The sequence below is a fragment of the Chryseolinea sp. T2 genome (assembly GCF_037203685.1).
Taxonomy (GTDB): Bacteria; Bacteroidota; Bacteroidia; order Cytophagales; family Cyclobacteriaceae; genus Chryseolinea.
Window position 1 is genome coordinate 980,418 of sequence record NZ_JBBCAU010000003.1, and the last position, 115,343, is coordinate 1,095,760.

Below are 115,343 nucleotides of genomic sequence, written 5' to 3' on the forward strand. Positions count from 1 at the left end.
ACGATAAAAAGCTTTATGTCGCCGATATCTCCGACGTTGCCGTTATCGGCACTGAAACAGGAAAGATTGAATCAAGAATTTCAGTAGAAGGCGCAACCGGATTAAACGACATCACCATCGACAAGAAGGGCACTATCTACGTTTCTGATTCCAAACTTGGAAACGTACACAAGATTACTAAGGGAAAGGCTGAACTCTATCTGAGTGGACTCAAAGGTGTAAACGGACTTAAAGCCGTAGACAATGATTTGTATATACTTACTGCTAATGACGTATTAAAGGCTGATGCCAGTAAGAAGCTGACAACAATTGCCACAACAGAAATGGGAGGCGATGGTATTGAGCCCGTTGGTAAGGGAGACTATGTTATCTCATGCTGGCCTGGCTTGATCTATTATATGGACAAGGACGGAAAGCTGGAAGTAATGCTGGACACGCGCGAGCAAAAAAGAAACACCGCCGACATTGGATACGATCCGTCATCGAAGACAGTTTATGTGCCAACTTTCTTTAAGAAGTCCGTTGTCGCTTACAAGCTGAAGTAGCTGATAAAAAAATAATAGTACGGGCTGCGCATGTCACCACCAGGTATCATGCGCAGCTTTTGCTTTTTGGAAAAAATATCGCAGTTCAAATACCACGCTCCCGGTCCGATCTGGAGCGATCTGCGTTCGCATGCCAGCCATCGCATAACATATTGTCACTGCACATTTCGAACAAAATTTTCGTCCCCCCGTTAGAGCAGTTACTCTCTCGAATTTTTCAAAAACCCAAAAAGACTTCCATATGACGATTACCGCACCAGCGCCCGTACAATTATCTCCATCGAAAATTATGGAGACCGGAACCGCTTTCCTGGCTTCAAAGACGCTGCTCTCCGCAGTTAAGCTAGGATTATTCACCACGCTCGCAGGAAACAAATCTCTCTCCGCAAAAGAGATTCAAAAACAGTTGTCGCTACACGACCGGGGGTATACGATTTCCTCGATGGCCTCGTAGCCATTGGATTTCTGAACAGGGAAGGACTACTTGAAACAGCTAAATATTCAAATACTCCGGAAACTGAATTATTTCTAGACAAAAATAAGCCGCAATACATTGGCGGAATGCTGGAGATGGCGAACGACAGGCTCTATCGCTTCTGGGCAGATCTTGATGAAGCGTTGATTACAGGCAAACCGCAAAATGAAATCAAGCACTCCGGCAAGCCAATATTTGAAGAACTGTATGCTGATCCTAATAAATTAAAACAGTTCATCAATGCCATGTCGGGCATTTCTACTGGCAACTTTATAGCACTTGCTCAAAAGTTCGATTTCTCCCGCTATAAAACACTATGTGACATTGGTGGCGCAGCTGGCGTACTTTCGGTACAGGTGGCACGCCATCATGAAAATATCAAATGCACGTCGCTGGATCTTCCACCCGTTGCGCCTGTTGCCAATGAATACATTGCAAAGCATGGCTTGTCAAATCGGGTAAAGACAGGCAACGTCGACTTCTTTAAAGATGAGTTTCCAAAAGCTGATGTAATCACTATGGGCATGATTCTTCATGACTGGGACCTTCCTAACAAGATGATGCTGATTCAAAAAGCTTACAACGCCCTGCCTGAGGGTGGAGCGTTCATTGTAATCGAGAGCCTCATAGATGACGACCGAAGAAAGAATGCATTTGGATTGATGATGTCACTCAACATGCTAATCGAGTTCGGCGTTGCATTCGACTATACCGGAGCAGACTTTGCAAAGTGGACGAAGGAGGTAGGCTTCTCAAGAGTTGAAGTTATCGCATTGGCAGGCGCGTCCAGTGCTGCCGTTGCGTACAAGTGACGGAAGCAGTTCTTATAAACTAAAGTGTATCCTCGTGAAGGCGAGCCTGTCTCACTTCACGAGGACAACTACCTCTTTGCAACGTTGATTTCCGCGGCCTTCCTGTCAAGTCCGATCTGAACCGGATATCCTCGTTGCGCCCACACCAGTACGCCCTCATCGAGGATTGCGAGATTCTTATATCCAAATCGCCTCAGCGTATTGACCACCCGTTGTGATGCCGCATGCGGACATGCACAATAGGCAATGACCCAGGTGCTATCGTTCGGAATGTACTTAATAAAGTTATCAGGCTCATCATAGTAAGGAACTGAAACAGCACCAGGAATATGACTTTGATGCCACGCCGCCTTCGACCGGGCATCCAGGATCACCATGCGGGAGCTGTCCTTTAAAGCCTTAAGGAGTTGGTTGGCCGACACATATAGATCGGCACGAAGCGAAAACTCAGGTCCGGTCTTCTGTTTGTTTAAGATGTAATCTTCCGGGAGGGGCTCTGTCACGGCCACAGCTTCCGGAGCATTCCAACCCGATGCTCTGCTTCTCAGGTAAGCTGTGAGTGCATCCATTTGAGCATTACTAAAATCCTTGCTGAAAGATCGCATGGCAGTGCTATCCCTGCCCTCCGAAATAGCGTAGCGTAAAAACGCATCACTTGCCGTAGCGAGTAACATTGGATTTCCCAATGCCGGTGCCGTTTTTCCTTCTCCTTTCACGCCATGACATGAAGCACAGTTCTTTTCATAAAGTGTCTTACCAAGTACTACATCACCTGAAATTGTTTCTACAGGCAACTCAACCGGCTTTTCAACACCACTCAGTTGATATAACCAACGCAGCAGTAGTTCGATGTCAGCCTCATCCAAAGGTCCGCCCTGAGTCTTCGCATAGGCGGCCATAGCGGTGCCCTGACGCCCGTAAGCCACAGCATGTTTCAGATAGTTAGATGACTGCGTTGTAGCCATCAGAGAATGGGACCGCAATGAGGGAGCAAAGTCAGCGGCATTGCCTTCACGATCATTGCCATGACACAGCGCACAGTATTTCGTATACATCTGTGAAGCATGCTTGAGAGAAACGCTATCAAGCTTTACATCCTTGTTAAGGTTATAGATGTGTGCCAGTGCTGCCTGTTGCTTAGACTCCTGTACAAACTCCAGCTGAACGCCGTGAGCATATTGCTGAATTACGGTGATATGCTGCTGAGTTGTGTCCATGATCATAGCTTGCTGAGGCAATTTCTTGCTGATAAACTCGCGCGTCTCAGGTATACTTTTTACTTCAAATAATAAAGCAAATACTCCGGCACCGCGGCTCTTCAGTATGCCTGAAAGTTCGTCGTCGGAGGATTTAGGAGCCACCAGATGCAACTCCTGATTGCGTTTAATCCCGAAGCGAGTTTCATTCTCAGAGTTGTCAGAAGGATATTCCTTTAATCCCATCTTGATGAATTCCTCACGCGCTGCGTCGAGATCATCAACGACTACCCGTATCGTTGTAAGTCCCACCACTCCGTTTGCATGAATATAACTTGAACGAAACCAGGCGGCCTGGGCCGACTCCCACTGCGACTCTATTTCGCGATATGGAAACTGAACTACTTCGACAAAGCTTGGCAGATGAACAGGAGGATTCTTGCTGTCGAATTCTGCCACCCACCATTCCGGACCACCATCGTCCCAGCTCCAACCCTTTTCCGGGCTCGCCGAAGACCGTCCCGATCGTAGTGAATCCATACTGAAACCACGTGAACTAAGCCATTGTCGTGTGGTATCCGCCGACGAAGTCGAAAACGAATACAGCCTCAACCCTTCATGTAGCTTTAAATACGTTGCAATAAAAGCATACTCATTTGATACCAGCGATGTATCCTTTATACCGAGAAGTTCAAAGCTTGATCCATCAGCGAATTCAGCGGCAGCGGAACGTGTGCCGGCATAGTATCCATCCTTGAATTTATCTGAAGCAGGCATTCCAAAGCCGAGCACATCTGCATAGTACTTTCGTGCGCTATCAAGGTTCTGCACAATCAATGTCGCCTTTCCAATGCCGAATCCGGATCCAAGCAATGCCCTGTTGTCAACATTTTCCTCCTTGGTACACGATGTAATTAGAATCGCGAGAACAATTCCCGTGATGCTCGAACTGAATGTTCTGGTCATAAGTAAACAGTTGTTACTCACATCATCCTCTTTTTAAGATAATGTTACATTGTGAAGTTAAGATGGTTGCGCATCGCGGACCACTAAAGGCTAACAACTCTTACCGTCCTATTCCGGGGTGCTATTTTAAAACTAACGAATTTGCCGGCCAACCTGTACCTATTAGTGTGAAATACCTGTATGTATTTGTGAATGACGTAAGGAGGCTTTAAAATTTATCCCGTCTCTGCTGAAGGACCGGGTTCATTGAATGTTTACACTTTCAAATATGATATACTATTTCATACCTATCGCCTTCATAAATGACTCGCGATAGTTGGCACCGATGGGAATTTCAAAAGACTCAATAAATATCCGGTTACCCTCGATGATCCTGATTTTCGACTTGTTGATAATAAACGACCGATGCACGCGAACAAACTCAACCTTCGGAAGTTGCTCTTCAAATGCGGAAAATGTGATCGTGGTCGGGAAGGTGCCACGGCCGGTAACAATCTTTACATTATTGCCCTGGGCTTCGGCATACAGGATTTCACCGCCAGAGAACTTCAATATCTTTCCGTCTGACTTAATGTATAAGTCAGTCGCGAGTGGCGCGCCTCCGGTCGACACGCCCGACGCTGCCGCCACCAGTTGAACCTTGGCCTTGTCGACCGCCTGAATAAAACGCTCCAGCGAAAACGGCTTCAGCAAATAATCGCATGCATTGATATCAAATGCCTCGTGTGCGTATTCCTTATACGCAGTCGTAAAAATGATCTGCAGTGGCTTCCGTAATGTCTTAACTAATGCGAGACCATCTAGCACCGGCATATTAATGTCGAGGAATAGAATATCGACTTCTTCACGTGAAAGGACCTGCTTCGCCTGTAGCGCATCACCACACGATGCTACCACAGCGATGTCCTCAAAATACGAACAATACTTCTCAACAATTTGCCGTGCGATCGGTTCGTCATCGACAATCAGACATCTCAGTTTTATTGACATTCCAGCTCTAAATATACAGTATGACTAGATTCTTTTCGTTCGATCGTGAGCCTATGCTTTTCGGGATACAGTAAGTTGAGTCGCTTACGTACACTGTCGAGACCAAAGCCTGAACTTCTCTCAGTCCGCAGCTCATTGCCTCCTGCAGCGACAGAATTCTGTACGGAAAATACAAGTTGATTCCCGCTTCTGTTAAGGTTGATATCTATGACGATCATGTTCTCACCAGCGGTGCGCGAATGTTTGAAAGCATTTTCTACAAACACAATGAGCATCAGAGGCGGAATCTGACAGCCGCCAGATACGACGCCGTCATCACGGAACGATAGCTGCAGGCGCTCGCCCAGCCTTAGTCTCTCGAAATCGACATAGTTCCGGATATAGTCCATTTCATGCTGTAATGGTACAAACAGCTCCTTCACTTCATATACAGAGTATCGCAGTAGGTCCGACAACTTTAGCAGCAAAGGTGGAAGGCGTGACGGTTCCGTCATCGACAAACCATAAAGATTGTTCAACGTGTTGAATAGAAAATGAGGACTCAGCTGCGATTGCAGCAGCTGAAGTTCACTTTTGCTTTGCGCTACGGCGGCACGCGCGGATGAAATCTTTTCTCTGTATTGACTACGAATTATTGTGACAATGCAGGCGACAGCTGCGTTCACCAGGAAAACAAACATCACCGTGATCGCAAATGGAAAAAGCGTTGTGTGCTGAATCATGCCGTTCAGTAGGAACGCGATAACCACAATACCAAAGAAAATAAAAGCAGCACAGTAGAAAATGATGCGTACCACGCTACGGACGGCATTTAACCGGATAGCAAGGTTCGTTAGTATATATCCAACTCCAAGACCCGCGAGAATCACCGCTGTAGTTCCTGCTGCAAAGGCGTTGGCAATCTCCGGCATGGCAATGCCCGATAACCAACGAAAGAACCCGAACACTAAAAGACCGAGTGTGGTCCAGAACATTACTTTGTACTTAAACATCATGGCCGTAAAATTTCTTAAATGTGCCAGTTCCTGAAGGCGCCTGCTAAGATTCAGGTCAGAAGCGTGCAATATGCTGATGAATTATCAGCCGGCAATGACAAACGCGTTTGTCAGTCAAATGGCTTGATTCGACGCACAACAACGGGCATCTGTCCGGAGAATTTCCTGCCCGATCGGGCATTCCCAACATTTCGAAAAAAAACATTATGAAAGCACAATCTTTTATCACCACCATCTTCACACGTGACCATATCAATTACGATGGAGTCAGGCCGATCCAGATCTATTTGCTTCGTACGGTGTTCACCCTGACACTTGTATTCATTGGTATGTTCTCCTGGAGCACGATCATCAACTTCGAAGGAACGTGGAAGCCGGTGAATGCTGTCGCGTTCTGTATGTGGGCGGCTTACTCGACGATGTCTGTTTTGGGAATTATCAAGCCATTGAAAATGCTGCCGATCATTGCCCTACAGATCTTCTATAAACTGATTTGGCTGTCAATTGTAGCCTATCCGTTGTGGATACGGGACGAACTTGCCGGATCAGACGCCGAGCAAATGACGAAAGACTTTCTTTGGGTCATTCTTCCGATAGTGGCAATGCCCTGGGGATATTTCTTCAGAAGTTTTTTTAGCAGAAGTGCGCCTGCCGGACGTCAAACTGCGCACGCATACAGAAGTTAAAGCATTGATTTGGTCAACGGGGCACTATCCAACCGTTGCAGGCGATTTGTAAATGATCAAAACATGTCAGAGCACATCGCCTGTAATCACTTTTATTCCAATGCTCATCGCATCAAACTATTGTTTTACCTTTGCAGGAGTAACAAAACAGCAATTGTTTATTCTGCAATCATGTCAAAAGGTCTGCCATCACCCGAATGTGTGCTCTATGTATGTTGCGGCAGCAAATGCAGGAAACGCGGTGGAAAAGAGCTTTACAAGTCCCTGAAATCAGAAGTAAAATCGCGTAAGCTGAGGCGTAGCGTTCAGGTGATCAAAACAGGTTGTACGGACCGTTGTAAGCACGGACCCATTATGGCGGTTATGCCACAGAATGAATGGCATCTCAATGTAGATGAACACCACGGGAAACGCATTCTTCACCAGCTACTTGAAAACCGGTAACTCAGCACTCAGTCGTCCTGAACGCGCTATTTTAACTGCGTTCTCCCAGTAAATAGCAGGCCTTGTCGATGAATACTTTCATCATCTCCTGATCGACTTCTCCGTCGTTGTTCTTCGGAAGGTTGCTTTCAATCTGAATACTTAGGAATGCTGCGAACTCGTCCGAGTCTATATATATGGATGCGGCATCCTGCAGCATCGCGACAAGCACAGGGTCTGACTCACTATCTTGAGTCACTAGCAACTTTGCAAAGCCAATCATCCAGCCCTTTTTTAGTCCTATCTGAAAGGAGTCTTCCTCCAATTGCTTCAACTTTTCGTCTGTCATAATTTCCAATCATCGTCGACTGACCTTAATACTACGCCGCCGCAAATTGTAATCCAACTTATGTACGCCCAAACGTCTCTAAATTGGTCACGTCCGAAAATTCCCTAACTTCGTTAGATGCGGGTAAACGCGCATCATCCCACAGTTATATGCGATCCGTTGCTGATGACGACTTCCTCGAAAAGCTCAAAAGGGAGATTAACGACAACCTGACCAATGAGCAGTTCAGCGTAGAGGCGCTTGCTAAGAATATTGGCATGAGTCGCTCGCAGCTTCATCGCCGCCTGAATTCAGTGACAGGCAAATCAGTGAGTCAATTCGTACGCGAGCATCGTCTAAGCCTTGGCATGGCAATGCTGAGGGACGGCGACCTGACAGCTGCCGAAGTATCGGATCGAATTGGCTTTGGAAGTCCTACCTATTTCAGCAAGTGTTTCAATGAGTTTTACGGATTCCCGCCGGGAGAAGTAAAGTACAAAACATCTTCACACCATCCGGAAACAACCACGCTCACTGCAGTTGCACCAGAGGCAGATTCCCCCGAAGCGCTTCATTCACTTGCCGAAAACGCTCATACCGATTTTCCGAAACCAACTGTGGCAGCACAACCGTTGTATCGAAGGACATGGGTGATGATGTTTGTATCGACGTTAGTGGTTGCCATTTGTACGGTGATCGTATATCGCTACTTCATTGATGATGATCAGTCAGCAAACTCAGCGACAATTGCTGTCAACCCAAGATCTATCGCCATCCTGCCATTTAAAAATTTGAGTGAAGACGAACGCAACGAATACTTTGGAGAAGGAGTTGTCGAAGCCATACGCACAAGCCTTTCATCAGTAAGTGCCTTACGGGTGATCTCCCGGACTTCGGTTGAACAATATCGCAAAACGGACAAGTCGGCAAAGGATATCGCCGGTGAATTGAGCGTCGGGGCGTTGCTGGAGGGTAGCGTGCAACGCAGCGAAAGTGCTGTGCGCATAGAAGTACGGTTAGTCGATGGCCTGACCGAAGCACAGATCTGGGCGAAGACCTACGATCGTGAACTGAAAGATCTATTTGCCATTCAGACAGAGATCGCCCAGCAGGTCGCCGAAGAACTTCACGCCAAGCTGACTATTGAGGAACGAAACAGACTGTCAGCCACGGATACAAGGGATCCGCGAGCGTATGACCTCTATCTCAAGGGCACGTATGAATTGAGAATGTACACGAACCGCGGTACTCACAAAGCCATCGAGCTTTTGGAACAAGCCATCGAGCTCGATCCAAACTACGCCAGAGCTTATGCCTACCTCGCCTTCAGCCACATCTGTTTGGCAGCCATTTTCGGTGTGGAACGAAGCGCCTTGGAGGGCCTTCGAGACGGTAAGCCTTTTATTGACAAGGCGCTTGCAATAGATCCCAAACTGGACATCGCCCATATGTGTATGGGGTTCTATTATCTCTATCACGACTGGGACATCAAACGAGTTGAAGCTGAATACAAGCAGGCGGTTGTTTATGGAAATCCTGACGCCCTCGCGATGTATTGCGATTTTCTAAACTTCGTCCGGCGTCACGACGAAGCGCTAGTATTTGCCGAAAAACTCAACGAAACGGATCCTTATTATCCGAACACCCGGATGGTACTTTCCTATTATTACACCCACCGTTACGAGGATGCCCAGCGCTTTTCAGAGCAACGCCTTCAGCTTTTCAACAACTACTATACGTTTGATTCGCATGGCTTCCTCATGCTTCAGCTTGGTCACTATGATGACGCCATTAAGTCGTTCAACAAGGCGATTGCGATAGAGGGAATTCGTTATCCCCGAATGCTGGGATGGATGGCGGCCGCTTATGCAAAGGCGGGTAAGCCAGAGGCAGCCCACGAAATTATCAAAGAATTGAAGGCACGGCTTAAGAAAGGAGACGACGGTGCTATCGCGTTCTTTATCGCCGTTGCCTATTCAGCACTTGACGACAAAAAGGCCGCATTGGAATGGCTGAATACTGCCTTCGTTTCGCATGATATGGAGATGCCCTGGATCATGACTGAACCACAGTTCAACGTGCTCCACAACGAACCTGAGTTCAAACGCATTGCAGCGGCTGTTGGCTTCTAAACTACAGCAAACCAACGCGCAAAAGCCACTTTTTACCTTTAAATGCAACGCATCTACCATCGATGCGACATAATTTTAAGCTTATAAAAAAAGCTTCAATTCTTTGGAACGTCCTTTCTAACCGACCACCCGTAAGAGCCTTCATCTTTGGTTACATGACGCGCCCAGCTCCCGGCCACGAATATTCAGGGCAGCGTTTCGGTACCCACGACAAACACCTTAAAATAACTCTTATGAAAAAAGCACTGTTCCTTCTCTATGGCGTCGTTGCCTACATCATTTTCCTCGTGACGTTCCTGTATGCAATAGGATTCGTTTCCAGCCTGCTGGTACCAAAACACATCGACAGCATCCCGGACATTCCCTTGGGTAATGCGTTGCTGATTAACGCTGGATTGCTCACGCTGTTCGCGCTGCAGCACAGTATCATGGCCCGGCCCGCGTTCAAAAAATGGTGGACGATGTTCGTGCCCGAACCTATTGAGCGTTCTACTTATGTTCTGTTTGCCAGCGTTTGTCTGATCGTACTCTTCTACTATTGGCAACCTTTGGGTGGGGTGGTTTGGGGTGTCGAATCGCCCGCCCTGAGGCTTGCGCTCCAGACCTTGTCTATGTTCGGATTTAGTATTGTGCTCGTTAGTACGTTCCTGATCAATCACTTTGATCTCTTCGGACTTCGTCAGGTGTGGTTCTATGCAACCGGTCGAACCTACGAACCGCTGCCATTCCGCACGCCATTATTCTACAAGTACGTTCGCCACCCGTTGTACTTCGGATTTCTTATTGCCTTTTGGGCTACGCCTACCATGACCGTTGCGCACTTGTTCTTTGCAATCATGACGACAGGTTACATACTGACGGCAATACAGCTCGAAGAGAACGATCTGGTAAAGATCTTCGGAAAGCGTTATCGTGAATACAAGCAATCTGCCCCGATGATCATTCCATTCCTTCGTTCAAAACAAAAGCGTGCGGATTTGGACTACGAAGGCGAGACCACAACACGCAAGGTTAATTCATAACCTGGTCGTTAGCTAACAGCTGGATTTGGAGCCAGCCACGTTCTGGAGTGGAATTCGTTTGACATCGAGAATTGCGTTGATCAACATGAATCCCTCCAAACGTGGAATTGGAAGCGTGTATCTATCAATCAATTCAATTACCGTATGAGATCTATTGTGTTGACAGCAGCATTAACTTGCTGCACCTGGATAGCCTTTGCTCAATTTTCACTTAAGGGACAGGTGAGCAACGGAATTGAATACCTGCCAGGCGTGAACGTAATGCTTTACGGGGATTCAACGTTAATATTTGCTACCACCACAGATAGTATCGGTCGTTACATCCTTAAGGTAGTTAATACCGGGAGTTATCGTATGGCCTGCTCGCTTATTGGATACAATTCATTTGCCTCGTTAATAGCAATAGATGGTTCCCACCACCAGCTTGATGTCGCGGAAATAGTGATGAGTGAAAGCGCAGTTGAACTTGGCGAGATTGAAATAACTGCAAACAGGAGCGCTATTGACCAACAGCTGAATCGACTCGTCATAAGGCCACAGGATGCAATAACTCAATCCGGAAACTCCGTTTTGGAAGTACTACAAAAATCGCCAGGTGTGTTAATCAACAAACAAACCGGGTTGATCTCCGTAAACGGCAGATCAGGTGCACGAATACTCATCAACGATAAGGCGGTTCAGGTATCTCCTGAAGTCGCCCTTCAGATGCTTGATGGAATGAACTCCGCGCAAATTGAAAGCATTGAACTGATCGCTGTCCCATCCGCAGCCCACGATGCAGAAGGCGCCGCTGGAGTCATCAACATTACGACGAAGAAAGAAAGTGAGCTGGGTACAAACGGTTCTATGACAGCAACGGCTGGTGCTCATTGGGCAGAAACGCTTGGATTCTCCGGCAACATAAATCGCCGTACGCGCAACATCGCTTACTTCCTCGATTATTCCATTTTGAGGGATCACAATCAACACATGTTGCGCATGTATCGAGAAACACATGCAGGTGACTTGCTCATGACAAGCAGTGACGACAGCCCCCGCGAGAACATCACTACTCAACAAAACTTGCGGGGCGGCATTGAGTGGCACGCGGGCAAACGCTGGACATTCAATGCTCAGGCAACTGGATACCTCAGAGACTGGGCCCTCGAGGCCGCCAGCCACAACGTTACGACGTTCAACATTGATTCAATTAATCAAACAACACTAAACATCACCGAATCGAATGTCTGGAAAAGTGCAACGGGATCGATAGGTGTGCAATATCAATTGAATGCCACACGACATATCAACGTCTCATTAGACTACCTGTACTACCAAAACAATAATCCCTCGAACTACACTGCTGACAAAGCAGATGCTGAAGAAATCGAACTTTCAAAAAGGACACCCATCAAGTTTGTAGTTGGAACAGCTCAATATGTGTCGTCATTAAAGGATAATCCGTTCAGCTGGGACGCCGGCGTAAAGGCCGTACTTTCATCCTTCGAAAATCGCGTCGACGTTCAACGCCTGACTCATGGCGAATGGAACGACGACAAGCAATTCTCTTCTCATTCAACGGTGAAAGAGTACATACTTGCAGCCTATGTCTCCACCGTTCTGAAAGCCGGAAATCAGTGGGAAGTCAACACTGGCCTTCGTTACGAATACACGCATACAGACATTGCCATCGGAAGTGATCAGCAAATGTTCCGAAGGTATGGAAACCTGTTCCCGCAATTGTCTGTCAGAAAACATCTGCCTGAGCACGGCGAGCTCTATTTTTCTTATAGCAGGAGAATTAGTCGTCCAACATACAACGACATGGCGCCGTACGTTTTCTTTTGGAGCGCCACCTCATTCTCATCGGGTAACACGTTTCTGATGCCTGCATTATCTGATAACATTTCAGCCGGACTTCAACTGGGATCGTGGAATTGGTTGGGATTGTACAGTCACACCGACAATGCCATCGCACAGATGCAACCCCAGATTATTGATAAAACAACGTCACTGGTTTTACGGGCCCAGAATCTTGATGCCTTGAACACGTTTTCCCTTTCAACGTCATGCAACCACTCATTGTTTACTTGGTGGGATGTTCGCGGAGAGTTCATTGCGCAATATCAGCGGGCCTCGACTTCCAACCAGCCGGTGCCGGTCGATCGATCACAGTGGGGACTGAACCTGAACGTCCGCAGTAGTGTCAAACTTCCACACGAAATTATCTTTGAAGTTTCCCTGATGTATCAGTCGCGTTCCCTTTCAGGCATCTCCGACTTCTTACCTTACGGTTCGCTGGATGCCGCGATTGCCAAACGCATAGGCCGAAGCAGCTCCTTGAAGTTTGCCATCGATGATATCCTAAACACCAACAACTGGTACATCAGAACGTCATCTGCCGAAAATAATCTGAACGTAAGTATGGACTACTTGTGGAACAATCGTTTCGTCCGGCTCTCCTACACCTGGAACTTTGGGAACAGGAAAATAGCTTCGATAAAATCAATGCAGGCGTCGGATGAAGAACGGAAGCGAGTGAATTAAAGAACAAGTTGCCACAACGAGTCTCTGCGAGATTGTTGATTGTAATGTGTATATTCGATGCAGGCACAAGGCAGATAGCGGTAACGAAAATCATTGTGGAGTGTTGAAGCCTGTTTGTGAATATAGGACTTACCAGAAACACAATGACACGAGTTTTTGTCTCCACCTTACTTCATTTCATTCTGCTGCTTTCTTCAGATTTCGTCGTAGCTCAGGAACCAGTCTCACCGAAGGGCAAATTTGCCAACATCAACGGGGCAAAGATCTACTATGAAGAGCACGGACAGGGAGAGCCATTGATTTTACTTCATGGCTTTGGCAGAACAGCTTCTGACTGGCAGGCATTCATTCCCGAATTCTCAAAGCACTACCGTGTTATCGTATGGGATATGCGCGGCCATGGACGGTCAACCAATCCCGATACAAGCGTTGTCTTCCGTCATGCTGTTGCCGCGAAAGACCTGCTCGGCCTTATCGACAACCTGAAACTTGGAAAGGTAAAGGCAATCGGCCACAGCAGCGGAGGAATTCTTTTGCTGTACGCGGCCTCTATGCAACCCGAACGCTTTGAAGCAATTGTGCCAATGAGTGCCCAGACGTACTTCAGTGCCGAGGCGCGCGAATTCATCGAGAAGAATGCAAAACCCGAAGCTTACTTTCAATTCAACGATGGCGAAAAACTTCACGGTAAAGTTAAAGGCATGTTCATTGCCCGCCAATTCTATTATTTTCATCAGCTCCAGGGAGATCCTGCGATTACACCCGATCAACTCGGCCTCATCAAAGCGCGCACCCTGGTAATCCACGGCGACAATGATTTCATCCCGGTCTCACAGGCATGGGAAATATTTCAGAATGTCCCGAAGGCCAATCTATACATCGTGCCCAACGGATGGCATATGCCACACCTGGGACCATTGAATGGCGCAGATTTTACGAGAAGAAGCCTTGAATTCTTTAAAGGCGAATGGAATAATGGCTTCACGCCCAAGTGAATCATGAAAGCATCTGAGGATCCAGCTCAACATTTGTACCACTTATCGGCGCTCGCCATCCTCCACAAAACACTTTGTTTATTTTGATCTTTATTTCATCTTACTAAAGAACAAACTATCAGCAATGAAAAAATCCATCACTCTATTAGCCGCATGGTGCCTGATATTATTCAACGTTGCTGCGCAATCCAGCAAGATTCAGGATAACCTTTCAATGACGAGTAAGATCCTGAAAGGTGAACGCAAATACGCAATCTACCTTCCACCCGGATATGATAATTCATCCAGAAGTTATCCTGTGCTTTATCTTTTGCACGGCGGCGGTGATGACCAGACTGGATGGGTACAGTTCGGCGAAGTTCAACATATCACCGACAAGGCAATCGCTGATGGCAACGCGACACCAATGATCATTGTGATGCCCGATGCTAACACCGGTACCCGCGGCTATTCGAACACACCAAACGGAGAGTGGAAGTACGAAGACTTCTTCTTCCAGGAGTTCATGCCATTCATTGAAAAGACTTACAAGATTAAGGCAGATAAGAGATATCGCGCGGTTGCTGGACTTTCCATGGGTGGTGGTGGAAGTTTTTACTATGCATTACATCATCCCGAATTATTCTCGACTGCATGTCCATTGAGTGCAAGCGCGGGGCCTTTAAATCTTGACGATGCGAAAAAGTGGATGGAGCGCTTCAATCAAAAAGCTACGGATGCTCAACTTGAAGCCTGGTACAAACAATACAGTGCGCTTGAACTGATTAATGCGATGCCTGATGATCAGAAGAAAGCAGTTAGATGGTACATTGATTGCGGCGACGATGATTTTCTGTTTGAAGGGAACTCGCTTATTCATATTGCCATGCGCAAGAAAGAAATTCCCCATGAATTCCGCACTCGTGATGGCGGACATACGTGGACTTACTGGAGAAGTGCGTTGCCGACCGTGTTGGAATTTATCTCGGCTGGATTTCATCAATTCTGAGGTACCTCAGCCGTCGAATCAGTTTCACGCAAAGGCCACAAAGACTATACACGCAAAGCCGGCATTGGAATTGTAGGCTGGTAACTCTCATAGCCTGTACATCGGCATATTGTTTTTTCAACAAAATCGAAAACATTATGAGTAGACTATTTTCCTACGGACTTTGGTTTGACCATCAGGCGGAAGAAGCAGCTAACTTCTATACATCAGTCTTTCCAAATTCAAAAGTCGACGACATCCTCTACTACGGAAAAGAGGGATTTGAAATACACGGTGGCAAAGAGGGAACTGTGATGCTGAGCGAGTTCACACTTTGCGGCGAAAAGTTTGTCGCCATCAACGGAGGTCCGCTATTTAAGTTCAATCCGAGCTTGTCGTTCTTCGTCGTATTCGAGACCATTCAGGAAACGGATAATGTATGGAGCACTTTGCTGGATGGAGGAAATGTATTGATGCCATACCAGAAATACGACTTCAGTGAGAAATACGGCTGGCTTGTCGACAAATTTGGATTGTCGTGGCAAATATCCTTTGGGAAAATATCCGATGTAGGGCAACAACTGACTCCGTCGCTTCTGTTCGTGGGCAAACAAGCTGGACGAGCCGAAGACGCTATCGCACTATATACCTCCATATTCAGGAACTCGAAAGTTGATGGCATCATGAAGCACCCTTCCGGCGGCAGTGAACCGGAGGGTAATGTAGCGCACGCTCAATTTGGACTGTCCGGACAAAAGTTCATGATCATGGAGAGTACAAATGCCGGTCATAAGTTCGAGTTTAATGAAGCAGTCTCAATAATCATCAATTGCGACACACAGGAGGAGATCGATTATTACTGGAATAAGTTCACGGCCGAAGGACAGGAAAGCAACTGCGGCTGGCTGAAAGACAAGTTTGGAGTCTCCTGGCAGGTTGACTCAACGGAGCTCACGAGAATGCTCAAGGACAAAGATGAAAAGAAGGTTCAGCGGGTTACGAAGGCGTTTCTGCAGATGAAGAAATATGATGTCGAAAAGCTCAAAGCCGCTTTTGAGGGAAGGTGATTTGAAGAACAGCATCCAGGCCGAAGATCTCAATTTATCTTAAGTTATGGTAATAGAGAGTCGTGGATTTGAGCTTGACCAGTTCTACTTCCCCCCATTTGACTTGAAAGAAGGCGAATTGCTGAATCTCTACGTCCACAGCGGGGGTCATTTCTTTGACCTGGAAAGTAAGCTGGTTGACATATTCTCAGGAAAAGAGAAGGTGCCTCAAGTTACCATCTACCAACCAATGCATTTCGTAGAAAACTTTTATGAATTCAGATACAGAAGGTTTCTGTTGCCCGTAACGGTTTCCGGTTTTCTTAAAAAAGCTGCTAATCCAGAACAAATTAGTCGTATCACTTCCGCAGGGGGATTTGATATTAAGCCCAATACACCATTGATAGCCCTTTCCAACTACGAACGCAGACTAATTGCACTGTTAGCAGCGTCGTCCAGATCCGAGAACCTGATATTTGACCTTGTAGGTATTGACCCTGTGAACGCGATTTCATTCCTGGAAAGAATGAAAAAAATGACAGCAGAGGGGGCGAGTGCAATCCTTATTAACAATTTTGGTGATGACAACGAGAAGTCATACTGCGATAAAAACGTTGAGATTGAGATAAAAGAGGTAACTTCTTCCTGATACCTCGAAGTCATTGCAGACTTCGCTATGCCCGCATCACAACATGAATGAACTCATTGGCGAAAAAGTGGCCTAAACATCAGGAGATTTTTTCAAGACAGGAGCTAGCATTTCGATTCCCGGACCAGTCATCAATGATTAATCCGGGAATCAAAATCTTCACATCCCTATGACTTAATGAACGCAAGCAGATCTTCATTGATCTTCGCCGCGTGGGTAGTTGGCATGCCATGAGGGAAGCCGGGGTAGGTAATCAGCTTACCATTTTTCAAAAGCTTAACAGCCTTCAAGGCGGTTAGCTGATAAGGAACTATCTGATCGTCCTCACCGTGCATGACAAGCACAGGAACATCCGCCTGCTTCAGATCTTCAGTGAAGTCAGTTTCCGAAAAGACCTTGATACAATCATAATGAGCCTTAATGGCACCCGTCATTCCCTGACGCCACCAATTGTTGCGTATACCCTGTGATGCAGTTGCTCCGTCGCGATTATAGCCGAAGAACGGAATAGTAAATTCCATGAAATAATCTGCGCGGCGTGTTGCTGTGTTCAGACGGATCTCGTCAAACACCGACAACGGAATACCATCGGGGTTCTTATCAGACTTGATCATGATTGGCGTAACCGCACTTACCAGAACCGCCTTGGCAACACGGCCCTTACCGTGCTTAGCAACGTAGCGAATCACCTCTCCGCCACCTGTTGAGTGTCCCACATGGATCGCGTCTTTAAGATCGAGGGCTTTGGTCAGTGCCGCTACATCAGCAGCATACGTGTCCATATCGTGCCCTACATCAGTGGCCGTGGACCTTCCATGGCCTCTCCTGTCGTGAGCGATCACCCGGAATCCCTTGCTCAGGAAGAACATCATCTGATTGTCCCAATCGTCGCCCGAAAGCGGCCATCCGTGATGGAATACGATGGGTTGTCCTGTGCCCCAATCCTTATAAAAGATCTCGACACCATCCGTAGTTTTAATTGTCTTCATAGTTAATTGTGGCTATTAGAATTACAAGTATTAAAAAAGGCGTTGACTAAATGATTACACTTATCGGCGCGACAATATAGCAACGACAATGATGAATCGACGAGCAATTGACTTTTTCATTTTGTTATCGATTGGCCCTGTTTTTCACAAACGTGTGCATCATCAATGTAACTTTTTCACATAGCATTTTTCAACTTGACCAAACCAGCAACTTAAGGTAAATTAGATGTACACAGAACATCATTGCGATGTTGTACCAAAGCTTCCCTCCCAGCCCCCGACTTCAGGACTTCGTCCGGAACTATACTCTTATTCAATTTCAATTCGAAACCAACAGGCCAATACCTCCAAAGCAACGATCTCCTAAACCGGAAGAAAAGATTGTCTTCTACATCAAAGGAAGCCTCACGCTTATAGATCCGAAGACTCAATGTAAAGAGCAGCCACCAGCCACTGCCATCTATGGTCACCAGCGGGAAGTAAAGATCCTCAAGGTAAGTCCCGCGTTTGATACGCTGGTCGTGTACCTGCGTCCCGGCGTGTTGCATAAACTCATGCAACAATCCGCACTGGTGATTTCCGGAAACTTCTGTGATGCTGAATTGTTCTTCGGTGCAGAAGTAAGAAGTATCAACGATCAGCTGATGGAAACTCCTGCTCCATCAGCAAGAATATACATCATCGAGCAATTCCTGTATGCAAAATGTATGAAGCTCAAAGCGAAGAACTCAATAGATCTTGCCGCCGAATACCTACTTGCAGATCCTGCTTCATTTTCACTTGAAGCGTTGTCGAACCAGGCGTGCTTAAGCAGCAAGCAATTCTTCCGTCGGTTCAACGAACAGATAGGCATGAATCCAAAGCTCTTCAGCCGACTCTCACGCTTCAATCACGCCTATCGTTTCAAACTTGCCAATCCTCAGGAGTCGTGGTCTTCAATAGCTCAGGAATTAAGATACACCGATTATCATCACCTGGAGAAAGAATTCAAGGAACTCGCTGGACAAACACCCGCCGAATGGGTAAATACTCACATGGCATCTCCGGAACGGATGCTGAAGCTACGTTAGCTGATAGGATGTCCTTTTTATACCCAATGCCCTATTCCATTTTATAGACTTTTGTTTGCCGGTGGAAGAGCTGCTTCAGGCACTCCCGAATACCCTTCCATTCATCACGACCAATTCGTCACATGAAACAAAAGAAATATGAAACTAACATCTACTATCCTGTTGATGCTTGCAGTAGTTGCAAACGAAGCGTTATCGCAGGATACCCGGGAAGCAGAAATAAGACGCCTCGACAATCTTGAAAGAGAGTCAGTGCTCAGGAGTGACTCGGTCGCACTATTTGACAAATTGTGGTCTTCTACTATGATTACTAACACTCCAGCCAACGTCGTTGGAACTGTGGAAGGAACAAAGGCACATCTCCGATCCGGAGGGCTTGCGTACAAGTCATTCGAACGAACCATTGAGATGATCAGGATGCACGATCAGATCGCAATCGTCATGGGAGGAGAAGTGATCATGCCTCAGGGCAAACAACCAAACGCAGGCAAGACAGTTACGCGCCGGTTCACGCACGTGTGGATGTTTAATAATGGCAACTGGAGTATTATTGCAAGGCAAGCCACGATAATAAAAGTGGAGTGATCTGTGCCAGGCACTCCACTTCATTGTCTTGTTCCGAACTGTACAATTTCAACTTTTGGCGTCCTCCTACCTTTGGGACACCAACTTTTAAATCGTACAACTATGAAATACCTCGGCACTTCCATCGCATTAATCCTTGCTGCATTTGCCATATCGGGTAATACCCAATCAGATTCCATCAATTCATTGGAAGAAGCAAAGAAGGCCATTGCAAAAAGTAACGAGATCTATTTTCAGGCCTTCGTGAAGAATGACTCTAGTATATTCATCAACCGATATGCAAAGGATGCCTGCATCATGGCACCCAATTCGCCGGCACTTTGTGGAGCTGATGCGCCGCTGCATTTCTTTAAGCTGGCGTACAATAGCTTTGGATTACGCAATGGAAAGTTCATCACGACCCAGGTATATGGCGTTGGTGAAAATTATGTTGTCGAAGAAGGTTTATGGCAGTCGTTCGATGCAAGAAATAGTTTATTTGATGACGGAAAGTTTCTTGTTCTATGGAAGAAGACCCAGGAAGGTTGGAAAATGTTCAGAGATTCGTTCAGCAGTAACAGGGGAAATTGACCAATTCTGTCGCTTTTAGGGCCTACGTGGAAACGAGCCAAAAACGTCATTTTTCTGCCACTTTTGAGCATCTCCGGAGGACCTATTGAAATATTTCAATAAATCTTTCACCATTCAGGAACGATTATTCCACAATATCCATTTATAATTCCGGAACGGTTATTCCAATTAAACCCCGGACCGAGAAATCAAAATGAAAAAGCTTAGCAACAAAGTCGCCGTCGTTACAGGCGCATCAAAAGGTATAGGTGCCGAAATCGCCAAAAGCCTTGCCGCAGAAGGAGCTGCGGTTATCGTCAACTATGCATCAGCCAAGGAAGGTGCCGACAAAGTGGTTCAGGAAATTGTCAACAACGGCGGTCGCGCATTGGCCGTGAAAGGCAACGTTTCACTTCAGAAAGATGTAGACTTCATCTTCGATCAGGCAACCAAAGAGTACGGTGGCGTGGATGTTCTCGTGAATAATGCCGGTGTCTATCAGTTTGGTGCAATAGAAGATGTAACTGTTGAAGAATTCAATCGCCAGTTTAATACAAATGTCTTGGGACTTCTGCTCGTAACAAAAGGCGCTGTTAAAAGCTTTGGAGAAAAAGGCGGAAGCATTATTAATATCAGTTCGACCGTTACACGCATCACACCTCCTGGCAGCTCAATATATACAGCAACCAAAGGAGCGGTCGACTCTATTACACAGGTTTTGTCAAAGGAACTGGGGGCAAGAAAAATCCGCGTCAACGCAATTAATCCAGGAATTGTAGAAACAGAAGGCACACATACGGCCGGCTTCATTGGAAGCGATTTCCACACCAACGCCGTAAAAGGAACGCCGCTTGGTCGCACAGGTCAGCCGGAAGATATCGCTCCCGTTGCCGTATTCCTCGCTTCGGATGATTCACGCTGGCTTACAGGAGAAACGATCCTCGCCAGTGGTGGCGTAAGATAAGTTTATCCAACACCCATTTAGTTGTAACCGGTTGTCTGCCGGTCTAAGTGGCCGAACAATACCTTTGTTCAGGAGTACGGCACGTAGTTATATCGGTACAAAAAGGATAGCTTTGCCTTCTAACCCAGGGTAAAGCTTTCTTTGTTATGGCACGGAGTAAAGACTTTGATGAAAATGAAGTTCTGGCCAGGGCAGTAAAATTGTTCTGGCTCAAAGGCTATAACGGTACGTCTATGCAGGACCTGGTAGATACGCTCGGAATCAGCCGCTCCAGCTTGTACGACACCTATGTCGACAAACACACCTTGTACCTCAAGGCACTTGAGTTCTATAAGTCCGCCTCCCAAAAGGAGATATGCGATATTGCTGCCAAAACCGCGTCTGCCAAAGATGCCATGAAGAGATTGTTGGAGTTTGTTACCAATGGGCTGCTGTCCGACAAAGAACACAAAGGCTGTTTCATGCTCAACGCTGAAGTTGAGGTTGCCGCTCAGGATTCAGAGGTAATGCAAATTGTGTGCGAAAATGATCGTCAGATCGAAGAAGCATTCCTTCAAGTGATCCGTAGGGGTCAGAAGAGTGGCGACATCACGAGTAAGAAAGATGCAAAAGTCCTCACCCGATTTTTCGTGAATACGATCAAAGGCATACGGGTGTCTGTAAAATCAACGAACGACCGGGCCTTTTTCAGGGACATCATTCAAACGAGTTTGTCTGTACTTGAACAGTAGCCCGCGCAGAAGGGCAATTGAGCACCATCACCAAACCTGCGGTATAGCAGGGTGACGTTTGACGTCCATCATCTTCATTGCCGCAATGCACCATATTCACTAGAAAGTGAACAATAATTTCCGGATAGCTTCTACTCACCTCCATCCACGTTATCCTTCACCTTCAAACGGAAGATAACCTACAATCTTTGAAACATAGCAGGAAGTATCGTAGGCAGTTACATTACTAATATTGCTCACCCCAGTACAATTGCTCTCCCGTTTCATTGCTACATTATGAAAACGACCTGTCTTTGGATGGCGCTTACCCTGGCGATCAACACTTCATTCGGAGAGATCAGGAACGGCTATGCGAGTGGCATATTCGCCGCCCGCGAATCCATGAAAAGCCTGCAGATACAACTGCGGCAGCAAATCAATAACACCCAGCGAAGAAAGATAGAATCCAATCTCAGACAGGTCACAACGTACATTATATATTATGAGTTGACAGAAAGTCTGCTCAATCAGTTCAGACTAATCGCCCCGGAAATATATGTTGAACTCGATAGCATTAAAGATCGGCAGGGAAGAGAAACTGACATATATGTTAAGTTCATTCCTGAACAACAGGCGCGAATCCTGGCTTGGGGAGTTACAAATGTTGCCCAGGACAATGAAGACAAGGATGCTTATACTTCTGCCTATGGTGATCATTCCGTTTCCATAAAAATATGGACAGTTAACAACGCATTGGAGGTGCTTGCACATGAACTTGGCCATGTGAAACATCAGGTGCCGCATCTTTCGGACTATCTGGAATACTACAACTTGCAGTATAAAACCGGAGCTGCAGACCCGAACTATATCGGTCACGACGCTAATGATATCAGTGGTCGCACCGCAGTAGAATTTGCAAAGCGATACCGCGAGATGTTTTTTAGTTATTGGAAAGGCGGTCACAGCCAACTACCCTCGCCACCCTACCTGGCGGAGACAATTAAACGCTCAGTTAATCAACAAAACATGGGTCCTTCTCGTAATACAATATTATAGAGTGATAACATCGTTTCATTAGTGAATACCGTAAAACAAGTTCGCAGGTTCTCTGACTAAAGCACAACCAACATGTACAATCAAACCGAACGAATCTTAACCTGGCAACCCAGGGGACGAAAGGGTGCCTACATTTCCGCAAAGAACTATCAGTTATTGCGCGACTTCATACTCCAGGTCCTCAAAACCCGGGAAATCACTTTAAAGGAATTGATTGATATAGCAGAAGTGCGGCTTGCACTCGAGATTGAGAAAGATATCTCCTGGCATATATTGATGGTGAAATTAGACCTCGAGGCAAGGGGATTGATAGGAACTGTCGTCAAGTGGGCACCGTACAAGGAACAGCTGTTGAAGTTAAATGCGCGTAAATTAAAAAAGTTCAACGCCCTTCCGCGCACCAGTATGATCTTTTAATTATATCGATTACGTTAAGAACGCAATCTTTAGCGTCCATCTCTTGTATTCGATCACGTATCTGGAGTAAAACCGCCGATACTCTATCAATATGAAAGATCAGTTATATGTTATGAATAATAAGTGAAAGCTTATCAACAACTGGTAGTGTAAAATTGCAACGCTTCGAACACCCAGTCTATTCAAAGCAACATTCACACAAACCAATGTTTTACCACTTAATCGTTTCACTATGAAACACCCTTTCTACTAATCGAATCCTCATAGTTTAGTTTAAGTGCTTTAATTGCCGGAATTTTGTAAATTAATTACGGCCATCTCAGGGGACCTGGTTCCCAGACCAGGTCCTCCAGGGAATTTCCATTATCGTATTTGAGAATAGCAATTGCAATGTTGCCATAACAACACATGCGCACATTCTCCGACAGGAGTCATTGGATGATTGTAGCCTTGTATCTCCTGGCTATAACGGCGTGCTTCGCACAAACCGACTACTACTTTAAACATTTTGGAAGTAATGACGGCCTACCTGGCAACGACGCGTACTCTCTGGCCTGTGATAGCCTCGGATTTATCTGGGTTCAGTACGACGGAGAGTTGCGCAGATTTGACGGCTACAACTCTAAAGTCTTTAAGTATGATCCCGATGACTCATCCCGATCAGCATTGAAGTTTGTGATGGGCCTGGCCCAAACAGATCATTCAGGAAACTTATGGATTTTTGATAAGCGAGGAGATCAGCGACTCAATGGCCCTTACCGCCTGGCACGATACGAACGCTACCTCGACGCATTTATGCAGCATGAGATCAACCTGCCTGGTGCTAAATATGTAGCATCAAAAATATTCGACAAGAATGATTCTGCCCTTTGGGTGGGCACTGATTACGGTTTGTTTTGCTACAACCTATTCAATCGGCAGGTTGATCACTACCTCAACGTTTCATCCAAAAGTCAACCACATCTGCAAGATACAATATTTGATATCAGAGACCGGGGCTCCTGTCTTCTTCTTGCCACTCCTTCAGGACTCTGGGACTTTAATAAATCATCAAAAATGTTCAGCCGCCCCAGGTGTGAGCCAAAAGATGAAGATCTGTTTTTTAACAGCAGGATCGCCGGCTTTCTTCAATGTCCGCATGATAAAGATCCTCATAACTGGATCAGTATTGGCAACAGTCTGATTCAGATTACAGACGATCTTACCATCATTCAAAAATGTTATACTCCTCATAATCTCGGACTGTGGAGTCTTATCAGTGTCTGGAGATGTGACACCGGAGGAATGTTGTGGTTCGCGAACTGGGGTGATGGTTTGATTCGATACAATCCAAAGGATTGCAGCCTTATGAAGTTCAGGCATTACGCGACTGATCCGCAGTCGTTGGTAACGAACGACCCCACCGACATAATTATTGACGCCAATCAAAATGTCTGGACACTAAGCAACCGCGGACTTAGTGTCCTGAAAAGACAGGACCTGCATTTCCAAAACATAAGACTAAAACGGGGAACTGTGTGGGGAAACGCTGTCTTCACAACCAATCGTGGCGACCATCTAATGATGAGCACTCATTCCGGTACGCTGCCTGATTCATTATGGATAAGCAATATTTCTAATAGTGAACTGGGAGGCCTTCAGTATGTCCAGCAGATCCACGGCATTGTAAACAATGTTTCCAAAGGCAGGCGCCACTTCTGGTTAAACTACAGATGGGAGCAAAAGCTGGTGGGATATCCTATCGATCCCGTTACAGGACTCATCGGACGCGGGCCAGTCATAGTGCTGAAGCACGATCCACAGAATATTAACACGATACACGATGGTCCGATCATAGATATGTGGGAAGACACAAATGATAATCTTTGGGTGTCTGGCATACCCGGTTCAGTGCTATCGCGTGTTGCGCTTCAAATTCCATATGGTAGCAAAGGCTCAGTTCAGCGGTTTGACAAGGGAAATGGAAATGTATTCTTTCCCGAAGATGAAAACTCGATATGGGGTGCAGATGAAAACGGAGTCAGCCGCTATCGAAGATTAACGGACAGACCAGGCGGTTATGAAATGGAACAGATCATCAGCACCGACGAGAAGGGCCCCGTTTCATTCTTTAAAACGTCTGATGGAATGCTACTGCTCGGCACTGTACGCGGCCTGCACGCTATAACTGCATCCGGATCCGGATTCCAAATCTCAAAAACACCCATCCTCAAAGGTATCGCTATAAAAAAGATTCAGGAAGATCAATCGGGAAGACTATGGCTGTACGACGGAAGCAAATTAATGTGTTTCGACAGGACCGACAGCACGATATCAACATTCGACGAAAGTGAAGGCCTCGAGAATGCTCACATCATAGATGCGGAGCAGACCTCAAAAAAAGCATTCATTGCCATTAGCGCTGATGGGATCTCACTATTCGATCCAAATGCATTCGCTAAGTCACGCGAAAAGGTAACACCGGTACTGACCAGCCTGCAGGTGAACAATATCACCGTGAAGGGCCGCACCATTCCTGGTGATTCCAGATTCACCATCGAGTCAGACGTAAGCGTATTAAAGGATCTTGTATTGGACTATAAACACAACAAGTTTTCAATAGAGTTTTCTGCAATGAAACTCACGATGCCTGACAAGATTCGATACCGTTACAAGCTTGAAGGATACGATAAGGTGTGGATCGAAGGCACCTCTTCTAGCAGAACTGCAACGTACACAAGTTTGCCCGACGGCGAATACCTTTTTCGGGTCCAAGCCACAAACCATCACGGTGTCTGGAGCGACGCAGAAAGAGTCCTTCATGTCACAATGCTTCCTCCTCCCTGGCGCACGTGGTGGGCCTTCAGTCTTTATGCGCTGGCTACCATTGCAACCGTAGCGCTATGGCGCAACTACGACTTGAACAGAGTGCGGCTCCAACATAGAAATGAGCACCTGGCTGAATTGGATCAGCTGAGATCAAACTTCATTGCCAATATATCGCATGAATTTCGTACACCATTAACGCTCATTCTTGGTCCGCTGTCGGATTTACAAAACCAAATCAAGGACACGTCACACAAAGCAATGCTTGCATCAGTAATCCGAAACGCGAGGAGTTTGCTTCGGCTTATTAATCAATTGCTGGATGTGAGCAAAATAGATGCGGGCAACCTGGCACTTCATGCTACAGATGTGGAGTTGGTTCAGCTACTTCGTGAGATAACGTCCTCTTACGAATCCCTGGCCAAAGGAAAAAATATCCGTTACTTCTTCCATTCAGACATCAGGGAACTAGAGATGTTTTCCGATCCGGCCAACATCGAAAAAATCATTCACAACCTTTTGTCAAATGCATTCAAGTTCACCTCTTCCGGTGGCGAAATAGTATTAAGCTTGCGGGTCGTAGGAAAATATGCCGAGGTCGTCGTTTCCGATACTGGCATTGGAATAGCTAAGGATGACCTAACCAAAGTCTTTGATCGATTTTATCAGGTAGACAATTCACAAACGCGCGGCTATGAAGGCAGCGGTCTTGGACTCACTCTGACAAAAGAACTCGTGGACCTTCACCGTGGCAAGATCTCCGTTACCAGTCAGAAAGGTCTTGGCACCACGTTCACAGTTACACTTCCACTACTGAAACATCGGCTTCACAGAAACAACTCGGTCGCACCGAAAATTCTTGATCAATCCGCTACTAACAATCAGGAAGTCGACCGTCATGTCAACAACCACGAAGTGGATTCAAGTCTGCATCAACACAGGGTACTGATAGTCGAGGACAATCCCGACATGGCACATTATATTCGAAGCATCCTGTCTGACAATTATCAGGTCACAGAGGCTAGAAATGGAAAAGAAGGAATGATGAAGGCCGAAGAAGGGGTGCCTGATCTTGTTGTGAGCGACATCATGATGCCCGAGATGGATGGCTACAAACTATGCCAGGCTTTAAAAATGAAAGAGCTCACCTGTCATATCCCGGTTGTGTTGCTAACGGCGCGCGCTGATCGCGAAAGCAAACTGTGGGGATTGGAAATCGGCGCGGACGACTACCTGTCGAAACCATTCGATGCCGAGGAGCTGAAGCTGATCATCAGAAACAGGATCGAAGCGAAACAGAAAATGCACGAGCATTTTATTCACGAGACCAGACTTTGGCCAACCCGGATCACACTTCCTTCGCTGGACGAAAAGTTCCTGAAGAAGTTATCTACTATCGTTGAAGAACATATCGAGGATGAAAATTTTACGATAGAGGACTTCAGCAGTGAAGTGGGTTACAGCCATACACAGTTATACAGAAAGATTAAGGCATTGACTGGACAGACACCGAGTGTATTCTTAAGAACGATGCGCTTGCATCGCGCTGCGGACATGCTAATACAAAAGAGTGACAATGTAACCCAGATCGCTTACGCTGTGGGATTTAGTAATGTATCCTATTTCAATAAGTGTTTCAGAGAACAATTTGGAAAGACGCCAGGACAATTTGCCGCTGATTCGTCACGCAGGTAGTTCCAGTAGGATTTATTAATCTGCACAATGGAGTAGAATTACGCAAAGCGTGCAGTTGATCATTCCTTTATAAAATGCCCACATCACTAAAACGCAACGCTAAGCAACGAATTCGACCGTGTGCTGAACCGATGTCCGTTGTGTTTCATAAAAATGCGATCATTCAACCGTCGGTCGTCAACCACTGGTGTATTCTCTGTTGCTCCCACCACTTTCTTCTCTAAATTTATCTATCCCTAGCGATTACCATGACCCTTTCAGAAACTGGAATACCCCTCACCTTTACCAACCAGATTGCCGTCGTTACCGGCGCGGCTTCCGGATTGGGCCTCGCGATATCAAAAAAACTGGCTTCTTTGGGAGCAAAGCTCGTCCTCCTCGATAAAGAGATCGACAGCCTAACAACGCAGCCCGCTCTTGCAGAGATGACCCGCTACGCCGTCGACATCACCAACGAAGAAAAGGTGAGTCAAACCATTCAAAAGATCGGCGATCAATTCGGACAGATAGACATCCTGATTAACAGCGCCGGCATCACGGGCATAACCAACATCAAGAGTCACGAGACCGACGCATCGAACGTACGTCAAGTATTCGATGTGAACTTCATGGGAAGTTATTTCACATCAAAACATGTGCTGCCGTGGATGTTGAAAAAACGTTACGGCCGAATTCTCCATATTGCCTCGATTGCCGGCAAGGAAGGTAATGCAGGCATGCTTGCCTATTCCTCGTCAAAAGCTGCCGTTATTGGAATGACGAAGGTGCAGGGAAAGGAATACGCCGAAAGTGGCATTACCGTGAATGCGCTGGCCCCGGCCGTTGTTCAGACCGCCCTCGTCGATGCCATGCCTCCCGAGCAGGTCCGTTATATGACCGACAAAATCCCCATGAAACGATGCGGCACGTTGGATGAAGTCGCCAACCTTTCCATATACATTGTTTCGCCGATGAACAGTTTCACGACCGGGTTTACGTTCGACCTCACGGGAGGTCGTGCCACTTATTGATCACAACCAAGCTATTTCAGCCTGCATGGAAAAGAAAATAACAGTCGGCGTCGTGGGACTAGGCCTCATGGGCTGCAGTATCACGACTTGCCTTATCATGGCCGATCATCCGGTAATCGCAGTCGCTCCAATTCCGGTAGATATGATTACGGCACTCGAAAGAGTTACCACTCACCTGGTTCGATCACGTGAAGAAGGATTGATCGATAAAGATCCTGATTTCTATCTGCGCAACCTGACGATTACGGAAGACTATAAAAAACTTGCGCCATGTGGTTTAGTCATCGAGTGCACACTGGAGAATCTTGAAATCAAAAAAAATGTATTCGACAAGATTGAGTCTGCAATTTCGAACGACGCATTGTTAACCAGCAACACATCAGCAATACCCATTAGTATCCTACAAAAGCAGACCAAGCATCCTCAACGATTCTTCGGATTGCACTGGGCCGAGCCGTCTCACACTACACGATTCCTTGAAGTGATCTGTGGAGATGAAAGTGACGCCTCCGGGGGAGAACTTCTCTATTCGATTTCGCAAGGATGGGGAAAGGAGCCGACGTTGGTTCGCAAAGACATACGTGGTTTCATTACGAATCGGCTTATGTACGCGATGTATCGCGAAGCATTCTACCTCGTTGAAAATGGATACGCCACCGTTGAAGACGTAGACCGCGCATGCCGTAATAATCCGGGCTATTGGATGACGTTGTGCGGCGTATTCAGATGGATGGACCTCACCGGCGTGCAGGCGTATCATGCGGTAATGAAAGATCTGTTCCCAACCCTGTGCAACGACACAAAGGTCCCAAAGCTCATCGACGATATCGTTAAAGACGGCGCTAAAGGTGTTGCCAACGCGCATGGATTTCATCAGTACACGCCTGAGGAAGCAAAGCTCTGGGAGGAAACCTTCAAAGACTTTAGCTATAAGATCAGGGACCTCGCGCTGCAGTATCCGGCAGATGTCGTAAAGCGTAAACTGGAAGACAAATAATAAGTTATCAAGTCAATCCCCAGGCCTCAAATCTATATTAAACGCCTTCGCCATCACCACCTGATTAAAATACTCCGTGTACTCAATAACCTTCCCGTTCGACAATCTAAAGGTTCCCAAGTAGTCATTCTCGTACTTTCCACCAGCCTTGATCTCAATCTCACCTTTGAATGTAACGAAGAAGAAGTTCGGGTCTTCAGTAGCAAAGATCCGTCTGGGAAACTTCATCTGGCCGAAGTTGGCTGTCAAACCGCTATACTGTTTGTAGATTCCTTCTGCTCCATCAAAACTTTTAGGAAAGCCACCCGGCGAATAGGGATTGAGTTGTTTTCCATTTTCGTCAAATACTTCTTTCAGCAGTTCGAAGCGTTGCGTTTCAAGGGCAACAAAGAAATTATTGACAACCTCCCTGTTCTTTTGAACGACCATCCTGATTGCCATATTAGCCTGCGCGAGACCAGGTAGCGTCGTATCGCCGCTCTGCCTGTGGAAATGGAACGTATGAGATGTTATCAACCAGATGCCATTGATAAGCTTTACCTCTGTTGTGTAGGTCCCTTCAACCGTCCATACGCTTTCATTGAGATAGTGGTCGGCCTTCCCGCCATACGTTACAACGGCCTCACGATCCTTCCTGTCAACCTTAAAGTCGAACAAATGGTGATTCGTCCTGTTGAATCCGGGCAGAAACGAAGACCAGGACGCCACAATTTGTTCGGGAGAAACGGAAGTCGCGGGAGCACCCGTCATGGAGGAGTAGTCCAGCACTACCTGCTGACTAAGTACCGATTTCACTTTCGTCCAGTTCCGCTCATCGGCGCCAGAGAAAAGAGCGATGATATGCTCAATTATTGAGTGTTCCATTATCTGATATGCATGAGAGTACAACACGCACTCAAAACAAATTTAACGGGTGGTTGGGAAAATTAGTTTCTAATGTAGTTTGATATTCAAAAGGAGACCAGGTCGCTAATGCAGAGTGAACAGGGTGGGTCCAAATGCTCAGAATTGAAAACCGCAAAACACAAAACTCTGAATGTAAAATGTAAAAGGATTTCTTACTTCGACTTCGAGTTGGGATCCCACTTAAACCCATACATCCGGGTGAAGTCACTCATCGGGCCGAGTCCAACAGCTTCGCGGCGTTTATCCACATCCTCCGGGTCCTTTAACGCCATTACATAGTATTGCTTAGTCTCTTCATTGTACCCGATCTGACTCCCATACAATTGCTCCCGCCCCTCACCTACAGCAATGCGGTCCTCCATAAGCGCGAGATACACGGGTGGTAAGGTTTTGCGATCAACTGCTTCCTTCAATAACGGCAGATACTTCAGTGCTGTCTTTAAGTCCGCGTGATGCATGACCATGGAAATGGCATCCATCGCCCGATCTCCGACAAGTTCATTTCCCACCCATCCGTGCTTATCCAGGATTCCAGTCACTTTGATAACGTTGAGGCTATCCGTGCGGCGAATGATCCTGTACATCGAATCAGCTTTGGCCGTTTGTTCTGGTATCAGCCGCTTGTAATACGAGTATTGACGCCTCGGACTTTGATCGGTATCGTATATCGCCAGCAATTCCTGCTGCAGTGCCCTGTCATATTTGCTTTCGATTTCCTCGCGCTTGTTCCTGAGATCGTTGGTAACCTGGGCCCATTCCGGCAATCCGTGAAGCGATCTCAAGTCGGCATCGCTTTCCAGGTGACTTATGTTAGTCCAGCCGTTGTCCACAGCAAGCTTCACCCATGCCATGGCAAAGTGACTCTGGCCACCCAGCGCCGCCGAACACGCTGCGTTGTACAGGTCACGGGGCACTGTCGATTTGATCGCAAACGCCTGCGAGTAGAACTTCATGGAATTGTCATACTCACCAATCTTAAAGCAGGAGTCAGCCTGATGAACAAGCTCGCCATAGGATTGGGCAATGGCGTGGGTCAACGCGCATGACAAAGCTATATAAACGAGTATCGTCCTGGGATATGGATTATTACCACTTCTCATTGATGTGCTCTGTTGCCGAATGCGCACTGACGGAAGCTTCTTACCTGTAAATAGTGACGGCTAACCTCGACTGCTGTTTCAGCTAACCCACTAAGATAATAATAAAACGCCGCACTTTGCAGGAGCGAAACCGGCCTCAACTGATAATTAACAAATTACCCAAACAAGAACTCCACATCATCCCGCGACAGCGTCTTCACAAAGTTCGAGTCTTCCTGTATCAAATCATCAGCAAGGTTCTTCTTCCGCTCCTGCAACTGCAGTATCCTTTCCTCCACGCTGTCCTTACAGATCATCTTATAAGCAAACACCTTGTTCTGCTGACCGATGCGATGCGCCCTGTCAATTGCCTGTGCCTCAGCCGCCGGATTCCACCAGGGATCCACAATGTAAACGTAATCAGCCTTCGTGAGGTTGAGGCCCACACCACCTGCCTTGAGCGAGATAAGGAATGCTTTAATCGATTCGTGGTTCTGAAACTTATCTACTTCCTCCTGGCGCTTGTTTAATGATGTGCTCCCATCGAGATAGCAATGCTCAATGCCAGCCTTCTCGAACTCATCCCTTATCAAATGTAGCATCTGCGTAAACTGCGAAAAGATCAGCAGTTTGTGATGTCCCGCATTCTCTGTTACCTCGCGAATGAGCTCATTGATCTTCACAGAACTATCACGCAATTCGTCATTATCATTTACCAGCACCGGGTGATCGCAGATCTGCCTGAGGCGTAGCAATCCCTCCAATACTTCCAGTCCCGACTTGGAGATCCCTTCCTCATCAATCTTTTTCAACAGCTTCGACCTGTATCCATCGCGATATTCATTGTAGAGCTTGCGTTGTGAGGCTTCCATTGTACACCACAACACCGTGATGGTCTTGTCGGGTAAATCTGTCGCAACCTGTTCCTTGGTACGTCTCAGCGTAAATGGATGAATAAGCTTTCTGAGATACTGCGCCTTCTCCTTGCTTCCCAGCTTGTCGATAGGTACGGCAAACTCGCGATTGAAAAACTCGCGACTACCGAGCTGTCCCGGATTCAGGAAGTTAAACTGCGAGAACAAGTCAAATGTATTATTTTGTACAGGTGTACCACTGAGAATGATCCTGTTCACTGATCTAAGCTGCTGTATCGCCCTCGTTGTGCGCGCATCGGGATTCTTGATAAACTGACTCTCATCGAGGATGATATATTGCCAAAGCACGCCCGACAATTCCTCAATATCGTTACGAACTGTTCCATAGGATGTGAGCACTACGTCGACATCCTCAATATGCTCATCCTTCAACTCACGCTGCGTTCCATAGTGACGACGAAACTTCAACGTCGGAGCGAACTTCTGCAATTCACCTTCCCAGTTAAATATCAAACTCGTCGGACAAATCACCAGCTGCGTGCTGCCTGGATACTTCTCCTTAACAAACTGCAGGAACGATATCGTCTGCAATGTCTTTCCAAGACCCATGTCGTCGGCAAGGCATCCTCCCCAGCCAAGCTCATCCAACGCCTGCATGAAGTGAAATCCCGACATCTGATACGGTCTCAATGACGCCTTGATCGCCTTCGACAATGGTGCCTTTTCAATCGAGTCATATCCCAGCAACTTACGCTTGCGATCTTCCATCTCGCTACGGCTACCCGCATCCATGTTTTCAAGAAGATCCTCCAGCAGCGCGAAGTGCATCTTGCTCACCTTCAGTACACCGTTCTGTTCCTTACCAGTACGCAGCAGCAGACTGTATTGCTTAACCCATTCCTCGGGAATATGTCCGAGCGTACCATCACTGAGCATGATCGTATCCTGCCAATTCATGATCGCCATTCGGATCTCCTTCAATGGCACTTCCTGATCACCCCAGTGAACATGAATGTTCAGGTCAAAGCTTTCACCGTTTGAAGTCACGGCAACAGAGAACTTCGGGATATGGGTGGTATAACGAAACTTTTGCAACGACGACAAGCCATGAATCGGATAGCCCTGCTCCTGCACCTTGCGCATCATATCGATAAACCATCCCTTGCGCATCACCTCATCAAAAGGCAGATGGTAATATGAATTGTTGCGCTGATTCGAAAACGTGGAATGAAGCGTACGCAAATATTCATGCAGACGCTTCTCTCCCTCTTTATCACGATGCACAATCCTGATCTTGTCGACTTTCCTCTTAATGTCCTTCGTCTCTTCCTCAATAACCAGGTTCTCTTCAGCACCATGTTCTACCACCGTCGCCTCGTAGATGAATTCCCCACGAATCATCAGGCTTGATTCATTCAACTCACTCAGAGCAACACGCGTCTGCATTGTAGACGTTGATAACGTGATGTCGAGCTTATCACTGATGTCAACGGGATACTTTGCAAGCCAGGGAAGAATGTATTTCTTCACCACCTCCATCTTCATTGAAAGAGGAAAAGAAAGATCCCCTGGCGCGAACAACTCGAACAGTTGAAGCGCTTCTGTGTCTGGCGGAAGGTAGAGCACGCCGTGCTTCTCCAGCAAAAGGTTGCGATAGAGCACAAGTTTTGAAAGCTGACCATCCAGGAATAAATTCAACTTCAACACAATAGTATCCTTCTTTAATTCGGCCGATAACCGAATCTCCGGAACTGCGCTGCTGATGCGAATAGTCTCGGGAGAATAATTATTGAAGCGTCCAGTCTTCAGGATGAATAACTTCGGCCACGCGGTGAGTCGCGGCCAGAGCTTTTGCAATAGATTGCGATAATGTTTTCGCAGGTTCTTGAGTTCGCGACCTGAGCTGTGCCTCCAGGATCCTGTCGTGGTGTTCTGAACGAATTGATTGCCCGTTGCAGTCATCCATTTCAGGATCTTATTATCAGAGAACTCCATGAATTCATTGTAGAATGATTCATCAAGACCTTGCAAAAACCCAAGTGCTATTTGTGAATTAAGTGAAATACGTTTGTACTCCGTGATGTTTCCGCGATTGTAGATGAGAACCGCCTCGAGATCGAAGTTTGACGATCGCGACGTGGCAAAATTGAACAGAAATCCCACTTCAAAATCAGTGGGAGTGCCTGCTGGCAATTTAGGACGAGGAGATTCTTTCGGTGCTGAGCTTGGCTGATCGAATAATGACATTGTCCGTATTAATTCGGGCGCGCAAGATAGTAAAATACGCCCCGAGAACCCGGTCAAGAAACGGACGCAAAAGCTAAACTGTTGAACATCAGCGGATGTCCATTTATAGGCCGTGCTGACAGGCGCGCGATCAGACGTCGCAACATCACCCTCTTAGGAGATTTTTAAACTCTTACACCATAACAAGCTCAAAAGCAAGCATCAGTTCTTTCTTGACGCAGTATCCTTTTGCTGCTCCATGATCGTAGAGTCCGAAACTGCCCTTGAGCTATCCGGCGCGACACCAACACCCGGCACGGCGGCAGAGTCTTCCGATGTTGAGCTCGTCTCACTGCTCTTCCTCGATGTGCACGATGTGAAAGCACCAATGAAAAAAATCACCGCTAGTATTCTGAGAGGATTCATAGCTGTTACAATTTTGATGATCTATGATGAGCTCAACAACAAAATCGTACCAGTATAGACGTAATCAATTTCATGCAAACAATATTAGATGGCCCGGCCGCAGCCAAGTATGCTAGTTTTCGATGTGGCTAATCATCCACAACATCTGCATCAATATCCCTGCTGACATTATTTAAGGGAACGTTTAGATCGGCTAGAACGCGATCATGAGAAACCTTACTCTGACCTCAATATCCTCGCAGGATTGATATGCGCACCTCTGAGAATCTGAATGCTTACGGTACACAACGCCAGCAGGGCAAGGATCACGACTGGAACGACAAACAAATCCCAGGTCATGCCTATGCGGTTGGCAAAATTCCCCAGCCATGAATTGATGCCATAGTACGTTAACGGCAGGGCTATGATACCAGAGATCAAAACAAGCTTCAGAAATTGCCACGACAGCAGTGTGGTGATGCTTTGCGCCGATGCACCAAGGACTTTGCGTATTCCGATTTCCCGAAGTTTCTGACTTGTTGTAAACGATGCCAGTCCCCACAGGCCCATGCAGGCAATAAATATCGCGAGAATGGCAAACGCACCAAAGATCTTTGCAAACTGCTGATCGGCCTGATATTGGTTGTTAAAGTAGTCTTCAAGGAAATAATAATCGAAAGGATTACCAGGGAAGACCTCCTTGTATAGCGTTTCGATTTGTGATATCATCTCGCTAATGTTACCGCCCTTCAACAAGATTGAATAGTTGCGCGCGGAAATTGTATCAGCCTTGAAAAGCATAGGCGTATGCCCCTGTTTAAGCGAACTCCAGTTGTAATTCTTCAACACCCCCACTATCGCCACGGTATCTCCTCCTCCCAGGATGAGCCGTTCATTAAGTGCTGTTTCGGTATTGCCAAGTCCGAAGGTTTCAATTGCTGACTCATTAACGATAACGGACTCCATATCCGACTTTATCTCCGGATTGAACACGCGCCCCGAGATCATCTCCATGTCGTACGTCTTGATAAAATCAGGATCAACCCAAACGATGCTGCCGCTCTTGTTTGCCTCCGCCGCGGTTCCATCTTTGCGTATGCCGGTGCCCCAGTTGTATCCGCCCCCGGGAATCGCAGCCGACGTAGCCACGGCCAACACTCCTGGAATCTTCTTCAGTTCATTCTTCATACTGATGAGGCGGTCCCTGGAATTCTGTCTTTCAATTACGCGTGGGCCATTGATCACAAGCATTCTTTCCATCGAGAAACCTTTATCCTGATTGCGCATAAAGATCATCTGACGATAAATGGCAAACGTTCCGGCAATCAATATCAGCGAAGCAGCAAATTGAAAAACGACCAATGCCTTACGCATTGAAAATCCCTTCACTACCTTTTCTCCTTTGCCCTTCAATATCTCTGTGGTCTTGAACGACGACAACAGAAACGCTGGATATGCACCTGATATCAGCGACCCGATCAAGAAGAGTCCCATCAGAATGGTCCAGAATCGCACATCAGCGAAATTAAACACCAGAGTCTTCCCGACGATCTGCCCCAGCACAGGCAACAACCCTATGGCTATAAGAACTGCGACGACAACACCTATAAGATTTACCAGCACCGACTCGAACACGAACTGCGAAATGAGCTGACTCTTCATCGCACCAACTGCCTTCTTGATACCTACCTCTCGTGCGCGTTCCATGGCGCGCGCCGTCGAAAGATTGATATAATTGATCCATGCAATCGCCAGAATGAAGACGGCAATCAATACAAAGAAATAAATCGTGTACGGGCTTATCGTCGGAGTTGATTCATGTTCCAATCCGGTAGTAAGATGAATATCAAGGACCGGCTGAAGCGTAATGACAACACCACTGTTTGATTTCGCCAGATGCTCGCCTCGATATTTGTCGACCAATGCAGGCAACTTGCCTTCGGCCGATATGCGCGACGCATTAGGATGTAATTCAACGTAGGTAACGAAGTTGTTCCATCCCCATCCGTCATCCTGTTTATATTGTTCACTCGTCAGGAGGTTGTGAATCGGCAGAATGAAATCAAAAACAAAATGAGAGTTTTCAGGCGCATTTTCGATAACTGCGGTTACTTCGTATGGTCCATCGTGCCAGCCACCGGAGATCTGAATGAGTTTACCAAGTGGATCATCCCCCTTTTGAAAGTACCGTTCAGCTGCCTTCTTAGTTAAAACAATTGAATTAGGTTTCTGAAGTGCATTCTTGAGGTTACCCTCGATGGGCTTATAAGTGAATACGTCAAAAAAGGTAGAATCTACCCACTGGATTTTATCTTCACTGAAAGCGACAGGCTCTCCGTTGGGACGCTGATACGTGAGCACAGCACCGCCATACATCGGATGGGTACGAATATAGCTCTTGATTTCCGGCACCTCCTGAAGCATCGCCGGCCCCTGCGCATAGCCCGAGAGAATACTCTTATTGCGTAACTCACCGCTGCGGTAGTTGGCAGTATTTGTACGGAAGATCTGGTTAGCCTTTTCATTATGTGTGTCGTAGCTTAGTTCAAAGTCAACGTATCTCAGGATCACCAGGCATATGGCAACGCCCAGCGCCAGTCCGAAGATGTTGATAAAGGAATAGAGCTTCTTCTTAAGAAGACTACGGACAGCGATCGTGAGATAGTTCGACAGCATAGGGAAATGCGGTTTATTGTTTATAGACAACCGAAAAATACCAACGCACAAGCAGTCCAATCCGGCACCAGGAATGAAGTGCTGGAAATCTGAACTGAACCGGCATTATTTGACAGTACATTGAAACGTGCGCACGGATAACAGTAGCCATGGCGCCCGGTTACGGTATTGAGAGTACCGGAGATTTTCGGAATGGTTACTGACAAAGTAACAATATTATTACCGCATCATGCTTTGACGCATCGCCTACTTCTTAGCAAGTGCTGCCACGATCGGTGCCCTGTCCATGTAAAGAACTGTGAGATCTATCTTATCCGATCCGTCGAAATGAAAATCAGTATGTACGGCGTAATTAAGCTTCGCTCCATTCTTATACGTGACGTTCACCCGATACCAGCACAACAACCACACGCCAGGCAGATCAGAACGACTTTGAGAAACATTCACTTTAAGTGGAGTCCAGATATCATCGTAGAACTGCGCCGATTCAACGAGCGATGAAAACCGATCCTTCCAAAAGGCTGAGATGGCGGCCTTGCCTATTAGACTGTCGCCGGCAGAGAAATAGTACCTTGAGTTTTCTGAAAAGTTGGTCATAAAACCATCTAGATTATTGGCGTTCAGATCCGCCAAAGCCTTCTTTCCGATGTCGACAAACTTAGGATCGGCGAACTCAGTCGGCTGTGGTTTGGTTTCGGCCACAGGAGCGGGAGCACTTTCTTCACGCTTTGCACATGCCGTCATCACGACAAGACAAACAATGACTACAACATATTTCATATCAAGTGGAGTTAGAGGTATTCGCGGTGATTATTGAATGTACGAAAAAAAGCGAATGAATTTTACTGCAGATCGGCTCGTTAATGTTTTGTGACAGAATTCCTCGTAATTATCTTTTCTCAAAACGACCAACGTTACTGCAACATCGCCTTTCGTCCGGCGTTCAATTGTCAAATCTTTCCCCCAAGATGGGCAACGCTCCACAATGTTACTGCACACCTTTCTCTCTTGATTGAGGGCACTTGTCCTGATGCACAATAGATTTCCCAACCCCAGATACCAAAACAAATACTTATGAATAACAAACCATCCAATGCATTCATCGGCGCATCATGGGTTGCCCTTGGCACCGGCATGATCGGTTATCTGATCGGCCTCTGGCGATCCGACATGCAACTCAATGAAAAGGGGTACTACTTCACGATCCTGATGTATGGACTATTCTCCGTCATCTCGTTGCAAAAGGCCGTACGCGATCGACTCGAAAACATCCGCGTTACCGACATCTATTACGGACTCAGTTGGTTCTCGACAATCCTCGCGATCGTACTGCTCACAATTGGATTATGGAATGCTGAACTGTTGCCAAGTGAGAAAGGATTCTATGCATTTTCATTTTTGCTGTCCCTGTTCGCTGCCGTAGCGGTGCAAAAGAATGTGAGGGACGCGCAGGCTTCAGCACATGATAGTGGTGGACACTGATAGAAGAAGGAATCAGTGGCTGCGAATTACGAAATTACAAAGGCCACCTTCGGGTGGTCTTTGTTCTCTGCGTCTTAGCCTATAGTGTTTCGTATTTCCAGCATCGAAATCATCTTCCATATCTCCTCTTCAATGCCTCAAGCTCCGGATGGTTTTCAATCCCCTTCAACTGAGCGTAACCTCGAAGCCTCTCAACTGGGTAGCCTATACTCAAAGCCGTTTTCAACGACTGTAAACAAGCCACTGTGTCCTGAGACTCAAGTGCAAGTACGGCCCAGAACACATGGGCGTCGGCATAACCATTGTCGACTGCGATTGCCCGGGAGGCATACATCTTTGCTGAATCACGATTGCCGGTACTATACATCACATTACTCATGTTAAAATAGGACAGCACTTTCCTGTTTAATGGAGTCTCAGGCTTCAATAAAGAAATGATTTTCAAATGTTGTCGCTTCGCTTCGTCCCACCTTTTCTGAGCAAGAAGGCAAGTTCCCAATGCAGCATGAAGGTTTAAATCATGTGGATATAGAATCAACGCCTCTTTCGCTACAGACTCCATCACTGTGTACCGGCCATCGGTCAGATATGCTCCGGCAAGAGCATAGTAGCCAAGAGGCTCAAGCTTTGGATGCCCCTGGTATCGCGAAAGCAAGTATGTAGCAAGATCATGCAGAGCCGGTGCATCTACCAAAAGATAATGACGTGCAAGTGTATAAGGGTCCGCATACTTAAGAACGATTGTCGCCGCCTCTAGTGCCAGGTCGTTAACAAGTTTCTCCATACCAGCTGTCTTCTCAACCTTACGCCTCTCGACTCGCCCGTCGATCATCAGATTAAGAATTGCCGTATCTCCATCCAATGTAATATCTGCCGTGATTTGCCTCCCCCCTCCAACATTGAAGAAATGAGATAACACCGACGTCACACTTCGGACCGGCACTCCAATGCCAACAACTTCCACATTGAGATCAAGAGTTCTGTTCGTCTCCTCATACTCAGCAGCAATGTCTTCTACGCGCTCCTGGTCTACAATGCGCTTTAGCTGATAGTAAATCCTATCCGCCAAAACTGTACCTGAGTAACCGGCATTCTCAAACTGCTGAGGTGGGCTTACGCTTTGAATGGAGAAATCTTTGTTGGTGAGCTCTCTGACTATCATGGCAATCACCATCAAAGCGAGCACCAAAATGGCAAGGCGTATTACAGCTAGCGACGCGTCCTTGAGCACGCTGTTGAATCGTCGAAACCCTTTACGCCAGTCTTCTGATTTGGTTTTGCTCTTTGATGATTGGGCAGAACTAGGTCGGGAACGAAGGTTAAACTCTTCAACCATGGCAGCAAACGGTTTGGGTCTTATAAGATAGGTAAAATGACCATAGCTCTGCAAGTTACCGCGCCTGAAAGGCCTTGATAAATTGCGATCAGAAATGACCCGGCCCCACCACCGTAAGCCTGCTTGTGCGGATTACCTGATGAAATTCAGTTCACGCGCCTTATTCACCAGCTCAACACAATTCTTAGCCTCGAGCTTTCTCATCAAGTTGGCGCGGTGCGTTTCAACGGTTCTTATACTGATAAACAAATCATCCGCGATGCGACTATTTGTATGCCCCTGCGCGAGATGTTCCATCACTTGCTTTTCGCGGTTCGTGATCTCTACAACCACTTGCTTCCTATTCAACACCTCCGCGCGCTGTTGCCTGTATTTGCCCATGATTGCCTGGGCTACTGCATCGCTATAATACTTTCTGCCCGCCACGACGGCCTCTAATGCTTTGATCACTTCCTTGCCGCCATCGTTCTTCACTACGTAACCCATCACGTCATGTTCAAGGCACTGCACAATATATTCCAGCTCATTGTGCATAGACAGTATCACCACCTTAACGTTGCCGAACTCCTCACGAAGACGACGGGCAGTATCCATGCCATTCATTCCTGGCATGGAAAGGTCCAGGAAGATCACATCAGGCGTTGTAGTGGCAACTCTTTCAAGTGCTTCGCTTCCATTGGAAGCTTCTCCTACAATTGCGTACGAACCGTTTCGCTCAAGCAGTGCCCGAAGTCCGTCACGAATAACCATGTGATCGTCGGCCAAAAATATCCTGATGGGGTTCATACTTCTTTACAATTAGGAATTGAAATACTTAACAATGTTCCATATTCGGCACTCGATTCAATCTCAAATTTTCCATTTAGACTTTCTGTGCGATAGCGAATGTTTCGGAGTCCATAACTATTGTGGAGAGCCATGTCTTTGTTGAACCCGCTTCCATCATCCTCGATGCTGATGCGTAAAGCATGTTCATCGCAATACATCTGAACGAAAACGCGACTACAGTCACTGTGCTTAACAGCATTTTGTATGCCCTCTTGAATAATACGATAAAGTGTCAAACGCTGCTGCCCGTTGAAATCGTCGTGAAATGGCTGGGTTTGAAAGATTACTCTAATCCGATCAGAACTTGCCTGTTCACACAGTGAGCTTATGCAAGTACTCAGATCGAAGTCCATCAATTTCAAAGGAAGCAGGTTGGAGGAGATTCGTTTACTCTCAGTGAGCGTGTCGTTGATCAGACCCACCACCTTGGCCTTTACTTTCGGCAGGTTTGCTTCTGTTAAGCATTCAAGGTTAAACTGAATACCATTCAACAATTGACCCAATCCATCATGCATCTCCCTGCTCAATCGGGCGCGTTCGAGTTCCTGTCCTTCGATTAAATCAGAAACTCTTTTTCGCTCGTCTTCTTTTTCTTTCAACTTAAGCGCAAGCGAATCAAGTTCAAGTTTTCGGAGCGACGTAATATCATGGATTACAGCAAACGCCTGGTTACCCGATGCCAGCGCCTTAAGCCGCAAAACCTTGTTCTGCTTTTTTACTGTATGTACGTGAAACTCCACTTCAAATTCATGGGAATACTTGTTCAGTTGCTGACGTGACTTGAGCTCATTTCTAATAGCAGCGTGATCCTCTTCACGAACAAATTGCTTTAGGAAAGACTCCACTGATATTTTTGTAAACGCCATCGGATTCACATCAAGGAGATTGAGAAGTTCCGGATTTAAGGTCAGCTCCATGCGTTTAAGATCAAACATTCCACTGGTCAGACCACCAAAGTCAAGCGTCCACTTGAGCTTATGGTTTGCTGCTGACAACCTTTGTATCATCGCCGAAGAATAATACCCAACACTTCCAACAATTAACAGGGTGAAAAGAATATCACCATAAAGCAACCATCGCTCAATACGGCGGGCACCTATTCCCATTACAGCACTAAATTCCTTCTCCTTTTTATGAAGTTCTACATTGAGCTTTTCGATCCGCGTTCTTAGAACAGGAATTTCACTGGCAGGAAAGTCATTGACGCCGATGCGTCTGTGGACATCAATTCCGAGTTGATGCATTTCACCAACCTGCACATCGGCTTCCTTCCATAGTTGAATGGCTTCCTCCATAAACGATACCGTCCTGAAATTTCGGAATAGCCAGACCATGTTTTCAACATCATCCGGATGATTCCCGCCCTGAAGAAATCCTTCAAGAATCTCGTGGTCGGGCTTGTTTTCTGTGATTGCCTTACGCGCTAAGCTGTCGCCGATAGGCACTTGCAACGAAGAAGCAAACTGCAACCAGTAATGTTCATTGTGAGTGTCCGCATACATGAGCAGGTAGTGCATGCCATCCTTCTGGCCTTTGGCATAAAGTGATTCACCATTTACATAGGAACGCACGGCTGATGTAATCCGCAGCGAAAAGGCGTGCAGCAGGATAAGCAATGTCGAGGCAATGACAACGAAAGAAACTACGACGCTTCTTTCCTTAAGGCCCCTGGAAAGCTTTGCAATTGAATAACGGGTATTCACGTTTAAATGGGTTAACGTAACGGCAAACTCTTCTCCTGGATTGCAAAAATCGTGGCAAACCTTCCTTGAGATTCTACATAGCCGGCTGATGGACTACTGACGTAAGATTTCCACTAATAACAGTCGTAAGGCAGATAAGTGTAAAAACTGGCTGCATCCCACGCTGCTTGTTGAGTCATTTGCGAAAAGCACCCTGATAGTCGGGCTCTATGGATAGATAAAAAAGTGCCCCTTGCCACCCTCTTCCAACGATGTCGATAGGATAGCTTACGCCGGGAACAAGCTGCAACTGTCGGGCGTTAACGGCAAACCGCACCCCGGGGTTTACAAGGTGATGCCACGAATGATCGACAAGTCCGTCGCCTTGAATAAGGCTACTTCTGCTTGAGACGCTTTCCAGAAGAAAGTTAAACTTCTGCCAGGCATTCCAAACAATTCCTACCCCGGCATTCGGGTCCGCAGTGGTTCTCTCATAGACTAACGTTTTGTCGCCATTGACCATCGCATAGCTGTCGTACCCAAAGAATGTCGTACAACCTAAGTTATAGTGTGTGATGAGCTGATGCGAAAATCGCTTCGTAACAGCAAGGCCAAGTTGAAGCCCAAAGGCACCGCTTCCTAAACCATCTGACGCCTTGCCTGTTGGAATAATAACTGTGAGTCGTGGAATAATCATTGCCCAACGAGTTTCATCAGTGATCAGCGGACGATAGCTTACAAATATATCACTAAAACCAGTCACAGTTTTATGTACGGAACTATCAATAACATTGTGTGATTGATAGCTCAGCGAATAACTCAATTGATGTCCCTTGTCAGTTAGCGGAATCTCCTGCGTGAATGAGTAACTCACGTCGCGAGACTGGAACGCGTTGACGTTCACATTAAAGATGTGCTGAATAACACCCATCGGCTGATTAAAAGCCTCTTCTATCAAAAACGAATTGTCTTCTATATCAGGCTGCCGGAAAGCATTGTAAGCACCCCTTGCAATCCGCTTTTTATCCTGTGCATGGCCTGCAGTCTGCAAGATTACGATCGCTATCCAAACCTGGAGAGCGATAAACGTTGATCGTCTAGTTAAACCGATAATCATATACAGTTTGCCAGAATGTACGCACCAATTTTGTTTAGCGGCAACACTTTGTCGGCAGCATTCAATCGTATGGCTTCTTTGGGCATCCCAAATACGACCGATGTGCTTTCATCCTGTGCGATGGTCTTCGCACCGGTATTTTTCATTTCGAGCATACCTCGTGCACCGTCAGCCCCCATTCCGGTAAGCAGTACACCAATGGCATTTCTTCCAACATCGCGTGCAACGGAATCAAACAACACATCCACTGAGGGGCGATGACGGTTAACTGGGTCGCCCTCTCGGATGCTCACGTAATAACGGGCACCGCTCCGCCGGACTTCCATGTGTTTATTGCCTGGCGCGATTAACGCATGTCCACGAAGAATACTATCACCATGACGCGCTTCTTTAACCGTGACCTTGCACACAGTGTTAAGGCGTTCGGCGAACGAGCGCGTAAACATCTCAGGCATATGCTGTACCACAACTATACCGGGACAATCAATTGGCATTGATTGAAGTAAATTCAATACGGCCTCTGTCGCTCCCGTTGAGGCCCCGACAGCAATAACCTGCTCAGTGGTCTTAAGCATGCTTCTCGTGGTGGGAGTCATTGATTCTACCTTATTGCTCGAGATTGACTTCCTTCGGACAATCGCCTGCGCAGCTCCCTTAACCACCTGAATGATGTTACGTTCTGTCTCCTGAAGACTGTCAGCGTTAAGAGAACTTTTCTCAATTACATCAACAGCACCGATCTCCAGCGCCTGAACAGCAGTTTCAGTACCCTTTGCCGTGAGGCTGGAAATAATAACCACGGGTATCGGATGCTGCGACATGATCTTTCGCAAAAATGTTAAACCATCCATCCGTGGCATCTCCACGTCTAGCGTAATAACATCAGGCACTTCCTTACTGAGCTTCTGAGCAGCAACAAACGGATCAGACGCAGTTGACATCACTTCGATATCTGAATCTGCCTGGAGTATTGACGATAACGTCTGTCTCACAACAGCAGAGTCATCGACGATAAGTACTTTAATCTTTGCCATATCAAAAGGGTTTAGTGGAATAAGAACCGCTGGCCCGTTTTAATTTTCATTCTGTGCCACTCATCTTATGCTGGCACCCTTCGGCTATCTGCGTTGAAAAATGGTTGGTTGGATTTGCCGCAAGGGAAGTTGCATGTCATGCACTGATTCCGAGTGCCCAATAAACAGGTACCCGCCGGATCTAAGCTTTTGACACAATTTGTTAAGTACCTGCATCTGAGTATGGCGATCGAAGTAGATCAGCACATTGCGACAAAAGATCGCATCGAAATCCGATTCCACATCCAGCAGCTTGTCCATAAGGTTGAGGCGCTTGAACAAAACCCTCGACCTGAGTGAAGGTACCAACCTCACCGTAGGATTATCCTTGTCCTTACTTCGTAGCAAATATTTTCTTCTCAATGGCATCGGCACGTCTGCGATACTTCTTTCAGGATATATTCCAAGCACAGCCTTTTCAAGCACTCTCGTTGAAATGTCTGTTGCTGTTATTCTAAACTGAAACGGATAATCCTGTTCCCAATCAGATAGCAGCATTGCAAGCGTGTAGGGTTCCTCCCCGCTCGAACATGCCGCACTCCATACTCTAAAAGGTCTTGAAGTGCTACTGTGCTGCCAGGCTGGTAAAACCTCCTCCTGCAGGAACCGGAAGTGTACCGGTTCCCTGAAGAAGTCAGTCTTATTCGTGGTCAAAGCATCAATCATGTGAACCAGCTCCTCTCTCATACCGGTGGGCGTCATGACATAGTCACAATAGCCGGTGAATGATGAAATTTGAAGCTGAGCAAGTCTTCGCTGCAGACGGCTTTCAACGAGCACCCGCTTCGGCGGGCTGAGATTTATTCCGCAGGCTTCCAAGATGAAATCGCGAATGCGTTGAAACTCCGCTGAATTAAGTCGCACAGTCGATGGAGTACCAATCGTACCACCAATCATAAATTAATATTTCTCAAATCCGTTGTCCAGCGCGTCATGGTTACCATTTGAAGACATAGCCATGTCAAGGTTGACGCCGCCTTTCAGCTGCGCGCCTTTAAAATGTTTGGCGGTTTGTTGAACAGGTTTTGCCAATTGAGCTGCTCTTGTTTTTTGCGCCGACACGCGTTGCGCAGATTGACCTTTGTCGATGCGGAAGAAAACAATAGTCTCCCGAAGATGATCCGCCTGACTGGCAAGTTCTTCCGACCCCGTCGCCATCTCTTCCGAAGCTGCAGCGTTCTGCTGGATAATCTGATTGAACTGTTGAATGGCATTGTTCACTTGCTCTGCACCGGTGTTTTGTTCACGGCTCGCCGCAGAGATTTCCTGTACCAGTCTGGCCGTACTCTGTATGTTTGGCACAATCTGTTCGAGTAATTTCCCAGACTTGTCTGCCACGGCAACACTTGACGAGGAAAGTTCATTGATCTCACCTGCTGCGATCTGACTACGTTCAGCAAGCTTACGCACCTCTGCCGCTACAACGGCAAATCCCTTTCCGTGATCACCTGCCCGTGCCGCTTCAACGGCCGCGTTAAGCGCAAGCAGATTCGTTTGCCTTGCAATCTCTCCAATGATTGAAATCTTCTCAGCAATCTTCTTCATCGACTCAACCGTGAGATTCACGAATTTGCTTCCCTCCTGAATGTCCTCAGCCGCCTTAAGCGCAATCTTCTCGGTTTGCTGTGCGTTGTCAGTGTTTTGCTGAATGTTCGCAACCATTTCTTCCATCGATGATGATATCTCTTCAGCAGATGTGGCTTGCTCCTGAGAACCCTGCGACATTGATTGGGACGTACCGCTCATCTGTGTGCTGGCCGAAGCGATGTGGTCCGAAGCAGTAGATACGAACGTAAGCACGTCCTTCAACTTGTCAACCATTGCGCGCATGTATTCAAGCAAGTCCCCAATCTCGTCCTTCGAGTTATTTTCAATTGAAATGGTAAGATCTCCTTCGGCAACACTTTTAATTGCCAATTTAGCCGTGTTGATCGACTTGCTGATGGAACTAATTATCCAAAACGAAATCAGCACTGACACAACCACTGCGACAATTAACAAAATGATCATATTGGTCTTCGCATTGTCGTAGAGCGTGTCTGCCTCAACTTTGGCGGTCGCCAGCGCACCTTCGTTCTTTTTAAGAATCTGTGCGAGCGAACTGATGGCTCCAAGAGCCGCTTCGCGCCCGTCGGTAGACGAAAGTTTGTACGCAACCGCAAATGTTGAATCGTTGTTCTTCAGGCTAAGCGCCTTGATTTTATTGTACACCTTTGTGTAGTTGTTCCAGTTCGATGTGAACCCTTCCAGGATCTCAATACCCTTCTCATCCGACATTCCCTTCAACTGCTCGATCCTCGCCAGCATTTCACTGCTTCTCTCCTCAATTACTTCAATGTATTCATCCACCTCGTTTTGATTGGACGTCATTATCAGCTCCTTTTCACGCTTCGTGATAAACTGAATATCCTCAGCAGCTTTCGACGCAAGTAAAATGCGCTTCACATTCACATCAACGATAATGTTGATGCGATCATTTAATATCCCAGTGTTCGTAGATCCGAGGTAGTATATGGTTCCCGAAAGAACTATCAACACCACAAACGCCGTGATCAACCGGGCTTTAATAGTTAGTTTCATTGTAGTTAATTTGAAATAGTTATTGATTTATGCTTGTATTCTCTCCCATATCGTAACCCTCTTTGAGGATTGACACTTCCTCGCTGCTGAACACTTTGCTTACGTTAAGCAGCATGATGAATTTGTCATTTCCTTTTACCATGCCATCGATGAACTCACTCTTATATCTTGATCCGATTGACGGAGCTGGTTGGATAGTGCTGATATCTATGTCCAAGACTTCCTGAACTGCATCCACCAGCGCACCCACAGTTAGTTTTTCATTATCAATCTGAATATTCAGGACGAGGATACAGGTGTTCACTGTGTCCGGCGTTTTGTCAAGACCAAATTTCTGCCGCGCATCGATAACCGGGAGTACCGTGCCCCTGAGATTGATAACACCCCTCATGAAACTAGGAGACCGTGGCACTTTAGTGATCCGGGTGAGCTCTAGTATTTCGATCACATTGATTACACTTGTAGCAAAAAGCTCGTCATCCAACCGAAAGGTCAGGTAGGACTGGGTTACGGCAGAAGCCAATTCCATATCTTAATTTTTGTTTAGATTTTCAATGTTTGACTTTGATAGTAGTTGGCGGATGAACCTTGATGGATCCACAACGAGTGCCACTGACCCATCGCCAAGAATCGTAGCTCCACTGAATTCATCCTGCGATTGATACATGTCGCCAAGAGGCTTCATCACGGCCTGATACTCGCCCACGATGGCATCGACCGTGATGCCAACTGGAAACGCTTCACAGTTTAGCTTCACCACCTGAGTAATAGGCAAGCCAGAACGTTCTTCATCAAATACATTTCGGAGATTAAATACAGGAACCAGATTGCCATCCAAAACCAGACGCTGCGAACAGTCCCCGTTTAATGATCGTGTTTCGACCTCAAAACACTTATCAACTGCAGCGAGCGGAATGATGTAGTCAGACGATGCAATTTTTACCAACATTCCATCCATAATGGACAACGTCAACGGCAGCCGGATCGTAAACTGCGTACCTTCATTCAATTTGCTTTCCACGAACACTTCACCATGCACAGCCTCGATGTTACGCCTTACCACATCCATTCCAACGCCACGGCCCGACACATCGGTTATGATGTCTGCTGTTGAAAATCCAGGACTAAAAATCAACTCTATGATGTCTGCATCACTAAGAACAGCATCCTCGCGGATCAGGCCTTTATTGATCGCCTTAGATCGAACCCTAGCAGGATCAATGCCTTTGCCATCATCGGAAATCTCAATGTGTACGTACGTACCTGAATGATATGCTTTGAGGTGGATGGTCCCCTCTTTCTTCTTTCCGCGCGCTCTCCTTGCCTCTGGCGTCTCAATGCCATGATCCATGCAGTTCCTCAGCAGGTGAAGAATAGGGTCGGTGATCTTCTCAATGAGCGACTTGTCAAGTTCGGTCTCCGTTCCTGAAGTTGTGAAAACAACTTCCTTACTCAATTCTTTTGAAAGGTCCCGGATCAGCCTCTGGTATCGCGTTACGACGGCTTCAATGGGAACAAGGCAAATGCTGAATGCGTTGTCCCGTAGCCGTCGGGTAATTTTCTCAATGTTCTCCGAAACAGCATTAAGGTCTGGCATGCCCTTCTGCTCTGCGATAAGCATCAGGCGTGCCTGTGAAGTAACCAGTTCGCTGACCAGGTTCATGAGCTCATCCAGTTTTGTTGAAGAAACGCGAATGCTGGTTGATTGACCCAAGCGATCCACGTCGGCCGCCACCACACTACTCATAGTTGACTTTGCTTGAACTGCGCCCACCATGGATGCGACAATGCCGTATCCGAATGCAGTACGGGGTATTTGCTCCCTGTTACCAAAGGCACTGGAAAATGAAAGATCATTTAAAAGATCACCCTCCGCTATATGCCTTATCTGAATGTCAGCAGTATCCGACACAAAGAGAAACACATCCCTGATATCATCTTCGGTCATTCCTCCAGCCAGCACGACTTCAAATTCCGTATAACACAAATCGGCTTGAGCATTGTCACTGAACAAAGCATCCCGAAAAATGGGAACAACAATCGCTTTGCCCAGCGTGGCGAGATCATCGATCAGAAAAAGCGGGTTATTCCCACTCCTGAAAATTCCTTCCGCCGGTCGGAAAAAAATATAATACGTGTTTATAACAGCAGTGCTATCTGCAAATACTGGCCCTGAAGTTCTTACATCTTTCTGCTGCACCATCAGGTGGATATTTGCCAGCAACTGCTCTTGCCTTATCTTGTTCTCCGATTGACTGAGATCAGGATCTCTCAACACCGACTTGATGTGATCGACCGTCCGGAACGTAATCTCGAGAATCTGCAAATCGGCTTGCCTTTTATACGCGCGAATATCATCGAATATGGTTTCGAGATGATGCGTGATGTTGCTCAGATTCTCGTATCCGAACATACTGGCCGAGCCTTTGATGGTATGCATTACCCTGAAAATATTTTCCACTGTCCTCAGGTTTGAAAGGTCTCTTTCAAACTCAAGTAGCGCGCTTTCAAGAGTCGATATCAGCTCCTCGGTTTCAGCGAGGAAAACAGCTTGCAGATTACTCATTGAGATATTCTCTAGCGGATAACCTTATGAACAACTGACAGCAATTTTTCCGGAACGAATGGTTTAACTATCCATCCCGTTGCACCAGCTGCCTTAGCCTCCTCCTTTTTTGCCGCTTGGGATTCAGTGGTCAATAACAAGACCGGTACTGTTGCGTAATCTGCCCTGCTTCTGATCTCCCTAAGAAGCTCTATGCCACACACTTTTGGCATGTTGAGATCGGTGATTACAAGATCTATCGGTGTTCCGTCAAGATGCTGGATTGCATGTTCTCCATCAGAGCTTTTTAGTACGTCGTACCCCGCAGACCGCAGTGTCATCTCCACCAGTTCACGAATACTTGCCGAGTCATCGGCTATTAGAATCGTTTTCATTTCGATTTGTTTTAAGCGTTGTTTGCAGCAAGCTGCAAGAGTTGTGTGAAGCCAGTGTTCTTCAAAAGGTTTATGTCAGCATCCTTTACAGATACTTTTATCGAAGCCCTGACGCCCTGTTGTGACAAAGTGTAGATAGTGTGTACCAGCAACTGGATAAAGCTCAGGTCAAGATCTGTTGGGTTTTGTACCTCAATGGCGACGTTCAATCCGGCAACCTTCCTGAAGTCTTCCGCTATTGAAGATGCATTTCTTATGGTGAGGTCACCCGTAAGAAGGGCAAGCACATAACCATCGCTTTGCGAAATATCGAATGTGTATTTCATGTTAAAATAAGTCAATCACTGATGCTGTTGTATCGGGCCGGATGCTGGCGTTGAGTTCATCGAACGTAACGTCCGGGTTAAGCGCAAACATTGCCATCAATGACCGCTCCTTTTCTGTCGAGTACGCCAATTCAACCGATGCCCTGTAACGCTCCAGTTCGACACAACCTTTCCCTTGAGTGAGTTGAACCAGCTTTGCAAACTTGGCCGACACCAGCGGCATTGCTGCCCGCACAAGTTTGCCATTCGATGCAACATTAAGTCTGGGGTAAGCCGTTGAGCCCGTCATCGCAGCGATCGACTGCAACTCTGAAATTGCGCTGAGATAGTCCCGCCATGCTGATTCATACTGCAATTGATTGAGCGCAAAAATATTACTGCCGCGCAAGGGAGGCACGTCCGGCACATCAATTGCCTCCGGACAAACCGCGTGATTAATCTCCACAACATGCCTTAGACGCTGCTCGAAAATGTCGAAATGCTGAAGTCCATGCACAATCGCCCTGACCAGTTCATCATTTACATTTCCTCCATTCAAGGACTTCAGTTCAAACACAGCCCTTTCAATATCCCTGCGATCCAATAAAAGTGTAGTGTCGATCATGACATTGATTTCGTCAATAATCGAACGCAGCACATAGATCTCTGAAAGATTCATCATATCATTTAAAAAAGGTCAACTGATATCTTTTGCATGAACAAGGTGAATACTATTCCCGCGTGCAATCTGCTCTGTGTACAAGTGATCAATACATCGATGACTTCGCCATTGCCCGAAGTGAACGTGGCTTCAGTTCGGACTTCGATTTCCTTCTCACACTCTGAACTTCTCAGAAAGGTCTTCCACTGCCCATTACTTTCACGAACTACGATCGGAAGAATGGCAGTGACCGATTGCCTCAAGACGTCTCCATTGGGAATGCCAAGCATATCGGTCGCTGCACGATTGCAGAAGTTTATCTCCCCCGTACTGGAGAACACGAGCACACCATCGACGCATCCCTCCAAGACACTTTCATTTTTTTGCCTTTCCTCTTCAACTTCTCTGAGCTTGATCTCCAGTTCATGAAGTGTTTGCTCCTGCAGCCTGCGGATTTCTACAAGCTCAGCAGCTTGCTTACTAGCCAGTTCGCCCAATCGCGCCCTTGAATCACTGTTTGTTTTGTGATTGAAAAAATGAGCTGCCATGCTTTCACAAGAACGCTCGATCCATCCAATCTCAAGCGCTTCCGGTCTTCTGAAAAATCCGAACTCCACTGCTCCGTACACATCACCCTTAAACAACAACGGTGACAACACAACATGGGTAGCACTTGCAGATCCAAGACCCGAGTTGATTACCAGGTATTGCGCAGGAAGATTTTCCATTACAATCGTCCGTCGCTCCGTTAAAAGTTCACCAAGCTGCCCGGCGTTTGATTGCTTTTCATTGGCCCACCTATTCTGGAAACTTCCATAAGATGCAAGCAATTGAAAGCCGTCGTGAGAAGAAGTCTCATCCCTCACGTAAAGCTGACCGACACCCGCCTCCAGGCTCTTCGAGAGAAACGAAATGACTTTTGAAGAAAGTGCATTCCAATCTGACTCCTCTTTAAGTATTCTTTCCAGCTGCTGCGAATTTGAATGGATGATAGATGCCTGCCTGTCCTTTTCTGTGACGCTTTGAAGTCGCGTATGCAGACTTTTGAGCGACTCATACAACTTATCGCGGGCATCACCAGCAATCTCCATGGTATAATTACCCTTCCCTATTTGGTCGATTAATCCGATTGCCACATTTCGACTTTTGATCAGTTCATTGAGTTTGTCCTTTAACTCGTGCAGGTCGCGATCCATAAATCGATCATCATCACCCGGCTTTTCGGAAATCAAGGCTTCACTCAGTACTCCTATTGGCCGATGAATAGCCAGTACGTTGTAAATGGGCCACCCCATGTAGATCAATAGAAACGATATTGAACAGACAGCAGCAAACCAGGAAAAGTATTCAGCGAAGGTGCCTTCTGAAAAATTTAATGAGCTCGCCTTAAAGTATGAACTTCCCGTAGATGGCTCATTAACATTATCCTCAGAATATGACACCAAACGCAAACCGTTGCTTGCGTCAGATTGGGCCGAGCTTTGAAGTGAAGAAAAGAACGCTCCCCTCACTTTATAATGTTGTTGCCATTGAATCATACTATAGATGCCCAGAAAGAATACGACCAAAACCAGCAAATAGGCAACGCGAAAGATTAATGTAAAAAATAGTTTGCGACGTTTCATGGGTAGCGGCAGCACGTGTCACAAACCTAGACCTTTAAATAGGAGCGCAAATCAGCAGTCTGCTGTATTCATACTCAGTACTTTGTTTGATTTTGTTTGCGTACCAGTACGTAGGGGCAATCACTGATCTTGCTGAGGGGGGCGACCGAAAACTGTTATCGTCGTTTAACGGTCAATCGCAAGTTGCGGGTGGAATGATTGCTTATGTTCTATACGACCCATGTCGCACAACTAAGTGAAGTTTGCATTGCACCAAGGAGCAGTATAATTGCCAACGATCTTTACCAATTCACGATGACTCAAGCAGACACTAACAGCTTGTTTGATTCTTTGAAGATCATCATCGTAGTTTGCCCACTCATCATCATGTCTTTGAATGATTGTCAAGATTCATTTCTTAATCTCCGCCAACTCCATTGACGGTTCCTGAGCTGTCGACAATGTCGACAAACTTAGGATCGGCGAACTCAGTCGCCTGTGGTTTGGTTTCAATCACTGGTGCGGGCACACTTTCTTCACGCTTTGCACATGCCATCATTACGAAGGCAAACAATTACTATAACATGTTTCAAATTGAATTTGAGTTTGAGGTATTCGAGGTGACTCGCCCATCAAGCACTGAGCCGTCGCCGCCTATCCTAACCAACGGAAAAGACTCTATTTTACAAAAAGCTCAATGGGAGCATGCGGGCCGCGTTCGGAATGACTATCCAAGGTAAGCACGTAACTTCTGCCTCATCGCAGAACGGTTAAGCCTCCACGTTGCCCTTTCCTTAAGTTGCCGAATGCGCTCCTTTGTAAGACTGAATCGTGTCGCGATTTCATCAAGTGTCATCGCCGGACAACCATTCAAACCATAGTAGAGGACTAATACTTCAGACTCACGTGCTGTTAGCACGGCAAATGCATCCGCCAGATCACTTTTCAACGATTCTTCCATCAGTTGATCGTCCGGCTGTCCGGCATTCGCATCATGCAGAATATCCAGAAGAGTACCTTCCTCACCTGACTGAAATGGTGAATCAACAGACAATTGCCGGCCTGTCAGCAACTGATCATTCTTTAAATGTTCCACTGAAACATCCAGCGCATTTGCCAGTTCCTCCTCGGATGGTTCACGTTCAAATCTTTGCTCCAGCTCTGACGACATCTTTGACATCTTGATAAGAGAGCCAACACGATTAAGCGGAAGCCTGACAATCCTGGGTTGCTCAGCCAATGCCTGCATGATCGACTGACGTATCCACCACACTGCGTAGGAGATGAACTTAAAGCCTCGCTTTTCATCAAAACGACGGGCAGCTTTGATCAGTCCGATATTACCCTCGCTAATCATGTCGTTAAGAGAAAGCCCGTGATTTTGGTATTGCTTCGCAACGGAAACAACAAATCGCAGATTTGCCTTAGTGAGTTTCTCAAGCGCGAGCACGTCACCTTCCTGGATTCTTTGAGCAAGTTGCACTTCCATTTCAGCAGAGATCAAGTCCATCTTCCCTATCTCAGTGAGATACTTATCCAAAGAGTCAGCTTCCCGGTTGGTGATTTGTTTGCTTATCCTGAGCTGCTTCATGAATTTTCCCCAATAGTTATCTGTTCATCATTGACGATATTATCAACGATGCATCCTGTAAAACCAACTTGTTCTTCACACTGAAATGCAATAACCCAATAGACGCTAGGATTGTCTACAAAAATCACTGCCTGGTAAACTGGGGAGATCTTAAAGGACCACGTCCCGATAGCAGATCAGGACAAGAGCAGTGAATTAATTTTTCCGCAATTGATAGTTCGAAACTAGCTTATTATAGTGACTATTCCTATCTGAATACCAATCTGCCACAATACGAGACGCATTTAGGGTTTTTACAGGATTCAATAACACAAATAGAGTACTTTGATCAACTTTACCATCCTATTTGCCATAGGGTTGTCCTACGGTTATTACTAACGCATCTTTGCGAGTAGAAGCGTGAAGCACACTTAATGACGAGAACAATTGTATTTGCTCTTTGAATTATACGGAGGTCAAAAGAAAGTATCTCAACCAAGCTTATTTGTCATTGACAGAAATAACGCTTGTGCCGAATAAGCCTGACTTTGGACTAAAAAGCAGCACTGGTGAGTCAATGTCTGAAAAGTGCATGTAAGAAAACGAACGTAGTGCTTGTGCTATACTTGTCCACGTTCGGTCTAAACTTCCAGTCGTAAGAATACCAGATCAAAACTTCACAACTCTTCTCACAAAACTCTGACTGCCGGAATTGATCTTAATCAGATATACTCCCACTGGCGCACCGCATAAATCTAGCGTGCCATCGCCATTAAGCTTCGCAGGTATCGACTTTCCATCGGTACTGTATACATGGACATCGACAGCTGTTGTGCCCTCGCTAAAATGCACGCGATAGACACCGGCGGATGGATTGGGATAGATCGAAAAGACAGCCTCTAAATCCTCAACGGCAGTCACAGGCCCGCTCGTCTCGGGTGAATAGCCCCATAGTTGTACGCCCTTCGACTGTGTGTCCGCAAAAAATACGAGCTTATCATTCACCTTAACAAAACCAAACGGATTGGAATGCTCTGCGCCGGGAATTACGTCGACCAGTAGCTTCGTATTGTTGGCCGTTCCGTCTGTACTCCAGACTTCAACTCCATTTTCCGGCGTGTAGGCCTGAAAGTACAATAGATCATCCAGCGCCTTAAGTTTGCCCGGAACAGAACTCTCCGTCCCCGGAACAATGTCTTTTACCAATGTCGTCGTCTCTGGAGTACCTGAGGAGGACCACAACTCCGGGCCATGTGTGCCATCATCAGCAATGAAGTAAACACGATTCTGATAAACGACGAATTCATTTCTAACGATGCTACTCTCTGCGCCCGGCAAAACATCCTTCACTAAAGCAGTGCCTGCTTCCGTTCCATCGGTGATCCACAACTCGCGACCGGTAGCTTCATCGTTGGCTGAGAACACAACTTTACCATTGAACGCTGTAAGCCCGGTTGCCTCCGACGACTTGCTCCCGTTAAGATCCTTGATCAATTTAGTTCCTGCTTCGGTCCCATCGCTGACATAGACTTCAACATCCGAGAGACTTGCACTCGACTGAACGGTGAAATATGCTTTATCCCCCGAAACAACTAATTCGCTTATAGCAGTCAGGTCTGCGACCTTTACCGTTCCATCTGCTGTTCCATCACTCTTCCACAAGTCTTCTCCAAAGCCGGCAACTGCGAAATAAAGACGGTTTGATCCTGCCGACATCTCCGTGATATAGTAGGCGCCACCAACCCCGTTGGTCCCTAAATTCTCAATCTCTTTGGTTCCCGCTACCGTTCCATCGCTGACGTATAGCGAAGTTGTATTGTCGCGATTCAACACATCAAAGTAACAAAGTTTGCCGTCACCCTGAACAACAATGTTATGAACACTCTTGTTTTCAGTAAATGATGTGATCGCAACAGTTCCGGCATCAGTCCCATCGGAACCATAGTACTGAATCATTCCTGAGTTGTCGATCGCTGGGAACACAAATTTGCCGTTGACGCTCACCTTTGTGTATTCATAACTTGAACGTGTTCCCACCGCGATATCCTTCAACAGTTTTGTACCTGCAAGGGTGCCGTCTGTTATCCTCGGCTCCATGCCCAATATTTTATCACTAGCATAGAAGATGGCCTGCGAACCGTTGCTGACCAATTGTGCATTGGTCAATCCGTACACTGCAGTATTAATGTCTTTTACCATAGTCGTCGCTGACGGCGTCCCATCGGCACTCCAAAGTTCCGTTCCGGCAGCTGACGCACGAGAGAAATAGACTTTGTTATTAAGTGCTGCCAGTTCACCGGGCATCTGATCATCCAACAAGCTCACAGTGCTCGCAATGGTACCTTCTGTGGCCCAAAGGGAAGTAACTCCTATGTCTAGCCGTGATTGAAAAAACATCTTTGACGTGGTGCCGGCACTCGCATTCTTATCAAGAGCAGCAACGAAAATGAAAGGCTCAGTGGTATTGGATAAAGTCTTTTGCGTCTCGTATGTTCTGTCGGACAGATTTAATTTGACAAGGGCCGTGCCCTTCGCACCATCGCCCGCAGTGAAATATAGAAAACCATCTCTGGCCAACGTCTGACCAGGCGAGAAATAATTCGGATAACTCTGGTCAAATATGGTTGTTGTGTTGGCAGTTGTCCCATCTGATTCCACTATAGAAAAACGTCTGGTGGTCACTTCAAAAAAAGTAAAGTACATTTTGTCGTTGTACTCAAATCCCTGGCTGTAATTCACAATAGCACTGCCTGAATGAAGCGACTTAACGGCTACCGTACCGGCTACTGTTCCATCGGTCTTCATCAAACCAGACTGAGGAAGAGGGAAGGCACCGCCTCTGGCAATAAAGTATAGTGAGCCGTTATACTCAACGAATTGTGTTGGATGCGATGTTCCGCTCGGCCCACTGCCGTTGCCGTCTATGGGTGGGGTTATAGGAAATGTTCCATCAGCCGTACCGTCACTCCTCCACACGCGTGATTCGTTTACTCCGAAGGGCTGACAGGAAAAATACGCGAGCCCATCGGCCATCGTCAGGTTCGCTGCAGAGTTCCAGATTTTGATGTCACCCTTTACCATTATAGTGCCCGATGATGTCCCATCGCTCTTCCAAACTTGCAGGTAATCGAGGTTATACCGAAGAAAGTAGATGGCATTGTCATCCGCCACCATCTGGGTAATGCCGCTTCCGATGCTGGTAACGCGCTTGGTTCCTGCAGAGGTGCCGTCAGTCACCCATAGCTGCTGACCTTTGCTATTGTCGTCAGCAGTAAAGTAGACCTTACCCTTGTATAAAGTGAAGTTTGATATCGTAGAGTAGCCGCTTCCCAGGTTGATATCCTTTATCAGTATGGTTCCCTCCGACGTGCCATCGGTTTTCCAAAGTTCACCGCCAATATGTTTGCTGATAGCAACGAAGAGCAGCTGATTTTCATATGGGAAGAATTTTGCTGGGTTGGAACCCTCGGAAGTCCCATCAGCAAATGATGTAAGCTGCTGCTGCGCGAAAGTGTGCTGAATGGAGGCAATCACGATTAGCGCGAACGCTAATGAGTTAAGAATTTTCATGGCTAAGGGGAAATTGGTTGTTCGGTGGCTACAACTCGGTCAAATTTTATAATAGGTAACGAGAGGGATATGGTAAATATATTAAAAATTCACCAGAGCAATCGGCCGATTTGGATGCAGATTAATGGTTACGAATACTATCCCAGAATCAGCCCGCACATGGCACTTGGAAAAGTTTGATTGATAGGTGAGCGTCGTGGACGCTTACCGACACCCTGTATACTTTTTTTCTAATAATCTATTAACGGCCAACGACGCATGCTTCTCCTTTGCAGCCAACGTTTATCTGATTGTGAAAACAATTACCATGTTACAATCAATTAAACGGGAAGAAAGCACAGTGCCAGCAGCGGTTAAAAACGAAGTCTAAACCCTACTCGCCCCCCGCAAGCGACGTCACCCCATGCCTGAGGTCCTCGCTTACCCACACCTTCCCAAAGACTCCAACCCCAACAACCCTGCTTTGATCGTTATGCGTAATCCGCGTCAACGATAAAAAGACATAGTCATCAACCGAAACAAAAGTATCAACCATCTCCTTTATTGCTACCGTTCCCAGCGTCAGTCCAAAAACGCTCGCAGGCGTCTCGTTTTGTCTCTGAGAAGTCGGATGACTCACAGATTTGGCTAGCACATTGGATACAATCACTCCCCTGACTTCCGTAATGTGCTGATCTCTCGTGGGATTCGTTAAGCCCGCGAGTATAAAGAGAACTACAATTGACAGTATCGGTGTCTTCATGGCAATGGATTAAAATGAAAAAGCCCATCCGCGCGACGGCTGGTCGCGTGAATGGGCTTGGAATAAATATAGAAAGAGTTACGCTAAGATCGTCTCGGGGTTTTCACGGGTTACGTCAATTGCCCCACCGTCTTATACATCCCCACCGCCTGCATGAATCCAAACTGCCTGTAGAACGGGCCCAGGTGATCTCCGGTAAACAGCCCTACCGTTGCCGATGGACGTGCGTTCCGCCGGAGCCATTGCATCAGTTCGTTCATCATTGCTGTACCTATCCCCTTCCGCTGCCAGGCTGGATGCACATCAACATCCTTCACATAATAGAAATGCAACCCATCACCTAACAGGAATGCAATGCCGATCAGTTGATTATCGCTCTCTGCACACACAATCGTTATGGCCGTATCGATCTGCTCCTGCAATGATGGTACAGTTTCTTCGTCCGACCATCCAACACTCTTCAGTAAGTTTCTCACGTTAGCAAGTCCCGGCTTCTTATGGCCAACTACCACTGAGGCCGGCAGCCTGTAACCAGAAGGCTCGTGTCCTTCATACTTGCCCGAAAAGGTGACAAAGTATCCGTTGAAATCTTTAACCGTGTACTCTACCATTCCCCAGGGTTGCGCCTTGAGTGGAGCCACGATGTTCGCCTTGTTTTGATGTTGATCGTATAACTGATTGATATTTCGCACATGTATCCAGACTGAATTGCCAACGGAACGTGCGGCAAGCTCAGGATTCAGAGTGAATTGAATGCCAGCAGATCCATTCCATGAAACACCGCCATGACCAGGCGGATCGCCCCAGATCCAGTGATTGGGAAACGCGAGTGTTTCACGCCAGTAGGTAATGGTCTCTGCAACATTGGTTACCGGCAGTACAGGTTCGGCTTGTATAAGGTGGGGTTCAGGATCGATTGGTACTTGCATCCTACAAGTTCATCAATCTTGAGTCACCGGTAAAGCGCTGACACAACAAACAGATGCATAATTGATTTTAACTACTTTTGACCAAGTAAAGACTGTATGGGAAACGCCAAATCCATGCCTCCGGGCTACTCATTCTTTCCGTCGATGGTGCGCACGTACAAGCAGGCCAAAAATCCCATTGGTACCATGCAGGAGAGTATGAGCCGCTTCAACGGTACCTATACGGTAAACCTCGGAATGATGCGCATCATCGCTACTCAGAACCCTGGTCTCATCGAGCACGTGCTTAAGTCAAATCATCGGAACTATCAAAAGTCAGAACTGCAAACTGAATACCTAGGAAAGTTTCTCGGCAAGGGACTGCTTACCTCCAACGGTGACTACTGGCTGAAACAGCGACGACTCATTCAGCCTGGTTTTCACACCGAAAAAATTCACGCCCTGTACACGACGATAAAGAACACGATCGACAAGTTCCTCCTCACTGTCCCTACCGGCACTGTCGACGTGTACCCGCTCTTGCACAAACTCGCCTTCGACATCGTCATCAATACGCTCTTTACTGTCGACGTGCCCGCAGCGCAAAGGCAACAGCTCGCTACCTTCATCAGCGACGTGCAGGACTACGTGATGAGAGAAGTGCGCAATCCGCATAAGCGTTGGTGGTTCCGTTTATCTGGCGAACTAAAAGAGAATCTTAACAAAGCAACGGGCGCACGCGATGTGATCCGCTCACTCATACGACAAAGGAAACAGGATGCGCACCGTCATAACGATCTGCTCGATATGCTACTCGACGCACGTTATGAGGAGACGGGCCAACCGATGACCGAAGAACAAGTCATCGACGAGATCCTGATCATCCTTATTGCTGGTCATGAGACTACTGCCAATGCTCTATCCTGGACGTTGTATTTGCTCGCCAACCATACGGACGAACAGCAGATTGCAAGAGAGTCATCGGCATCCCTTGATTTACAAAAGGTCGTTCGTAACGAAGCCCTCAACAATGTGATCAGCGAAAGCATGCGCCTCTATCCACCGGCATGGATCAGCGACAGAGTTGCAATTGAAGATGATGAGTATGGAGACTTTCTTATTCCGAAGGGAACAGTTATTGTCATCTTTTACTACGGACTTCATCGCGACAATCATGAATGGAGTGATGCACTGTCATTCAGGCCTTCGCGCTTCTCAAAAGAACACGCTAAAGACTTCAAAAAAGTATATTATCCATTTGGGTCAGGTCCACGACTTTGCATCGGCAACAACTTCGCCATGGCAGAGATGACGATCTTCTTACAATCGTTCATCGAAAAGTTTTATGTTGAGCCGGGCAACGTTGAGCCAAACATCAAACCTTTGGTGACGTTGCGTCCCGATAGTGTTGTGCTGAAGGTGACGAAGAGGAATTTCTGATCCATCCAAAGCATCAAAAACAACCACAACTCGCCTGCGAGTCTTGCGATGACGTCACAAACCCGAGACGAACACATTTGACCAATAATAGCTATTTGAATTGATTCCTGAGTCACCTTGATTTGAAACCGGAACAGGACAATGAGTTTCACCGCTATGGGCAAAAATTCAATTGACCCCTCTCTCTTAAACTCGTATGTGGGTAAGGATATTAAGGATATCTGTCCAAATGCGTATTCTAATCCCGACCTGAATCACTGCGCACATTTCGTTAGCCATGTCTTAGGACTACACCGCATCGCCAGCGAAAAAACCGGAGGTTCATGTGGTAAGGGTGAATTCGGCGCAAACACCAGAGTTGCCGAAGTGTTTAGTCAGTGCTCTTCTGTTTATGAATTCAATAGTTGTCCCAGCGTAATCTGTGGACTTATTTTCGTTAGCAGCCCCTCAAATTTTGTATCTAAGCCTGGACGCGTTCCGGTAATCCGAAACGTAAAAAAGAAACATATCGGCATCATCTACAACCAAAACATTTGGCACTATAGTAACACGAAAGATAGAGTCGTCGTGCAGACCATGGCTGAATTTATCCGCCACTACAGGAAGCAAAAAAATGCCTTATGGTACGGCGAAATTCCCTCATATGCTAAACCACGTCCATGGGCAACAAGCGCATAGTCAAATGCTGCTGAAGCCGGAGATTCCTCTCACGCCCCCTGCATCTCGATCTGCCTCGCCTCTTTCCATAGATCGCCGCTGAACCTAATGATATCGACTACCATCCAAATACTCATACCGGCAGCAATCAGATCCCCTATCGGAAGGGGGCCGTCAACAGCAGCAAGAAACGCTGCGGTCGCGCCCCTGGCAGCAAACCGTTTGGCTACCGCTTTCCAAAAGAACTTCCACGACACAGTGCCCGCAGCAGCAATCACCATAGTAAGACCCATAGCCTTAGCCACATACGCCAACTGGCCTTCCCGTGCAAGGGCAGGTTCAAGATCTATTGGCTTGAAACTCGGCAAGCCTTTCTGATCTATAATTTTCTTCACGACATAACGCATCAACGCAGCCAGAGCTAGCAATTCAACCATACCGGTAGTGGACACACATAACTTATAAACGATCAGACCTGGGCCTTTCAAAGTAACCTTCAGTTGAACCTTTAATTGATTGAGGAACGAAGCTACAACTACACTGTTTGGATTATAGGTCACGCCAGGCGTATATGGTAACTTGAATTTCATATAGCTTGCAGACAACGTACCAACTTTGCTAATTCCATCTTCAACGCCCGTCAGTGAATCCGGCTTGATCTCATAGAATTCCTTCAACATTACGGTATGCGTAATAATGTCTGGTCGTCGCACACCCAATTCTGCAAGTCGTAGGCTGAAATAAAATTCCTTCTGCTTGCTCTCAGTAAATTGGCGATTGTTAATCGCAAGAAAGAGGATGTATCCTGCTGGATTATAGTTGTCGACATAAATAGAAAGCGGCGGGTAAGGCTTCTGAGACATAAAGTCAGCGACAATTATGTTCTCCGCTACCGCCCCAAAAAGCGACGCGTCACTTGCCTCTATTCCCGGAATTTCACTCGGAGCCAAACATCCTTCCATAGTAGTCAATCAATCAAACCAAAAAAACTACTTTACCGCCCCTTTTATCAACGCAATGTCCGACAACATCACTCCAACACTTTCTATACTGTCGCCGGATTTCCCATCTGACACAAGAACAAGTTTGATACTTCGCGTGGCGTCGCTGTTGTGAACAATCTTTTCATCCACAATTCCTTTAACCTCCTGTTCAAAGAACAAGGTGTCAGTGTAGATTCCATCACTGCCTTTTTCAGGAGCAACTCCCTGCCGGAAGCCTCTTAAGGTCACCTCCACACGCGAATATTTTCCAAGCTTGAGTTGCTTCAATTGATTTAAATAAGCTCGGATGGTGACCTTTGTCTTCGTTCCGTCTTTACCGGCCGGTACCTCAACCGTAACATCCTCGCTGACGAAAAGGCGGCATGCCCGATTGATGTCCTCATTGGCAGCCACCCAATTCGTTTTTATGTCAACGATATTAGCGATATATGCCTGTAGCGATTTAATCTTCTTACGGGCGGCCTCCTCATATACGGTCCTCGAAACAGATCGCTCCTTACCATCAACCTCCAGATATATGGAATCGGAAGAATGTGACGAAGGTTTGATCTTCTCAGCTTCATTCTTCGTCACCGGTGCACTTTCCTTCAATGTCTTCTCCGGTTCCAGGGTCTCAGATGCAGCACCATTGTTATCCACGGTGGTATTCGACTTCAAACTATTTACACCAACAGTTTCACCGCCAGTCGCTGTTTCCTTTGTAATCAATGTAGCATCGACAACCGGCACAGTGACTGCGACAGAAGCAGCGGCCTTCGAAGTTGTCTCCGCGGCCGGACCTGGACTTGTGGCTACCTCATTGGACATAATCTGCTTCTGAGCGGCCGGCTTCACAAACGGCTTGTTCTTCAGTAGCAGAAAATTTGTGTAGACAGCTGCAAGTATCTCCGCGCCCTGGGTCGGACCAACGTACAGTTCATGGCGACCGCTCTTGTAGATTACCGCTGCCAGTATGTCCTTACTAATGGACCTTTCTTCCACAGGATCATTCGCATCTTCGTACATAATCTCCGTTTCCGTAGCACTTATCACATAAGCAGGAAGTATCGTTCTATTCATGGTAACCAACAGGTCAACGGTGTGAGGTTTCGCATCTTTCGAAAAATCGACCGAGGTCGAATTTTGTAAGGCAAAGACCATGTAATCACCAGTCTGACTAAAAGCCATGAGTAACTTATCGACATTCAGAGATTTTTGCTTCTGCTGGCCATCAAGCTTCACAGACTTACCGCTTACGTTCAATACATTTACATTAATCACAGATTCATCTGAAAGATATACGACATCGTCCTGTTGCCCGCTGACATCAACCGAACTTAAAAGCAGTAGTAGCAAAGTCACTATAACAAAAGGCACATGAAAAGAAGTCAATAAGACATTGAACATTGAGCCTGGTTTATAAGTATCATCGCGCAACATCACTTTTTAGGATCAGGATTATTGAACTGCTGACTTCAACTTTACATTCTTCATCGAAGCGTCAAGGCTAAGCACTTTGCTTCTCACCTCTTCATTTTTGCGTTCAAGAGTTGCCACGCTGAAAATGTAACTAAGTTTCTTTGACGGATCCTTTTCAAAGCCTGACCACTCAATCATAAGGCGTTGAATTTGTTCCTGGGCAAGGACCTTCTCAACTTGCTTTACTCGTTGATCAACGAGTATCATGCCCTCGCCCTCCAGTTTATTCGACTTAGCCTGAAGCGAATCCACGACGACTCTCAGACTATCGTAATATTTCATTAGTCTTCTCAGATCATCAACCTTTGAAACAATGAGCCTAAGCGTATCAATAGGCTTTTCACGTTCAGTTGGCGATGCAACTGCAGCCGGTGACTTATTGGTTGCCGGCTTAGCCAGATCCTTCCTGGGCTCGGGTTCAGGTATCGACGGCCGGTTAGTCGTGACTTCTTTAATGGAGTCCACTGGTGCAGGAATAGTTGATGTCTGAAGTTCATTTGTGTTATTGAACCTCTGCCATTTAAAGCCAATCAAGGCGAGTATGACAAAAATCAGAACTAACGGCACAGCTAGTGCAAATCTATTCTTCGCTTTCCCAGCCCTTGGCACAGAGGGATTCGACCCTGAAGTTTGAAGAATAATTACCGTCACATTATCCTTACCTCCATGCTCGTTTGCCAACTGGATGAGCCGTTTGGAGATTTGACTCAGCGAAGAGTTGCTGCTCAATACTTCAGCAATCGTTTTGGCATCAACCATATTGTTGAGTCCATCGCTGCAAAGTAGAACCTTATCACCTGCATTGAGATTTTCAACAATCATGTCAGGTCTAGGTGTTGTACGAGTGTCGCCGAGACTTTGCGTGATAATATTGTTGTCGGGGTGAACGTCTGCCTCCTCTGGTGTTAGCTTGCCTGCCTCAACAAGTTCCCAAACCAATGAGTGATCTTTGGTGATCTGCCGAAGTCCGTTAACATCGTACTTATAAGCTCTGCTATCGCCACACCAGCACACATATAGTTTCCCCTGAACAGCCCATGCTACAACGATGGTAGTGCCCATTCCCTGAAACGCATCACTTGATTTCGCTCTTTCAACAATCTTTTCGTGTGCAACTGACACCGATGCAAGAATGTGTTGTTTGCGCGCGCTTTCCTGATCCAGTAAATCCGGAGTTACAGATGAAAAGTATCCCCTGATAGACTCCACAGCAATAGATGAAGCAATTTCACCTGCGTTTGCACCACCCATACCATCCGCCAACACAAGAAGACAGCCACTGTTCGACCAATCCCTCCATCCCTCCTTCATCACCCACGAACGACTTCCAAGGTCCGAACACACAATGAAATTATCCTCGTTATGTGCTCTTACCCTGCCAGTATCCGTACTGGCGGTAATACTTATCCTCGCGATATTTCGAACGATCGGTTCGTTCATGATTAATCGTTGTTCAATGCATGGATAGGGACAACCACAACCTTCTTGTTCAACTCAGTAAGGAGCCCGACTAACAACAAGCGATTGTCCTTCTGAACAAATACCGGACTTCCTGAATTACCTTCCTTGAAAGTAAACTTCGGCAGCTTTACAAGACCATCCATGGCATCCCGCGCCGGCGCAGGTATCTCAAGGTGGCTCGGCAGGATTTGCTCTTTGCCATCGCGAATCTCTTTCGTGTAGCTGATAAAATGTAAAGGGACATTTGGCGCAAGTTCCTGGGACTCGCGAAACCCCGCCTCGAGTCCATCAGCCGACGCACCATCAATCTTAAGAACAGCCCAATCAGTCGAAGCGTCCGACATCAATTGAACCTTTCCCCGGCCATAGCCCACGTCAATGTTATATACAAGATCATGGTTCTGGTTTAGTGTGAACTTGTCACCTGTGAGATAGTTCTTCTTTCCATCCGTACCCAATACCTCAAGGTCTATACGAACATCTCCCTTGGGACTATTATTGTATAACCAGTTAATAAGCAGCCACTGTTCCTTGATCTTATCATTCGCATTAACATCGGCATAAATCCACGGCTGAACACATTGACGGGACGTAACAAACCTTCCATCGCTGAGCATAATCCCGGTTCCACTACCAATATCCTCCCTGTTGAGCTGGCCGTTAATGGTTAGATATATTCTTAGAAAATAGATATCGTTCTTAACATCGTCAATCATCTTCAGCAGAGGCTGAGCATCCCTTGAAATTGTAAGCGCCGGAATTACGGACGCTGGTACTGGTTTTTGTTGAAGCTTCCGGATGTTCATCTTCAGATCTTTTAGCTCGCGGGCAATCTTCTCGCGCTCGCGATTGCTTTCTGCCAACTTCTCTACTGTTGCCTTCTGATTTGCCACGAACAATGAGTCGCCACGACGAAGGGCAAGCTGTTGCTCCTCCGACTGACGATTGATCTCTGCATAAGCATTCGCTAGCTTGGCATTATCTTTTCGCATTCCTTTCACCACAAAAAAGACAGTAATCGATCCGATCACAAACAGCGTGATCAATAATACGATCGCCCTCTTGTACGGCTTTAAGGCCTGCTGCGAAAAGATTTGAATTCTCTTCGTAAATCCAAGTGATGCTGGTTTTGGCGCAGAGGTCATAAATCGAATTCTCGGCCCATTAGGTGACAGCTGAATCTCGTCACCGCCCTGCAATGACCATTCCTTGTTAACAGGTCGGCCGTTCAGCAAAGTCTGATTTGTGTCTGATAGCTGTATAAGCGAAAATTTGTCGCCTCTCTTTTCAATTGCCGCATGTCTACGACTAACCAATGATTGATCAGCACCAAACTGAACATCACAACCAACCTCCCGACCAAACGTAACATAGGCCGATCTGATGGATTTGCTGGATCCAACAGGAAAGTTTGTCGATCCCGTCAGAAACTCGAGAACATACCCATCGCTATTGGATCTCTCTGCAGGCTTTTCACCAAACCGATCTGTAGATCTTGCCATATGATTGATCATTTATTTACTACAAGGCATCCATACGTAACGTTGTATCGCCGACAGTAATGATGTCGCCCGCACAAAGAGCGAAACCATTCTCCGTAATCCTCGATGAATTCACGAGTACGCCGTTCGTAGAAGGTAGCCACGTGGCAACATTGTTAACCGATCGCCACTGCCCGTCCCTGATATACCATATCTCGTCATCAGCATCAAACTCCAGTGTTGCATGATGCTTCGAAATAAACTTCGTAATCATTTCAACTATGTTGATGTGATTTCTATTCGGCTGATCGGCATCGTACCAGCCAAGTGTGAGGATATTGGTCTTATGTTTACGCTTCAATCCCCACAGATCGTAAGCTTTGCCGTGCTCAACGCCCTGCATAATGCGAAGAACATACTTCCGTGGACTTGCCATTGGATGATCGTCGACTGGCGCGGCAGCCTGTGTATCCAATAGCTGCAATATTTCAAGAGGAGACTGCGCTCTCTTCTCCGGATTTGGTTGAATACATCTCTCTATGATTTCTCCCCACAATGTGGGCATCTTCTTTCTTGTTGAATCAAACACGTGATACTTTCCGCCCACAAGTCTTTCCAGAAACTCCGACTCATTTGACTCCTCATAGGATCCATAAGGCAATTGGCCTTTGCAAATAAGTTCATGCATCATCACACCGAACGCAAACATGTCTGTAACAGGACCAAGAGAAAGAAACGCTTCGCGTGCATTTAGTTGCTCCGGAGGCATATACACCACCGTTCCAAATATTTGTTTCACGTGACCAAGCCAATCTCTGATCGTAATCCTCGACTGCAGGTACCCGGAAATTCCAAAATCAGTTAGTAGTACCTCATTGTTCTCATCAAACAGAATGTTCACAGGTTTCAGGTCTCTGTGAATTATCCCCTGCTTATGTAAATCGTTGAGTCCTTTTAAAATGCGAACAGCGACGCGCCTGTATTCCTTTTCACTCAATGTATTTCCGACCCAGTCTCCTAAATTTCCATTCGGGCAGTACTCCATCAAAAAGAATGGATTGCCAAATTGCATACCTTTGTCGAAAGTGTGCACGAGGAATTCAGATGCAATCTGTGAGCACTTATATTCTCTTTCGAACCGGTGCTGCACTTCTCTGCGTTCTTCAGCGGAAACGCTCCACATGCGAAGCAACTTCAACGCAAAACGGTCGCCGCTTTTTGCAGTTGCCAAATACACATCGGCAAATCCACCAGCCCCAAGCTTACGATCAATAACATATTTTTTCCCAGCATCGGAAATCACAATATCTCCGCGCTGACCATTCCATTCCTTGATTGTCGCTGACTTCAAAGTATGTTTAATGCTTACATACATGCTACACAGAGCTTCGCAGGCCTTTGCTATTTCTGACTGAATTTGAACATGGTATCTCCCAATAGTATGACGTCACCATCAGAGAGCTTCACGGACTTATTAACTTGCAGGAACGTTGTCTTCTTGTCAGTTTCATTATTGACCCACCATTCGCCATCCTTGAACATTAGGGTTGCGTGTGCCTTTCTTGAAATCGACGTATTCCCTTCATCGAGTAAATCCCTGTTGAGATTCACCATTTCTCCCTTCACCGGAATCACCTTTCCTTCTTCCTCTCCGTCCTCAGAAAGCTGAACAAGGCTGCAAGGCTTTGCGTTGGGATAATTAACGCGTCTGATCGTCTTGTCACGATCGGGTTTGTCCCACGGTGTCTTTTCAAACTTAATGTCGCTGTTCGTCCTTGCATCTCCGTCGCCTGCTCGGGGCGCCGCTTCAACCCCAAGGACATTATTACACTTGATGCACTTCTTGGCTGTGCTCTGATTGGTGTATCCACATTTCTGGCATCGAATCATAGAGATAAAGTGTTTAGATAGTTTAGCTTTTTCAACTTCTGGCTGCATTCTTAAACTATTGCCGGATTACTTTTTGGTAATAGACATTCGTATTGTTTTGAGTGCTCACTTCCATTCGTAACAGATAAAGTCCACTGCTAAGCGATGTGTTGGTTATATTCCATTCTATCGAATGAAATCCAGGCTCGTAAGTATCGATGCTGTTCCCCCCCAGGTCATTCCCTTTCATATCAACCAGGGAAAACTTTACCAGTGCACTTCCTGAACTTTTAGGAAGTGTAAAGTTGATCATTGCGTTTTCGCGGAATGGATTTGGCGACATGCTTAGAACAGTTCTGCCAGGCTGTAAATGTTCCTGCAAGTAGGCAGGAGTTCCGTAGTAAACTCTGAAGGAACGAGTGCCATTAAAAGAATACACATCGGTGCTGCTCATATTGGTGAGCTCTTCATTAGATAGATCATGAAGCCACAGCTCGTTCCCTTCTGCTATCTTGTAAGCGCTCCAGCTCAACACCGTCGTTTGATTTTCCTGCACAGGACGAGCCGTAAACTCCCATTCATTTCCCTCTCCACCTGGAGGAACTAAACTTCTGGTCAGGAGAGATTTCTTTTCATCAGAAAATTGAATGGATGGAAAGTCCCCTAACGACGGAGGACTAACAAGGTCATATGCATCTTTGCCCTCCGAAGCATCTGCGATTATACCGAGCCCACCCAACCTGCATACACGATGCGCATTGCTGAGTGTAAAGCCAAGATAGAATTCTGACTGCTTAACATATTCTTCCTCGCCTGCAGTTCGGCCGCTATTAATGGACCGATTCTTCTGGGTCGGAATTTTCAGTAGCGCTTCCGTGGTACCGTTACTGACGTAACCACCACTGAATGGTTCCAGGATGGCGTCCTGATTGTTTCTCACCAGCTCGCCCTCCTCGTTGCTGAATACGATCAGATCCCCGGCACTTGGATTGGCTGCCTTTACATCTGCCCACCGAACCCGATAAGTGAATGGATTTCCAATCTGGTTATAACCTGGCTGAAGTTTTATTACGAAAAATTCTCCGTCATAATAGTTCCCGCTTGCGGCACTTGTTATACTAACGACGGTCGACCCGGCACCTGTTTCCAGTTTACTCTCGCCCGGCTCATCGGCAACACCAAACCAGTAGCCGCGACCAGGAACGACATGCTTGGCCTTTTCCTCCGGAAACTCATCCCAGAGATTATCGTTAGCCTGGTCCCCGATGTAAGTGAGGAATCGCCACTTCGTTCGATCCCTGTCTGTAGCATCTTCCACAATATCGTCGAGGATCGAAGTGATATCAGCATTATCAAGACTAAGCGGAAAGGATACAAGATTATAATCCGAAGAACTCATCCCATACCTTATTTCCTCCTTAAATGTGATCCCGGTTGGAAAGGTAATGGCAACCTTTGAGTGCTCTGTTTCAAGGATCTTCTTTGCAGGATCGCGGAAGTCTGCCTTAGCAACGACTGAGAAATAATACTCCAGGCCAAGCTCGTCAAAGTCTTCAAACGGGAGCACCGTACTGTATGCATCGTTGATGGATGTGAGCTCTTTAATCGACCAATCCTTATCAGTAAGACCTCGGGTATGCAGTTGCACGGCAGTACTATCAATCAGAGCCGTTACCTTGAGGCTCACAGGATGCTTCGCACACGTCTCCGCAGTTACTTTATCAGTGATCGGATCGGCTTCCATCATCTTCACCACGGGATCGCTTGGGGGGGCAATATTTAAATAATCGGGTGTCTTTAAAGTAAGTCTCTTTTCTGCCGATGCATTCTTAGCTATTTCGCCGCGCAGGCGAATAAAATAGTTCGTATTTCCCTCCAGCGGCATTAGTTTCCTCGTTACGGTCTGGGTACCCGCCTTAACTAAAGGTGGATCCGCTATTACACTGGAGAACGTCGAAAAATCTTCTGTCTTCGAATACTCAAAATACGGTATCACTGAATAGTTTCCCTTGGGAGTTACAGTCCCCGACATCTCAACTGTTCTCGCAGTAACTTTCGTTGGTTGATTTATCTCCAGCTTGGGCAAAAAGAAATTCGCGAATGGCATCTTCCATATACCGGCTCCTGAAAGGCCGGCAAAAAGTGTCTCATCCTTATCTCCGCTCAAAAAGAACGTAGACACCGAGCTCACTCCCTGAGGAAGTTCAGCAAATGCTTCCCATGTGTTACCTTGATCAAGCGACACAAACGTTTCTCCCAAATAGGTCGTTATGAACAGGTGATCTTTTAGCACAAAGATGTTCGTAATGGCATAGGGGTCGGTTTGAGGCAACTTCAAAGTCGTGGGTCCGTTGGCAGGTGACTTGGTATTTAAGCTTCTTAATGAAACCTTGTCATTGATGTAGTGCAGGTAGATAATATTGCTGCCCAACACCGCGCTGTAAAAGAATCGCGAATCACCTTCATGAAATCCGATTCTATCCCAAATAATAGGACTTGTAGTCCTAAGCTTGTAAACCGATGTTCTCAATGCTCCATGCCATACATCATGTACCGACGGGTACTCTTCAAGCAGCAAATAGACCTGTTTATCAATCACAAACAACTTGTGAATAACTCTGCCTGACGGCAAACCTCCTCGCACCTCCTGCCATCTGGCACCGAGGTCATTGGATATATAAGGAGTCTCGTACGTTACAGTATAAAGACTGCTGGCATTTGGAACAAGGCTCTTTACCCAGAAACGTTGTGAATAGTAGCTGTCGGAAAAATCTGAGGGCTTTGGAATTTTACCGACATCTTTCCAGGACTTTCCATTGGCAGTAGCAAGCATCCCATTGTTCGTTCCAACGAATAATGTACTACCTATCGCAGCAAATTGCGCCGTGTACGTGGGCAATTTCAAGATGTCATGAGGAGCGCTTTCCCATGCGCCGTTGTCGAATGCAGATTTGAATACTCCATCGCCGCTGGCCGCATACACTTCGTTATTGAAGGTGAAGATTGAGGTAACATATGCAGTGGCAAGAGAATTATTGAAAGGACTCCAGGTGTTGTTGCCTACTGATTTAAAAACACCTTTGTTAGTTGCAACGTACTTAGTTGATCCCTGGAAAACTATTGAGGAAGCATAAAGAGTCTCAGAGCCCATGCCGTTGTCTATCGGCGTCCAGTCCCCACCCAGGTTATTAAAAGTAGTATAGTATACCGTATTCCATGTTGTAGCATAATAGCCATCTGGCCTGATAACTAGATCTGTAATGATTTGATTTAAGCCAATATCTACCTTTCTCCATGATCCATCTTCCTCAACATTGAGCCATCGGTACAAGAGACCTGATTCATACAAAGGGACTGCAAAGTACGTTGTACCCGCAAACACGATTTGCCTTGTTGGCACTTCTGACAAACGAATTGGCGCATTATCACTAGCCATATCGTACAGGAAGATTCCCTTGTCGGTAGCCATCAACACCTTACTTGCCGTATAAAAAGTAAATGACCAGACATAAAGGTGAGCATCGAATTGCACGGCCTGCCTCAGATTCCTTCCCTGCCTCTCAAACTCATAAATACGACTGTGGTTGCCATGGCTCCCGACGTGATACACATTCGCCAATAACTTTGTACCCACCGCCGTAATCGCACTTACGTGCAGCGAGTCTTGTAGCTTATCATTGTTTTGTATGGGAGCCCATTGGATACCATCCGCAGAAAAGTAAATACCGGAGGTCTCAGTCCCTACGTATTGTATTCTGTCCAGCTCCACAAAACAGGTAATACGATCCGGCCTTTTTGTAAGCGTGATCTTACTCCAGTCACCTCCGCCTGCGGATCGGAAAAACGATTCATAGCCGACCGCATAAATATCCGAACCACTAATATAAAGGGATTGAACGCCACCAACCGGTCCGTTGGTACTCTTCCATTGACCCAGTACGTGCACCGAAAGGGATATTGCGACAATAATTAGTAAGTATCTTTTCATGGCTATCACTTATAAATTCTGTTTGCTGATCAGGGTTCAAATGGATCCTCTATCTCATCCTCACCGTCCCCAAGTGTTGATATATAATACGCTATTGCGCCACCGACGAGCAAACCACCCCCAACTGATACTCCAAGGGGAACCTTCCTCGCGATCATAAACTCTCCGCTCTGGGTATAACGGCCAGTACTCACGTTGTGAAGCCTGAACTTATAGTCACCGACTTTTTCCGCCTTGGTCGGCACAAACGACAGTGAATTGCTGTTCAACATCGGTGCAAAGACTTTCGTCTTATGCTTGCTCGTATCCTTTGGAACAAGTTCCAGCCGCACGATGTCATCGGCAAGACCTCCATCCCATTTGACTACGTATTCTCTGTTTCGTTTGAACTTTTTGAAAATGGTACCTGCCTGAAACTTCAACGGTTGGCCTATGAGCAACGGTGTCTGTTGATCACCACCTCCAACAATTTTAGCTTTAGTAAATTCCTTTGATGTGTGTGGCTGAATGGAATATATACCTCCAATCTTTGGCTGCCCGCCGACGAGGTAGGCATTTACATAGAAGTCTGTTTGATCGTCGATATCGTTGCCTATTCTTTCGTTGCCGAATCGGAATATCCCGCTGCCTTTGCGATCAACAGTGATCTTCACGAAATACCAGTTTTCATTCGCTGCATAGTAGACGTCACTGGCTTCCGGATTTCTAAACGTGAGTAAAAGAGAATCACCATAATACTCAGCTATCTTATTCAGGTAAGTTTCGAGCTGGGGATTCTCTTCGCCCGGAACACGACCGGCCAGCAAATGAGGAATGAGATCATTGTACACCCGGGTTTTTCCTCCCTCTTTCGCAAACGAGAGATACATGGTCTGCTTGTAAAACTCGCGTGTTTCAATATCCGAAGCGTTCGTCTTTGCAAGGAGCTCCAAATATTCAGTATACGTCTTTACTTTACTCTTTGCCCGGGCGAGAATATATTGACTTTGCGCGACGGTGATCTCCTGTGCACCAACTTCAAATTGCATGTACAACAGAAGCACGGGTAAAATGGTTAAAGCTCTTTGCATAGCTATTATTTGATTGATAGAAGTTGTTGAATGTACGTGTCCTTTGTCTGATAATCGACTCTTGTTAACTGCTCAATGAGCCACCCGGAATTCTCTGACTTCCTGTTGAATTCACGCACCTTTACCACCCAATCTGGTATCTGCATGAAGTAATAACAGACCCGCTTCGACGCCCTGAACTGAATTTCTCCCTGTTGCCGTGCATAAAGAAATACGCTCAGCATATCAATGCTGGTCTCACGCGATGTGAGGTCTGCTGTCCTTGCAGCACGTGTCAGATTGTTCGGAAGTCCAATAAAGTCAGTACCATGGCTATTCGGCGGAATGATTGCTATCGTGTCGCCTGAAGTCCGCTTCACCTTCAGGAAGTCCGCCTTAACGCCACGTATGGTCCACTTCGAAACTTTAGGCTCCGTTTGCTCCACAGTCATAATGAGTGTCAGCTCCTTAGGTTGGTTGTGATACAATACATCCATATCCACCACAGCGTACCAGTTACTGTCATAAAAATCCAGGCACAGTTGGTGTTCTATCGAGTTCACGAGGTTGATAAACTCTATCAGATCATCTTTATCACTACCCTCTGCCTTTCTGAACTTATCGTAGTCGAACAACGACAGAATGTTCCGTCGCCTTTCAACTACAAATGCATCAGTCACCGAATCCTGTGGCTTGTAATTTCCAAGCAAATCTTCGCGATTGTTAAATCTGTTGATGAAGGCGTCTATACTATTCACGCGCTTACGAAGTGCAACTGGAAAGTCTTCCTCGCCGAGTGCCTGCGCAAACAGTGCTTGTGACTGAAGCAGAAGTATGAACACTAAGCAAAATCCAGCAATGTTGCCAAGCATAACTATGCACCCGATTAAATGGTGGTCTCCGTTACATCTATGTCCTGAAGAAATGTTTCTATGATCTGTATCTTTTCATCACCGATGAACGTGAATTCCTGTCGGCTTTTGAAGTTCACCCGCTTTATCGTTCGGTCCCTATATGAAATGGCATTCTCGCCCTTCGTAATTGTTGTCTCCTGGAACATAAGCGCAGTTCCATAGTAATATCCATCCGATCCTCTGCGGATCGTTTCAAATTGCACTCCCTTATAAAAGGTGATTTCAACTTTCGTTGCCTTGATATTCGCGAGAGCTCTGAAATAAGATCGAACTGGCATCTGCGTTATCTTGCCGGTCCTTACGTTTGATACCTGGACGATATTATCCTCGCTGGAGAAAAGCTTGATCGCTGACTCCGCTTGTTCCAGCCGTACACCGAGATCGATCTTCTTGTCCGATATGTTGGTTATGTAATGCTGCAGATGAACTACCTTCTGCTTGATGGAGTTTATAAACGCCCTGCGCTGTTCTTCAGGGATCTCGACGAGCACGGTATCACCATATATAACCTGAGCGCTTAGTGACGCGACTTTGAAAAGTGTCGTCGCCAGCGTCAACACTCCGACCAGTACAATACTGCTGCGTTTCATAGCTGCGTTTCATCGACTACGTCGAGGGTAAGTTTCACTATCCGGTGGTTTTGATCTTCAACAACATCGACCACCTTCACGTTGTTGAGTGAATCCATAAGGAAATCGAGATATACAGAAGGGATATGGCTAACATATGTCGCACCGTTGCGCTCGATTATCCTGGCATCACTTCCGCTAAAAAGGCTCAGCACACCTGATCTTACCTTGCTTCTGTCGACGATCGAAACTGACTGATCAGAAAGCATCGTGAGATATTGTCCAATGGAAGCAATCACAAAACTCTTCGGCACTTTTATCCTCTTCTGCTGCGGCTGGTCGGTCTTTGTTAGTTGAGTTGATTCGACATGCGGCTCGGCTTTCTGCTCTTGCTTCGTTCTGACTGAGTCAATATTGGACTTGGTACCTGAGTCCGGAATAACAGAACTGATCGCTTTAGTAGTGTCGGTCGGAGGCGTATCAGATTGCGCAGTTTTGTCCATGCTGGTAACTGGCTTACGTATATAAATCAGTCCCAGGCTAACCATTGCCACAACCATTAGTGTCGCAAGAGCAATCAGAACCTTGCTTCGTGTTGGTCGTCGTCCTGGCTCAACGAATTTCCAAACCCCCTTCTCCAGGAAATGTCTTCCAAGCTCACTTAACTGCTCGGCGGTTGGCCGCTCCGATGGTGTTGCCGACATGCAACGATGCAGAATTCTATTCAGGGTTGAAGGAAAATTAGAAGGGAGGTCTGGTATCTCGGCGCCCTTAAGCAAGCTCTGTCCTCCGGAGCCTTCCCACGGAACTATGCCCGTACACATTTCATACAAAGAAACGCCGAATGAAAAAACGTCACTTGCCTCAGTTGATTCCGGATGACGCGAAAATCGTTCGGGCGGAGAGTAGGCTATGGTAAGTGAATGGATGCTTCCTGTTGCCTTGGTTAGCGTATGCCTCGTTTGGTAGCTGATACCAAAGTCTGACAAAATAAAATAGTCCGGCTTGCGAACAAGAATATTATCTGGCTTTATGTCCTGATGAAGAATGGGCGGCTGCTGTGAATGTAACTCTGCCAACGCTCCCCCTATCTGAAACATTACAGCCGCGATTTGCTTAATGGTGAGCGGCGGATTGCTTTGAAGATACTTTGAAATAGAGCCGTGTGGCAGATAGGGCATGATCAGGTACGGAGATCCATGACATATGTCAAAATGGAGAACCCTCATCAAATGTGGATGCGAAAGATTAAATGCAATCGCATACTCCTTCCTGAACTGCTTGATTCCGTACTCATCAAGTCCCCTTTCAGGCGCATATATTTTTAACGCCACAACAGCGTCATCCGTCATTGCATCCGAAGCACGCCAAACCTCAGAAAATCCCCCTTCCCCTATCAGTTCCGCCAACTGATAACGTCCAGCATAGACATATTTCTTTTTGAACGACGGCATAATAGCGACTCAATACGTATTGACAGTAATCCCTGAAATGACTCCTCGAAATAGATATTACCTTGCAAATGTTTGACTCGTTCTCTTTTCAACCAATCAATACAGTCGGGCATCCTAATGTTATTACACCACCATGCGCGCACTGATCGCCCATTCGTGCAGCAGGCTTACCTCCTATAAGAACTGTGACCGATCCGAGAACAATAGTATCGGGCGGTCCAACACAAACACACATATCTCCCATCACCGCAGCAGGCAAACCAGCGATCAATACCGTAGGCACTCCCGGGCCGGTAATCGGACCGCCAACGTGTGGGATAGGCGGAAGTCCCGGCGTTACCATTGGACACATATGCATATCGGTTAGTCTTGCTGCTGGCTGTCCCATATCAGTGGCTTTTCAATCATCGTGCAAGAACCTTTCGAGCCTCCCGAAACACATTCCTGGAGATTTGTTGCAAGGCAACATCCCCAAGATAAATGTTGGCATAAAGCTCCTCCAGCTTTTCAAGATCACCGAGAAGAATGCGATGGTTAGCACTGGACTTCGCCTTTGCAGATACAGCACTGGCCCTGTCTTCCGCCTTGCCCCGGGCTCCATTGCGATATAGCAAGCGCGTCTCCTTGTTCCTAAACAGATTCGTAAATGCGCTATGTCTTGCTTTGTGAAACATGACACAAGGCAACTCCTTTGAGTACATTTCTGAATATCGCCCTGCGAAATCTATGTCAGCGAAGTCCCGGCCTTCCACGATATGATGAAACTCCCAGTCTTCATTATTCTCGTGCTGTCCATACCGCCTCAGTTTGTCAAAAATCTGTTTCTTGATCGTCTGGTTCTTACCGATATTGTAAGAACAGATGTAGCGGTACCCCTTCGAGTGCTGGATTTCCCTGATGACGTAAACGCCATCTATACTCTCAAAAAAGTCGTAATCGACGCCGTTGAGATATTTAGTTATTCCATGCTCCATAATCCCTATAATTGCGTGTCTAATTGATCTGCATTGGCATAACCCGCTGGCTGGTCTGTCGCTTTATCCCATCACCAGATCCTTAATATTCACCACCTCTTTCGTCGCTATCCTATCCATCTCCTCCTTTAACTCCTTCTCTCCACCAACGCGATCGAAAGACCTCACTACCAAATTTGTTCTGCCCACCTGAAACGTATCACCGTCGATAAGCGAAAATTCCTGATTGGGCTTCAGCCGCGTTTGTGTGTCGTGTATATAGGTGCCGTTGTTACTGTTAAGATCCACCAATTGAAACACCATCTCTCCTCCTTCTTCCTGCGCAATCAACCGTGCGTGTTTGCGACTGACCCAGGCATCATCCGCTATGTCGATGTCAACATCGGGACCGCCAGCTTCCTTGCGACCGATCACGACATTCTTTCCCGCAATCTTGTAGATCGATCGCTTCCTGCCCTCAGTATGTAACACGATCCATCCGTAAATCTTTTCCGACGAAGCTTTTGTACCATAATTGAGTTCATTCAGCTTCTTCAGCATGGTCACGACCCTGTCAATAAATTTTTCCACCTTCTGCAGACTGACGTAACAATCCTGATGGTCATAGGTAAGCGTGATCAATGTTCTTAACATGTTCTCCATGTCACGGGGTGGCAGCTCAAACCACTTATGAAAGTATTCAAGCAACTCCTCGCGGTCCTTACGCAAAAGAACATTGAGTGCGGAGTTAATAACGCGCGCGAACGAACAGAAATAACTGATCATCTCTACAGCCGGAAGTTGAGGATACAACAGCCGGAACCGATCCATACTGCCAGCCAGGTAATTAGCCATCTTCTCCATAAGGAACGACATACTATAATCGAGACTTGCCATCTCCCTCTTCGTCCTTATCCATTGAAGTACTCCTGATATGGCGACTTCTGTTTCACTCAGTTGATTGAAGAAGCGTTGATGAATGGCAACGAGACGCGCATGGCTCGACACTGCCGTGCATGGAGGAATATAATGCTCATCAATTTTACCGAGATCACTTTCAGATCTCAGACGTCCAACACACAAATGAAACGCACTCCACTCCGGTTGAAACGTCTGAGGGTAAGGAAGTATGTCAACGCGATAGGTTGGCATCGAAAAAGGTTGCCTCAGGGGAGTTTCATTTGCATCAGGCTGACCAACAGCAACCCTTCGAAATGGATCAACCACCAGATAGATCTCATACGCCTGTACCTTAAGACTACTGGTCGCAATGGTCGACTGAATTACTTCTCTGTCCGACGTGATTTCGATTCTGGCGCCGCCGGGTGTAACTCCACGACACGTAATGATTCGTACCACAGTTTGCTCGGCAGCGTCAGATGTAATCTCTATCTGAAGCGATGCCTTCGTACTCTGGTCGCCCTGCAGCAAGCCGAAGTTGTAATTGGTCAAATGCATGCCAGCCACATCTCTTATCTGCTCTCCGTAAGCATTGTCAGACTGAATGAAATGGTCTCTGGAAATCTTCATCCCATCCTGCCAGTTCACCGGAAAATGTACTACGCGTGGCAACATATCGAAAGCGTTATTCTTTTCAGTTATATATAAACAGTCACGACAATACCGTTGTGAATCCCAATCTTGATGTATAGTCTTCCTCTGACAGGAGAAATCTTCCCGAATACTCCTTCAAAACAATGGTCGACGTCACCTCGTCTTCTGCTTGAAAGAAGAAAGAATATAGTCTCCTGAGCAGCTGGTCCTTTTCACCGCCGGACAGATACCGATGTAATTCATCCAGCTCTATCGGTCCTATCTGCACTTCCAATGCCTCATCATCTTCATATCCGTCGGCAAACAAAACGGCATCAACACCGAGAGTTGTGTTGCCGAGCAACGACGCCAATCCATCACCATCAATTGATATGCGCCTTTCTGTCCCCCGTATCGTTACATTTTCGTCAAGAAGAATTTCCAGGCACCTGGCAATCTTTTCCCTGTTCCCCGCAATCCTGTGTATCTGCGGAAGCAATGCCAGCATAAAATTCTTTTGCTCATATGTCAGAAGCTCACCGGGTAAATCCCAGAACTGAATGAATGCATTAATATGATCCGATCGAAGGCTTCCCAAACAAGCACTCAGTTCAGCTTGCTCCGTTGAAACCTTCTGGTGATAAAATTCCTGCTCCAACGGGAGAAACACTTTTCTTGCCTCCTTCTCTTCCCTGTTGTATTCTACCGTCTGTTGTACCGACTCTTCAGTCGTCTTGCCCATCCTTCTTTTCGCCTGGTGAAACAAACCCTCGGGTAACATGTCGTAAAGACCTTCACGGTTTACATGTACTGTCACCCTTTCTCCCGGCGAATGCACGACAGGCTCAACCTTTGAAACATCTCTTCCAAAAGATCTTTCAAACGTGCCTTTAGGTTTGATCAATATATCATCCTTGTACACCAGGCCGTTCTCAAGCCAGCAGGCAATCAATGTTTCAATCCTTATGTCGTCATCCCACAACATTGACTTAATTATTTTGTTGAGAAAGCACACAAATCGACGTTGTGAACGATTTTCTTTGATCCAGGAAAGCCTGCATTTCAACGCATACCTCGTCCCAGTTGATTTGCTCAAAGCCGCTTGCAGGTACAAGCACCACGTCGATGGTTTTGACGTAGCCCTTTTTTGCTTCGAAGTTTTTTCTTACGCCTTTTCTTACTATGACGTTGCTGATCTTCTGACCTAGCTGCATAAAACAAGCAGTCCTCAGGTCCTCTTCAGTAACTACACGGCTACGCGTCAGCAACGTATATTTATAGGCATGCAGCTTCTCTCCATCTGTCATCGCTGCCCTGCCTCCTGAAGTCGCCGTCATCAAAATGGCCGATTCCCTCTTTACCGTCGCACCACTTGCCAGGGCGACCTTCTTTCCAGCAGAGATCTTGTTGCCCACTTCACCAAGTGTCGACCAGTATTCAATCCAAACGTCCTCTGCTTGCCGTGTATTCACGAGCAAGTGACAACGAAAGGGCTGGCGTGTTCCCTTTTGAACAAAATAAGACTCCAGCCGAGTCAAGCTTTGATCCAGCACCTTGAGCTCTGCCGAAAGCGCCTGGATGCCGTATGCTGTAAATGCAGCGCTCTCATCCCTCAGCAACTCATACAAATACGTGAGCTGAGCAGACGCGCTTCGTTGATCGAAACGATTCACACCTCCTTGTCGCACAGCAAAGGCCCCATCCTGCGTTGCCCGAACACCTTGCATGTTCACAGCAGTATACTCGCGCTTTTGAGAATACACTCTGTTCATACAAAGAAACTGATCCGAATGTTGCAATGGAATAATATTGAGATTGCGCGACAGCGCATAAGGCCTGTTAACAGCATGCAGCTTTCTGTTCATCACTGGCACACAATTGATCGAACAAAATGCTTCATTCAGTGCAGCAGGAGGAATGCCCTCGGAGACTTCAACACGCACCCAGCAAACTTCGTCTTTAAACATCTTTAGTTGCTCAGCTGAAAACACCGACGCAAATTCAGCGGGATATTGCTGGAACTGCGGAGCTGTTTCGTCATCGATCGTCAGAAAATGACTGTGGTAAAGGTTCAATGCATGATCCTCCAACTCGCTCATGGTATCCAATTCTGAAAGCACAGCCTTGTTTTGCGTCTGCACTCCAGCAAATATTTTCAGCTGTCGATTCCCGATAAACACTTTGGAAAAAGGCAGCAGCGAGACATTTCGCAGATTGTCCTGATCGGTTCTCCAATCAACGAACAATGTCAGATGCCGGAGGCTCGTAATTCGCTTGTTCAGTCTTACCCCCAGCCAGAGCGACCAGGGCTGCAGACCAGTTGGACCATCTGACACCACTTTTTCCTTTTTCACAAAGGGCGTTTCAAAAAACGTTATGGTCTTGCCCGCAACCTGACATATGATGGAACCGTCGAAAACCGGCGTTGGTTGAACAGGAGAAAACACGACCGGTATGTTTGCAACCGAATTCGCGTTCTGCACCTCTTTATCAATTGAAAACTGATCGTGCCGTTTCAACTTCGTAACAGGCGCCTCCGACATTACGTGCAGTATACCATGCGCCGGGCGCGCGTTCGTAAATACCTCTGGCACCATTAAACTGGCCAGCCTCTGCAAGATTCGCGACTGAGAAGAGTAAACGTCCTGCGAAGTCCTTTCGAATTCCACGGCACATGCTCCGAGTATAAGGTCGACCAACGGATCAAGTTCGTCTGTTTCATTCTCAGGCAGCTCCCAAAGCTGTGCAGCCGTGACACGAAGTCTTCTCAGAACCTGTTCTTTTTGGAAGTCTTCAGTATGATAGCTTTGGGCAGTCATTGGTTTTTCAAATTATCATCCCATTGACAATGGGCTAAAGTATATGTACTCGCTATGCTGAAAGGATTCGTTCGTCCTGCTTATCAGTGCATGGATAGTCAGCGTAATCTTTCTAGACTCTATCGCTACCCTTTGGGTTTGCTGATCAAGTATCTTTATCTCAGTCACATCTGTCAGCAGCTTGACTTGCGTGATTCGTTTCTCATATTTCTTCAAAGGACGTTCAAACGACTCAGTCAGGCTGTTCTTCCAATGCTCTACGCTCCGGATCATCTCATAATCTTTGTCCCACGCGAGACTTCCGTATTCATAATCAAATCGATACTCCCTGAAATGCGTTTTGAACAGCAAATGGATATGCTCGCGTATGGAGTCAACAACATTGCTCTTCTGAAGCCTCCTCTTTTCTATCAGGCCTCCCCATTTCAGTGGGAGTGTATAGTACATCATAGAATGTCTGTATATAATTAACGCTTTATCAATTCAACCTGAGCAGCCCTGCCTTTATGGATGCAGTCGCACCACCATCAATGTCAAGCATCTTGGCACTTATGGTTGATTGCGCGCCATCCAGCTCCAGCTTCGCTTTGGCCTTCACTGAAGTTATCGTATTATCAATCGTCATCTTCTGACTCTTGATCTCCACTTCATTGTCAATTTTTTGCTTGAAGTTCATGGCCTCAAGCGACGTCGCATTGCTCGACTTTATCGTGATCTGGTCAGATGCGGTCATCTTTATATTTTTGGCTTTCATCTCCAGATCACCTTTCGTTTCTATCGTAATCACCCCCGATGACTTCATCGAAAGCGAAATTATGTTTGTCGGTCCATCTGACGACTTGTTCAGAATTTTGATTTCCTCGGATCCGTCTTTATCAATGAAGCAAATCTCGTTGCCACTTCTTGTTCGTAGAACCTTCATGTTATTGTCACGGTCCTGCCAGTCAGAAGGTGCAACGTTTTTATGGTATACACTTCCAATAACAAACGGCTTATCTGGATTTTGTCCTTCAAAACCGACCATTACTTCGTCGTCTATCTCCGGAATAAAATAATGCCCATGCACTGCCGACTTTCCGTTACCCGCCATGGTCTGAAGTACACGAACCCATGGCGTTGTCTCAGGGTCCTTTTGCCAGAAAAGCTTCACCTTCACTCGTCCCAACGATTCTGGATCGTTGTTATCGACGACTACTCCAGGTTGCAGGTCAGCCGTCGGAATATGGATCGGTGGTGAAGGTGAAGACTGGCTCTCGGCCGGAATCCCCGTAAATCCATTCTCATAAGAATAGGTGCCCGAAATGGTGTGCGTGATCGACGTAACAATGAATTTTCCATAGTCGTGTTCACGAATTCCCTGCCCTGTGATATCGACGACCGTACCAACATTGAGATAAGGGCTATCACTCGTACCAGACAGCATAACAAGATTTCGCGCAATTGCAGACTTGTGATGCATCAGGTTATCGCCCAAGTCCTGCTTGGTTTTTATACCATTGTTAGCATATATAACCGGCTCCTGAGCAAACGTATTTTTGGATTGGTCCAAAGCAAAGGAACCGAAATCATCAAGGTCTGTCACCTCTTGCGCGCTGGCAACTTCTTCCAGAACTTCGTTGGACTCGTAGTTGTAAGCAACTGCCTTGTTGTTTACCGGTAGTATGCGAACAGAGAAATCCAGGTCGGTAAGACTCTCACCGAATGGAAGCGAAACTGTTTTATCCTTTGGTATCTTCCCAAAGATCAGTTTCATTCCATCATAGAAGCACCATTCACCATACTGCGCCGCCATACGTTGCAAAAACGCATAGTTACTTTCGTTGTATTGCACCGCATACGGAATAGCAGTCGAATACATCGGATCGATTTGACTGTCAAGTGATCTGGGCACGTTTGACATCATCGCGTCAGCGATTTCATTCAACGACTTATCAGTGAACGAGCAATACTGACCCTGTCCTTCCATCAATATGGTTGGACTGCTTCCCCTGACGATAACCCGCTTTTCACCGTTCCCTGTTCTTGAAACCGACACGTTTGTAACCAGCCCATCGAATTGATTATCCGACTGCTTTTTTTCAAAAATTCCCGGACCAAACTGTATCGTTAGCTTTTTTCCAATGAACGACTTAAACTCCTGCAAGGCATCAAACGTTGTGCCTTCATGTACATCCAGCGGTAGTACAATCTCAAAGGAATGATGCGAATGCACGTCCTGATGAATAGAAATACCAAGAAAGGGCGACACCTTCTCGCCTTCGACAGATATACTTACTTCAACTTTCTGTGCCAAAACAGTCCCTGTTTAAATTGCTTTCAGAACCGATCTCTTTCAATCCGCTTCGCAGTGACAATAACGATAAAGCATCACCTCCAAAGGGTCGTTACTTCTTATTAGGCCACTCGTTCTGGAATTCAGCGGGACCACCGTCACCCTCAACGGTGATCTTATGCGCAGAAACCGTAAACGTCTCCATCATATTCTCTCCACCTTGCCAGCTGAAGTTTTCACCGTAATTGACAATAAATGAATCATCAAACTTTATCTTCTTAAGTGACTTTCCATCATCGTCATCGGCCATCACTGTGATGTCTCCGCTCTTCATCTTTCCATTCTGGGTAGTCATCCACATCGGCAGGAATGCACTCTTCGTGGACTCAATAGTTATTTGTACTGTTCCTCCTCTTACGTGTCCCGATGGTCGGCCGGAAGCATCAATGTCGCGATTGAAATTGTAAGAAAAATCAATAACCCTTACGTCTTTAAGACTGTCGAGGTTTAATCTTGCATTAACTGCCATAGTCGTAAAATTTTAAATTGAGGTTAAGAATGATTTCGTCTATAAGGTGTTCGTGCTACGTAATCGTTTGGCGAATACACAGCCACCACTCTTGCTTTGTAATCAGAAGTCAGTTTCCACTGAGGCACTCCATGTCCCGGTGGATATTGAATATCATCGGAGATCTCCGGATTGTGTCCCTGCCTCGGCACAACCTTTATCAATTGTGTTTGATCTTCTTCCCAGGCCTCCTTTACATTTCGCTTTAAGACTTTCACATCAAGTCCTGAAGGCATTTTGAAACGATGATCGGCAACATTGGAATATCCGCGCAATTCAAAGTCTTTGTCGGATGGCGTACCACTCAGCACAAGGAAAGCCGCACCCTGCATCAATCTGCCTTGATGAAAGCCCAGCCGTTTTTCTATCTCACTCAGGCTGCAATTGGCAATAAATTTCTCCGACGTTACGAATCCGTGGATGTCGACGGATTGTCCTACTACGTATTGCATAATAAGAATTATTGTTCTGCGTATTCAGATGCCCATGCCTCTGCAGTATCACCTTTGGTACCACCCAGCTTGAGCATAAAATTCTTAGCAGGGAAGAACGGCGTGATGTGTAAGTCTATATAGATGCGCTTGGTCTGCTCATCCTGTTCGAGGCGCAAAAGATTAAAGTCCTGAATAATCTTGTCACTTCCTTTTATGCTTTCGAGATACCTGGAGATTTCACGCTTGAGATCCTTCTCAACTTTTGGAGTCCAGTTGATAAATGCCTGCCTGTTAAGAAAGTCGATGATCACCTTTCCGATGTAATCGAATACGCGTACTACGGAATAAGTTTGAAGTCCAATATCATTGCCGGTGTATAGCGTCTTAGCAGAAAATGCCATCACCTTCTCCCATTCTTTAACCATAGGAATCAAACCGCGCTTCTCAAGCTCAGAGATTTCTCCCTTCTTCAACGGAAATGACACGCCGTCAACTTCACTAAGGCCACCAAAAGTCTTTCCGGCAGTAGGCTGAGCAATGAGTGTATTGTAAATCCTTCCAGCAAGCGCCGTCGACGGTGGAAGCATCATCGCACCTTCTTCATCGAGATTCTCGCGCTTCGCTCTGCCGACAAGCCAGTTGCAGGTCATGAGAACATTTGATCTATAGATGTCACCGCCGGTAAGGTTCGCAGAATCGAAATCCTCCATGACTGCGTCAGGCGTATCAAGGTTCAAAAAATCCGTTATGAGCATCACCTTGTTTTCATAAGCAATCTTTGCCCACTTCTCCAATACCTTATTTGATCCCAGGTATCCAGGCAAAACGAGCATCGAATAATTCTCGCGCAAGTCAAGTCTGTCATGACGCGCCTTAAGCTCCTCAGCGATCTTATCAATAACAACTGTATTATCGAGGTCTTTCACACGCTCCGGATTCACATTGAAGATCGTCAGGTTCTTAATCTTTTCCGTTTCAGCGTTCTTATAGAACATAGCGACCGTACGATATGCTAGTTCGAGCGCCTTTGCTTCGTCATTGGCAATTTTCAGATTGGTCTTCAATACGCCTTCGGCTGTACGTGCCCTCTCCTGCGCATTCAAAGCAATCTCGGAAGCACTGCTGGAACCGCTTAGCAATTCAACCCACATCTTCAACTGACTCTTCAGCTGCTGACGTTCCTTTGCTTTGTTAGGATCACCAAGAAAAATATTCTTCCTCGCCCCCTTGCTCTCAGGATTCATAACCTTCGCACTCTCTATTGCTCCTTCAATGACTTCAAAGCCACCGTAGTCAGCAAGCCGTTCCGTTAACTCATTCCATGATAATGTAGCTCCTGATAATATTGACGCTTCCTTTTCAGCAGAATGTAATGTTTCGTTTTCCTGTGCCATAAACTTTACTGGTTAGGGTGATTGAGTTATTTCGCCTGATCAATTTCCTGAATCATCGTTTGCAACGTCTGCAGAAAAGCCTGCCTCGATTCCGGATCCTGAAGCGCTGCCTGTAAGATCTTATTAGTTCGAAGTTGCTTGCTGATCTTATGGAACGTATCACGTTCAGACTGCAGGTCCCCAAGGAACGCACTTTGGTTTACCATTCCATCTTCGCTGAAATCACCTAGGTTGTTGAATTTCAATTCCTCTTTCACCGGCTTTCCTTCTGCCGTCTCGAACCCAACGTTTACCGTGGGCTTGAAATGTTGAAATACTTCCCCGAGAGTTTTTAATCCAGTAATAGGTTCTGGCTTGCCTGCCTTACTCGTGAGCTGCTGCACCAGAAGTGTTCGGTTGGAGGATATCTGTGTGATGGCCTCAAATGATTGTTGTGGCACCAATTGGCCGCCGATTAACTCTACTTGCTGACTCATGATTCATGAATTTTAGTGTTGGATATTTCCGCACTTACTGGTTAAGGCTGCGGTTCAAGTTTCTGTTTCTCTTTTACCTTAGCAGGTGTTTCCTGTATGATATCCCATTCAAGCTTGTCATCATCAATAAGGTCTAGTTTGATTTGCGTCCCCTTAGTGATCGTACCTGCAACAAGCATCCGCGATAGAGGTCGTCGTAGCTGATTTCGGATCACTGCGCTCAATGGCCTCGCACCATATTTGGGTGTAAAGCCTGACAGCGCAAGCCAGCGCTTAGCCTTGTCTGAAATGATCAACTCTACATTCTGCTTGTTGAGCATCTCTAAGAGCTTCTTCAACTGGATATCAAAAATCCTCACAACGTTTCTCTCCGTAATCGGCGCAAATGGAACAATTTCTGTCACTCTGGCCAGAAACTCCGGCCTGAAATAACGCGTCATGATTTCCATCAATTCCTGCGACGTCGGCAATGACCCTTGCTCATGCCTTTCAATGATAAAATCACTGCCAATGTTGGAAGTGAATAATATTACCGCGTTAGAGAAATCTCCTTCTTTTCCAAGACGGTCATGAAGTTTTCCTTCATCCAGAATTTGCAGGAAAACATCGAACACAGATGGATGAGCCTTTTCTACCTCATCGAAGAGCAGCACAGAATATGGCTTCTCCCTTATTTTGTTAACGAGCAGACCGCCTTCCTTATATCCTATGTAGCCTGGAGGCGCACCATACAATAGAGCAGCCGAATGCTCCTCCTTAAACTCTGACATGTCAAAGCGAATCATCGCCGACTCGTCATTGAACAATAGTTCAGCAAGCGACTTAGCTAACTCGGTCTTCCCGGTTCCCGTGGGCCCGAGGAAGAAAAATGAACCAATGGGTTGCCCCGCCTTCGTCAGACCTGACCTTGATTCAAGTATCGCTGCAGAAATAACTTTGATTGCATTATCCTGACCGACAACACGCTCTTTCAAAGTATCCTCCATACCTAACAACTTCTCTCTCTCCTTCGATTGGATCTTACCAAGGGGAATACCAGTCTTGTGCGATACAACGGCTGCAATATCGGCACGGTCAACTTCGCCCCTCTTTTCCTTCGCCAGTTCCTGCAGCTGATCAATTGTATGCTTTAAATAGCTGCTGAGTAGCTCCGCTGATTCAGAGAGCAGCTCTTCAGGCGCTTCGTCCAGCTTTGCCAATAAGATGGGGCTGATCCTTTGATTGAGTTCACGTCGGAACCACAAAAGATCATCAAGACTCCCTCCTTCAGCGGTAACTGCCTCGAGCTTAGCTTGCAGATCACCCAACTCCCGGCCAGATGTTTCATCAGCCATGCGAATAGCCGCCATTGTCCTGTCCAATAAGTCAATTGCCGCGTCGGGCAAACGTCGGTCCTTTACATATCTTTTTGCAAGATGAACCGCTTCCTCCGCCACACGATCTGCCACCTTGATCTTATGATGTGATTCATAGTAAGGAACCACCTTCTTCAGCATTCGCGTAGCTGTAACGGCATCTGGCTCTTCTACGCGTACCACCTCAAACCGGCGATTAAATGCCTGTTCCGGCTCAATGTATTTCCTGTATTCTTCATTGGTGGTTGCTCCGATAACCGTGAGTGCGCCACGCGCCAACTCAGGTTTCAGCAGGTTCGCCGCACCTGCACCAATCGAACCCTGTGGATCAAGAAGAGTGTGTATTTCATCAATGAACAATATTGCCTTCGTCATTGACTTCAACTCCTTAATGATACTCTTAAGCCTGTCTTCAACTTCGCCTTTGTAAGAAGCGCCAGCTACAAGAGCGCCGGTATCTAATTCAAAGACTGGCGACGACTGAAGATGAACTGGAACGCTCTTACTGGATATATTGAGAGCAAAGCCATCAACAAGTGCTGTCTTGCCGACACCCGGCTCCCCGACAATAATTACATTAGGTTTAGTACGTCGTCCCAGGATTTCAGTCATCATGCGTGTCTCCCGATCACGTCCGATGATCGCATCAATTGCTCCGCTTCTGGCAAGCGCTGTTTTCTCAACACAGTATTTAAGCAGTGCGCTCACTGTTGACTTTCCTGCCGGCTGATTCGACGCTTTTGTTTCAGCCTTGCCGGAAGAGGAAATCGCCTGCTCTATCTGCGTTGTCTCCATGATAACATCCATAACCTCCTGAGAAGTCAATGGAAATGTCTTCAACTGATCCTTTGTAAAGGCCAGGTTAGGTTTGCAAATGGCAGCCAGCGCATAGGCGCTCTGTGTTTCACTTTGGTTCAATTGCAAGCGGATCATATCAGCCTCGTCCATTACAGCAATGACGCGATCGTCGCCCAATGCCTCCGCAACGCCACGAATTGCCTTCGGATAATCTTCCATTCGCACTTCACACCATTCAAGAAAATAAGGAACGTCTTTGTCCAGTGACTCCATAAGACTCACTAAAGCCTTATCGGTCTTCAGCAACGCATAAAGAAGGTGTGCAGGCGAAAAATATGATTGTTGATAGTCCTTGGCCAATGCCTGAGCGAACTGTATCGACGTTCTTAGTTCGGAGGAATAATGAAGGGATGTATTCATAACACAGTCATCTCGTGAGTGTCTTATTTATTCCAATGTTAAAATATGCGAATGTGACACAACGGGACGTGTAAGTTTCGCACATCTGATTTCTTCAAAGACAATGACATCCAACCACGCAACCCTAACGGGCGCGCACTTCTGCCATTACAGCTACCACTAAAGTTCTGATTCGATTTTTACAAGAAAAGTGTAATACCTTAACGAGGTTCTATAAAATTAGGTCATCACATTTCACACCACAATAACCATTAAGGGCTATTTATTAATCTAAGGAGCTAACTATCATTATGACGATTGCCAAAAGTAATCTTCATTGCTTCAGCTGTATTCTTCGCTCCAGTGCTCTCAAGAATTTTCTTCCTGTGGTTCTTCACGGTCTCCACACTGATCACCAGTTTATGGGCGATCTGATTGGATGTCATCCCTTCGGCAATCAACTCCATGATCTGTGTTTGCCTCTTTGTCAACACAGTCTCAGGATCAGAAATATCATATTCCTGAATTTGCTTCACGCCGCGAATATCCATCAGATAGATGGTCAGTTTCATGGTATTGTCCTGTTTGTATCTGCTGATATCCGTGCACGTGCTAAAGTCTAAAAGTGGTTCTCCATCATCGGTTAAGTCCGGAAAAATCGTTTGACGAAGAATCTGAATATAGCGTCCGTCCGCCCGCCTTATTCTGAAATTTGAGTCGAACTTCAGAAGCTTACGCGACTCAACCGGTGTCTCATAAAATACCTTCAGGATCTTCTTTTGAGTTACATGCAACTTTTGCAAATCCTTCGGATGTATGCACTCAAGCGCAAAATCAAGACCAGCTTTCAGATAAAATTCACTGGTATATCCAAGCACATTCTTGATCGACTTGCTGATGAAAACAAACTGCTTCTTTATATAGTCGACACCTAAGAAGTAAGAGAACGCGCTCTCCTGCTGTATCTCGTCCAGGTTATAGAAACGAGAATCTTCCTGGCCCGACATTACCCGGTCACCTGACCTGGCCTGCCTTCTTTTCTCAGGAAGAAAAATACTTGAAATGGTTGCCTTGCTCATTGCTCCACGTTTAGTCTCCACAACTGCGAATTGCCAAAAACAAAATATGGCACAACATTAGCGGATACCGAAAAACGTTTCTGTTGCTGGCTAACGGTGTCTATGACCAATATTAACTCTGGTAAACCTATTCCGAAATAGCCATAAAGAGCTATTTTGATTTCTCTTCCGAGACTCTTTACAACTTCTTCTCAATGTATAACCAAACTTAGTCGTCTATGTTCGGAAGGTAAATACCTATTTCAGGGTATTCTTTAAAAACTTAGCTCCGCTATTGCTCAATCGTCTCTAATATTTTAAACCAGCTTCGATCAGCGCCATGCGTGCAGCATTTTGCGGCTGATGTAACTCAACAGCGCGTATGCTAGCTTCCTTCGCACTTCGATAATCTTTCAATTGCAAATATATTTCTGCTAAGGTGTCCCAACATTCACGACAGCTCGGCTCAATCGTCGTACTCTTTACCGAAAGCTGCTTGGCAAACGCAACATCCTCACCTGCCAGCACAAGGTTCCATGCGCTATTGTTAAGAAACACCACGTTTGTTGAATCGGGACCCGACAGAAGATAATGATAAACTTTAGTTGCGCTTTTAAAATCGTTTGTCTCTTCATAAACGCGAAGTAGACTATATGCCGCCTGAGTTTTGCACGGCGAATCAGTGTTAAACACCTTGGTATAGATTTCATAAGCATTTGAAAAATGTCTGTCGTATTGGTATGCGTCACCTAAAGCTAACATACAGGCGCAGGAACGCGGATACTGTTCAAGACAACCTTGTAATATCTGCCTGGATGAGTCTGCCGTCAACCAACTCTTGAGAACAAAATCCTCAGGTTTGAGACGCCTCACAGCTCCGAGATAGACGGTGGAAAGATTTCCGTATCCCAAATTGTACAAATCTTTAGAACGACGGCTATAATACGAATCGTCGAGCACGGCATGAGCGGAATCAAGCGCGAGCAGTTGATAAACCAAACCATTCAGTACGACGCGACTTGATATCTTCGTGCCCTGACTTATTTCCGTAATTACGCGCGGGAACAAAACAGAAAATCTGCCATTGGCGGTAACTGCCTTTTTGTATAAACTTATAAGGCTATCATAGTAGTTCTTATTCGCTTTTAGCAGCTTGCCATAAATCTCAACCAACTTTTGATAGGTACTCAGATTTGCATCAAAGTATCGTAGTGAAGAATCGTACTTAGCTGCAGCATCAATCAGCAGCAGCGTGCCCGTTGTGTCGACAAACAGGCCACTCCTTCCATACTCATAGTCCGTAATCTTTAAATCGGCCTGGTTGTTTAATTTGATAAATTCATTCTTGTTCCTGGCTTCCTGCGTCGTGATGACCCATTGGGCCAGCATGAATAAAGACGTGACGATCGCAAGAGAAACCAAAAGCGCCCGATGCTGCTTTTTCTTTTGCCGATACTCCGCTCGCCTGCGCTCATCCCTCTCCTGCGACAATACCACTTCATAACCCTCACGAATAGATAACTCCTGTTCCAGCTTTACCCGTTCCTGTTCCTGTTGCAACTCAGTGGCCTCACGTGCCTTCTTGCGTAATGCTATTGGCGGCACAAGACGATCATGGAGGATTTGCACATGATAACTATCCAGGTACATTTCCTTGTTTAAAAGTCTCATGTCCTCGTCCTCGATAAGATTGTTTAGCTCTGCAGAAGAGATGTGCCACAAAGCCGCAAGCTCAAATGAGAATAGTGTCCTTTTGTTGTCAACCGTGACGAGATACGATTCAATAAACTTCTTTGCCTGATCTGAAATCTTAATATAAACTTTGGAGATGTATCCATCGATCACGTTGTCCACGATATTCTTTGTGACCTCAATCTCGCTACTAGTTACTTTGTGCCAAAGTTGGTTACACACAAGGCTAAGCAGAAATGGATCGACTTCCTCTTGTCTGAAGTTTCCGTTGTTTTTCGGCAGGAGATTATCGATTATCTTATTCGCCTGGCTCTCATTGATCCTGGCTTCGCTCGTCGATAGAATGATAGTTAGGGCATCATGCCTGTTGAAAGGGGAGAGTCTATATCGACTTGCCGAAAAGCGAATGCTCGGAATGAGAGCCGAGAAATTTTCAAAGTCGAACAAGTACTCCTCGCGGAACGAAAATACAATCCGGAATGGCTTAAGATTGCCGCGAATACCGTCCTGAATCTCCAGGAACTTATCCATGTCGTTGTCATCCGGATCTTTGGTGGGATTATAGAACTCTATCAAATATTCCGGGAATTCCCCTTCGATGACATAACGTAATTCTTTCATGAGATGAGGAAGATCTCCCCCCTGTAGTTCCAGTGTAAAGATCACCTCAAGCTGATCAAGAAAAATTACGGGTATAAGTGGATGGGACGTCTGGCCTTCCTGAGGAAACACCTCAAGGGCGTGATGGAAATTGGCCAGATAAAGCAATTCAAACAGCGAATCGGGAACGTATTGCTCTGGCAGAACAATTCCATAGCGGGTAAGCAACACCCGCCGGATCTCCTTAACCAGGTAATCAGAGAAGTTGCTGCTTGAAGTCTTGTAGTTAATAAAAGAACCGAGACGAAAAACTATCGGGAGGTAGCGTTTAGATTGTCTGAGCTCGGGTATCAGACTTGCATTGATCAACGACGTCTTCCCTATGCCCGATTTTGAGTACAGTAATGTGAGTGTATTGCTACCTATGGAGTTAATCAGTTCAAACGTCTCCTCCTCGCGGCCATAAATAACATCGCCTTCTTCGTACGACCTCGGACCTTTAAATGGGTTCTTTGAGGTGATCATGCTGGCTTGAACTTCAGATCCTTTACAAGCGACTGATATTGCATATCCCTGATCTTTGATATCGCACTCTCCGGGATTACTGGATTCGCCTTATCGAAATAGACAGCAAGCGTATCGCGTTTAATGCTTTGCTTGATTACGTCTTTATACTTCTGTAATGTATCAGGTACTATCGCGTTTTCGCTTACATCGTCAACGAAGAATGGTATCCGGAATTTATTCTGATTTATAATTAACGCCCATTCACGCAAAAAGTAGGGATCGCTGTCCGTTCTCTTTTGAAAGTTGCCAGAGACCACCTGCACGACAAGTGAGCTTCGCCCAACAGTTTTCGAAATAACATCATCCAGATTATCCCCTCTTTGAAGGTGATTCAGATCCATCCAGACACGAATATTGTTCTTATTGAGAATGTCCCGAATGAGTATCGCTGCCTCCTGGTCGAGAGTATTATAACTAATCATTACATAGTTGTTGTACACATCATCAATGATAGATGTCGATGAATGCGCCGCGGTCTGAGGTAAATCAACAGGTGCTGCCGGATCCACAACAGCAGCCTTCGACGGCTTAGCTTCCTGACTGTTCTCGCTTATGTATTGATACAATGCATTGATAAATTCAATGCTATTCGTCCCCAGCGCCTTGATTTTGAAATTACTAAGGAAGAATGCCCGATCGGGGAATTCAGATTGGTTGAGCGAGTCGATGAGAACATTGTACTGCGTGGCCAGACGCTCGTCCATCTGCGGCCCAGCCCAGAATCTCGTGAAGAAGCGAAGGAACCATTCAGAGAAGTTGCATCCAATGAACAATAGTGAAGATTGAGACAGATAGCTCTTGAAGTTCGGACAAAAGCAGTGAGTGTTGAGCAACTCAACCAGCAGGTCAACAAATTCAACATCTGTCAGGAGATATTTGGAGTTCGTATTATGGGTGCCAAACAAATTATAGACGGTAGGCTTCTCGATGCCCGCCAGCGAATAGCGATTCTGAAACATCTTATGTGCAGGATTAGGAAGGTCCTTTCCGTCTGGCTTCAATGGGCTATAAACCTCATACCCTTCCTTCTTGTCTGATGATCGGTACGCATTAATAGCGATCTCCATCACATTCGCACAAGTAGCATTAACATAAAGTCTGAAGTTCTTTATCTGTGCCAGTTTAATGAAGGGATCAAGAAAGACTGGTGCTTCTGCTCTCACTTTATTAATGGCGCGGCTAAAAGCAAAATTGAAGCGCTTCTTCTGTTTTATGTCAAACAGATGATAAGCATAATTGATCACCTCATTTGCGGGAGCGAGAGGATACTTTGCTGCAAACTCGGAGCAAACATCTTTCAGACCCTGGTCTTCAATATTTTGAATGACGCTCTTTACAAATTCCTCGCGCACGCCATTGCCGTGCTCCGTGTACATGAGGTCATACCCGATAATAGGGATGACTTCATCCTGAAGAACCAGATCACCAATAAACTTGACGTCTGCGCTGCTTACAGCGTTTTGCATCGTGTTACTCATCGTTTCATATTTAATAGCCAGCAAACATTTAGATCACGAACAGAATGAGGTAATAAAAAATGGACGGCAACAGTGCCAGCCAACGGTTCAGGAATTACAAAAGATGAATCTTCTAGTTAACTAACCTTTTCAATTAGCCATTGAAACGCATTCCAATGTCCTATTGAAACAAATAAGGTTGTGTGGAACAAGTTCCGCACAATCCGTCCATGCGGTTAGACGGACACCGAAAAACAAAACACATTGTGGCACGACCCTTTGTCATATTTGACATCAATTGCCTGGAGTGCTTCAGTCAGAACAAACGAGGATTCCAGAATTTAAAGAATGGAAGAGAATGACGGGGAATCTTATTACTAAGTTAGAACTATTTCGGAATCACACAAGGGATAAGCGACTGAAGCATAAGACCTTAATCATAGGCATACCTGTTTTCAGGGGGAATTCAAACACCGCGCGCAAAAGCCCTAACGGCAAGCGATTGAGATTCAATCATTCGATGACATAGAACGTACCTCCGTCGTTGCTTCTCTTCGTTCCCATATTAACTTTTAGATGTATTGGCCGCGCCTTTACTTACCTTGACTGTTCCACTGATCGTAAACGTAGATGTATTTGTCATCGTGTGACACGTAAATAGCTGCGTGTTTGCCCAATGTGTCCGTAGGATACTTACCGTCATTGTCAAATGTCGCTATTGCGGTTCCCGAAGGAATTTCTCCGTCAAGTGCGTCGCTAATTCTCCTACCAGCCTTCCATTCGGAGTGATGCGGAGCGCCGGTGGTTTGGCGAACAAAGGCAACGCATTCAGTGTTTCCTGAATACTTGTCTGGATACCCGATATCTAATCGGAATACAAAGTGAAATCTGTAAGGCATAGCTTTTTAAGGTCAACATATGTGTCCCTGCAATGGAAGTCAATAGCACTTTCGGGCTATATTTCTAGCCAGGTGATCATCATAATAAACACATAGAAAAACGAGCAAGCCTGCGGCGATGCCAATAGCCAAATCAAGAATGCAAAGAGGGGAAAACAGTTTTGATTTGTATAGATGCCGCGTCGTGAGTAAAGAGGTAGTTCCTTGGCATAACAGGACTTCCGATTAAGGTACTCAACAAATGAGAGTATACAGAATGCATATCCCTTCCAAACGTCCCAATAATGCTTACAATCCTACGCGCGCCGGCGTTTCGTCCGTCGGTGGGTTCTCCGGATGTACAGTAGGCCATTTAACATGCGTAACTAACGAATCCGTGTCGTCACAATGGCTCCATTGATAACCCCTCGATTTCTTTTTGTCGTCTCCAACGATATTAAAATTCTCATCAAACTTAAGTTCTACAACATCAAAGTCATCCGAGGGAACAGAGACAGTAAGACTCTTGGGGTCAGTATCCGTATGCTTACTCTCTGACTTCGGACACCTCACAACGAACTCTTCGTTACTGTTAATTTTGGGAATCAAAAAGCTAAGACGGACAGTCAACTTTTTCAGGTCCGGCGACCACAAATACAAAGCCCCAAATCTGAATGAGTTCTGAGAAAAATCATAGGGAAGATCTCCCTCATCTTCTTTCCATGAATGCGTGTCCTTATACTGACAATCATCTTTTGTGCATTCTGCCTGCCTCGAACCACCAACACGATAGTGTCCGTTAGACTCCTTGCTAAACTGCCAGCCTGACTCACCATTGACTACTTCCAGACCCAACGAATCAAAGCGCTCGACGATCGGTGTCGCATTAGGTTCAGCGCGAAACCGATGTACGTCGCCGCGTAGCCTTAGCTTTAATGTCGCTTCCGTTTTAATGCCTGCTTCATCACGAGTAACTGTCAATGGGATTGTCCAGGCACTCAGTGGTACAGTGTTGCTCCGCTGGTCATTGTACGTAACCATAACGTTCCCAAAAGAGTCACCGCCTTCGTCGTCGATCTTGCAAATGATGAAGTTCTTGCTCCACTGGATGACTGACGCTTCTTTCCCATTAATCCATACATGTCCGTTTTGCACTGGACCATCGCTGAACAGCCCATGTAGCACCATGATGCTTTCCCAATCGTACATGGTGATGTACGAGATGGAGGGCGTAAGCAATACTTCCGTCGTGCTGCGTGAATTGTAGGCAAGCCGCCCACCATGTTTGCTTACTCCGAGATGGAAGACCTCGGGATAAGTAAACATATCGTTATAAACGCTGACGAAGTCGAAAGGACGCTGGTCGGGTTTCTGTTCAGTGCCCGACACATCATTTGATGCAATCATGCGATCGAAAATATAACGTTGCGTTGGAATATAGGCTACACTGCTCGTGGGCTTTGTCCAACCCACAAAGGTTCCCTTCTTGTTCGCGCATTTGTCGAGCAACGCCTCCCCGAAACTTTTCGATTCATCGTTCATGGAATTGCAGGCATCAACATAAATGATGGCATTCTCTGCAAACGTCATGTACTTCTTGACAAATTCTTCCGTGATGCTGTAATGCCATTCGAGGCTCTCGTTTTTGTTCTGAAGGCCTAATGAATACGCGAGCACTCCGTTGTCAAGGTCTTCCTTGTTCTTCTCGTCACTTAAAGTTGTAACCAGGTCACTCGTCCATAACGCATAGACGCGATCTCCCAGTATCCTGATTTTTTTAAAACCAATACCGCCATGCGTCAGGACATAGACGATCGCCTGATCTTTCACGGCTTTGAGGTTATCGATAGATGCCGGTTGCAGCATAAGCTTGTAGTCGGCAAGCGAAACCGTAAACATGTCATACAGGTGTTGTCTCCCGTCCTCGAATGCAGTACCCATCCCATTAAATAGGATCCCTGTTTTCACCAAAGGGATGCCGGTAGTCCGATTCCCGGCTCCACCACCGTTGCCCGCCCCTAGTTCTGAATTGCCACCAGCAGACGTTTCGCCAGTAATTCTTCCAACATCAGAACCCGCAACAGCAGATTCCCCAGCAGAAGATTTTTTACTATCACATTTTCCATCAGCATATTTCCCGCTAGCGTCGTTTGTATTCGCCACCCTGCCCCCCGGTTCTTCCTTACTAAGCCACGCGGGCAGAATTGTCACGACGCGACCATCGTAGAAGTACGCCCATACGTTTCCGGATTCCATGCCGGCATCTTCAAATTCCGGCCTTGATTGCAACCATTCTACGATCGCCTGCTGTGCCTTATCTGAAGTAATGTCGCCGAGCGCATTCACAAACGTGCGACAATCTTCTAACACTGCCATCCTTTGCTCGTCAGTGAGAGGATCTCCAGGAAGCGGGAGGTTACCAGTAGGATTCTGTTGAAGCAGATCTTCAGCGCCACCACAGGTTAACAACGCCATGGCCACAGAAATAAGGAGCGCGACAGATAACGCTGTTTTCATCGAAGAGAGGTTTCGAGAAAGTGAAGTATACGATTATCCGATACATGAATTTACGGAACGCGCGGGCGGGAATCAATAGCTGTTTACACGTAGCTATCTTAGCAAATACTCAAAGCAATCGCTATATTAGAGTAACCCAGTTAGCCTCCTGCATTCTTTCCGACGGTAACCATGAGACAGCTTGTACTCTGAGCTCACCAACTCAACCTCGTACAGTCATACTCACCATTATCTTCAGATTCGCTACTACCCTCTCGGTGTTTTCTGCTCTTGATTGAAGTATCAAAACCCAACCCGATCACGCCATGAAAAATATTCTTTCTTTCGCACTCCTGCTCGCAGTCATTTCCTTCTCTTCATCATATGGACAACAGAAGAAGAAGTCCTCCAAAACTCCTGTGGCCAAGCAACAACATATTGCTATCGACAGCTTTCCATCCAATCGCATGATCAACTTTCTACCCGGCTGGGGCGACATGGCCGTCGCAGTGAACTCCCTTCCCGCAGGCACTGACCTTGGTCCACTCCTCGTAGGGCTAAAGAACAATACCTGCCAGGTCCCTCATTGGGGATATATTATCAAAGGCTCCTTGCGAATGAAATACGACACGGGTGAAGAGGTGTTGCTTAAGGCCGGAGAGCTATTCTATATGCCGCCGGGACACACAGGAAAAGTTGAAGAGGATCTGAAGCTGTTTGACTTTAGCCCGGATGAACAGTTTACTTTTTTGGTGGCCCATCTGGAGAAGAAGGCTGCCGAGATGCAGGCAGGGAAGTAAATGAAATGATCGTACTGAATAAAGTATAGACATGGTCTATTACCATTGGGACCTTGCCTTCTTAGTCCTTTCCTTTTAAGCCCCACTTTCCCTTAAGTCTAAATTCCAGTTCAACTCCAATCCTAAATGGACTTCCAGTCTCAGATTGAAAGTCTAACATCGAATAGCCCTCCATGTAGATCCAATCCGCATCGCCCGAGATTGGAGTAGTTTGATACAAAGCGCTTAGTATTATTCTTCCGCTGCCGATTTCCAAACCCAACTCCGCGACGAAGGCACCAGTAATCACGGAAGCATCCTCTACCGTTAGCTTAGTTCGCTCAACATGAGTATCACTTGAATATTGAACGGTCAACGGCAGCTGATAGCCGGGCGCATAGCCTATCCCAAAAAAGTCATTACTCGACTTATCACGTTTAAATACCCATTCCAACAAAATCGGCACTTCAAACACCTGATTACGAAACGAGTGCACTTTTATGTTGTTTGACGACAGCTCGATTGGTTCTTCCAGATTGAAACGAGAATAAGAATACCTTGGCTTAAGCGCAGCACGAAATATGCCGACATCAGGCCGAAGATAGAAACTCCATCCGGCGGTAAATCCGAAACCACCAGCCCCCCCCGTCACCGCGAGATGTCCGCTGAACGCAGGACCCATAGCTATCGCGTATATCTTGTTGTCGCTTCTTATCTTCTTGTCATCGGATGCCTTCTTTTCGCTTTCTTTCGCATTCAGCACGCATATGGTCTCCGCTGAACCACGTTTAATAAGCTTGAAGTAGTTACAATTCGTCGCTTCATACATAGTGCTAAAAATATCGGCCATATCTACTGCGATAAATGTCACATCTTCAGCCTTATTCTTGTCTTGCTCCGAGGCAACAAGACCGACAACACTTCCATCATAATCAATTAGCGGCATACCACTTTCATAATATTCACCGGTCGTAACCTTTCCTCTGTATAGTTGTTCCGATCTGCTGAAAATTTCATAAGAAGCATTGTTATTGAACCACACCCCGTCGGCCTTGCCATTGTTTATATATGAGCGCAATTTTTGATTGACTCCCCCTATGGATGAATAGCTTAGGCGTTGAATTTCTAAACTTGTTGAGGCCATGATGGAATACAAACCGACATACGCCTCGCCGACTTTAAATGTTCGTATCAACTTGGCTGAGTTTGGCTTGTCACCGTGATAAAAGAAGACTGTACTAAGATTTTCTACCGGCTCGTTGAGCGTCGCCATAAGAAAGTAATAGCGATCCTTCCGTGAGTCATCCTGGCCTACAATAAATCCAAAATTATTATCGACGCCGACAATATTGTTGTAATAACGCTGTAAGTCGCCCTGCGCCAAACACCTGTTTCCAAGCGGCAAGTATGCAAGAAAGCAGATGATAGCGTATGCTAAAAGTTCACTTCGCTTCAGCACCGAAAATCTGAACTTCATAGATAGCAATGGGTGTGGGTTTGTTATTTCCATCTTGCTTAACCTTTACAAAGATTTCGAGCTTGTCAATCATGACTACTTCCGGTAAGTTGTAGACAAGCCAACTACCTCCAACCGCCGGCTCAAAATGACTGAGGGAGCGGCTGAAGAATACTTTCCGATGTTCCGCCACCTGGAAATATCCAACCGGCAGAGACTCCGCATCAGCGTCTGGAAAATACATCCTTACACGACTTACGGCCTGACTAACACCAAAATCAAAACTCACTCCATTCCATCCCTTTTCCGAACTTTGCCAGAAGGTCGATAACTGTTTGTCCATTGCAGCTTCGGGTCTCACACAATTTCCTGCCACTACCCGTATTGCTCGTACTTTTATATGCGCATTGAGTTCAATTTCAGGTGGCTTATCCGCGACAATGCTTTCTTGCTTACGTGTTGCCAATTGTTTCCACTGCCAGTTAATGCCCCAATTCTTTAGAGCACTGTTTACGATGACGGCGGGGACGAAGGCAACTGCTGTTGTCAACAACACTCCTGCAAATGAGCCATCCGCCCAGACCGGAGAGCCAGAATCACCACCTTCTACCCCTTTCATTTTACAGATCACCGTGCCATCATCGATACTCATCACCTGGCCATTACCATCCAATGGCAATATCGCATAGTCCAATCGGGGGCTACGTATATTCACGACATCGCCGGGGCGCACATCACTCATATAGGTACCATACTCAAACTTCATTCCCGGCGCGTTCGCCTTCAATAAACTCAAGTCCAGGTCTTCATTACGTCTGAACACCATTGCCGTTACCACTTTCCTTTGACCACCGAAATTAAGAGTCACCATTACCGAGTCCGCTTTATCGACCACATGATTGGCCGTCAAGACAAAAACACTGGTTGCCGTTGATGATATTATCAGCCCTCCTCCCATTTCAGACGTAACCGGATTATTTATCGTCGCCAGAACAGCCGAGTTGAGTCCTTGAGATTGGGCTCGACTAGTGGTCAAAGTCAGACCTATGAAAATTAGCAACCCTAATTTCATGTCCGAACTCTCTTTGGCCAGAACAATCCCATAAGCAATGGCAACATCGTGAGCCCTATAAGCCAAAAGTAAGGGTACTTTTGGTAAGAGATTGCAACACGTACTGGCATTCTGTTAAACCTCGGAGAGGTTTCAATCAGCTCGGCTCCGCATAACAATCTCGTTGCAATTCCTTCAACATAGACAGCGAATCCCTTAGCCGTCTTTGAAACCTTGATGTTTGCGTTCCCTTCAAATTGAACGGAAAGCTTGTCGTGATTTCGGACGATAATGGAATCACCTGACGTTTCCAACAATCGAATAACACCCCCCTTTATTGAGGTGTCAACAAATTCCTTGGTAGGACTTCTTTCCACGAAATCCACTTTTCGAATCTTCATTGGCGGAAACTCGAGAGTCTTTACACCAGTCACATTGATCCCAAATTCTTCGTGCCCCAAACTCTTCTCAATTTTCAAGTCCCTTGACACGATCTGAAGGGAATCTATATCTACATCTGACTCTACAACTAATGTACTATTCGAAATCTTGAGTGCGCCTCTTACAAATGAACCAGGTGTTCCGGATACTGCAAGTATCAATTCGTCAGTAACTCTGCTTGCAAGTGTTATCTCAGCTTGAGATGGTATTTGAAGTACATCAAGATGTATCGATGAATTGGAGCGCTCAATAAACGACCACTGTACAGCCTTGCCGCTACTTGAGTCGGTTGTTACCCTGGTTAATCCGTTTGGCCCTTCGTAACCTTGACTATTATTTAAATCAATGTCACCCAGCATGTTCTCTTCTGCAGTCAAGAAGGAAACATCTGAAACCTGCACGCTAATAGCAACAGCGGTTGATGAAACAGGCCTGGTAATTAATACCCATGCGACAATCAACAACATGAATAGAAATGGCAGGATGCAGAATTTCAGTAGCCAATTTCTTACATGGTGTTTTGCCTCAACTATGTGTTGAAGTTTATTTAACCTCTTGGACCGCAATTCTGATTCAAGGTCGTCAAGCCCATGTGTATGCTTCATTTCAAGCTTCACAAGCAGGCAAAGAAAGAACCAAACTCTTGTCCAGTACGATGTAAACCAACGAAAGTTCAAGGTACAATCAGGTTGAAAGTGCGCGACGTTGTGTCACCATTGCTAACTCTATACTTGACCTCTAAGCATATGTTACCCTTCATGGTGCCTTGGGGAACGGAAAAAGTAATTGGAGTTTGAGGCCCGAATCCAGTGCCCTCGACAATCTTATATTCACTATATTCACCACACCCCCCGACGTCTCTGTTAGCTATCCTCCATTGAGCTTCTACGACTATAGCATTCGGCAAAAATTTAAGAAAAAATGTCTGCGCTTCTGGCACGACACCACTGTAGGACTTGGAAGCCACCTTCAAAGGGAAATAATTGGTTTCGCCTTTCTCTTCTACATATCCATATACTCCAAGTGATTTGTCGGTAATATGATAAGGTGCAATTATCGCCTTCACAGGAAGTACTTTAAAACCACTTGACAATTTAAAGTCGAGTCGATAGCTATCTCTCATTCCAAAATTCACACCTCTCCCACTCCCGCTTGCGTTTAATCGGGGATCTGCTGAGGTGAACGTAAGTATTTCTGCTTCGCTGCACTGATACCTAAACTTGCCCATTGTAAACTGAAGAAGGTCTAAAGTTTTGCCGGATATTTTCTTATTAAAAATCCCCTCGCACCGATCATCTTGCTGTCTGTGAGAATAGCCATCAGGCCCAGGCTTTGGTATAAGTCCGTATTCGCTGCAGGGCTGCGCCAATGAAACAACTTGCGCGACAGCTTGGAGAAGTAGGCATAGACAAAAGTTTCGCATTGTATGACGCACGTTTAGGGATTGACTTGCAATTTCTTAAGTAACGCTCCGGTTCTAAGAACACTCACGTCAACTGATCAGGTGTAACGTTTAAAGTGGATTGCCGAAACTCTTGATCGATGGCTGACTGAAAATTGTTGGGATTCTCCCGGCCGCAAATAGTTGCATCAATGCACCGGGCATTGCCGTTGAGGTGGCTTCGAAATCGCATAACAGAGGGGTGTAACTTAGCCTAATATACAATCTGCAAGTAATTAATCAAACCTCTGACAATTTACGATGAGCACCAATTTTCGTTAGCTCTCCAATTCGACTACGGTTATAATTCAGTCAGCAGTATTGAATTGACTATACAGATAAGGCTTAACCAAAGTAAATGTGATATACTCCACGTTGTCGTCCCCCTCAATGTAAGTTCTCCCCTCCACTCCCCCAAAGCGTCGTTCGTCGAGCACATGACGTATGGTGTACTTGGCTGATAAGATGAGTAGCTTGTTTTCCTTCGCGCCAATTCCATCCTTTTTAATCTGGGCTTCAAACTTCAAACTCCCTGAAAGATCGATTCCCGGAACGCCTTCCTGATAAATCAATATGCTGTTCTTATCTATCGATCCCGAAAACACGACATAACGTTTTGAAAAATTGAATTTCTCAAGCTTCGACCGTCCGCGCTTGTAACTTGCCGCAACGCCAAGCGTGGTATCCTTTCCAATACCTCCAGCGACTGAGAAGCCGCTTGTGATAGCATCTTCCTCTGAGCCAAGATCCACCGATGACCACTCCAGTTTTGCATTAGCCCACGCCTTGTACTCAAGGTCTTTGGAATAAATACGATAAGTGGCCTTCACGATTCTATCAGCCGGATCAGAGCACAGATTTTGCGTTGACAGAATAATGCTTACCGTTTGATATTCCGTCGACTTCTTGTCTTTGTGGTCGCTCGAATACAAATCATCCTGATTCTTTACATCCACATCCATGAAAAGTTTTCTCGAAATGGTTGGATCACTTAATAACTTCGAATCTTTAGCAAGCATCTGCTCGACATACTTACTCTGCGCTTCTTCAGCAAGATTCAGTACACTTCGATGTGATACAGGTTCATCGACTTCCTTTATGCTTAGTGACGGATAAATGGCAACACTTGGCAGCTTCGTCAGTCTTAAATCCTGCAGGTTTTGTAATTGACCCTTGTGGTAGGCATTGAAGTGTTCCTCCCAGATCGTCGTTATTTTGGGAAGCCTATCTTTGTCAAAGTCAGATAAATAGCTTCCAATTGCTGTATGAAAAGGGGAAGGAATTCCCTTGATCCACAAATTGTCAATGAATTCATAATACGATTGTTCGCCACGCACGCCCTTGTAAAAGTTTGAGCCCGTGCGCTCAGGATTCTTAAGATTGTACACTCCATGCTTATCCACTGCCAGTCGAATATCGTCAAATGTGAGATAGGGATAGGCCGATACATCCGACACATGCATCTTAGAGTAATACCAATGCGTCTTGCTCCTACATCCCAGAAGAGAACTAATCAGGAAAATTGAAAACGCAACTCTACACGGACGATACTTCATATTACACAACGTGAGGATGGAGACAGAGAATGATCCTTCTGCGCCAAGCCTTGAATTAGACCTTCCGCGTCAAAAGAATTTGCTGTACGAAGTTAGAAAATTTTTCCAGTCCGCAAAGAACTTTGCACTCAACCTACTTACTCATACTCGCCGCCGTCAGTCTTCCTTGCGCCTAGCCATCGGCCATTTAATCCTCGTCGACCACGTCGTTGCCGTGTTAACAAAGGCTCCAGTTGAAACTCCGTGACTGAGGCTTGTCCCCCTTCACAATGTTAAAATTCTCATCGAGCTCAAATTCGAGAATGTCATGGTCACTCGACGGAACGCTGATTACAAATCACCCGTTGACTTAAATTTTGATCTTTTGGATTACTCGTCGAACAGCCACGATACAGATACTAAGATCGGTCACCACGCCAGGAACTTAATCAAAAGACTTACACGTATCTGCCTAAGATCCTTCGACCAGTTGTAATATTCATTTGTGAAAGGCTTGGGGGGACTGACGAAGATCCTACGGACGACAAATGAATGTACTAGTTATTACAACGGTAACAATACCGAGCTTCAGGTCGCCGGAGTATCAGCGATCTCATGTCATCATCTCGATTGATAAGGCCCATAGCTCGCTACCACCTCCCGCTTCTCCGAAAGATCATCAAGAACATAGATCATATACCGCGCACCATTATCATAAACACGAACCACCACATGTCCGTGTTGACTGCGATAACTTTGATCAATACGATCACCTATTACAAGTCTGTTCGCCTCAAGCATATCAGTAGTAAAAAGATCACGTGCACCTGGATATAAAGCCTCCGAGGTAATTCTTCGCAGCACTTCCTCGCCCGGATGATCCGACGACCACACCTGCTGCACCCACACACGTGGTCTTAAGGCACGAACATATGCAGGACTTTGAGAATCGCGATTCCCATGATGATTAAGTGTAGCCACATCAACGGGCCCGATAACGGGAGCCACATGCGCTTCCAGACTTGTCGCATCACTCTCACCAATATTGTTCATACCGCTGATGTCTCCTCCTGTGAAGTAATCAAAAGCGCCATACGAAATCCTGATGCACGTGCTCAAGGGATTTTCTCCAGGATACTGTCCAGCGTTGAAGAGCGAAACGTAATCATTGTCTGCATAACCGGTCCATACCTGACCATTGACAGAAATATTGCGCACAACAAAGTTGGGATACTTCGTCGGTTCTTTCTTAAGAACGATCTGATCCTTAGCACCGGGTTTGAGCTTTTGATGAACCATTCCGTTCTTCTTAGATTGATAGTCGATAAACTTCCAATACTCACGAAGACTTTGAAAATCCTTACTTTTTGATGGATCTTCAGATTCTCTATGAAGGTCAATGGGAAAATCAAAACCACGATCAATCATGGTCCCGATCTTCACACGCTCTCCAACACCTGTCATCCCGAAAAGGCTGTAGCTTCCATCTGCCGACATCGGTCGTGTCTCATCCCACTCACCAAAGTGATCGTCATGAAAATGAGTGATCATCGAGTAGTCTAAGGCAGGTTGTTTGCCATCGGGCATGAATTGCCGGATGTAGTCGACGATCCATTCTGATGGCGAACGTTTGTCATTAGGTTTACGCACCGTGTTTCGCGGCGACATTGTCCGGGGATGAGTATCCGATAGGTCACCGGCATCGACCAGCATAGTGGTTCCGTCAGGAAACGTAAGAAAGGCAGCATTGCCACGGCCTGTGCTGATGTGATGAATGTCAAGGAAGCCTTTCTGCCAGGGCGGCAGCGGGCCCTTGTTTTGAGCGTTGCTTGTGAAGCCGACAACAAGACAAATGGCTAATAGTAGCGATATTCTCATCAACGTAAATCCTTAATTCAAACCTGACGCAGTATAACAACATTACAAAAGGAAGGGTACTCCGTCAGATCAATTTAAGATTAAGTGTACATCAACGCAATTGCAGGCTGTCGAGATCGATCGCTCAATTTTGGCCTAAGATTGCATGAAAGATGGTGGATATCGGTCCACTCACAAAATCTCAGCAGACCCCAATTATCGATGGCTATTGATGCTGCCGCTGCAACGTGACGGTCCCTTTAAATGACTTCTGAACGTCCTCTCCATTAATCGTACAACTCAGAACGACAGTCCAGTAATACACACCCGATGATATCTCAACGCCATGACTATTTCCATCCCAATAATCGTCCAGGTCAGAAGTTTCATATACCATCGATCCCCACCTGTTTACAATTTGCAGCGACGTGTTCGTCACTCTGTCGCCATGAGAAATCTCGAAGAAGTCATTTTTGTTGTCGCCGTTTGGCGTGAAGACATTCGGCGCCGACACGGTGCAACAGGTGTTATCAACTCCAACGTCAAATGTTTTTGAAATCACGTCACAACCATTGTCGACAGTCTGAGCGTACGTTCCTGCCTTGGTTACCTGGATCATCTCCGACTTGTCTCCTGTATTCCAATGGTACGACGCACCATCAATACGATAGCCAATTTCGCTCACCTCACCTTCACATATCGATATGACTTCATTGCCGGGTGGGCTAAGCGCAGGAATATAATTTATGGTTACGCTATCAGACAGCACGCAATGTTCCTGCTTCACCTTCACGGAGTATATTCCCTGTTGGCTAATAACCGTACTGCGGCCAGCTACACCGTTGCTCCATTCGATATCTTGTTCATCGGTTACATCTCTTAGCATCAGTGTTACCGGTTCACCGGCGCATACACTGATATCCTCACCGAGCTCAATGCTTCGCGTTTCGAGATGAATATCGTCCAGTACGATGTTTCCCATTGTCTTGCTTTCTCCCGGATAGTCTGCCTCGAACACCAGGGACGTGAGATTGGATGTAGCTGTGAATTCGAACGAGTAGTACTTCCATTCGTTGTGGTCTATCGCCTCTGATTTCGCCAGCTGATATGCCATAGAACATTGCCCATCACCGCCATAAATATTCAGGACGGCCGGCTGGTCATAATAATAGATACCTCCCCAGCCATCATTATGAACCATATCGTGGGCATTTGCAAGGGCAACTGTGAGCTTGTAGCATTGGCCCTGCTGTAATGGCTTTTGCAATGGTGTACCTATTGCTTCTGTCATTGCATCATTTGGATTGCCCAGCACTCCTCTCGTTACCAGGCCTGCGAAAGTGGTGCCATGGATCGGTGCTCTGTTGATGCCATAGATATTCGTGGCGGTGCCATGAGTATCGGGCGTGCTCCACTCTTTGCACGCATACCATCCGGGTGGAGTCTTTGACATTCCGGCAGTTCCCTCGAACGATGCGTTCTCCAGGAACTGCGCTCTTGCTAAAACAGGAATAATTGAAACAAGGAAGGGGACAACTAAACGAAAGGAAATTCTCACTGCGTAACGGTCGATTTCGGACAACACGGGGATGTTGTCCTTGATACGGCCATCACCCTAATGGTGACCTAACATCGAAATGACAATTTGGCAATGGATGAATCTCTTCATTCCATCTCCAATTCGGAAAAAGTATCATACCTGACGGTCAATCCCAATCGCTGGACAAATTCCATCCGGTTAAAATGTATTTGCTCGTAATGCCTGGCCAGCGCCTTCTGTGCCTCCTCATAGTATTCCGTATTCTCCCATGTCACAACGGACATCATATGCAGATTCCCGGAATCATCCTTCATCTCATAATAATCACCCTTAACAAAACCAGGCAACGTCTGTAAATAGCGTGGCGTTTGAGTGGACTGTTTCTTAAATTCTTCTATGGAAGCTTTGGGCACATCAATTCTTCCAATGTTCACTTTGTAATTCATTTGCTTTGCGTTTTTAGTTGTTAGACTGCCTGCACCTTTACCACTATCTGATTGGGCCTGAACAGCAAAAGCCACAAGCACCATGCATACAATGATTGCTGAGTTTAATAGATGTTTCGACTGCATAAGATTAATGTCTGATGATGCAGGCAATTTCCGCTACGCCAAGCTGAAAAGTCTTGACATAGGTCAAAAAAGAATTACTTCCTGGATTTAAGACGGCTTAAAGTCTCTTCTCTCATATCAAGAAATGAGGCTAGCACCCGGTTGGATACATTCTGAATGAGCTTGGGATTACCATTCAGAAGTTTCGAGTATCTCTGCTGCGCATTGAGCGTCATCAATGCTTCGATCTTCCTGCTTTGAGTTAAAACAGCAGCTTCAAGCAGCTTTAAATAAAATTCTCTCCATTGATTATCCGACTCTTTCAGACGATGAAGTTCCTGATAATCTATGACCAACAGTTCAGAATTTTCTAAGGCCTCAATGAACTCAAGCGACACACTTTGTGCTACAAAACTCGACCAGGCTGTAACGAAATTATTAGGGAGCGTAACAGAACTTGTCTTTTCGACTCCCTGCTCGTCTATGAAATACGTCCTTACACATCCGCTGAGCAAATAATATAGCTTATCGCACTGATCTCCCGACCGGAGCAAGACAACGTTCTTGGCAGCGGAAAGCGAATAAAACCTCTTAAGAATTTCGTGCGGGGGTCGCATCTCCAGTCCTAAGTGCTGTTTGTGTGACATGTCTTGTTTCGTCGGGTATTACATGGTATTTACGTTAATGACCCGCAAAAAGTTGAAGTGATTCGGGACAAAGAAACTGAACAATAATGGCTCGGATTAAAACCATCTTGCTTCTACGGCAGTCGAACCGAATTCACAAAACTCTTAACTATTTCAGCATACCTGTTGTATCGTTCGACTGCAGCGGATAACACGCATGTATATAAATACATATCATGTATAAATACGTATTAGGAATAGCACCAATAAGCAGCTCTCTGTGCCGATAACCTGTTCATTTGTCTACTTCTTCCTGATCCTATACAACTTCCCTCCATCCGTCACTGCGAATAGCATACCGTTGTGATACGCGATATCACGGAACCGCTCCTGCTTATCCGCCAACAACCATTCTTCACCAACGACCTTATTATTCTTAATCACCAGACGCGCAATACGGTTGCTGCCAAGTCCGCCGATGAATAAACAGTTCTCCCACTCAGGAATGGCTTTACCCTTATAAAAGACCATTCCTCCTGGCGAGTGCACAGGATCCCAGTAATAAACGGGTTGTTCCATGCCGGCCTTTTGTTGAAGAGAGTCACCTATTTTCTTACCGCTGTACTCCAGCCCAAAGGTTATGGTTGGCCAGCCGTAGTTCTTCCCGGCCTTCACAAGGTTTAGTTCATCGCCACCACGCGGACCGAATTCAGCTTCCCACAGATCGCCGGTAACAGGATGAATATCCAGACTCTGCGGATTACGATGACCATAACTGTAGATCTCAGGCATAGCATCCGTGCGGCCAATGAACGGATTACCAGGAGCCGGTTTGCCATCTTTAGTGATCTTAAAAACTTTACCCAATCCCGAGTTCAGCATCTGCGCTTGTGCTCTCCCATCGAGCCGCGCTCTTTCACCCGCACTCACAAACAGATTGCCATCCTTATCAAAGATCAGTCGTGATCCATAGTGAAGCGTGCTGTTATCATGTTCTGGTGTCGCGCGAAAAATAACGACGGGATTTTCAACGCTGCCACTAGCTTCATTCAGTTTGCCTTTGCCTACTGCAGTGACATTCCCCTTCTTATAAGGTTCGGAATATGACCAATAGATAATCCTGTTAGTTGAATAGTTCGGATCGAGTGCGACATCCAGCAACCCTCCCTGATCCCTGTCATCAACTTTAGGCAAGCCTGTAATTTTCTTCACAAGACTTCCATCCGCATTTCGAATCTGCATGAAGCCGGTCTTCTCCGTGAGCAGGAATCTCTCATCGGGCAATAGGATGATTGCCCATGGCCTGCCGAGGTCTTCAGCCAGTTGATCAACCTGGTAAGGGGTGATAGTCTTAACTCCGTTGATGCGAGTTTGTCCTGGAAAGGCAGGTCTATACTTTGTATTTGGAGGATTCTTTTCAAGCGGCGGCAATAATGTAGTATCTGCTTGTACGCTGGGTGCTGAGCGATCATAGCCTGAAGCCGATGATCCGTAATTGCATCCAATGGCGACGAATGTCAGGGCGGCAGCAAATAGGTAATCCACTCTTCTCATGCGCTTGTATTTTTACGGAATGTAGTAAAAATGGGAATTCTGCTGAATTACAATTATCTCACTGTAGCAGCAACATGACGATTGGTACAAGATCGTTGATCATTAGCGGTCTGATCAATTCCACCGGCCTGTAACCTGGCGCCAGCATTCGGCGTCTTGTGCATAGCAATGCAAATCAATGGAACCCAGCACCGGAAATTAGTATAAACCTCTGCCATCTGAACAAACCGCGCTATGATCAAAAATTACCTCGTTGTCAGCTTTCGGAATTTCAGGAAGCACAAAGCGTTCTCCTTCATAAACGTCTTCGGATTGTCGCTTGGAATGACGGTAGCTATGCTCATCATGATGATGCTGTCAGATCAGAAAAGTTACGATCAGCATCATGTAAATAAAGATCGAACATACCGGATACTTTCCGATGATGGTAACTCTCCTTTTCCGTACGCGTCATCACCCACACCGTTGGCGGACGCTTTGAAATCAGAATACCCTTCAATAGAACAAGCCACTCAACTGATTAAAGGAGTCGGCGGTGAGGCTACGTATAACAACCGGACGGTAGAGATGCGTGGATTCTTCACCGACCCGGCATTCTTTGAAATCTTCAATACTGAACTTGAATCAGGAGATCCAAAGAAGGCATTGTCATTTCCCAATTCAATCGTCGTTTCCAGTGAGGTCGCACGTAAATTGTTTGCCGATGAGGACCCGTTAAATAAAATAGTAGAGTTCTCCGACCGGGGGTTACATTATCTCGGGGGCTATCGGAACGAGCCTGCACCAACACCATGGGGAAGTTTCGTGGTCACAGGCGTTCTTTCAGAGACCGCACACAAATCACATCTGCATTTTGATGCGCTGGTTTCATCGGCTTCGTTGCCTTCCCTTATAGCAGAAAAAAAGATCCAGGACCGCCGTACGGACTGGACAAATTTCTATGAGTGTTTTACATATGTGATGCTTACGCAAGCAAACGATCATCATGAACTTAACTATGCGCTGGCTGATGTAACGCAACACCATTATAAAAATTCTGAATTCCAAAAGGATTTTTCGCTGCAAAGTCAGCGACTTACAGACATCACTCCTGGCATATTTACTGCAAATCCCACACGCTTCAGCATGCCTCTGGTAGGATATTACGTGTTAGCTGCACTCGCCTTAATCATCATCCTGTCGGCGTGCCTGAACTACGCAAGTTTGTCGATCGCGAGGTCGCTGACTCGTGCCCGCGAAATTGGAGTACGTAAGGCGACGGGAGCCAACAAGCGGGCGATTGTGTTTCAGTTTCTCAGCGAGTCGATACTCACGTCACTGTTTGCACTGGCGATGGCCCTGGCTTTCCTGGCTCTCGTGACACCCTTATTTCAAAAACTCTGGATCAATCAATACTTACAATTCGATCTGACACTTACCACTTCAACATGCGTCGGCTTCCTGGTTTTGTCACTGTTGATCGGCATTGTTGCAGGAATTTATCCAGCTTTCCATCTCTCAAGTTATCAGCCTGCGAAAGCACTCAAAGGTAGTCAGGACAACCAACGCACTGGCTGGGGGCTGAAAACAGTTCTCAACGCTGCGCAGTTTGTGATATCTCTCTTATTTATCACGACGTCTGTGCTGATCTATAATCAGTTAATACATTTCCGTGAGTTCGACTACGGCCTCAACACACAAGGCGTCGTGAACATACCGCTGCAGGGAAACAACCATACCAAAGTAATGAATGAACTGCAAAGCATCAGCGGCGTAAGCGGCATTTCAGCATGCGACATCATTCCTGCAACTGGCATATCCAATGGAACGCGATTGCTGACGGGAACCAGGCAGGATGATTATAAATACTTTAGCGCATTAGGAGTTGACGAAGCCTTCGTTGCCAACTTTGGATTAAAGCTGTTAGCCGGACGACTTCTCTCCCAAGAGGACGTGACAACCTCTGCTTCGAAATTTGCACTCATTAACCATGCGGGAGTAAAGGCGTTGGGATTCAACCATCCATCAGACGCCATTGGTCAGTTCTTTGAAGAAGGGAACAGCAATCAGGCCGTGCAGGTGATCGGCGTGGTCGAAGATTTTCGGTACAAGCTGTTGATCGAAGAGGATCACATCGGACCCTTGCTGCTGCGCCCGGCATCCAACTTCAATTTTATAAATGTTCGGTTGTCCGGTGCAAACACTCAAAATACCATAGCAGCCATTGAGGCAAAGTGGAAACTGATTGATCCCGCTCATTCGTTCAAATATGATTTTTTTGACGAACAACTATTAAGGACGCACGAAGCCATTTTCGACATCGTGTCGGTGCTGGGCTTTATTGCAGTGATGGCGATAGTCATTTCATGCCTGGGCTTACTTGGAATGGCGACATTTATGGTCGAGCGAAAGACAAGGGAAGTAAGCATTAGAAAGATATTTGGCGCAGAACCCTGGAGCCTTGCCTTTCTGCTCTCAAGAGGTTTTATGAGGATGCTGTTGATCGCCATCCTGATAGGCGGCCCGTTGAGCTATTTTGTCAATGACCTGTGGCTGCAGAAGTTTCCCAATCGTGTTGAATTCGGAGTTGGCACGATGGTTCCCGGTGTGTTGTTGCTGTTGATGTTGGGAATGATAACGATCGGCTCCCAAACGATCAAAGCCTCGAAGGGAAGTCCTGTTGACTCCATTCGAAACGGTTGAAGCGGGTGATAATTCGCACCTTTATTTAATCTTACGATCATTTCCGCCCAGCGTGTTGTAGAGATACTTCCGCAATAACACGTGCACTCCGCGAGTGTATTCATTCTTCCTGTTTCGTATCTTAGCAGTTCAACAGAGTCCCCAAATGATGAACGACAATTCGCTTGCGATAGGGTCAAGTCTTCCCGCTTTTCTCTTTCGCAACAGCGAAATGGCAGCACTCACTCGACAATATGATTGGAGCCGGCATCCGCTCGGTCCGATCGAAGGGTGGTCCGACAGTCTCATGACATCCCTCAGCATCGTGCTGAACAATAAATTCCCGATGTTCCTCTTCTGGGGACCAGAGTTATTTTGCTTTTACAACGACGCTTTCAGACCAAGCCTCGGTGAAGCAGGATCAGGAAAGCATCCCGCTGCACTTGGCAAACAAGGAAGAGAAGTGTGGCCGGAAATATGGCACATCATCGGTCCACAGATAGATCAGGTGTTGCGCGGCGGAGAATCCATCTGGTATGAGGATCAAATGGTGCCCTTCTATCGGAATGGAAAAATCGAAGAGATCTACTGGA

The 115,343-nt window shown here is 46.3% G+C and carries 95 protein-coding genes (2 of these 95 cut by a window edge); 30 read left to right on the forward strand and 65 right to left on the reverse strand.

What is annotated here, in order from left to right:
• The 3 genes from WBG78_RS13950 to WBG78_RS13960 all read left to right on the forward strand — a co-directional run.
• Positions 1–545 carry the 3' portion of an SMP-30/gluconolactonase/LRE family protein gene (locus WBG78_RS13950; RefSeq protein WP_337327041.1) on the forward strand. The gene continues 268 nt to the left of window position 1, outside the view, so the window shows 545 of its 813 coding nt (coding positions 269–813); its start codon lies beyond the left edge, outside the window; the stop codon is at positions 543–545.
• Positions 546–834: 289 nt separating this feature from the next.
• Positions 835–999 (forward strand): methyltransferase family protein, encoded by a 165-nt coding sequence (locus tag WBG78_RS13955; RefSeq protein ID WP_337327042.1) that lies wholly within the window; start codon positions 835–837, stop codon positions 997–999.
• A 116-nt stretch (positions 1,000–1,115) separates the two neighbouring features.
• Positions 1,116–1,832, forward strand: coding sequence for a methyltransferase (locus tag WBG78_RS13960; protein WP_337327043.1), 717 nt, complete (start codon positions 1,116–1,118; stop codon positions 1,830–1,832).
• A gap of 68 nt (positions 1,833–1,900) precedes the next feature.
• Here WBG78_RS13960 and WBG78_RS13965 read toward each other — a convergent pair whose 3' ends face one another.
• From WBG78_RS13965 to WBG78_RS13975, 3 genes are all read right to left on the reverse strand, one after another.
• A complete protein-coding gene (locus tag WBG78_RS13965; protein WP_337327044.1) occupies positions 1,901–3,994 on the reverse strand; it encodes a c-type cytochrome in 2,094 nt (697 codons plus the stop codon).
• Between the two features lie 276 nt (positions 3,995–4,270).
• Positions 4,271–4,984, reverse strand: a complete 714-nt coding sequence (locus WBG78_RS13970; protein ID WP_337327045.1) for a LytR/AlgR family response regulator transcription factor — start codon at positions 4,982–4,984, stop codon at positions 4,271–4,273.
• Positions 4,975–5,979 (reverse strand): sensor histidine kinase, encoded by a 1,005-nt coding sequence (locus tag WBG78_RS13975; protein WP_337327046.1) that lies wholly within the window; start codon positions 5,977–5,979, stop codon positions 4,975–4,977. The genes WBG78_RS13970 and WBG78_RS13975 overlap by 10 nt, the downstream gene beginning before the upstream one ends.
• 206 nt (positions 5,980–6,185) lie before the next feature.
• Here WBG78_RS13975 and WBG78_RS13980 point away from each other — a divergent pair, with 206 nt between their 5' ends.
• Complete coding sequence (locus tag WBG78_RS13980) at positions 6,186–6,665, forward strand: hypothetical protein (RefSeq protein ID WP_337327047.1); 480 nt, start codon at positions 6,186–6,188, stop codon at positions 6,663–6,665.
• Between the two features lie 63 nt (positions 6,666–6,728).
• Positions 6,729–7,109, forward strand: coding sequence for a (2Fe-2S) ferredoxin domain-containing protein (locus WBG78_RS13985; protein WP_337327048.1), 381 nt, complete (start codon positions 6,729–6,731; stop codon positions 7,107–7,109).
• A gap of 31 nt (positions 7,110–7,140) precedes the next feature.
• Here WBG78_RS13985 and WBG78_RS13990 read toward each other — a convergent pair whose 3' ends face one another.
• Complete coding sequence (locus tag WBG78_RS13990) at positions 7,141–7,437, reverse strand: hypothetical protein (protein ID WP_337327049.1); 297 nt, start codon at positions 7,435–7,437, stop codon at positions 7,141–7,143.
• Between the two features lie 149 nt (positions 7,438–7,586).
• On the opposite strand from WBG78_RS13990, the gene WBG78_RS13995 reads away from it, so the two are divergent.
• The 7 genes from WBG78_RS13995 (at position 7,587) to WBG78_RS14025 (ending at position 16,753) form a co-directional block, all read left to right on the forward strand.
• Complete coding sequence (locus tag WBG78_RS13995) at positions 7,587–9,548, forward strand: helix-turn-helix domain-containing protein (protein WP_337327050.1); 1,962 nt, start codon at positions 7,587–7,589, stop codon at positions 9,546–9,548.
• A 233-nt stretch (positions 9,549–9,781) separates the two neighbouring features.
• Entirely contained in the window at positions 9,782–10,570 is a 789-nt protein-coding gene (gene mddA, locus WBG78_RS14000; protein ID WP_337327051.1) for a methanethiol S-methyltransferase, read from the forward strand.
• Between the two features lie 144 nt (positions 10,571–10,714).
• Entirely contained in the window at positions 10,715–13,096 is a 2,382-nt protein-coding gene (locus WBG78_RS14005) for a TonB-dependent receptor domain-containing protein (RefSeq protein WP_337327052.1), read from the forward strand.
• A gap of 143 nt (positions 13,097–13,239) precedes the next feature.
• The gene (locus tag WBG78_RS14010) at positions 13,240–14,091 is read left to right on the forward strand and encodes an alpha/beta fold hydrolase (RefSeq protein WP_337327053.1); all 852 of its coding nucleotides are present in this window, start codon (positions 13,240–13,242) and stop codon (positions 14,089–14,091) included.
• A gap of 124 nt (positions 14,092–14,215) precedes the next feature.
• Positions 14,216–15,079 (forward strand): alpha/beta hydrolase, encoded by an 864-nt coding sequence (locus WBG78_RS14015; protein ID WP_337327054.1) that lies wholly within the window; start codon positions 14,216–14,218, stop codon positions 15,077–15,079.
• 137 nt (positions 15,080–15,216) lie between these two features.
• Positions 15,217–16,125, forward strand: a complete 909-nt coding sequence (locus tag WBG78_RS14020) for a VOC family protein (protein WP_337327055.1) — start codon at positions 15,217–15,219, stop codon at positions 16,123–16,125.
• A gap of 46 nt (positions 16,126–16,171) precedes the next feature.
• On the forward strand, positions 16,172–16,753 hold the full coding sequence (locus WBG78_RS14025) for a hypothetical protein (RefSeq protein ID WP_337327056.1): 582 nt from the start codon (positions 16,172–16,174) through the stop codon (positions 16,751–16,753).
• A gap of 167 nt (positions 16,754–16,920) precedes the next feature.
• On the opposite strand, the gene WBG78_RS14030 is transcribed toward WBG78_RS14025, so the two are convergent.
• Positions 16,921–17,742 (reverse strand): alpha/beta fold hydrolase, encoded by an 822-nt coding sequence (locus WBG78_RS14030; RefSeq protein WP_337327057.1) that lies wholly within the window; start codon positions 17,740–17,742, stop codon positions 16,921–16,923.
• A gap of 248 nt (positions 17,743–17,990) precedes the next feature.
• Here WBG78_RS14030 and WBG78_RS14035 point away from each other — a divergent pair, with 248 nt between their 5' ends.
• The 10 genes from WBG78_RS14035 to WBG78_RS14080 all read left to right on the forward strand — a co-directional run bounded on the left by WBG78_RS14035 (position 17,991) and on the right by WBG78_RS14080 (position 29,600).
• Positions 17,991–18,812 carry an AraC family transcriptional regulator gene (locus WBG78_RS14035; protein WP_337327058.1) on the forward strand — a complete coding sequence of 274 codons (822 nt, stop codon included), beginning with the start codon at positions 17,991–17,993 and terminating at the stop codon, positions 18,810–18,812.
• A 138-nt stretch (positions 18,813–18,950) separates the two neighbouring features.
• Positions 18,951–19,397, forward strand: coding sequence for a nuclear transport factor 2 family protein (locus tag WBG78_RS14040; RefSeq protein ID WP_337327059.1), 447 nt, complete (start codon positions 18,951–18,953; stop codon positions 19,395–19,397).
• 102 nt (positions 19,398–19,499) lie between these two features.
• Positions 19,500–19,967, forward strand: coding sequence for a YybH family protein (locus tag WBG78_RS14045; RefSeq protein WP_337327060.1), 468 nt, complete (start codon positions 19,500–19,502; stop codon positions 19,965–19,967).
• 193 nt (positions 19,968–20,160) lie between these two features.
• Positions 20,161–20,910 carry a glucose 1-dehydrogenase gene (locus tag WBG78_RS14050; RefSeq protein WP_337327061.1) on the forward strand — a complete coding sequence of 250 codons (750 nt, stop codon included), beginning with the start codon at positions 20,161–20,163 and terminating at the stop codon, positions 20,908–20,910.
• A 146-nt stretch (positions 20,911–21,056) separates the two neighbouring features.
• On the forward strand, positions 21,057–21,641 hold the full coding sequence (locus WBG78_RS14055) for a TetR/AcrR family transcriptional regulator (RefSeq protein WP_337327062.1): 585 nt from the start codon (positions 21,057–21,059) through the stop codon (positions 21,639–21,641).
• Between the two features lie 276 nt (positions 21,642–21,917).
• The gene (locus tag WBG78_RS14060) at positions 21,918–22,676 is read left to right on the forward strand and encodes a hypothetical protein (RefSeq protein WP_337327063.1); all 759 of its coding nucleotides are present in this window, start codon (positions 21,918–21,920) and stop codon (positions 22,674–22,676) included.
• A gap of 72 nt (positions 22,677–22,748) precedes the next feature.
• Entirely contained in the window at positions 22,749–23,093 is a 345-nt protein-coding gene (locus WBG78_RS14065) for a DUF6958 family protein (protein WP_337327064.1), read from the forward strand.
• A 408-nt stretch (positions 23,094–23,501) separates the two neighbouring features.
• Complete coding sequence (locus tag WBG78_RS14070) at positions 23,502–27,593, forward strand: ATP-binding protein (RefSeq protein WP_337327065.1); 4,092 nt, start codon at positions 23,502–23,504, stop codon at positions 27,591–27,593.
• Between the two features lie 248 nt (positions 27,594–27,841).
• Positions 27,842–28,603, forward strand: a complete 762-nt coding sequence (locus WBG78_RS14075) for an SDR family NAD(P)-dependent oxidoreductase (protein ID WP_337327066.1) — start codon at positions 27,842–27,844, stop codon at positions 28,601–28,603.
• A 25-nt stretch (positions 28,604–28,628) separates the two neighbouring features.
• Positions 28,629–29,600: a 3-hydroxyacyl-CoA dehydrogenase family protein gene (locus tag WBG78_RS14080; protein ID WP_337327067.1), complete on the forward strand. Its 972-nt coding sequence runs from the start codon at positions 28,629–28,631 to the stop codon at positions 29,598–29,600.
• A 12-nt stretch (positions 29,601–29,612) separates the two neighbouring features.
• Here WBG78_RS14080 and WBG78_RS14085 read toward each other — a convergent pair whose 3' ends face one another.
• The 3 genes from WBG78_RS14085 to WBG78_RS14095 all read right to left on the reverse strand — a co-directional run bounded on the left by WBG78_RS14085 (position 29,613) and on the right by WBG78_RS14095 (position 34,707).
• Positions 29,613–30,464 (reverse strand): nuclear transport factor 2 family protein, encoded by an 852-nt coding sequence (locus tag WBG78_RS14085; protein WP_337327068.1) that lies wholly within the window; start codon positions 30,462–30,464, stop codon positions 29,613–29,615.
• A 194-nt stretch (positions 30,465–30,658) separates the two neighbouring features.
• On the reverse strand, positions 30,659–31,606 hold the full coding sequence (locus tag WBG78_RS14090; protein ID WP_337327069.1) for a DUF6624 domain-containing protein: 948 nt from the start codon (positions 31,604–31,606) through the stop codon (positions 30,659–30,661).
• A 155-nt stretch (positions 31,607–31,761) separates the two neighbouring features.
• Entirely contained in the window at positions 31,762–34,707 is a 2,946-nt protein-coding gene (locus tag WBG78_RS14095) for a DEAD/DEAH box helicase (RefSeq protein WP_337327070.1), read from the reverse strand.
• 238 nt (positions 34,708–34,945) lie between these two features.
• Here WBG78_RS14095 and WBG78_RS14100 point away from each other — a divergent pair, with 238 nt between their 5' ends.
• Positions 34,946–35,170, forward strand: coding sequence for a hypothetical protein (locus tag WBG78_RS14100; RefSeq protein WP_337327071.1), 225 nt, complete (start codon positions 34,946–34,948; stop codon positions 35,168–35,170).
• Positions 35,171–35,328: 158 nt separating this feature from the next.
• Here WBG78_RS14100 and WBG78_RS14105 read toward each other — a convergent pair whose 3' ends face one another.
• Together WBG78_RS14105 and WBG78_RS14110 are read right to left on the reverse strand one after the other, a co-directional pair.
• Complete coding sequence (locus WBG78_RS14105; protein ID WP_337327072.1) at positions 35,329–37,767, reverse strand: ABC transporter permease; 2,439 nt, start codon at positions 37,765–37,767, stop codon at positions 35,329–35,331.
• A 246-nt stretch (positions 37,768–38,013) separates the two neighbouring features.
• The gene (locus tag WBG78_RS14110) at positions 38,014–38,547 is read right to left on the reverse strand and encodes a hypothetical protein (RefSeq protein WP_337327073.1); all 534 of its coding nucleotides are present in this window, start codon (positions 38,545–38,547) and stop codon (positions 38,014–38,016) included.
• Positions 38,548–38,841: 294 nt separating this feature from the next.
• On the opposite strand from WBG78_RS14110, the gene yiaA reads away from it, so the two are divergent.
• Positions 38,842–39,249 carry an inner membrane protein YiaA gene (gene yiaA / locus WBG78_RS14115; RefSeq protein WP_337327074.1) on the forward strand — a complete coding sequence of 136 codons (408 nt, stop codon included), beginning with the start codon at positions 38,842–38,844 and terminating at the stop codon, positions 39,247–39,249.
• 109 nt (positions 39,250–39,358) lie between these two features.
• On the opposite strand, the gene WBG78_RS14120 is transcribed toward yiaA, so the two are convergent.
• The 13 genes from WBG78_RS14120 to WBG78_RS14180 form a co-directional block, all read right to left on the reverse strand.
• On the reverse strand, positions 39,359–40,585 hold the full coding sequence (locus WBG78_RS14120; RefSeq protein ID WP_337327075.1) for a tetratricopeptide repeat protein: 1,227 nt from the start codon (positions 40,583–40,585) through the stop codon (positions 39,359–39,361).
• Positions 40,586–40,717: 132 nt separating this feature from the next.
• On the reverse strand, positions 40,718–41,371 hold the full coding sequence (locus WBG78_RS14125) for a response regulator transcription factor (RefSeq protein WP_337327076.1): 654 nt from the start codon (positions 41,369–41,371) through the stop codon (positions 40,718–40,720).
• Positions 41,368–43,116 (reverse strand): sensor histidine kinase, encoded by a 1,749-nt coding sequence (locus WBG78_RS14130; RefSeq protein WP_337327077.1) that lies wholly within the window; start codon positions 43,114–43,116, stop codon positions 41,368–41,370. Before WBG78_RS14130 ends, WBG78_RS14125 begins: the two co-directional genes overlap by 4 nt.
• Positions 43,117–43,291: 175 nt before the next feature.
• Positions 43,292–44,212 (reverse strand): hypothetical protein, encoded by a 921-nt coding sequence (locus tag WBG78_RS14135; RefSeq protein ID WP_337327078.1) that lies wholly within the window; start codon positions 44,210–44,212, stop codon positions 43,292–43,294.
• Complete coding sequence (locus tag WBG78_RS14140; protein ID WP_337327079.1) at positions 44,209–45,246, reverse strand: protein-glutamate methylesterase/protein-glutamine glutaminase; 1,038 nt, start codon at positions 45,244–45,246, stop codon at positions 44,209–44,211. Before WBG78_RS14140 ends, WBG78_RS14135 begins: the two co-directional genes overlap by 4 nt.
• A gap of 84 nt (positions 45,247–45,330) precedes the next feature.
• Positions 45,331–46,182: a CheR family methyltransferase gene (locus tag WBG78_RS14145; RefSeq protein WP_337327080.1), complete on the reverse strand. Its 852-nt coding sequence runs from the start codon at positions 46,180–46,182 to the stop codon at positions 45,331–45,333.
• A gap of 3 nt (positions 46,183–46,185) precedes the next feature.
• On the reverse strand, positions 46,186–47,865 hold the full coding sequence (locus tag WBG78_RS14150; protein WP_337327081.1) for a methyl-accepting chemotaxis protein: 1,680 nt from the start codon (positions 47,863–47,865) through the stop codon (positions 46,186–46,188).
• Positions 47,866–47,884: 19 nt separating this feature from the next.
• On the reverse strand, positions 47,885–48,394 hold the full coding sequence (locus WBG78_RS14155) for a chemotaxis protein CheW (RefSeq protein WP_337327082.1): 510 nt from the start codon (positions 48,392–48,394) through the stop codon (positions 47,885–47,887).
• A gap of 3 nt (positions 48,395–48,397) precedes the next feature.
• Positions 48,398–50,431, reverse strand: coding sequence for a chemotaxis protein CheA (locus tag WBG78_RS14160; RefSeq protein ID WP_337327083.1), 2,034 nt, complete (start codon positions 50,429–50,431; stop codon positions 48,398–48,400).
• An 11-nt stretch (positions 50,432–50,442) separates the two neighbouring features.
• Positions 50,443–50,805, reverse strand: coding sequence for a response regulator (locus WBG78_RS14165; RefSeq protein WP_337327084.1), 363 nt, complete (start codon positions 50,803–50,805; stop codon positions 50,443–50,445).
• An 11-nt stretch (positions 50,806–50,816) separates the two neighbouring features.
• Positions 50,817–51,131, reverse strand: a complete 315-nt coding sequence (locus WBG78_RS14170; protein ID WP_337327085.1) for a hypothetical protein — start codon at positions 51,129–51,131, stop codon at positions 50,817–50,819.
• 1 nt (position 51,132) lies between these two features.
• Positions 51,133–51,792, reverse strand: a complete 660-nt coding sequence (locus WBG78_RS14175; RefSeq protein ID WP_337327086.1) for a hypothetical protein — start codon at positions 51,790–51,792, stop codon at positions 51,133–51,135.
• A 5-nt stretch (positions 51,793–51,797) separates the two neighbouring features.
• Positions 51,798–53,396: a PAS domain-containing protein gene (locus tag WBG78_RS14180; RefSeq protein WP_337327087.1), complete on the reverse strand. Its 1,599-nt coding sequence runs from the start codon at positions 53,394–53,396 to the stop codon at positions 51,798–51,800.
• A 440-nt stretch (positions 53,397–53,836) separates the two neighbouring features.
• Here WBG78_RS14180 and WBG78_RS14185 point away from each other — a divergent pair, with 440 nt between their 5' ends.
• On the forward strand, positions 53,837–54,115 hold the full coding sequence (locus WBG78_RS14185) for a hypothetical protein (protein ID WP_337327088.1): 279 nt from the start codon (positions 53,837–53,839) through the stop codon (positions 54,113–54,115).
• Here the strand turns inward: WBG78_RS14185 and WBG78_RS14190 are convergent.
• From WBG78_RS14190 to WBG78_RS14205, 4 genes are all read right to left on the reverse strand, one after another.
• The gene (locus WBG78_RS14190) at positions 54,103–54,966 is read right to left on the reverse strand and encodes a sigma-70 family RNA polymerase sigma factor (protein WP_337327089.1); all 864 of its coding nucleotides are present in this window, start codon (positions 54,964–54,966) and stop codon (positions 54,103–54,105) included. The genes WBG78_RS14185 and WBG78_RS14190 overlap by 13 nt on opposite strands.
• A 648-nt stretch (positions 54,967–55,614) precedes the next feature.
• Complete coding sequence (locus WBG78_RS14195) at positions 55,615–58,515, reverse strand: ELWxxDGT repeat protein (RefSeq protein ID WP_337327090.1); 2,901 nt, start codon at positions 58,513–58,515, stop codon at positions 55,615–55,617.
• A 373-nt stretch (positions 58,516–58,888) separates the two neighbouring features.
• Positions 58,889–59,257, reverse strand: coding sequence for a hypothetical protein (locus WBG78_RS14200; protein WP_337327091.1), 369 nt, complete (start codon positions 59,255–59,257; stop codon positions 58,889–58,891).
• A gap of 110 nt (positions 59,258–59,367) precedes the next feature.
• Positions 59,368–60,186, reverse strand: coding sequence for a GNAT family N-acetyltransferase (locus tag WBG78_RS14205; protein ID WP_337327092.1), 819 nt, complete (start codon positions 60,184–60,186; stop codon positions 59,368–59,370).
• A gap of 96 nt (positions 60,187–60,282) precedes the next feature.
• Here WBG78_RS14205 and WBG78_RS14210 point away from each other — a divergent pair, with 96 nt between their 5' ends.
• Together WBG78_RS14210 and WBG78_RS14215 are read left to right on the forward strand one after the other, a co-directional pair.
• The gene (locus WBG78_RS14210) at positions 60,283–61,605 is read left to right on the forward strand and encodes a cytochrome P450 (RefSeq protein WP_337327093.1); all 1,323 of its coding nucleotides are present in this window, start codon (positions 60,283–60,285) and stop codon (positions 61,603–61,605) included.
• Between the two features lie 141 nt (positions 61,606–61,746).
• Positions 61,747–62,283: a hypothetical protein gene (locus WBG78_RS14215; protein ID WP_337327094.1), complete on the forward strand. Its 537-nt coding sequence runs from the start codon at positions 61,747–61,749 to the stop codon at positions 62,281–62,283.
• A 29-nt stretch (positions 62,284–62,312) separates the two neighbouring features.
• Here WBG78_RS14215 and WBG78_RS14220 read toward each other — a convergent pair whose 3' ends face one another.
• The 28 genes from WBG78_RS14220 to WBG78_RS14355 form a co-directional block, all read right to left on the reverse strand.
• On the reverse strand, positions 62,313–63,224 hold the full coding sequence (locus WBG78_RS14220; RefSeq protein WP_337327095.1) for a hypothetical protein: 912 nt from the start codon (positions 63,222–63,224) through the stop codon (positions 62,313–62,315).
• A gap of 27 nt (positions 63,225–63,251) precedes the next feature.
• Positions 63,252–64,652, reverse strand: a complete 1,401-nt coding sequence (locus tag WBG78_RS14225; protein WP_337327096.1) for a hypothetical protein — start codon at positions 64,650–64,652, stop codon at positions 63,252–63,254.
• A 51-nt stretch (positions 64,653–64,703) separates the two neighbouring features.
• On the reverse strand, positions 64,704–66,164 hold the full coding sequence (locus WBG78_RS14230) for a Stp1/IreP family PP2C-type Ser/Thr phosphatase (protein ID WP_337327097.1): 1,461 nt from the start codon (positions 66,162–66,164) through the stop codon (positions 64,704–64,706).
• 2 nt (positions 66,165–66,166) lie between these two features.
• A complete protein-coding gene (locus WBG78_RS14235; RefSeq protein ID WP_337327098.1) occupies positions 66,167–67,687 on the reverse strand; it encodes an FHA domain-containing protein in 1,521 nt (506 codons plus the stop codon).
• Positions 67,688–67,706: 19 nt separating this feature from the next.
• On the reverse strand, positions 67,707–69,041 hold the full coding sequence (locus WBG78_RS14240; protein WP_337327099.1) for an FHA domain-containing serine/threonine-protein kinase: 1,335 nt from the start codon (positions 69,039–69,041) through the stop codon (positions 67,707–67,709).
• A gap of 26 nt (positions 69,042–69,067) precedes the next feature.
• Positions 69,068–69,556, reverse strand: a complete 489-nt coding sequence (locus WBG78_RS14245; protein ID WP_337327100.1) for an FHA domain-containing protein — start codon at positions 69,554–69,556, stop codon at positions 69,068–69,070.
• A 55-nt stretch (positions 69,557–69,611) separates the two neighbouring features.
• Positions 69,612–73,523, reverse strand: a complete 3,912-nt coding sequence (locus WBG78_RS14250) for a hypothetical protein (RefSeq protein WP_337327101.1) — start codon at positions 73,521–73,523, stop codon at positions 69,612–69,614.
• A 29-nt stretch (positions 73,524–73,552) separates the two neighbouring features.
• Complete coding sequence (locus WBG78_RS14255) at positions 73,553–74,593, reverse strand: hypothetical protein (RefSeq protein ID WP_337327102.1); 1,041 nt, start codon at positions 74,591–74,593, stop codon at positions 73,553–73,555.
• 5 nt (positions 74,594–74,598) lie between these two features.
• A complete protein-coding gene (locus WBG78_RS14260; protein WP_337327103.1) occupies positions 74,599–75,444 on the reverse strand; it encodes a hypothetical protein in 846 nt (281 codons plus the stop codon).
• A gap of 14 nt (positions 75,445–75,458) precedes the next feature.
• Entirely contained in the window at positions 75,459–76,076 is a 618-nt protein-coding gene (locus WBG78_RS14265; RefSeq protein WP_337327104.1) for a hypothetical protein, read from the reverse strand.
• On the reverse strand, positions 76,073–77,509 hold the full coding sequence (locus WBG78_RS14270; RefSeq protein ID WP_337327105.1) for a serine/threonine protein kinase: 1,437 nt from the start codon (positions 77,507–77,509) through the stop codon (positions 76,073–76,075). Before WBG78_RS14270 ends, WBG78_RS14265 begins: the two co-directional genes overlap by 4 nt.
• Positions 77,510–77,597: 88 nt before the next feature.
• On the reverse strand, positions 77,598–77,897 hold the full coding sequence (locus WBG78_RS14275; protein ID WP_337327106.1) for a PAAR domain-containing protein: 300 nt from the start codon (positions 77,895–77,897) through the stop codon (positions 77,598–77,600).
• 16 nt (positions 77,898–77,913) lie between these two features.
• Positions 77,914–78,483, reverse strand: coding sequence for a hypothetical protein (locus WBG78_RS14280; RefSeq protein ID WP_337327107.1), 570 nt, complete (start codon positions 78,481–78,483; stop codon positions 77,914–77,916).
• Positions 78,484–78,546: 63 nt separating this feature from the next.
• Positions 78,547–80,037 carry an FHA domain-containing protein gene (locus tag WBG78_RS14285; protein WP_337327108.1) on the reverse strand — a complete coding sequence of 497 codons (1,491 nt, stop codon included), beginning with the start codon at positions 80,035–80,037 and terminating at the stop codon, positions 78,547–78,549.
• 37 nt (positions 80,038–80,074) lie between these two features.
• Complete coding sequence (locus tag WBG78_RS14290; protein ID WP_337327109.1) at positions 80,075–80,980, reverse strand: type VI secretion system baseplate subunit TssG; 906 nt, start codon at positions 80,978–80,980, stop codon at positions 80,075–80,077.
• Positions 80,981–80,984: 4 nt separating this feature from the next.
• A complete protein-coding gene (locus tag WBG78_RS14295) occupies positions 80,985–82,814 on the reverse strand; it encodes a hypothetical protein (RefSeq protein WP_337327110.1) in 1,830 nt (609 codons plus the stop codon).
• 15 nt (positions 82,815–82,829) lie between these two features.
• Complete coding sequence (locus tag WBG78_RS14300; protein ID WP_337327111.1) at positions 82,830–83,264, reverse strand: GPW/gp25 family protein; 435 nt, start codon at positions 83,262–83,264, stop codon at positions 82,830–82,832.
• Between the two features lie 28 nt (positions 83,265–83,292).
• The gene (locus WBG78_RS14305) at positions 83,293–85,107 is read right to left on the reverse strand and encodes a type VI secretion system Vgr family protein (protein ID WP_337327112.1); all 1,815 of its coding nucleotides are present in this window, start codon (positions 85,105–85,107) and stop codon (positions 83,293–83,295) included.
• Between the two features lie 91 nt (positions 85,108–85,198).
• Positions 85,199–85,615 carry a type VI secretion system tube protein TssD gene (tssD, locus tag WBG78_RS14310; protein WP_337327113.1) on the reverse strand — a complete coding sequence of 139 codons (417 nt, stop codon included), beginning with the start codon at positions 85,613–85,615 and terminating at the stop codon, positions 85,199–85,201.
• A gap of 23 nt (positions 85,616–85,638) precedes the next feature.
• The gene (locus WBG78_RS14315) at positions 85,639–86,106 is read right to left on the reverse strand and encodes a hypothetical protein (RefSeq protein ID WP_337327114.1); all 468 of its coding nucleotides are present in this window, start codon (positions 86,104–86,106) and stop codon (positions 85,639–85,641) included.
• 8 nt (positions 86,107–86,114) lie between these two features.
• Positions 86,115–87,482, reverse strand: coding sequence for a type VI secretion system contractile sheath protein TssC (locus WBG78_RS14320; RefSeq protein WP_337327115.1), 1,368 nt, complete (start codon positions 87,480–87,482; stop codon positions 86,115–86,117).
• 26 nt (positions 87,483–87,508) lie between these two features.
• A complete protein-coding gene (locus tag WBG78_RS14325) occupies positions 87,509–87,958 on the reverse strand; it encodes a hypothetical protein (protein WP_337327116.1) in 450 nt (149 codons plus the stop codon).
• 41 nt (positions 87,959–87,999) lie between these two features.
• Positions 88,000–90,531 carry an ATP-dependent Clp protease ATP-binding subunit gene (locus WBG78_RS14330; protein WP_337327117.1) on the reverse strand — a complete coding sequence of 844 codons (2,532 nt, stop codon included), beginning with the start codon at positions 90,529–90,531 and terminating at the stop codon, positions 88,000–88,002.
• A 278-nt stretch (positions 90,532–90,809) separates the two neighbouring features.
• Entirely contained in the window at positions 90,810–91,589 is a 780-nt protein-coding gene (locus WBG78_RS14335; RefSeq protein WP_337327118.1) for a LuxR C-terminal-related transcriptional regulator, read from the reverse strand.
• Between the two features lie 288 nt (positions 91,590–91,877).
• Entirely contained in the window at positions 91,878–94,385 is a 2,508-nt protein-coding gene (locus tag WBG78_RS14340) for an nSTAND1 domain-containing NTPase (protein WP_337327119.1), read from the reverse strand.
• On the reverse strand, positions 94,382–95,905 hold the full coding sequence (locus tag WBG78_RS14345) for a toll/interleukin-1 receptor domain-containing protein (protein ID WP_337327120.1): 1,524 nt from the start codon (positions 95,903–95,905) through the stop codon (positions 94,382–94,384). Before WBG78_RS14345 ends, WBG78_RS14340 begins: the two co-directional genes overlap by 4 nt.
• 572 nt (positions 95,906–96,477) lie before the next feature.
• Positions 96,478–96,783, reverse strand: coding sequence for a BPSL0067 family protein (locus WBG78_RS14350; RefSeq protein WP_337327121.1), 306 nt, complete (start codon positions 96,781–96,783; stop codon positions 96,478–96,480).
• A 288-nt stretch (positions 96,784–97,071) separates the two neighbouring features.
• Positions 97,072–99,279 (reverse strand): hypothetical protein, encoded by a 2,208-nt coding sequence (locus tag WBG78_RS14355; RefSeq protein ID WP_337327122.1) that lies wholly within the window; start codon positions 99,277–99,279, stop codon positions 97,072–97,074.
• 305 nt (positions 99,280–99,584) lie between these two features.
• Between WBG78_RS14355 and WBG78_RS14360 the strand changes: the two genes are divergently transcribed.
• Positions 99,585–100,058 (forward strand): hypothetical protein, encoded by a 474-nt coding sequence (locus WBG78_RS14360; RefSeq protein WP_337327123.1) that lies wholly within the window; start codon positions 99,585–99,587, stop codon positions 100,056–100,058.
• Between the two features lie 61 nt (positions 100,059–100,119).
• On the opposite strand, the gene WBG78_RS14365 is transcribed toward WBG78_RS14360, so the two are convergent.
• From WBG78_RS14365 to WBG78_RS14410, 10 genes are all read right to left on the reverse strand, one after another.
• Positions 100,120–101,514: a hypothetical protein gene (locus tag WBG78_RS14365; protein ID WP_337327124.1), complete on the reverse strand. Its 1,395-nt coding sequence runs from the start codon at positions 101,512–101,514 to the stop codon at positions 100,120–100,122.
• Positions 101,480–102,565, reverse strand: coding sequence for a trypsin-like peptidase domain-containing protein (locus tag WBG78_RS14370; protein ID WP_337327125.1), 1,086 nt, complete (start codon positions 102,563–102,565; stop codon positions 101,480–101,482). The genes WBG78_RS14365 and WBG78_RS14370 overlap by 35 nt, the downstream gene beginning before the upstream one ends.
• Positions 102,562–103,590, reverse strand: coding sequence for a hypothetical protein (locus WBG78_RS14375; RefSeq protein WP_337327126.1), 1,029 nt, complete (start codon positions 103,588–103,590; stop codon positions 102,562–102,564). The genes WBG78_RS14370 and WBG78_RS14375 overlap by 4 nt, the downstream gene beginning before the upstream one ends.
• Before the next feature lie 68 nt (positions 103,591–103,658).
• Positions 103,659–104,213, reverse strand: coding sequence for a hypothetical protein (locus tag WBG78_RS14380; protein WP_337327127.1), 555 nt, complete (start codon positions 104,211–104,213; stop codon positions 103,659–103,661).
• A gap of 521 nt (positions 104,214–104,734) precedes the next feature.
• A complete protein-coding gene (locus WBG78_RS14385) occupies positions 104,735–105,883 on the reverse strand; it encodes a hypothetical protein (RefSeq protein ID WP_337327128.1) in 1,149 nt (382 codons plus the stop codon).
• Between the two features lie 699 nt (positions 105,884–106,582).
• Entirely contained in the window at positions 106,583–107,839 is a 1,257-nt protein-coding gene (locus tag WBG78_RS14390; protein ID WP_337327129.1) for a ComEC/Rec2 family competence protein, read from the reverse strand.
• Positions 107,840–108,044: 205 nt separating this feature from the next.
• Positions 108,045–109,376, reverse strand: coding sequence for a gliding motility-associated C-terminal domain-containing protein (locus WBG78_RS14395; RefSeq protein ID WP_337327130.1), 1,332 nt, complete (start codon positions 109,374–109,376; stop codon positions 108,045–108,047).
• A gap of 107 nt (positions 109,377–109,483) precedes the next feature.
• Positions 109,484–109,804: a hypothetical protein gene (locus tag WBG78_RS14400; protein ID WP_337327131.1), complete on the reverse strand. Its 321-nt coding sequence runs from the start codon at positions 109,802–109,804 to the stop codon at positions 109,484–109,486.
• A 200-nt stretch (positions 109,805–110,004) separates the two neighbouring features.
• Positions 110,005–110,556, reverse strand: a complete 552-nt coding sequence (locus WBG78_RS14405) for a Crp/Fnr family transcriptional regulator (RefSeq protein WP_337327132.1) — start codon at positions 110,554–110,556, stop codon at positions 110,005–110,007.
• Between the two features lie 282 nt (positions 110,557–110,838).
• Positions 110,839–112,089, reverse strand: coding sequence for a PQQ-dependent sugar dehydrogenase (locus tag WBG78_RS14410; RefSeq protein WP_337327133.1), 1,251 nt, complete (start codon positions 112,087–112,089; stop codon positions 110,839–110,841).
• A gap of 234 nt (positions 112,090–112,323) precedes the next feature.
• Between WBG78_RS14410 and WBG78_RS14415 the strand changes: the two genes are divergently transcribed.
• Positions 112,324–114,771, forward strand: coding sequence for an ABC transporter permease (locus WBG78_RS14415; RefSeq protein ID WP_337327134.1), 2,448 nt, complete (start codon positions 112,324–112,326; stop codon positions 114,769–114,771).
• A gap of 145 nt (positions 114,772–114,916) precedes the next feature.
• On the forward strand, positions 114,917–115,343 hold the 5' end (the start) of the coding sequence (locus WBG78_RS14420; protein ID WP_337327135.1) for a PAS domain-containing sensor histidine kinase. 2,408 nt of this gene lie beyond the right edge of the window; the window shows 427 of its 2,835 coding nt (coding positions 1–427); its start codon is at positions 114,917–114,919; its stop codon lies beyond the right edge, outside the window.

What these genes read in the sequence shown, in the direction of transcription:
- WBG78_RS14175 (WP_337327086.1), bottom strand. Translation starts at nt 51,792, where the DNA reads ATGATGAATCTTTCAGAGATCTATGTGCTGCGTTCGATTATTGACGAA.
- WBG78_RS13985 (WP_337327048.1), top strand. Translation starts at nt 6,729, where the DNA reads ATGTCAGAGCACATCGCCTGTAATCACTTTTATTCCAATGCTCATCGC.
- WBG78_RS14035 (WP_337327058.1), top strand. Translation starts at nt 17,991, where the DNA reads ATGTTGTACCAAAGCTTCCCTCCCAGCCCCCGACTTCAGGACTTCGTC.
- WBG78_RS14290 (WP_337327109.1), bottom strand. Translation starts at nt 80,980, where the DNA reads ATGTTGTGGGATGACGACATAAGGATTGAAACATTGATTGCCTGCTGG.
- WBG78_RS14025 (WP_337327056.1), top strand. Translation starts at nt 16,172, where the DNA reads ATGGTAATAGAGAGTCGTGGATTTGAGCTTGACCAGTTCTACTTCCCC.
- WBG78_RS14155 (WP_337327082.1), bottom strand. Translation starts at nt 48,394, where the DNA reads ATGGAATTGGCTTCTGCCGTAACCCAGTCCTACCTGACCTTTCGGTTG.
- WBG78_RS14295 (WP_337327110.1), bottom strand. Translation starts at nt 82,814, where the DNA reads ATGACTGCCCAAAGCTATCATACTGAAGACTTCCAAAAAGAACAGGTT.
- WBG78_RS14105 (WP_337327072.1), bottom strand. Translation starts at nt 37,767, where the DNA reads ATGCTGTCGAACTATCTCACGATCGCTGTCCGTAGTCTTCTTAAGAAG.
- WBG78_RS14210 (WP_337327093.1), top strand. Translation starts at nt 60,283, where the DNA reads ATGGGAAACGCCAAATCCATGCCTCCGGGCTACTCATTCTTTCCGTCG.
- WBG78_RS14340 (WP_337327119.1), bottom strand. Translation starts at nt 94,385, where the DNA reads ATGATCACCTCAAAGAACCCATTTAAAGGTCCGAGGTCGTACGAAGAA.
- WBG78_RS14080 (WP_337327067.1), top strand. Translation starts at nt 28,629, where the DNA reads ATGGAAAAGAAAATAACAGTCGGCGTCGTGGGACTAGGCCTCATGGGC.
- WBG78_RS14360 (WP_337327123.1), top strand. Translation starts at nt 99,585, where the DNA reads ATGAAAAATATTCTTTCTTTCGCACTCCTGCTCGCAGTCATTTCCTTC.
- WBG78_RS14415 (WP_337327134.1), top strand. Translation starts at nt 112,324, where the DNA reads ATGATCAAAAATTACCTCGTTGTCAGCTTTCGGAATTTCAGGAAGCAC.
- WBG78_RS14150 (WP_337327081.1), bottom strand. Translation starts at nt 47,865, where the DNA reads ATGAAACTAACTATTAAAGCCCGGTTGATCACGGCGTTTGTGGTGTTG.
- WBG78_RS14220 (WP_337327095.1), bottom strand. Translation starts at nt 63,224, where the DNA reads ATGGAAGGATGTTTGGCTCCGAGTGAAATTCCGGGAATAGAGGCAAGT.
- WBG78_RS14345 (WP_337327120.1), bottom strand. Translation starts at nt 95,905, where the DNA reads ATGAGTAACACGATGCAAAACGCTGTAAGCAGCGCAGACGTCAAGTTT.
- WBG78_RS14075 (WP_337327066.1), top strand. Translation starts at nt 27,842, where the DNA reads ATGACCCTTTCAGAAACTGGAATACCCCTCACCTTTACCAACCAGATT.
- WBG78_RS14275 (WP_337327106.1), bottom strand. Translation starts at nt 77,897, where the DNA reads ATGGGACAGCCAGCAGCAAGACTAACCGATATGCATATGTGTCCAATG.
- WBG78_RS14355 (WP_337327122.1), bottom strand. Translation starts at nt 99,279, where the DNA reads ATGAAAACAGCGTTATCTGTCGCGCTCCTTATTTCTGTGGCCATGGCG.
- WBG78_RS14060 (WP_337327063.1), top strand. Translation starts at nt 21,918, where the DNA reads ATGAAAACGACCTGTCTTTGGATGGCGCTTACCCTGGCGATCAACACT.
- WBG78_RS14010 (WP_337327053.1), top strand. Translation starts at nt 13,240, where the DNA reads ATGACACGAGTTTTTGTCTCCACCTTACTTCATTTCATTCTGCTGCTT.
- WBG78_RS14405 (WP_337327132.1), bottom strand. Translation starts at nt 110,556, where the DNA reads ATGTCACACAAACAGCACTTAGGACTGGAGATGCGACCCCCGCACGAA.
- WBG78_RS14205 (WP_337327092.1), bottom strand. Translation starts at nt 60,186, where the DNA reads ATGCAAGTACCAATCGATCCTGAACCCCACCTTATACAAGCCGAACCT.
- WBG78_RS14330 (WP_337327117.1), bottom strand. Translation starts at nt 90,531, where the DNA reads ATGAATACATCCCTTCATTATTCCTCCGAACTAAGAACGTCGATACAG.
- yiaA (WP_337327074.1), top strand. Translation starts at nt 38,842, where the DNA reads ATGAATAACAAACCATCCAATGCATTCATCGGCGCATCATGGGTTGCC.
- WBG78_RS14315 (WP_337327114.1), bottom strand. Translation starts at nt 86,106, where the DNA reads ATGCAATACGTAGTAGGACAATCCGTCGACATCCACGGATTCGTAACG.
- WBG78_RS14160 (WP_337327083.1), bottom strand. Translation starts at nt 50,431, where the DNA reads ATGAGTAATCTGCAAGCTGTTTTCCTCGCTGAAACCGAGGAGCTGATA.
- WBG78_RS14390 (WP_337327129.1), bottom strand. Translation starts at nt 107,839, where the DNA reads ATGAGAATATCGCTACTATTAGCCATTTGTCTTGTTGTCGGCTTCACA.
- WBG78_RS14045 (WP_337327060.1), top strand. Translation starts at nt 19,500, where the DNA reads ATGAAATACCTCGGCACTTCCATCGCATTAATCCTTGCTGCATTTGCC.
- WBG78_RS14020 (WP_337327055.1), top strand. Translation starts at nt 15,217, where the DNA reads ATGAGTAGACTATTTTCCTACGGACTTTGGTTTGACCATCAGGCGGAA.
- WBG78_RS14120 (WP_337327075.1), bottom strand. Translation starts at nt 40,585, where the DNA reads ATGGTTGAAGAGTTTAACCTTCGTTCCCGACCTAGTTCTGCCCAATCA.
- WBG78_RS13960 (WP_337327043.1), top strand. Translation starts at nt 1,116, where the DNA reads ATGGCGAACGACAGGCTCTATCGCTTCTGGGCAGATCTTGATGAAGCG.
- WBG78_RS14135 (WP_337327078.1), bottom strand. Translation starts at nt 44,212, where the DNA reads ATGATTATCGGTTTAACTAGACGATCAACGTTTATCGCTCTCCAGGTT.
- WBG78_RS14230 (WP_337327097.1), bottom strand. Translation starts at nt 66,164, where the DNA reads ATGAACGAACCGATCGTTCGAAATATCGCGAGGATAAGTATTACCGCC.
- WBG78_RS14335 (WP_337327118.1), bottom strand. Translation starts at nt 91,589, where the DNA reads ATGAGCAAGGCAACCATTTCAAGTATTTTTCTTCCTGAGAAAAGAAGG.
- WBG78_RS14320 (WP_337327115.1), bottom strand. Translation starts at nt 87,482, where the DNA reads ATGGCACAGGAAAACGAAACATTACATTCTGCTGAAAAGGAAGCGTCA.
- WBG78_RS14195 (WP_337327090.1), bottom strand. Translation starts at nt 58,515, where the DNA reads ATGAAAATTCTTAACTCATTAGCGTTCGCGCTAATCGTGATTGCCTCC.
- WBG78_RS14370 (WP_337327125.1), bottom strand. Translation starts at nt 102,565, where the DNA reads ATGAAATTAGGGTTGCTAATTTTCATAGGTCTGACTTTGACCACTAGT.
- WBG78_RS14375 (WP_337327126.1), bottom strand. Translation starts at nt 103,590, where the DNA reads ATGAAGCATACACATGGGCTTGACGACCTTGAATCAGAATTGCGGTCC.
- WBG78_RS14165 (WP_337327084.1), bottom strand. Translation starts at nt 50,805, where the DNA reads ATGAAAACGATTCTAATAGCCGATGACTCGGCAAGTATTCGTGAACTG.
- WBG78_RS14225 (WP_337327096.1), bottom strand. Translation starts at nt 64,652, where the DNA reads ATGTTCAATGTCTTATTGACTTCTTTTCATGTGCCTTTTGTTATAGTG.
- WBG78_RS14085 (WP_337327068.1), bottom strand. Translation starts at nt 30,464, where the DNA reads ATGGAACACTCAATAATTGAGCATATCATCGCTCTTTTCTCTGGCGCC.
- WBG78_RS14200 (WP_337327091.1), bottom strand. Translation starts at nt 59,257, where the DNA reads ATGAAGACACCGATACTGTCAATTGTAGTTCTCTTTATACTCGCGGGC.
- WBG78_RS14240 (WP_337327099.1), bottom strand. Translation starts at nt 69,041, where the DNA reads ATGTATGTAAGCATTAAACATACTTTGAAGTCAGCGACAATCAAGGAA.
- WBG78_RS13980 (WP_337327047.1), top strand. Translation starts at nt 6,186, where the DNA reads ATGAAAGCACAATCTTTTATCACCACCATCTTCACACGTGACCATATC.
- mddA (WP_337327051.1), top strand. Translation starts at nt 9,782, where the DNA reads ATGAAAAAAGCACTGTTCCTTCTCTATGGCGTCGTTGCCTACATCATT.
- WBG78_RS14365 (WP_337327124.1), bottom strand. Translation starts at nt 101,514, where the DNA reads ATGAAGTTCAGATTTTCGGTGCTGAAGCGAAGTGAACTTTTAGCATAC.
- WBG78_RS14235 (WP_337327098.1), bottom strand. Translation starts at nt 67,687, where the DNA reads ATGGCAAGATCTACAGATCGGTTTGGTGAAAAGCCTGCAGAGAGATCC.
- WBG78_RS14250 (WP_337327101.1), bottom strand. Translation starts at nt 73,523, where the DNA reads ATGAAAAGATACTTACTAATTATTGTCGCAATATCCCTTTCGGTGCAC.
- WBG78_RS14090 (WP_337327069.1), bottom strand. Translation starts at nt 31,606, where the DNA reads ATGAGAAGTGGTAATAATCCATATCCCAGGACGATACTCGTTTATATA.
- WBG78_RS14070 (WP_337327065.1), top strand. Translation starts at nt 23,502, where the DNA reads ATGCGCACATTCTCCGACAGGAGTCATTGGATGATTGTAGCCTTGTAT.
- WBG78_RS13995 (WP_337327050.1), top strand. Translation starts at nt 7,587, where the DNA reads ATGCGATCCGTTGCTGATGACGACTTCCTCGAAAAGCTCAAAAGGGAG.
- WBG78_RS13965 (WP_337327044.1), bottom strand. Translation starts at nt 3,994, where the DNA reads ATGACCAGAACATTCAGTTCGAGCATCACGGGAATTGTTCTCGCGATT.
- WBG78_RS14050 (WP_337327061.1), top strand. Translation starts at nt 20,161, where the DNA reads ATGAAAAAGCTTAGCAACAAAGTCGCCGTCGTTACAGGCGCATCAAAA.
- WBG78_RS13970 (WP_337327045.1), bottom strand. Translation starts at nt 4,984, where the DNA reads ATGTCAATAAAACTGAGATGTCTGATTGTCGATGACGAACCGATCGCA.
- WBG78_RS13955 (WP_337327042.1), top strand. Translation starts at nt 835, where the DNA reads ATGGAGACCGGAACCGCTTTCCTGGCTTCAAAGACGCTGCTCTCCGCA.
- WBG78_RS14300 (WP_337327111.1), bottom strand. Translation starts at nt 83,264, where the DNA reads ATGATGTACTATACACTCCCACTGAAATGGGGAGGCCTGATAGAAAAG.
- WBG78_RS14270 (WP_337327105.1), bottom strand. Translation starts at nt 77,509, where the DNA reads ATGCCGTCGTTCAAAAAGAAATATGTCTATGCTGGACGTTATCAGTTG.
- WBG78_RS14215 (WP_337327094.1), top strand. Translation starts at nt 61,747, where the DNA reads ATGAGTTTCACCGCTATGGGCAAAAATTCAATTGACCCCTCTCTCTTA.
- WBG78_RS14380 (WP_337327127.1), bottom strand. Translation starts at nt 104,213, where the DNA reads ATGGGCAAGTTTAGGTATCAGTGCAGCGAAGCAGAAATACTTACGTTC.
- WBG78_RS14260 (WP_337327103.1), bottom strand. Translation starts at nt 75,444, where the DNA reads ATGCTTGGCAACATTGCTGGATTTTGCTTAGTGTTCATACTTCTGCTT.
- WBG78_RS14110 (WP_337327073.1), bottom strand. Translation starts at nt 38,547, where the DNA reads ATGAAATATGTTGTAGTCATTGTTTGTCTTGTCGTGATGACGGCATGT.
- WBG78_RS14190 (WP_337327089.1), bottom strand. Translation starts at nt 54,966, where the DNA reads ATGAAGCAGCTCAGGATAAGCAAACAAATCACCAACCGGGAAGCTGAC.
- WBG78_RS14255 (WP_337327102.1), bottom strand. Translation starts at nt 74,593, where the DNA reads ATGCAAAGAGCTTTAACCATTTTACCCGTGCTTCTGTTGTACATGCAA.
- WBG78_RS14350 (WP_337327121.1), bottom strand. Translation starts at nt 96,783, where the DNA reads ATGCCTTACAGATTTCACTTTGTATTCCGATTAGATATCGGGTATCCA.
- WBG78_RS14100 (WP_337327071.1), top strand. Translation starts at nt 34,946, where the DNA reads ATGATCGTAGAGTCCGAAACTGCCCTTGAGCTATCCGGCGCGACACCA.
- WBG78_RS14065 (WP_337327064.1), top strand. Translation starts at nt 22,749, where the DNA reads ATGTACAATCAAACCGAACGAATCTTAACCTGGCAACCCAGGGGACGA.
- WBG78_RS14170 (WP_337327085.1), bottom strand. Translation starts at nt 51,131, where the DNA reads ATGAAATACACATTCGATATTTCGCAAAGCGATGGTTATGTGCTTGCC.
- WBG78_RS14265 (WP_337327104.1), bottom strand. Translation starts at nt 76,076, where the DNA reads ATGAAACGCAGCAGTATTGTACTGGTCGGAGTGTTGACGCTGGCGACG.
- WBG78_RS14140 (WP_337327079.1), bottom strand. Translation starts at nt 45,246, where the DNA reads ATGGCAAAGATTAAAGTACTTATCGTCGATGACTCTGCTGTTGTGAGA.
- WBG78_RS14185 (WP_337327088.1), top strand. Translation starts at nt 53,837, where the DNA reads ATGTCGACAAACTTAGGATCGGCGAACTCAGTCGCCTGTGGTTTGGTT.
- WBG78_RS14400 (WP_337327131.1), bottom strand. Translation starts at nt 109,804, where the DNA reads ATGAATTACAAAGTGAACATTGGAAGAATTGATGTGCCCAAAGCTTCC.
- tssD (WP_337327113.1), bottom strand. Translation starts at nt 85,615, where the DNA reads ATGGCAGTTAATGCAAGATTAAACCTCGACAGTCTTAAAGACGTAAGG.
- WBG78_RS14040 (WP_337327059.1), top strand. Translation starts at nt 18,951, where the DNA reads ATGAAACTAACATCTACTATCCTGTTGATGCTTGCAGTAGTTGCAAAC.
- WBG78_RS14325 (WP_337327116.1), bottom strand. Translation starts at nt 87,958, where the DNA reads ATGAGTCAGCAAGTAGAGTTAATCGGCGGCCAATTGGTGCCACAACAA.
- WBG78_RS14180 (WP_337327087.1), bottom strand. Translation starts at nt 53,396, where the DNA reads ATGAAACGTCGCAAACTATTTTTTACATTAATCTTTCGCGTTGCCTAT.
- WBG78_RS14095 (WP_337327070.1), bottom strand. Translation starts at nt 34,707, where the DNA reads ATGTCATTATTCGATCAGCCAAGCTCAGCACCGAAAGAATCTCCTCGT.
- WBG78_RS14005 (WP_337327052.1), top strand. Translation starts at nt 10,715, where the DNA reads ATGAGATCTATTGTGTTGACAGCAGCATTAACTTGCTGCACCTGGATA.
- WBG78_RS13975 (WP_337327046.1), bottom strand. Translation starts at nt 5,979, where the DNA reads ATGATGTTTAAGTACAAAGTAATGTTCTGGACCACACTCGGTCTTTTA.
- WBG78_RS13990 (WP_337327049.1), bottom strand. Translation starts at nt 7,437, where the DNA reads ATGACAGACGAAAAGTTGAAGCAATTGGAGGAAGACTCCTTTCAGATA.
- WBG78_RS14030 (WP_337327057.1), bottom strand. Translation starts at nt 17,742, where the DNA reads ATGAAGACAATTAAAACTACGGATGGTGTCGAGATCTTTTATAAGGAT.
- WBG78_RS14145 (WP_337327080.1), bottom strand. Translation starts at nt 46,182, where the DNA reads ATGATTGGTGGTACGATTGGTACTCCATCGACTGTGCGACTTAATTCA.
- WBG78_RS14015 (WP_337327054.1), top strand. Translation starts at nt 14,216, where the DNA reads ATGAAAAAATCCATCACTCTATTAGCCGCATGGTGCCTGATATTATTC.
- WBG78_RS14245 (WP_337327100.1), bottom strand. Translation starts at nt 69,556, where the DNA reads ATGATTCGATGCCAGAAATGTGGATACACCAATCAGAGCACAGCCAAG.
- WBG78_RS14280 (WP_337327107.1), bottom strand. Translation starts at nt 78,483, where the DNA reads ATGGAGCATGGAATAACTAAATATCTCAACGGCGTCGATTACGACTTT.
- WBG78_RS14125 (WP_337327076.1), bottom strand. Translation starts at nt 41,371, where the DNA reads ATGAACCCCATCAGGATATTTTTGGCCGACGATCACATGGTTATTCGT.
- WBG78_RS14410 (WP_337327133.1), bottom strand. Translation starts at nt 112,089, where the DNA reads ATGAGAAGAGTGGATTACCTATTTGCTGCCGCCCTGACATTCGTCGCC.
- WBG78_RS14055 (WP_337327062.1), top strand. Translation starts at nt 21,057, where the DNA reads ATGGCACGGAGTAAAGACTTTGATGAAAATGAAGTTCTGGCCAGGGCA.
- WBG78_RS14285 (WP_337327108.1), bottom strand. Translation starts at nt 80,037, where the DNA reads ATGTTGCCACGCGTAGTACATTTTCCGGTGAACTGGCAGGATGGGATG.